Raw genomic sequence first — 111,481 nt, 5'->3', positions numbered from 1 at the left:
GCCGAAGGCTTCACGTTGGAGCCACTGTGATGCGCGGCAAACCGCCTTGCACCGCGTGACAACGCCCCAGCCCGCGCCTATAAGACGGCAAACGCACAACCCACAGGTTTTATCATGACGACTCTCGTTTTTGGCCACAAATCCCCCGATACAGACAGCACCGGCTCCCCCATCATCTGGGCATGGTATCTGACAGAGGTTTTGGGCCGCCCCGCCAAGCCTGTGCTCTTGGGCGAACCCAATACCGAAGCGGCCTTCATGCTGACCCATTGGGACCTGCCCAAGCCCGAGATCATCGCCGATGTCAGCGCGACCGATACCTGCGTGATCGTCGATACCAACAACCCTGCCGAGCTGCCCCCCTCGATCAATGACGCCAATGTGGTGGGCATCATCGACCACCATATGCTTGTCGGCGGTATCAAGACCAAGTCCCCGATCGACATCACCATCCGCCCGCTGGCCTGCACCGCAACCATCATGCATGACCTGATGGGGGACAATCTTGCCCGCGCACCAAAAGCCATCAAAGGCGCGATGCTGTCGTGCATCCTGTCCGACACGCTGGAATTTCGCAGCCCGACCACCACGCCGCATGACCGTTTTGTCGCGGAAAAGCTGGCCGCCGATCTGGGCGTCACCATTGCCGATCACGCCGAACAGCTTTTCGCCGCGAAATCCGATGTCTCGGCGTTCTCGGACGCGGAACTTCTGCGGATGGACAGCAAGGAATACAACGTCGCGGGCAAAGATTTGCGCGTCTCGGTGCTGGAAACCACTGCCCCCGCCGTGGTGCTGGACCGCAAGGCCAGCCTGATGGCCGCCATGCCCGGCGTCGCCACCGAGGACGGTGCCGATCAGGTGCTGCTTTTCGTCATCGACATTCTGAATGAAGAGGCCACCTTGCTGGTCCCCAATGATCTGGTCAAACAGATGGCCGAAGCCTCATTCGGAGTGACGGTTACGGGCGACACGGTTGTCCTGCCCGGCGTGATGAGCCGCAAGAAGCAGATCATCCCTGCCCTCAAACTTTAAGCGAAAGCACAGCCCCATGACCCAGATCATCTCCGCATTTGCTGAAATCGCGCCCCGCTACCGCGCGCTGTTTTGTGATCTTTGGGGCTGTGTCCATGACGGCAAAAAGCCGTTTCCCGGTGCAATCGCGGCCTTGCAGGCGTTTCGCGCGCAAGGCGGGGTTGTGGTGCTGGTGTCCAACGCGCCGCGCCCCAAGCCCGGGGTGCTTACGCAGCTTGACCGAATCGGTGTGCCGCGTGACGCCTATGATGAGGTGGTAACCTCGGGCGATGCGACGCAATACGCCTTTTTGTCGGGGGCCGTGGGCCACAAGGTCCATCACATCGGCCCGATGCCCAAGGATCAGCCCTTCTTTGATGAGTTCGCTGACCCGACATTGGCCGCGCTGGCCGCAAAAAGCCCGGTGGAGCTTGTGCCCCTTGATCAGGCCGAGGGCATCCTTTGCACCGGTCCCAATGATGATCTGAACGACACCCCTGCCGACTACCGCGCAGCCTTTTTGCTAGCCAAGACCAAGGGACTAAAGATGCTTTGCGCCAATCCAGATCTGGTGGTGGATTTCGGTGACAAGCGGATTTACTGCGCCGGCGCGCTTGCCGCCCTCTATGAAGAAATGGGCGGGGAAGCGCTTTATTTCGGTAAACCACACCCGCCGATCTATGATCTTGCGCGCCGCCGTCTGGCCGATCTGGCGGGCGATCTGCCCAATGATGCGATCCTGTGCATCGGCGACGGCATCAGCACCGATGTGCTTGGCGCGATGCAAGAAGGGCTCGATAGCCTGTTTCTGACCGAAGGGTTGAATGCAGGCCAGTTCGGCCCCGCTGATGCTTTGAATGCCGAAGAATTGCACAGCTGGCTGGCCGATGGCGCTCGAAATCCGACCTATGTGATGGGGATGCTGCGTTAATCGTAAGGGTAACAATATTGCCGATATTCCCACAAATTCGCAAATAAGTTACCAAAACGATTGCGCTGCGTCGCAGCATTAGCTATATCCCTCCTGAATCAAGGTGGGGGATAGGATGATGCTGGATAACCAACCACGCGGCACGATCTGTATCGAAGATATCGAAATTGGTATGTCCCGTGATTTGTGGAAAACCGTCACCGACCGCGACATCGAACTGTTTGCAGAGGTCTCAACCGACCGGAACCCCGTGCATCTTGATGATAATTACGCCCAAGACACGATTTTTGAGGGCCGCATCGCACATGGCATGCTGACGGCGGGGCTTATCTCGGCGGTGATCGGTGAGCAGCTTCCCGGCCACGGCTCTGTCTATATGGGGCAAAGCCTGAAATTCATGGCACCAGTGCGCCCCGGCGATCGGGTCCACACCATTGTCACAGTGACAGCAATCGATAATGCGCGCCGCCGTGTGACCCTTGAAACCCGTTGCTCGGTAGGCGATACCGTGGTTTTAAAGGGTGAAGCGCTGGTTCTGGCGCCAAGCCGAAAATTCGACTGACAACGGGCCACGGCCCATAGGGGCGTGCATGAAGGTTTATCAGCATTGGCAAGGGGTTGAACCGTCACATCGCGGGGCCTCTGTTGCGATGGGCAATTTTGACGGCGTCCACCTTGGCCACCAGCATGTCATAAACCTTGCCGCCGCCCATGGCCCCCTTGGCGTTATCACGTTTGAACCCCACCCCCGCAGCTTTTTCGCCCCTGCCTCTGCCCCGTTCCGGTTGATGAATGCCGAGGCCCGCGCCAATCGTCTGGCCAAGTTGGACGTCCAAACTCTGTTCGAGCTGCCCTTCAACGCCACCCTTGCAGGGCTTTCCCCCGAGGAATTTGTCGCCGATGTTCTGGCCGATGGCTTGGGCGTCTCGCATGTCACCGTGGGTGCCGATTTTTGCTTTGGCAAAGGGCGGCGAGGTGCCGCGACCGACTTGAAACGCCTTTGTGCAGATCACGGGATTACTGTGCATCTAGCCGATCTTGTGCAAGCCGATAACACTGATATTTCCTCCACCCGTATCCGTGAGGCCTTAACGCAGGGCGACACGCAGGCCGCAAAGAAAATGCTCGGCCATTGGCACCGTATCGATGCAGAGGTGATCCACGGCGCCAAACGCGGGCGTGAGCTGGGCTATCCGACCGCCAATATGGAGGTGACCGGCTTGCACCTTCCGCGCAACGGGGTTTATGCGGTTCTGGCGGATGTTCTGACCGGGCCGCATAAGGGCCAATATCACGGAGCCGCCAACCTTGGCACCCGCCCGATGTTTGGCGACAACCGCCCCAATCTAGAAACCCATCTCTTTGATTTTCAAGGGGACCTATACGGGCAGCACCTCTCAATCGCCTTCGTTGAATGGCTGCGGGGTGAAGAGAAGTTCGACGGGCTTGACGCACTTATCGCCCAGATGGATGCTGATTGCGCCAAAGCCCGACATATCCTGAAGGCCGCACAATGACCGAAAAACTCCCCCCCATCGCCCCTGATTCCGGCCTGCGGCCCCGCTTTTGGGAAACCGTCCCGCTGAAAAAGATGTCCTCGGCCGAATGGGAGGCGCTTTGTGACGGCTGCGGGAAATGCTGCCTGAACAAGATCGAATATGAAGACACCGAAGAGCTACTGTTCACTCGCGTTGCCTGCCGCTTGCTGGATGGCGATAGCTGTCGCTGCGCCAAATATGAAATCCGCCATCAGTTTGTGCCGGAATGCGTCTCGCTGACCCCGCAAAAGCTGGAAAAGATCGCCTATTGGCTACCGCGCACCTGCGCCTATCGCCGCCTCCATGAGGGTAAACCGCTGGAGGATTGGCACCCCCTGATCACTGGTGATCCCGAAAGCGTGCATCACGCCGAAATCTCGGTACGAGGCTGGACTGTACCGGAAAACGAGGTCGACGAGGATGATTGGGAAGATTACTTGATTGAGGAACAAAGCTGATGTTTTTCGCCTCTGACAATGCAGCCCCCTGCCCGCCCGCAATCATGGATGCGCTGGTCCGCGCCAATGAGGGATTCGCGAAATCTTACGGGGCCGATGCGCATATGGCGCGGCTGCGTGACACGATCCGCACCCTGTTCGATGCCCCCGAGGCGGAGGTACATCTGGTCACCACAGGCACCGCCGCCAATGCGCTATCGCTTGCGCTCTATACCCCGCCTTATGGCGCGGTGTTATGTCACCGCCATGCCCATATCGCCGAGGATGAATGCGGGGCGCCGGAGTTTTTCACCGCCGGTGCCAAACTGCAGCTCGTTGACGGGGTAGATGGTAAAATCTCGGCCGACGGGCTGATCGCCGCGCTGGAGGGCGCGGACCGTTCTGTCCATGCCGTGCAACCCAGTTGCCTAAGTCTGACAAATGTGTCCGAGGCCGGAACCGTCTACACACCCGCAGAGATTGCGGCACTGGCAAAGCTGGCCAAATCACACGGACTTGGTGTTCACCTAGATGGCGCGCGCTTTGCCAACGCCTTGGCCACGACGGGGGCCACGCCTGCCGATATGACATGGCGCGCAGGTGTCGATGTGCTGTCTTTGGGTGGCACCAAGAACGGTTTGATGGCGGCTGAGGCCGTCGTGCTCTTCAACCCCGCAAAATCATGGGAGCTGGAGCTGCGGCGCAAGCGCGCGGGGCATCTGACCTCCAAGATGCGCTATGTCGCGGCACAGATGGAGGCATGGTTCGAAGGCGGGCGCTGGCTTGATATGGCGGCCCATGCCAATGCAATGGCCGCACGTCTGGCCGCAGGTTTGCACGCCATCGAGGGTGCGGAACTGCTGTATCCTGTCGATGCAAACATGCTGTTTGCCCGCCTGCCCGATGCCGCCCATGCCCGCGCCAAAGCTGCCGGGGCGCAATACCACGAAATGGGGGATGGCACCTGCCGTCTTGTCTGTGCGTGGTGTACCACGGATGCCCATGTAGATGCGCTTTTGGCAACCTTTCGGGGATGAAGCCTGCGGTAAAGACGCGCCATTTCTTCCGGCCAGTCATGGCCACCGAGCTGCTCCTCGCCGACCAAACCAAGGGCACGCCGATCACTTGGAAGTCCCCCTTTCATTGAAGGGCATCCTTAGAATTTACGCCGCCGCCTGCAATTTTTAAGCTAGCATGAGCCGCTTGTGCCCCCTTGCCCGGCAATGGCTTGCCTGTAAACCGTCAGAAGGAATTCGGACGCTCGTTGCCATAGAACCATTGCGTGGCGAAGTTTTGGCCTCCTTGATACCATTCACGCACTAACATCTGGAGCTGAGCCACTCCCCATTTGTTGGACAGGATTTGGCATAAAGTAAGCTACTCTTTGCACCTGCTGATCGGGCTTGGTTGTTTCAATTTTCTGCCAATAGACCACAGAAGGTGGTTTCCCGCCAAGAGAAGAATGCGGGCGCTTGTGATTGTAGAACTCGATCCATTTTCTGACGCCAGCCTTGGCCTCTGATCCGGTTTCCATGCATGCAGGTAGACGCATTCATACTTCAACGACCACCATAGGCGTTCTACAAAGATATTATCGAGGAAGCGGCCTTTGCCGTCCATTAAGATGCGTACGTTTGAGCCCCGTAGCCGGTCGGTCCATGCGAATGACGTGAACTGGCTGCCTTGATCCGTGTTCATTATGTCCGGCGGGCCGAACTTGTGAATCGCCTCGTTCAGCGCATCAACGCAGAACTCGGCCTCCAGCGTGGTTGATATGCGCCACGCCAGAACCTTGCGCGCGTGCCAATCCATGATCGCGACCAGATACAAAAAGCCGCGCCACATCGGTAGATATGTGATGTCGGCGCACCAAACTTGATTTGACTGATCAACGCGTAGGCCACGCAGCAGATAGGGATAGATTTTGTGCCCTTTCGCGGCATTGCTCCCTCTCACACATGCAAGCATGTGTTGCCGGGCAACGGGTGTTAGGCTTCTGATAGATCGGCATAAGACCCATCAATCGCATACGCTTTTCGCTCACCAGACGCTGTTCATTGCGCAGGTGCCACGTCATTTGACGCACGTCGAAAAACGTAGTTTCCAAGAACTGCTTATCAATCAAGCGCATCAGAGCGAGGTTCATCTGGTCTCGCCTTTTGGCTCATAACCGGGAAATCGACAACAGGGCGCATTACTTGCCAACAGACAGGCCCGAGATGTTTGGCTCAATCATCTTGCGCCTCACTTGCCGGTCCAAGGTTTGAGCTTTTTGGCCAAAAACCGTTGGCGACGACCAACTCCCCGATCTTGGCATGCAAATCTTTGACCTGCTCTTCGTCAATCACCGGCGCTTTCCGACTCCCGCGCTCAAAGACACCCGACGCGCCCTCAAGCAAAGCCCGTTTCCATTGATGGATCATCGTCGGGTGAACCCCGAACCGGCTGGCCAGCTCGCTGCCCGTCTCTGCGCCTTTCAGCGCTTCCAACGCTACCTTGGCGTTGAATTCTAGATGACCTCGCTTCCGTTTCGACATTTCTGAGCTCCTTCGTGTTGAAGATCAGCAAACTATAAATCGTTGCCTAGGTCAGTGTCGAATTTCAGGAGGTTGCTCAACTAACGTCTTCTGGCTTTTCGACGCGTTTTGTGGCTCTGCCAAGCTATACTCGGGCCGGGCTTCATGCCTCTAGGTTCATCCGCATAGGGTCGTAGTGTGCGCCGTCAGGCGTTCGTTTATCTTGTGCGGGATATGGTCGCCCGGCGTTGTAGAATCCGTTCCAACCGCCCATGACGCGTTAAACTTGGAAGCCGCCTTTCAATTCGTGCAGCTAAAAATGCTACAGGGATCGCCAGAGCCGTTCGATGGAAATCTCATCGAGATATTGCCCCGGCCGTCTGTTACCTCTCGGCGTTTGCGCGCAATCACCGAGAGGTAACGAGATTTTGATATTGGCGTCGGTCAGGGTGGTAATCCAGGCGTTGCCGGTGAACTGCGATCCTTGATCCTTATTCACGATTTCAGGCTTGCCGTATTTTGCGATGGCCTCTTTCAATGCATCGGCGCAGAAGCTCGCTTCCAGCGTGTCCGAGATCCGCCACGCCAGCACTTCGCGCATCGCCCAGCCCATGATTGCCGCCAAGCAAAGGAACCCGCGCCGCAACGAAATGTAGGAAACGTCGCTACACCCGGCATGCTGTGGGTGTTTCTTGATGGTATTGCGGCCTTTGTCGATAGCCAGCAACCTCATGCCCCCACCAGCCGCCGTACCCGATGTCGGCCTGCGTGGGACCTATTTCTTGGCAACTAGGCTACAATCTAGCGACGGCCTCTTTTCGGGCAACGAAGGTGCGGGAGGGGCGCGTGAGCCCCCATCAACCTCATTCATCAATTTCGGCACCGTGGCATTCACGCCGACCGGCAAGCAATACAGCGGCGACCGACTGATCTTCTGCAGTATGCATGGGCTGGTCTGGTTCAGATCGCGATTGGTTACCGCCTTGCAGTCATTCGGGCTCATCCCTTCCCACACAGGTAAACATGCGTTGTCTGGCGAGGCATACAAAATGCGCGGGAAGGGGGCAGCGACTTCAGCCCGCATGACAAATAACTCAACCGCCAGCCTGCCAATCTTGGCATAAATCTCTCTGACTTCGGCTTCATTGTCCCTAGCTGTTTCGGGCCTCGCCGGGAAACGCGCCCGTCAGGCTGTCTATCTCCCGCCGCGTCTACGTCGCCACCTGCGTCGCCTGCAGTCTATTGGCCATTTTTACGCCATGTTTGGCAGCGCGCCCGCTAGCCATGTACCCGAAAGGTCGGCATGGGCGGAAACCGTCACAAAATGATAATCTATTTTAACCAATTCGCCGGTTCTCCGATCCGCAAGGTTTGCAAGACCCTAGCCCAATGATAAGCCAAGTCACGCGTCCCGAATCCTCATAACATCGCCCAAAGGACCCACTCATGGCCACCATGCATGAACCAAAGCTGATCTCTGGCAACGCCAATATGCCCCTTGCCACCTCAATCGCACGACGTATGTCTTTGCACCGTGGCATGTCTGTCGGGCTGGTGGATGCGCGGGTGGAACGGTTCAATGACGGCGAGATTTTTGTCGAGGTGTTCGAAAACGTCCGCGGCGAGGATATGTTCATTATCCAGCCGACCTCGAACCCTGCCAATGATAACCTTATGGAATTGCTGATTATGACGGACACGTTGCGCCGGTCTTCGGCATCGCGCATCACCGCCGTGATCCCTTATTTCGGCTATGCGCGTCAAGATCGCCGCACCAAAGCGCGCACACCGATTTCCGCCAAGCTTGTCGCCAATATGATGGTAGAGGCCGGGATCGAACGCGTGCTGACACTGGATCTTCACGCCGCCCAGATCCAGGGCTTCTTCGACATTCCGGTGGACAACCTTTATGCCTCGCCGATCTTTGCGCTGGATATCATGGCGGAATTCAAAGGCTCCATGGGCGATATGATGGTCGTCTCTCCCGATGTTGGCGGTGTTGCCCGCGCGCGTGAGCTGGCCAAACGTATCGAGGCCCCGCTGGCCATCGTCGACAAACGCCGCGAAAAACCCGGTGAGATCGCCGAAATGACCGTGATCGGGGACGTGTCCGGCAAGAAATGCATTATTGTGGACGACATGTGCGATACCGCTGGCACGCTTTGCAAAGCTGCTGAGGTATTGCTGGAGAATGGCGCATCCGAGGTACACGCCTATATCACCCACGGTGTGATGTCCGGGCCTGCTGTGGAGCGTGTGACCAAGTCGGTGATGAAATCGCTGGTTATTACGGATTCCATCGCGCCGTCCGAGGCCGTCCGCAATTGCCCCAACATCCGCATCCTGCCAACGGCACCGATGTTCGCTCAGGCCATTCTGAACATCTGGAATGGCACCTCGGTATCGTCTTTGTTCGAAACCGAAACCCTTAGCCCGATCTATGAAGGCATGTACAATCGCGGCTAAGTGAACTTTGTGGCGGTGGGTTAATGCCCATCGCCACCGACTAGACTATCTCCCAATCATCATCGTCCTTGGCGCGGCCAATTGCTGTCCAATCCGCGCGAACGCGGGCCACACGCGTATCGCCCCAGGTTTTGAACACCAGCACAAACCCCTTGGCTGTAATCTCTTGGGCCGAGATGTCAGCGCGCGAGTTGTGCTTTTGGTCCATATCCCACATCGACAGGCAAACAGAGACCACCGGCGCCTCAACAAAGGCTTCGGGAAACTGAACGCGGTGGCGGCTTTCGCGCGGGCCGTGCCCTGTCCACATCACACCGCCATCCGAAAAGTCGGAAAACAGTAACCGAGAGCCTTGCAGAATGCCCATTGTCTGCGCCGAAAATCGTTTCATCTTCCGTGCCCCGTTATCCGCTACCTGAAACGGCATGTCAGTTGTGGTAATGCACCCGTGCAAGCCAATCACTTTGCCTTGGGCTAACTGAGGAAAGGTTATGATTTCGACGAACCACCCCCAAATAAAAAAGGCCCCGAATATTCGGGGCCTTTGATTATGATTTAACCGAGTTAGTGTGACGCGTGTTGGCGCAGGGCCATCATGTCTTGCACCAGTTTCTCGGCATCATCTTTGTCTTCCGGCAGCGCCATTGCGGCAAGCTCCCGTGCTTGGTCAATCATGCCATCCAGAACAGTTCCGGACAGATCTTCAACCGGCACGGCTTGTTCGGCAAGAACCGAAATGCCTGCAGCGTTGATCTCGGCAAAGCCGCCAGTCACGGCAAATGCCAAGGTCTTGTCGGTTCCAACAGCCTTCAGGATACCGGGGCGCAGGGTGGTGATGGTGGCTGCATGCCCCTCCATCGCCGTCATGTCGCCATTAGCGCCCGGAATTTGAACCTCAGTGGCCTGAAACGAGGCAAGCCGCTTTTCCGGTGACACCAGGTCGAATTGCAAAGTCACGGCCATGTTGCCCCCTTATGCCGCTGCGGCAGCAAGACGCTGCGCTTTGGCGATTACTTCGTCAATGCCACCAACCATATAGAAGGCAGCTTCTGGCAGGTGATCGTATTCACCAGCCACAACAGCCTTGAACGAGGCGATGGTATCTTCCAGCGGAACCTGCTTGCCGTCTGCGCCAGTAAAGATTTTGGCAACATCGAAAGGCTGGCTCAGGAAGCGTTCGATCTTACGCGCACGGGCAACGGCAACTTTGTCGTCTTCGGACAATTCGTCCATCCCGAGGATCGCAATGATGTCCTGCAACGACTTGTAGCGCTGCAAAATCTGCTGCACGGAAGTCGCCACGCCGTAATGCTCTTCGCCGATGATCAACGGGTCAAGCAGACGCGAGGTGGAACCAAGCGGATCCACAGCCGGGTAAATCCCTTTTTCCGAGATCGAACGGTCCAGAACGGTCGTCGCGTCCAAGTGGGCAAAGGAGGTTGCCGGTGCAGGGTCGGTAAGGTCATCGGCAGGAACGTAAACGGCCTGCACGGACGTAATCGAACCGTTTTTGGTCGATGTAATGCGTTCCTGCATCGCACCCATGTCGGTCGCCAGTGTTGGCTGGTAGCCCACAGCGGAAGGGATACGACCCAAAAGCGCGGACACTTCCGAACCAGCTTGGGTAAAGCGGAAGATGTTGTCCACAAAGAACAAAACGTCCGAACCGGTTTCGTCGCGGAACTGCTCGGCCAATGTCAGACCGGACAAGGCAACCCGCATACGCGCACCTGGAGGCTCGTTCATCTGGCCGTATACCAGCGCAATTTTCGATTTTTCCAGATCATCAGGAACGATAACGCCGGATTCGATCATCTCATGGTAAAGGTCGTTACCTTCCCGCGTACGCTCACCCACGCCCGCAAACACGGACACACCGGAGTGTACTTTGGCGATGTTGTTGATCAATTCCATGATAAGCACGGTTTTACCCACGCCCGCACCACCAAACAGACCAATTTTACCACCTTTGGTATAGGGGGCCAGCAGGTCGATAACCTTGATGCCTGTAACCAGGATCTCGGTTGCGGTCGATTGCTCGGCAAAGCTTGGCGCCTCACCGTGGATCGAACGGGTTTGCGTAACCTTGACCGGGCCTTTTTCATCAACCGGATCGCCGGTGACGTTCATGATGCGGCCAAGTGTGCCCATGCCCACCGGAACCGAGATCGGCGCGCCAGTGTCGGTTACGCCCTCGCCACGAACCAAACCTTCGGTCGCGTCCATCGCGATGGTCCGCACGGTGCTTTCGCCAAGGTGCTGGGCCACTTCGAGGATCAGCTTCTTGCCGTTATTGCTTGTTTCCAATGCGTTCAGGATGGCCGGCAGGTCACCCTCGAACTGCACGTCCACGACAGCGCCGATCACCTGTGTGATCTTGCCGGCTGCTTTTGGTGCTTTCGCCATGTCAATTCTCCGTTAGCGGGTCAAAGCGCCTCAGCGCCCGAGATGATTTCAATGAGTTCTTTGGTGATCGCAGCCTGACGCGAACGGTTGTAGATCGTCGTATATTTGTCGATCATATCGCCCGCGTTGCGCGTTGCGTTGTCCATCGCACTCATCCGGGCACCCTGTTCAGAGGCCCCGTTTTCAAGCAAAGCGGTGAAGACTTGCGTCGCCACACCGCGCGGCAAAAGATCGGCAAGAATGCCTTCCTCTGACGGCTCGTAATCGTACAAGGCCACAGCATCGCTGGCATCTTCCACCGCGTCATATTTCGCGGGGATGACTTGCTGCGCTGTTGGCACCTGGCTGATGACCGATTGGAAGCGGTTGAAGAAGAGCGTCGCCACATCAAATTCCCCCGCGTCGAAACGCGCCAGAATATCGCGGGAAATCCCTTGTGCTTGGGCATAGCCCACGCGCTTCACTTCCGACAGGTCCACATGGCCGATGAAATGCGATGCAAAATCACGCTTCAACTGCTCCCGGCCCTTTTTGCCGACAGTCAGGATCTTGACGGTTTTACCTTCGCCCAACAACTGGTTCGCCCGCAAGCGCGCCATCCGCACGATGGAAGAGTTGAAGCCACCGCAAAGCCCACGTTCCGCCGTCATGACGACCAGAAGGTGCACCTTGTCCTCACCCGTCCCGGCAAGAAGCCGGGGCGCGCTGGAGGAAGTCCCGACAGAGGCCGAAAGCCCCGCCATCACTGCATTCATCCGTTCGGCGTAAGGCCGTCCGGCTTCGGCAGCTTCCTGCGCGCGGCGAAGCTTCGCCGCGGCAACCATCTGCATGGCCTTTGTGATCTTACGAGTATTTTTGATACTCGTAATCTTGTTTTTTAAGTCCTTTAGGCTCGGCATTTACCTACCCCTTTAGGCGAAATCTTTAGCATATGCGTTCAACGCGGCTTTGATCTTGTCTTCAAGCTCGCCCTTCACCTTACGGTCGTTGTTGGTGATATCTGCCAACAGATCCGCATGGTTGGAACGAAGGTGCTTGAGCAAGCCTGCCTCGTAGCGGCCCACTTCTTTTACCGGTACTTTATCAAGGTAGCCCTTGGTGCCCGCAAAGATCACGCAAACAATTTCCGCGCCGGTCAGCGGCGAATACTGCGGTTGCTTCATCAGCTCGGTCAGGCGCGCACCACGGTTCAGCAACTGCTGGGTGGAGGCGTCAAGGTCAGAGCCGAACTGCGCAAAGGCAGCCATCTCGCGGTACTGCGCCAGTTCCAGTTTGACCGGACCCGCAACCGATTTCATCGCATCAGTTTGCGCCGAAGAGCCAACACGCGACACGGAAAGACCGGTGTTCACAGCAGGACGGATGCCCTGATAGAAGAGTTCGGTTTCCAAGAAGATCTGACCGTCGGTGATCGAAATCACGTTGGTTGGAATAAACGCAGAAACGTCACCACCTTGGGTTTCAATGATCGGCAGCGCCGTCAAAGAGCCCGAACCGTGATCGGCGTTCAATTTAGCCGAACGTTCCAGCAAACGGGAGTGAAGATAGAAAACGTCGCCCGGATAGGCTTCGCGGCCCGGAGGACGGCGCAGCAACAGCGACATCTGACGATAAGACACGGCCTGCTTGGAAAGGTCATCATAGATGATCAGCGCATGGCGGCCGTTGTCACGGAAATGCTCGGCAATCGCAGTTGCGGCATAGGGTGCCAAGAACTGCATCGGTGCCGGATCAGACGCGGTCGCAGCCACAACAATGGTATAAGCACTCGCACCAGTTTCTTCGAGCTTCTTCACCAACTGCGCAACAGTAGAACGCTTTTGGCCGATCGCTACGTAAACGCAGTACAGCTTCTTGGACTCATCGTCGCCAGCAGCCTTGTTGTAGGATGCCTGGTTCAGAATGGTATCGAGCGCAATCGCGGTTTTACCTGTCTGACGGTCACCAATGATCAATTCGCGCTGGCCACGGCCAACGGGGATCATCGCGTCAACCGATTTCAGGCCGGTTGCCATTGGCTCATGCACCGACTGGCGCGGAATGATGCCGGGGGCTTTGACGTCTGCAATCGCACGCTTGGTGGTGCCCAGCGCGCCTTTGCCGTCAATCGGGTTACCCAGACCATCAACAACACGGCCCAACAGCTCGTCACCCACAGGCACGTCCACGATGGACTTGGTGCGCTTGACGGTGTCGCCTTCCTTGATGGAACGGTCGTCCCCGAAGATAACGATACCGACGTTATCAATCTCAAGGTTCAGCGCCATGCCGCGAATTCCACCGGGGAACTCGACCATTTCACCGGCTTGAACATTGTCCAAACCATGTACGCGGGCGATACCATCCCCGACACTCAGAACCCGGCCGACTTCGGCAACTTCAGCGTCCTTGCCGAAGTTTTTGATCTGGTCCTTGAGGATCGCAGAGATTTCAGCTGCTTGGATACCCATTTATCCGACCTCTTTCATTGCATTCTGGAGAGCCGCGAGCTTTGCCTTGACCGAAGTATCGATCATGGTGGAGCCGAGCTTGACGATAAGACCACCGATGAGGGATTCATCGATAGCGGTTTTCAGTTTCACATCTTTGCCAACACGCGCTTTCAGCGTCTCGGCGAGATCTTTGGCCTGTGCAGCCGAAAGCTTGGTGGCCGAGGTTACCTCAGCCGTTACCTCACCTTTTTCCTCGCTAATCATACCGCGCACAGCCGTAGTCAGCTGTGGCAGCACGAACAAGCGGCGCTTGGAGGCCATCAAGGCCAACGTATTGGCTGTCAGGGCCGACAGCCCCATTTTCTTGGCGATCGCGGCAATTGCGCTTGCCTGATCGTCGCGGCTGTAAACCGGCGAGGCAATCAACGCTTTAAGGTCGGCACTGGCGGTCAAGGCCGCATCAAGGGCATCGATGTCACCCTCCAGCGCCTGAATACCTTTGCTTTCCTTCGCCAGCTCAAACAAAGCAGTGGCGTAGCGAGCAGCAATGCCGGAGGAGATCGAAGCTGGTTCTGACACGTCATCCCTTCCGAAATAAAGCCCTTAGACGCATCACACGACATAAGGGCATCCTATGGCGCATACGGTACGCATGCGTCTGAATTTTTCAATTGTTTAGCAGAGCAGGTTTTCTGCTGCAACCTCCCGTATAGCGCAATTTAACCTTTGTCATGCGCCAGATGGAAAGGTTTTGCGCTACCATCAGCCTTTGCCGCGCCAATCGGCAATTTTACCGCACCGCGCAGTAGAATCGTCAACGCGCATCCACACGCCTCGGACATCAAACACCACGCGGCTGCACTTATCTGGTGCTAACCCAAAAAAGCCCGCGGATTTGGGCAAAAAGTACGCTTTACCCTCACGCTTAAGACCAACGACTATGTCGCTACACGGGCCCAGATCAAAACTCAGCACATCGGGCGCACCCGAAATCAGGTCAATCGCGGGGATCGGTGACAAAATCTATCCCCTCATTGCTGCCCCTTAGGCCAAGAGCAAAAGAGAACTACATCTTGGATGATCGTTGCAGCGCGCGCACCTGTTGCAAAGGTTGGCAAAAGCCACCTCGGGCCATCGTTAAGCTTGATCAATCATTCCCATTCGCTTTGTCAGCAGAAGACGGTCCACGCAGCGCAGGTTCCGGCGCGCCTTGCCCCATCCCTTCCAACACCCGCAACGGTCTGCGGACAACCGCGCCAAGCCCCCCTCGCGGCGCGGCACGTGGTTGTTTGGAAACCTCAACCATCAGTACCCCACCCGAGAGAAGCGGCGCAAAAAATCGGCCGTTACGCTCAAAAAACTCCGAGGTTCTGCGCCAGAACGGATGCCCCGAGGGAGGTGCATAAAGCGCCGAAACGCTCCGCTCTACCGTGAAGTCATGGCGTTTCAACTGTGCCTCCAGCTGCCCCAGCGAATAGGGGCGGCCAAAGCCAAAAGGTGTCACATCACGCCGCGCCCAAAGGCCCGCCCGTGACGGCACCACAAAAAGTGCGCGCCCGCCGGGGCCAAGCACGCGCGACGCCTCCTCCAGCACGGCCGAGGGTTGCTCCGATGTCTCCAACCCATGCATCAAAATCAGCTTGTCCACGATCCCCGTCGCCAAGGGCCAAGCCGTCTCCTCACATAGAACCGAGACATTCTCCATGCCCGCGGGCCATGGCATCACCCCTTGGGGTGCGGGCATCATTGCGATGACACGCCGCGCATCCGCCAGATAGGGGCGCATCAAAGGGGCCGCAAAGCCAAAACCCGCCATCGTCTGCCCCTTGGCATGGGGCCACATTCGCACCACGGTATCGCGAATCGCGCGCTGTGCCACGCGGCCCAATTTGGTCCGGTAATAAAAATTGCGAAGGTCGAGTACATCAAGATGCATTGCACAAAGGGCCTTTTTCGGGCGAAGTTGTGTTACAATACCCTAAGAGAGGCAAAAGACCATGGCACTTGAACTTATCACCATCCCCTGTCTGTCCAACAATTACGCCTTTCTGATCCACAATCCCGACAGCAAAGAGACCGCCCTGATCGACGTGCCCGAAGCAGCGCCCATTCTTGAAGCCCTGTCGGTGCGGGGTTGGACCCTGACGGATGTGCTGCTGACACACCACCATTGGGATCATATCGACGGGCTGCCCGATCTGTTGGCAGGGCTGGCGACGAAACCGCGCATCTGGGGGGCTGCTGCCGATGCCCACCGCCTGCCGCCCCTTGACCACGCCTTGACCGAGGCCGACACCGTGCAGATTTGCGGCGAAGAGGTCGAAATCCTCGATATGCCCGGCCATACGGTTGGCCATATCGCCTTTTACTTGCCCGCCTCCAAAATGTTGTTTTCCGGCGACAGCCTGATGGTCATGGGCTGTGGCCGCCTGTTTGAAGGTACGCCCGCGCAAATGTGGAACAGCCTGTGTAAAACCGCCAGCCTGCCCGGTGACACGCTGCTTTTGTCGGGCCATGAATACACCGCAGATAACATCGCTTTCGCGCGCTCCCTTGAACCGGAGAATTCGCAGCTTATCTCTTTAGCAAGCCGGGTGGCGGATCTACGCGCAGCAAACACACCGACGGTCCCGACAACCTTGGCGCAAGAACGCAACACCAATCCGTTCCTCCGCGCCCCTGACCCATCACTGAAGGCAGCCCTTGGCATGGCCACGGCACCTGACGTCGATGCCTTTACCGAAATCCGGGCAAGGAAGGATGCGTTCTGACCCAGCCCCCTCACGCCATCACTTTTTTCGGTTTCTGCGACACAAATTGCAATTAATCATAAATAGCACTTGAAGCCGCCGAAATAAAACCGAACCTTAAGACTATGAGGCCATGGTCAAAGGGCAACCGCCCCTTCGACCCGCAGAACACGAGGAGCACTATACCGTGCCATCATTTTCCACAACGCTTGAACAGGCAATCCACGGCGCTTTGGCCCTTGCCAATGCACGACGCCACGAACTCGCCACCCTGGAACATTTGCTTCTGGCCCTGATCGATGAGCCAGACGCTGCTCGGGTCATGAAGGCCTGCTCTGTCGATACAGATGAGCTGCGCAAAACCCTTAACGATTTCATCGAGGATGATCTTTCAACCTTGGTCACCGATGTCGATGGTTCCGAAGCAGTGCCCACAGCGGCCTTCCAACGCGTGATCCAGCGTGCTGCAATCCATGTGCAATCCTCGGGCCGCAATGAGGTGACGGGGGCCAATGTGCTGGTCGCCATCTTTGCCGAACGCGAATCCAACGCCGCTTATTTCCTGCAAGAGCAGGATATGACCCGCTACGACGCGGTAAACTATATCGCCCATGGTGTCGCCAAAGACCCCGCCTTTGGTGAGGCGCGCCCTGTCACAGGTGCCGAAGACCACGAAACCCCCAAAGGTGAGGCCGGTGAGGCCAAGGATTCCGCACTCTCCAAATATTGCGTGGATTTGAACGTCAAAGCGATCAACGGTGATGTCGACCCCCTGATCGGGCGGGAGTCAGAGGTGGAGCGTTGCATTCAGGTTCTTTGCCGTCGCCGCAAAAACAACCCGCTGTTGGTGGGCGATCCCGGGGTTGGTAAAACCGCAATTGCGGAAGGTCTGGCGTGGAAAATCATCAACGGCCAAACGCCGGATATTTTGTCCAAAACCACCATCTATAGCCTTGATATGGGCGCGCTTCTGGCCGGAACCCGCTATCGCGGTGATTTTGAGGAACGACTAAAAGCCGTGGTGAAAGAGATGGAAGCGCATCCCGATGCCGTGCTGTTCATCGACGAGATTCACACCATCATCGGTGCCGGTGCCACTTCGGGCGGAGCGATGGATGCGTCCAACCTTCTCAAACCAGCGCTTCAGGGCGGCAAGCTGCGCACCATGGGCTCCACCACCTATAAGGAGTTCCGCCAGCATTTTGAAAAGGACCGTGCGCTTGCACGTCGTTTCCAGAAAATCGACGTGAATGAGCCCTCTGTCCCGGATGCGATCAAGATCCTGACCGGTCTGAAGCCGCATTTCGAAGAACACCACGATCTGCGCTATACCGCCGATGCGATCAAATCAGCGGTGGAGCTGGCCGCGCGCTATATCAACGACCGCAAACTGCCCGACAGTGCGATCGATGTCATCGATGAAGCCGGTGCCGCACAGCATCTCGTCGCGGAATCCAAGCGTCGCAAAACCATCGGCGTCAAAGAGATTGAGGCCGTCGTTGCCAAAATCGCCCGTATTCCGGCCAAAAGCGTATCCAAGGATGATGCCGAAGTGCTTCGTGACCTGGAAAAATCGCTCAAGCGGGTGGTCTTTGGGCAGGACAAGGCGATTGAAGCATTGTCCTCGGCGATCAAACTGGCGCGGGCCGGGTTGCGCGAGCCTGAAAAACCGATCGGCAACTACCTCTTTGCCGGGCCAACGGGTGTGGGCAAAACCGAAGTGGCCAACCAGCTCGCCAATACCTTGGGGGTGGAGTTGTTGCGGTTTGACATGTCGGAATACATGGAAAAACACGCCGTATCGCGCTTGATCGGTGCCCCTCCCGGCTATGTCGGGTTTGATCAGGGCGGCATGTTGACCGATGGCGTGGATCAGCATCCGCATTGCGTGTTGCTGCTGGACGAAATGGAAAAGGCGCATCCTGACGTCTACAATATCCTGCTGCAGGTCATGGATCACGGCAAGCTGACCGACCATAATGGCCGGACAGTGGATTTCCGCAATGTTATCCTGATCATGACATCCAATGCCGGTGCGCAGGAAATGTCCAAATCCGCAATCGGCTTTGGCCGCGACCGCCGGACTGGTGAAGATACCGCCGCGATTGAGCGCACCTTCACGCCCGAATTCCGCAACCGTCTTGACGCCGTGATCAGCTTCGCCCCCTTGGGCCGCAGTGTCATCCGTCAGGTTGTGGAGAAGTTCGTATTGCAGCTTGAGGCACAGCTTTTGGACCGCAACGTCCATATCGAGCTGACCGAGGAGGCTGCCGATTGGCTGGGCGAAAAAGGCTACGATGACAAAATGGGGGCGCGTCCGCTTGGCCGTGTCATTCAGGAAAGCATCAAGAAACCGCTGGCCGAGGAGCTTTTGTTTGGCAAACTTATGAAGGGTGGTGTCGTCAAGGTTGGCGTGAAAGATGGCGCGCTTGATCTGACCTTTGAGGAACCGGGCAAGGCCCGCATCACGGGCCGCAAAACGCCGCTGTTGACCGCGGAATAATCAGCCAATTTTACCAGTGAGGCTCCTGCATATGCGGGGGCCTTATCCTTTTATGAGTACCTGATACAGGTCAACGTTCCGTCAATTTCAACTCGATCCGCCGGTTCTGCGCGCGCGCAGCCTCCGAATCGCCTTGGGCAACGGGTTGCCATTCCCCGAAACCAGTCGCCGCCATCCGCCCCGGCGGAAAGCCAAGGTCGTTTTGCATAAAGCGCACCACCGAAAGCGCCCGTGCCTGGCTCAACTCCCAGTTATCCGCAAATTCGCCCAGTCCCGAAAGCGGCACATTATCGGTATGCCCGTCGACCCGGATAACCCAATCAATGCCCGCAGGAATTAGATCCGAAATCTCACGCAAGCTGGCCACCACCCCCGCAATCTGCCGCCGCCCCTCACCAGCCAGATCGGCTGACCCCTGTTCAAACAACACCTCGGAGGAGAAAACGAACCGGTCGCCAACAATGCGCACGCCATCACGGCCGGCCAGAACCTCACGCATTTGACCGAAAAACTCTGATCGGAAATTCTCCAGCTTCTTCGTTTCGGCCTCCAGCCGGATGCGCTCTGCCTCCTCCAGCTCTGCGCGTTTTTTCTGCTCTTCGGCTACGCGGGCCAGCGCCGTGTTCAACTGCGTCCCCATTTCATCCAGCCGAACTGTCGCCGCCTCATCGCGCGCTGACGACGCATCAAGCAACCCCTGAAGGTTTCCCAATTGTCCGCGCAACGCTGCGACCTGTTCGTTCAAAAGCGCCATGCGCCGCGCATTTTCGGCTGATTGCGCCTGTTCTTGCGTCAAAGCCGCCTGTGCGGTGGCAAGCAAAGCCTCCTTTTCAGTCAATGCGCCCGCCGCCGTCGTTTGCGCGGCCGCCAGCAAGGTCAGCGTTTCCTCTGCCCGCTTGCGTTGTTCCTCCAGCGCCAGCGTCATTGCTGTTAGCTCATTTTCGGACGCCGCAAGGCGCGCGCGCAAAGCCTCGGCGGCGGCAATATCAGCAAGACGGGCTTTTTCTTCATCGCTCAGCTCTGTTTGCAAACCGGCAAGACGAACGCGCAAAACCTCTGCCGCGGCCCGTTCCGCAAGCAGCGCGCGCTCTGTCTCTGTCAGCTCCGCCTCCAACCCCGAAATCTGCGTCGTGGCCGCCGAAAGCGCCCCCGCCTGCCCCTCGGCCTGCGTCAATCGGGCCAGCGCATCGGAAAGCGTTGCCTCGCCCTCTGCCAGTTTTGATCGCAGATCTGCAACCAAAGCATCCAGCGCATCGCTGCGCGCAGCCGCAAGACGTGCTGTTTCAGATTGCGCATCCACCTCTTCGCGCGCCCGTGCAATTGAAAGGTTCAACGCTTCTTGTTCTGTCAACAGGCGGGTTTGCGCGGCCTCCAGATCGCTGACGGTCGCGGCCAAGGTTGCGGCCTCGCCCAAGGCGGCATCACGATCCACCAAAAGGCTCGCGACTTGGGATTCGAAACTGGCGATACGCGCGGTTGCAAATTCCAGATCCTTTTGACGCGCCGAAAGCTGCCCCGACAACGACGCAATCAAGGCCGCCTGTGCCGCGCCTTCGGCCTGCGCCTCTGACAGGGTTTCGTTCAACCGGCCAACGTCCTGTTCCAGATCATCCGCCCGCCCCCGCGCAAGCCCCAGCGCATCGGCCAAACCGGCAACCTGCGCGGTCAAATTGTCCAGCTCATGATCCTGACTGTCGATTGTTTCGCGCAGCACCGATTGCACGATCATGAAGATCGACAGCACGAACATCAAAACCAAAAGCAGCGCCGTCATCGCATCGACAAAGCCCGGCCAGATCGCGCCGTTCATCCGCTGCGATGACCGCCGACTCAACGCCATAGCCTAGCCCCGCCCCGCAGGATTGCGCGACAACTGCCGGACAGCGTTGGTCAGCCCCGCAATATCAGCCCGCAGGTCAGACATGCTTTCCTGACGTCCGGCTGCAATCTCTTCCAGTATCCGCAAAAGCTGCACATCAATTGACCGAAGCCGCATCCGGTTTTCCGCATCCGGCCCTTCCTCATTCGAGTTGGCAAGCACGGTCGCATAGCTGTCCTGCCCATCGGCGATCCGCGTCAATAGCACGCTTTGCGTGGCGGCAATCTGGGCCAGCTTGTCTTGCGTCTCGGCGCCTGTTTGCACCTTGGCAGACAAATCCTTGACCGCATTTGACAGGTGGCCCAGCTGTTCATCCGCCAGGCCACGCGATACATCCGCCTGCACAAACAGGTCTTGAAGCCGCTCCAACTGTCGCGCCATCTGGTCCATGACGCCACCAAGACCGGCCGCGCCCCCATCCGCATCGGCCGCATCCCCCGAGGAAAACCCGAGCCGCGTGATCGTGGACAGCCATTCTTCAAGCTCGCGGTAAAAGCGGTTTTGCCCGTGGCTGGCAAACAGTTCCAACATCCCGACCACAAGCGATCCGGCAAGCCCCAAAAGCGAGGAGGAAAACGCCGTGCCCATACCGCCCAGCTGCGCCTCAAGGCCCCCCATCAGCTTGTCAAACACCTGCATCCCCGTTTCGCCCTCTTGCGGGGCAAGGTTGCGGATGGTCTCAACCACGGCGGGAACCGTGGTGGCAAGCCCGTAGAACGTTCCCAAAAGGCCAAGGAAAATCAAAAGGTTGACAAGATAGCGCGTAATATCACGTGCCTCGTCAATGCGCGTCGCCACACTATCGAGGATAGAACGCGAGGAAGAGGCAGAGATTTGCATCCGCGCGCCCCGACTGCGCAGCAAGGCCGCCAATGGTGCCAACAGCCGCGGCACATGCACCGCATCGCGTTGTGCATCAGACGGGGCAAACCCGACGATCCAGCGCACAGATTGCATCAACTGGAACATTTGCCAAAAACAGGCAAGCACCCCAAAGACAAAGACCAGCCCGATAAAGCCGTTCAGCCAGACATTGGCCAGAAACACGCCCGAAAGCTGCCCCCACGCCACAAAGGCCCCTGCCGATACAAGGGCAATCACGATCAGCATCAGAACAATCTGACGGATCGGATGGGTGAATGACAGTTCTGCCTCGGTTACGGTCTTGTCCATTCGGCGCGCATGACCTTTTTTGGGTTAATAATGACCAGCTTAGGCTGCTGCGCGCGCTATGCCAACCATCATTTATGACCCGCGCCCCGCAAAGCCTGAACGCGGATGGAAAGCCACTGCATATCAGGGTCGGCGATGCCCAAATCCATCAAATGCGAGGCGGTATTGAACAGATAATCACAATTCGGACCTCGCCCGCCCACTGCCGTGGCAATAATGCCCGCTTGCTCTTCCAATGGCAGGCCGCCACAATATTGGTTGGTTTCACGGTTAATCACATAACACAGCGCCGTAACCTCGCGGCCGCAATCCAGTGTCAGGGGCAGCCATTCCTCTAGATATGCGCCCGAAATCAGTTCGCGTTCGCGCAAGACGGCCAAGGTTTCAGGTTCTGCCCCATCCTTCACACGAAAGGCAACACCGGTGCAACCTGCGGCTGCGGCACGGTCCAGCGCCAGCACAAGGCCGGGCGCGGCCTCGGTACCGCGATAATGGATGGAGCGCATGCAAAAGCTGCGGTGCCACCCCGATAGCCGCGCCACGCGCTGTTCTTCCACAGGGAATTCGGGGTTCCAGATCAATGACCCATAGCCAAAGACCCAAAGTGGTTTATGCATAGCCGTGGCCTCTTTTCATTTCGTCCTATAAATCGCAAAACTGTTGAAATTGAAAGAGGGGCGGCGGCAATGCGGTGGTTGACGGGTTTGGTACTGGTGCTGGCGGGCCTCTGGTCGGGCTATTGGTTCATCGGTGCGCGCGGGTTTGAGGGGGCTGCGAACGGCTGGATCACCGCCTTGCAAGATAGCGGCAAAACCGCCACCCATGACGGCTTGGCGGTGCGGGGCTTTCCCAACCGATTTGATCTGACCGTGACCGAACCGCATTTTGCCGATCCCGCAACCGGCATCGGCTGGCAGTCGGATTTTGTTCAGGTGCTGAGCCTAAGCTATAAACCTTGGCACCTGATCGCCGCCTTCGCGCCCACGCAACGGCTGACCCTGCCGCATGAGGGCATCACCCTTCGGAGCGAGAAAATGCAGACGAGCCTTGTGGCGCAGCCCCTGCCCGCCCTGCCGCTGGACCGGATTACCCTGATCGGTGATATGCTGGAGGCACAGGGCAATAGCGGCTGGAGCCTGCGCGCCGATGCGCTCCGCTTTGCCTCCCGTAGGGTAGATGGCGATGCACATGAGGTTGCCCTGACCATAACAGAGCTTTCGCCCGATCCGCAGCTCATGTCGCTTTTTGATGGGGCACTGCCTGACCGCATTGGCCTGATCCGGCTGGATGCCACCTTAGGTTTCACCGCCCCGATCGACCGTTTTATCCTTGAGACCCGCCCGCGTCTGGCCACCCTTGATCTGACCGAAGCGCGCGTGGATTGGGGCGACATACATGCATCAGCCAAGGGGCGGTTGATCGCCGATAGCGCGGGCTTTGCCCAGGGCGATATTGTGCTGCGGCTGACAAGCTGGCGGCTGGCGCTGGATGTGGCGCAAAGCACGGGGCTGATCGCGCCGGATGCCCGCCAGCTTTGGGATCAGGCAGCGGGCTTCTTGGCGGGTGACAGCGGCGACACGCTGGAACTGCCGATAAGCCTGCACAACGGGCGGGCAATGGTCGGCGCTATTCCGGTCGGACCCGCGCCACGCCTGCGTTAGCGTTCATTTGCAATATGGCCCGCCGCGATAAGAGGCCGTATCAAGGTGCAAATGGTCCATGTGATGCCCGTCCGACCCCGGCCCCAGCGTGGTGCCGAAAATCCCGCAAGCCGCTTTATGCGCCGCCCGGATCGGGGTGCCCTTACGCGTTTTATAGTGTTTCAGCACCGAAACCTCGGTCCCGTTCTTTAGCTGAAACCCTGCAATATCGATTGCTTTGCCGCGCCCGTGCTCACTGATACGTGCGCCTTTTTTGCTGTTGCGGGTTCGGCAGGTGTAATGGCCAGCCACACGCAGACCGACCAGCGTCTTGCCAGCAAAGGCAGGCTTGGCCTCTTCGCTGACCCAACTGCGCAAGGCACGCGCCGTGTCACAATCAAGCGTCGCGGGGATGCTAAGTGCAATGCCGTCCACCGCAGTCACGCGTACGGGATTTTGAATTCCGCAACCTTTGATCTTGCCGTTGATCTTCGCGATCATAGCGCCCTGAATGGCCGGATCATTGCAGACGGATCCTGCCGTAACGGGCTTGCTTGTGCCCAGCAGTTTGGACAGGAACCCTTTGCGAGGAGCGTCCACCTCTGGGCGGGGCATGGGGCGCGGGGATGACATTTCGGCAAAGACAGGCGCAGCACAGCAAAACGCGGCCAAAAGCAGGGGAAGCGTCATCTTCATCCGCGCGTCCCATCGGATTTCGAGGTTCCACCACGGCCAAAATCCGGCGCATCGGTATCTTGCCCTGCCTGAACGATGCTGCGCCGGATGGCACGGGTGCGGGTGAAATAGTCATGCAAATGCGCCCCGTCACCGGTACGAATGGCGCGCTGGAGGGCAAAAAGTTCCTCGGTGAAACGGCCCAAAATTTCCAGCGTGGCATCCTTATTGGTCAAAAACACGTCGCGCCACATTGTCGGGTCCGATGCGGCGATACGAGTAAAATCCCGAAAACCGGCGGCAGAGTATTTGATAACCTCACTATCCGTCACGCGCCCCAGATCATCGGCCACGCCGACCATCGTATAGGCGATAAGATGCGGCGTATGGCTGGTCACCGCCAACACAAGGTCATGGTGCGCGGGCTCCATCTCATCGACATTGGCGCCCATCCCTTCGCAAAGCGCGCGCAAGCGTGCCACGGCGTCAGGGTCCGTTCCGTCTGGCGGGGTCAGCAACCACCAGCGGTTTTCAAACAGCGTCGCAAAACCGGAACGCGGGCCGGAATGTTCCGTTCCCGCAATCGGGTGGCCCGGTACAAAATGCACACTATCAGGCAGATGCGGTGCCACAGCATCAATCACCGCTTGCTTGACCGAGCCGACATCCGTGACCGTCGCCCCTGCCTTCAGATGCGGGCCGATCTCGGCGGCGATATGCCCCATCACCCCGACCGGCACAGCAAGAACGACCAGATCCGCGCCCTCTACCGCCTCGGCGGCGGTTTCAAACACCGCATCGCACAGGCCCAATTCCATCGCCGCTGCACGGCTTTCGGCAGACTTGGCATGGCCGGTGATGCTGCCCACCAGCCCTCGTTGCCGCATGGCATGGGCCATCGACGAGGCAATCAGCCCCAAGCCTATCAGCGCGACCTTTTCATATATGACGGCCATCAATCCCTGCCCTTGAACTGCGCAACGGCATGGACAACACGCCGACACGCGCTTTCATCACCCACGGTGATGCGCAGGCAATGCGGCAACTTATAGCTTGCCACCCGCCGCACGATCAGCCCCTCACTACGCAGATGCATATCGCAGGCCTCGGCCTCTTCCGCGCTGGCGAAACGGGCAAGGATGAAATTGGCCAGCGAGGTATCAGAGGGGATGCCAAGGGTGGCCAATGCCTCGGCCAGCCAAATGCGCAGGCGGGCATTCTCAGCACGGCAACGGGCGACATAGTCTTGGTCGCCCACGGCAGCCTCGGCGGTTTCAAGCTGCGTATTGGACAGGTTGAACGGCCCGCGAATACGGTTGAGCACGTCGATAATCGCCTTGGGCCCATAGCCCCAGCCGATGCGCAGCCCGCCAAGGCCGTAGATCTTGGAAAAGGTACGCGTCATCACCACATTTTCACGGGCCTCGACCAAGGAAAGCCCGCCGTCATAGCCATCGACATATTCGGCATAAGCCCCATCAAGCACCAAGATCGCCTGTGGCGGCAAACCATCGGCAAGCTGCGCGATCTCAGCCTCTGAGATCATGGTGCCGGTGGGGTTGTTCGGATTGGCGATGAAGACCAGCTTCGTGCGCTCATTACAGGCGGCCAAAAGTGCGGCGACATCGGTTGTGCGCTCACGCTCACACACCTCAACGGGGGTGGCGCCGGCGGCCATGGCCGAAATCCGGTACATCAAGAAGCCATGTTCGGTGAACAACACCTCATCCCCCGGCCCGGCATAAGCCTGACACAGGAAGTGGATGATCTCATCGCTGCCCACGCCGCAAATCACACGGTCAGGGTCAAGCCCGTGGGTTTGCCCGATCGCCAACCGCAAGGCGGCATGGTCGGTGCTGGGATAGCGGTGCAGCTGATGGACCGAACGGGCAAAGGCCTCTTTGGCCTTATCGGACGGGCCCGCCGGATTTTCGTTCGAGGATAGCTTGATGGTGTTGGACTTGCCCGCAACCGTGGCGGCACCGCCCTCATACAAGGCGATATCCATAATGCCGGGCTGCGGCTGAATTTGCGTCGTCATGACCGTGTTCCCCCAAGATTAGGGCTTAGTTACCCCCTTGCAGGCAGCGTGACCAGTACCCACAAACACGAAAACGCCGCCCAAAACGGGGCGGCGTTTCCAGATAGCCCATAAATAAGGGCTAGGATTAGTTTTTGGCGTAATATTCGACCACGAGGTTTGGTTCCATCTGTACCGGATATGGTACATCGCCCAAAGTCGGGGTGCGAATGAAAGTCGCTGTCATCTTGGAGTGATCGGCCTCAATGTAGTCAGGCACGTCACGCTCAGCCAGAACAACGGCTTCGAGCAACACAGCCAACTGCTTGGAGCGGTCACGTACAGCAATCACATCGCCTTCTTTACAACGGTAAGACGCGATGTTCACGCGCTGGCCGTTCACGGTGACGTGGCCGTGGTTTACGAACTGACGGGCCGCAAACACAGTCGGCACGAATTTCGCGCGGTACACAATCGCATCCAGACGACGTTCCAGCAGGCCTACCAGGTTTTCACCTGTATCGCCTTTAACACGCTCGGCTTCGCCAAAGATCTTGCGGAATTGCTTTTCGGTCAAATCGCCGTAGTAACCCTTCAGCTTTTGCTTTGCGCGCAGCTGGGTACCAAAGTCCGAGAGTTTGTTCTTGCGGCGCTGACCGTGCTGGCCGGGGCCGTATTCGCGGCGATTTACTGGGGATTTTGGACGGCCCCAGATGTTTTCGCCCATACGGCGGTCAATTTTATACTTGGCAGAGGTCCGTTTGGTCATCTCTGATCTCCTTCGTTCAAGACATGAAGGGCGTTGTCCTTCCCCGCCGCGCAGGCCTGCAAAGGCCTAAACTTTGGGTGACAGGTTTCCCGTTGCCGGGTCCACCAACACCAATGAAAAGCCCCCGGAAATATCCGAGGACTTGCGGGCTTATATATGGGCAGGGGGCAGTGTCAACCGCTTAGGCCATCTTGCGCCAAAAGCGGGCAGGAAACACAATTCCGCGATCTTCGGTGCAATCGCGCGCCTTGGGTGTTAGGTCTTTTGAAAATACAGAGGAAAACCGATCATGACGCAAAACGCCCAAACCAACCGCCGCATCGTTCTGGCAGAACGCCCGAAAGCGGCACCTGACGCCAACACTCTTCGCCTAGAGGACGCAGCGATTCCATCCCCCGGCCCCGGCGAGATGCTGTTGCGCTCGGTTTATCTGTCGCTGGACCCCTATATGCGCGGCCGGATGAATGACACAAAATCCTATGCCACGCCGGTGCCGATTGGCGGGGTGATGACAGGGCAAGTGGTGGCCGAGGTGATGGTCTCCAACCTCGATGGCTTTGCCCCCGGCGATTACGTTCTGGCGGGCAGCGGCTGGCAGGATTACGCGGTCTCGGACGGGGTTGAGGTGCTGAACCTTGGCCCGAAACCGGCGAACCCGTCGTGGTCCTTGGGGATCATGGGAATGCCCGGCTATACCGCCTATGCGGGCCTGCTGAAGATCGGAGAGCCGAAAGCCGGTGAAACAGTCGTTGTCGCAGCCGCCTCAGGGCCGGTCGGGGCCACCGTGGGCCAGATCGCCAAGCTGAAAGGCTGCCGCGTTGTCGGGATCGCGGGGGGCGCCGAGAAATGCTCGCATGTGGTGGAAACCTTGGGGTTTGACGCCTGTATCGACCATAAATCCGCCGATTTCGCTGAACAACTGGGTGCGGCCTGCCCCGATGGCATCGACGTCTATTTCGAGAATGTCGGCGGCAAGGTGCTTTACGCGGTCTTGCCCTTGCTGAACGCTTTTGCACGGATGCCGATTTGCGGTGTTGTTTCGTGGTACAACATCCCCGGCCTACCTGATGGGCCGGATATGGGGCCTGTCATCATGGGTACAATCTTGCGGATGAAGGTAAAGGTACAAGGCTTCATCATCTTCGACAGCTTCCCCCGCAGCCTTTACGCCGAGTTTGCACGCGACATGACCGGCTGGCTGGAGGAAGGCAAAATACACTATACCGAAGAAGTCATCGACGGGTTGGAAAACGCGCCAGAGGGGCTTTATGGCCTGTTGGAAGGGCGCAGCTTTGGCAAAAGGGTGGTGCGGCTGTAAAGCCCCACTACGAACGCTATATCGAAGTCAGCTTTGCGGCGCGTGGCAGGAGATCCCGTTCACGCCCCGCCCTCGGGTTTATGCCCGCCCGTAGGCCTCGGCAATCGCGACCTTCATCGCGGCCTCAGGCGTGTGGTCAGCCCATGTAACCATTTGGAATGCTGGGTAAAACCGTTCCGCCGCCATCACCGCGCCTGAAATAAGACGGTCGATCTGTTCGGGGCCCGCAACCTGCCCGCCCGCAAGGCAGAGGCCATAGCGCCAGACCATCAACTTTTGATCGCCCCACCATGTGAATGCGCCGTTCCAGACCATATCATTGCAGCGGTTCAACACGTCATAGAGGGCGGAAATACGGCCCTCTGGCGGCTCCATCTCAAACGTGCAGATCAGGCGCAGGGTCTCATCATGGTCCGACCATGCCAGCGTAAGCGAGTAGGTCCGCCATTGGCCCTCAACCGACATTGCGATCTGGTTATCGGTAACGCGATCAAATTCCCACGCATGGTCATTGGCCAGCGTTTCCACGATGTCGATCGGATGGATTTCCTCCGAGAAGTAGTCTTCAGAAAGTGACATAGCCCCGCCTCGCATTTCCGGTCCTTGCGATGATGCCCGATGGTAAGGGCGAACACACAAGAAGCTGAGTGTTTGGCAAGAACAAGCGTCTTACCCGTTACCAACTTACTAGATATAGTGTGCGAGGAGCGAAACCCTGTAAAGAGAATTTTGGAAAATCTTCTGTGGACAAGTCCAAAACTTATCCACGAAATCGACATTCAGAGGGGTAACACAGCAATACATCCCCAAGTTGCGAGTGCGCCGAGAGAATCGCGCGTGGATGCCCGATCGCTATTGCGCAGCTTTCTGGCTGTCAATCCATATGCCCAAAGAGGCGATGTCGGGCAGAACAACATCGGCATAGGGCGCCAGCTCTGCCGTGTCGGCGATGCCGGTCAACACCCCGACGCAGCGCATCCCCGCCGCGCGCCCTGCCACAAGATCATGCACGCTATCGCCGACCATAATCGCGCGGGCGGGATCAACACCGGTCTGGCGGGCAAAGGCAAGGCACATCCCCGGCCCCGGCTTGGCCCCATGGCCCGAATCGTGGCCCGCGATAAAATCGAACAGATCAAGTACCCCATGCGCCGTAAGATGGGCACGGGCCGGACGCTCTGTATCATTGGTCGCAAGCCCCAGCTTTAGCCCGCGATCCCGCAAGCCCTCCAGAACCGCGCGCAACGGCACGGCGGGCGCCATCACAGCATCCTGCGCTTGGGCGTTCAACAGGTCTTCCAATCCGGTCAGGCTTTGCCCCGGAAGGAGTGGCAAAAGCACGGTGGCGATATCTGTGGCAGTGGCCGCGATGACCGGGCTGTCGGGCTGGAAATCGCGGGCGAATCGGTCATAGCCGATGGCCGTCGCCAACATATCGGCATGGGCATCATCAACCGCGATCTGCAACAAAAGCCGTTCCGTCCATGCACCCCAGCTTTTACGGAAGTCAAACAGCGTCCCGTCCTTGTCAAACACCACCCCGTCAATCATCGCGCGCGCCCTTTCATTTAAACGGCACCATGGACGGCGGTGCCGGAAAAGGCAATCGCAGGGCCAACAGCCTCAAGTCCAATGGATTTCCGCGCCCCCCGGCAAGACGGCCCGCGCACGCATCGGCATCTCATAGGCCAGGCTTTCTGCCTCACAAAATCCCATCACCCACGCATCATCCATTAACAGAAAATCAAGTATCGAGCCGAGAAACTCCGCCTGCTGCGCGCTTTTTGAAAGGTCATCAACCGACGCCCCCGTTGCGCCAAGAAAGGTTCCGAACAGATCTTCATCCGCCGCCAGCCACCCCAAGGCCTTCAAAGCGATCATTTCGGCGGTTTCCTGCTTCATCATCGGCGGTTTCCCTCTCATATGTGACGTAACCCCGAGAACGGTCCGCCGATTGTTTCAATTGCCGCCAAATTGGAAAGAGTTTCTTAACCACTTGGTCACAAAGATAACCATATCCTTACTTGAGCGGATCTAGGAATACAAAGATGGCTGGAAAAATTCTCATTGTGGACGATGTGGCGACAAATCGCATCGTTTACAAAGTAAAGCTCGGCGCTGCGTGCTACGCGCCGATTCTCGCCTCTGACGGGGCGTCATGCCTTGCGCTTGCCCGAAGCGAAAAACCGGATCTGATTTTGCTGGATCTGGTTTTGCCGGACATGTCGGGAACCGAGGTTCTGCGCCATTTACGTGCGGATCCCGAACTTGCCAGCATTCCCGTTGTCGTCTTTTCCGCCGAGGCCGATATGAAAGCGCGTCTGGCTGCCCTTTATGCAGGTGCCGATGACTTCTTGGCCAAATCGGTCGACGATCAAACGTTGATGGCGCGGTTGCGTAACCTGTTGCGCGGACGCGAGGCGATGGCAGAACTGGAAAGCGGTGCCGCGCCGATCCGCGCCTTGGGCTTTGCAGAGCTTGCATCAGGGTTTCACCTGCCCGGCTCTATCGCGCTTGTGTCCCACCGTCCCGAAACCGCGCTGCGCTGGCGGCATGACCTTGGGGCGCATCTGCCCGACCAGATGACCATGATGTCGCGCGAGGGCGCCTTATCCGAGGTACAGCTGACCCCGGTGCCGGATGTGTTCATTATCGAATCCGATCTGGCCGATCCGATGGGCGGCCTGCGCCTGATGTCAGAACTGCGCAGCCGCCCCCAAACCCGCCATGCCGCGATTTGCATTGTTAAAAATGGTCCGGCCAATTCAGATGCCGCAATGGCATTTGATCTTGGGGCCGATGATGTCGTCAGCAATGAGATGGACCCGCGTGAATTCGGGCAGCGCGTTGCACGGCTTTTGCAGCGCAAAACCGCAGCGGACAAGCTGCGCGCCTCGGTTCGGGACGGGCTGCGTATGGCAGTGATCGACCCGCTGACTGGGCTGCACAACCGCCGCTATGCCATCAGCCAACTGGCCGAGATCGCCTCTCGGGCGCGCAGCTCGAAACGGCCCTTTGCCCTGATGGTCATCGATCTGGACCGTTTCAAGCAGGTGAATGATACCTTCGGCCACCCTGCCGGTGATGCGGTGCTGACGGAAGTTGCGCGCAGACTGGCGGCGAACATCCGCGGCGGCGACCTGCTTGCGCGGATCGGCGGGGAGGAGTTCCTGATCGCCCTGCCCAATACCGATCTGGCAAATGCCAACACCATCGCCCAACGTCTGTGCCGCGCCATGCAAGAGGTGCCTTTTGATATTCCGGGCTTTGCGCCGCTTGACTTAACAGCCTCTATCGGGTTGGCAATTTGCGACAATGGCCAGACATGGACCGAAGAACCTGTCGCCGCCGTGATCGAACGCGCGGATCAGGCCCTCTTGATGGCGAAATCGGGCGGGCGCAACCAGGTCACGATCAGCCACGCAGCCGCGTAAGGTTGCGGCAGGATCAATTCGGTTCAGGGCGCGGACGGTCCCGTTTCGGTTTGCGCTTCACCGCCTCTTCCAGACGGTCGGCAAGTGCTGTGCGCTCTGCCTCGCTCATGTTGCTGATCCGTTCAAGCAAAAGGGTTTGCCCCAATGCCTGACGCTCGGCAATCCGGGCGGCGCCGGCATCAAGCGCCTGCTTCAGCACCTCCAGCTCAAAGGGGTCGGCGCGCAGAGCAGCAAGCATCGCGTGCAAATCATCCCGCATTTGCTGGCGATCACGCAAAACATCCTTTTTCACCTTCCCGTAAGAGCGACGAATGGCCGTGCGGTCTTCTTTGGTCAGGGCCTCGCCAAAAATCCCGAAGCCGATGTCACGCGCCACAAATTCGGCGCGCTTATGGCCAAACCCGCCCAAGGCGGCCCCCCCGATCACACCGGCAACCGCCAGATTCAACGCCAGAGAGGTGAACAAAACAAGCCGCCCCCACCGGAACGGTGGCTTGGGCGGGGTGGGGGCATGGTTGTCGGTCATCTTCTATCCTTCAATCAGGAAATCGTCATAGGCAGGCATGACATCAAGGGTTTCTGTCACTTCGCTACTCGCCAAAATCATATCGGTCACAACATTGACCCCCGTCGGATCAGCAAAGCCGATCCAAAGCCCGGCCAGCGTCGCGGTGGACAGGCCCGCCAGTGCAGGCAGCCCGCCAATCGCCGCCAAAAGCGCGGCCCACCGGCGCGGCTTCGGCACGGCCCTAAGCGCCGCGCTCCGGGGTTGGAATGCCTCGGCATCCGCCAGCACCCGCGCCATAAGATCGGGTGATGCACCAACCGAATGACGGCGCGCTGTGGCAAACAGATCGTCCAGATCACTGTCTTGCATCTTAGGTCCCTTCCTCATAGCCCAGCTCGGCGCGGCGTCCGGCCATCGCTGTGGCCAAAGCACGCTTGCCGCGGGCCGTTAAACTTTCAACAGCTTCCACACCGATATCCATTACTTCGGCAATCTCGGGGTTCGACAACCCTTCGATGTGGCGCAAAACAACCGCTTGGCGCTGACGTTCCGGCAGGCTTGCCAGCCCTTCGTTCAGCGCATCCATCCGGTCGCGATCAATCATCGAGGCTTCCACGCTTTGCACATCATCGGCAATATCGGGGGCCTCATCCAGCCCCACGGCGCGGCGACGGGTGCGGCCGCGCAGGCGGTCGGTACACAGATTGCTGACCACCCGGTAAAGCCAGGTCGAAACCTTCGCCTCGCCCTGCCGCCATTCCGGCGCAATACGCCAAAGCCGCAGCATCGCCTCTTGGGCCACATCCTCTGCCTCGGCACGATCACCTGACAACATGCGGGTCGCAAAGCCCAGAACGCGCGGCAAGTGCCGCGCCGTAAGCTCACGTGCAGCCAACGGGTCCCCATTGGCATAGAGCACCATAAGCGCCTCATCCGGGATTTCTGAGGTGGTGTCGAAGGGCATTTCCATCCTATCGGCAGTAGCGATCTACGCACATAACTGCAATCCTTGCAGGTGTGCCCCCCGACCTGATCGGGGGGCCGGTCGGCTTAATTGTCGTCGTGCTTGCCTTTACGGTCGTGCTTGCCCTTGTGGCCGCCATTACCTTTGCGCTTGGACATCTTTTCCTTTGCGGCATCTGCCTCGGCTTTGGAAATCGCGCCATCGCCATCGGTATCAACCCGGTCAAACATCTTATCGCCACGGTCCATCGGCGGGGCCATTTCGGCCAAGCTTACAACGCCGTCATCATTGGCATCCATCCGCTCCATCATGCGTTTGACACCGCGCGCCTGACGCTCTGCCTTGCGCTGTTCATGGGCGGCGATCATCTCGGCCTCTGAGATATTGCCGTCATTATCGGTGTCCATTGCCGCAATCTGTGCGCTGTGGAATGCCGCGATTTCATCCTTGGTCACCTTGCCGTCTGCATTGGCATCCGCTTGGGCAAAATCAAACATCGGAGGGCCTTGGCGATCCCCGCGCTGATCGGCAACCGCCGCGGTAGAAAACCCGCCGACAATCAAGGCGGCCATTGTTACTGCGCTCAGAATGGTTTTGGATTTGTTAAACATCATATTCTCCGGTTTTTGCATCGACGGGCGATCTTGCCCTGCTTCATACCAATACAAACGCAGCAGCCCGGGGTTTCCGTCGCAAAGATGCAAAGTTTTTCGCAAGAAACGCGACAGAGGCGTTCTTTTGCTCCACTTCCCCGATAAAAGCCGTTATGGGTCGGACTATAGAGCCAAATGATACGGAGACCCAGCGCATGACCGACCAAACCGCAATGATGGAAGATGATCGCCCCGTGGGTCAGGCCTTGCGCCGCGGATGGCGCTGCCGTTGCCCCAATTGCGGAAAGGGGGCCATGCTGCAAGGCTATCTGACGGTTCGTGATAGCTGCCCTTCTTGTCATGAGGAACTTTCGCATCACCGCGCCGATGATGGGCCCGCCTATTTGACCATCCTGATCGTCGGGCACCTCCTTGCGCCGCTTATCTTATGGGCCTTCGTCACCTACCGCCCCGAGCCGCTGGTGCTGGCATCCATCTTTTCGCTGGGAACGGTGGCGCTGTCGCTGTTCTTGTTGCCCCGCATGAAGTGTATGGTCGTTGCGATGCAATGGTCGCGGCGGATGCATGGTTTTGCCAACCGTGACTGAGGCTGTGATCGACAAAACCGCCCTGCGCCATGCCGCCACGATTGTGCTTTGGCGTGCAGGGGCTGATGGCGCGCCAGAGGTGCTTATGGGCCAGCGCGGCGCAAAAGCGGCCTTCATGCCGTCAAAATACGTGTTTCCCGGCGGTGCCGTCGATCCGGCCGATGCCCATGTGGATCTGGCCAAGGCGTTGCCACCGACCTGTGCAGCGCGGCTACAGGTTGATGCCGACATCAACCCCGAGGTCCTCGCCGCCGCCGCGATACGCGAGCTGTGGGAAGAAACCGGCCTTGCCCTTGGCACCAAGGGCGATTGGGCCTGCCCGCCCGCCGATGTTGATCATGACTGGGCAGGCTTTGCCGCGCGCGGGTTGATCCCTTCGGCACAAGAGATGCAGTTCATCTTTCGCGCCATCACCCCGCCCGGCCGCCCCCGCCGCTTTGACGCGCGCTTCTTTCTGGTGCCCGCGACACAGGTGGCCGGCGATGTGGATGATTTCTCTGCCGCCTCGGATGAGCTGTCGCACCTGCACTGGATCGCCCTTGCAGATACCCGCACGCTTGACCTGCCCTTCATCACCGAAGTGGTTCTTGCCGAAGTGGCGGGCGTTTTGCAAAATGGTCCCAATACGGCCGGTGTGCCATTTTTCGACAATTCCGGAAACCGCCCGCAATTTCGCAGGCTTGTTTAGGCGACTGCAACGATCAAGATGATCGACACGGCCAGCAGGCCCATCCCCGCGATCTCGCGTTTGCTTGGCTTTTCGCCAAAAACAAAAAGTGAGACGAGGATGGAAAAGATAAGCTCCACCTGCCCGACCGACCGCACATAGGCCGCGTTTTGCAGCGCGAATGCCGTGAACCATCCCAGCGATCCCAGTACCCCCGTCACCCCGACGGGCAAGGTTGCGCGCCATGCGCCGAGAACTTTGGTCACCTCGCCCGCCTCGCGCCAACGCAACCAAAGCGCCATCGCCACGGTCTGGAACGCCGTCACACAGGCCAGTGCCAGCATCGCCCGAAACAGTGGATCTGGGTTTGCAATTTCAATCGTGGCCCCGCGATACCCGATAGCCGAAAGTCCGAAAAACGCCCCCGCCAAAAGCCCCAACACCGTCGCACGGTTCAGAATTTTACCCGCAAGCCAGCCTTCCGGCGGGCGCGACAACATCAACACCCCGGCAAAGCCGATCAGAATCGCCAGAATGCCATAGCCTGAAACCGCCTCGGCCAGAAACACGGCAGAAAACAGCGCGACCTGCACCGTTTCGGTTTTGGTAAAGGCGATGCCCACGGCAAAGCTGCGTTCGGAAAACAGCGCCACGGTGCAAAAGGTCGCAATAATTTGCGCCACGCCGCCCATCACCGCAAAGGCCCAAAATGCCCCGCCAAGCGTTGGGATGTCATAGCCCCGCCATGCCATCAGCACCGCCACGCCAAGCCCCGCAAGTGGCACGGCAAACAAAAAGCGTGAAAATGTTGCGCCCCCCGTGGACAGGCCGATCCCCTTCAGCCGCTTTTGCAGCATGAAACGGAGGGTCTGCACGGCGGCAGCGGCGACGGTTGCGATAATCCAGATTTCCATGCCCCCTCTTGGCATGCAGCATAAGGACTGTCGAGCAGAGTTTGCCCGTTACCCGCGCAATCTCAAGCCCTTAGCGTAGCCGGGCGGTGGTATAGCCGTTCCAAGCCAGCACCTCTTGCGCGGCGCGCATCCGGTCTGGCGCGATGGGGCCACGGTTCAGGATAAACCCGAAACGCCCCGAAGGCGTGCCGATCGCAATGGTGCGGTAACCGACATCGGCCCAAAGCACCCACCATGCCTCCCCCTGCGGGGGGACGAAACGGCCCGGCCCCGTGGCAACCAGCGGGCCGGAGAAAACCGTTTGCACCCCGTTCAGGCACAGCTGCGCCTCGACCCGCAAACCCTGTGTGATCCTTGCATGACCAAGCTGGCACGGCGCAGCATCTGGCGCGGCGAACTCCGCAACCTGCACCCAGTCACCGATCAGGCGCGCATCCTCTAGCACCGCGTTGGAATATATCTGTGCCCCCGGATCCCGGAACCCCGTAGAAGGGACGCAGCCCACCAAGAAACACAATGCGATCAATCTATACAAAGCTCTACCCGCCGTCCGTCATTTTGCAAAATCGCATTGCAGCCCAGCAATGGTTTGACCGGCGCGCAAGTACCTGAGCGTGCAAGGCAAACCCCGTCACAATCCGCCGCGCGGCGACATTGCTTGCCACTGTCGTTTGTGGGTTCTTGGCATGTCATCAAGCCCGACCCCGGCGCCGCAACATACCGCCCCCCGCGTTTGAGGCAGGCAATATGACCGGCCGTTTTCGGGGTGACAGCAAGTGGCGGGGCAACCGGCTCAAGCGGTGTCACTTCAACCGCGGGGCCTTGAATTGCCGCAGGGCTGGCAAGCTCCTCTGTGCCGCGATCAGGCAGGCACCCCGTCAAAGCGAGCACAGCCACCAGTAAAACCGCACCCCGAAACACCCGCGCGCCCATATCAGTAAGGCTGCGGGAAGGCGCGGCGGGTCGCTGCGATTTCCTCCATCACCTCATCGGACAGGGTAAGCTTCGCGGCCCCGATATTGGTCTTCAACTGCTCCAGGCTAGAGGCGCCAATGATCGGAATGACCGGATATGGCCGGTTGCGCACGAAGGACAGCGCCATCTGGTTCGGGTCCAACCCGTGACGGGCCGCGATACCCAGATAGGCGGCGACGGCCTCAAACACTTGCGGGGTGATGCGCCCGCCCAAATCCGGAGTGCAAGCGCGGCGGGTTCCATCGGGGATCACATCGCCCGCATATTTCCCCGACAAAAGCCCCACCGCAAGCGGCGAATAGGCCAGCAGGGGCATGTTCTCCATCGCGGAAAACTCTGCCCAGTCGCTATCAAACTGGCGGCACAGCAAAGAGTATTCGTTTTGCACCGTCGCCATGCGTGGCAAGCCCAAAGACTGCGCCAACCGCAGCCAGTTTGCCGCCCCCCAAACCGATTCATTGGACAGCCCGATCGCGCGAATTTTGCCCTCGGCCACCAGCTTGTCCGCGACCTGCAAAAGCTCGGTCATATCCGCAAACACTTCGGTGGCCGGGGTTGTGCTGGGGGCATAGCCCCAGATTTTACGAAAGTGATAAGATCCACGATTGGGCCAATGCAGCTGGAACAAATCAATGTAATCCGTCTGCAACCGCTTCAACGAGGCCTCGACCCCTGCGCGCAGGCTGGCGCCCGTGATCGGCGCACCGTCGCGCACATGGGGATGCCCCTCGCCCGTGACTTTGGTGGCCAGCACAACCTTGTCACGGCCCCCGTTGCGGGCGAACCAGTTGCCGATGATGGTTTCCGTGCCGCCAATGGTTTCGGCGCGCACAGGGTTGGTCGGATACATCTCGGCGGTGTCCCAAAAGTTCACACCGTGTTCCAACGCCAGTGCGATCTGGTCGTGGCCCTCACGCTCGGTGTTCTGGGTGCCCCATGTCATAGTGCCAAGGCAATATTCCGATACGGAAAACCCGGTTGAACCAAGTGGGATTTGTTTCATGCGCGTGCCTTTCCAAGTGCCATTTCAGCGCGCAAGGTTGCATCATTCCCGCGCAGGCGCAAGCAAGACCAAAGCCTTATCCCCGACGAAGCAAATCTGCGATATCCAGCATCCGGTTGGAAAAACCCCACTCGTTATCATACCAACCAAAAACCCGCAGCATCCCGCCGGTTGTGATCCGCGTTTCCGGGCAAGCCATGATGATGCTTTCGCGCCGTGCCCGCAGATCAGTGGACACCAACGCCCTATCGGTCGCGCCGATCACGCCACCCTTTGCGCGAAAAGCGGCGTTCACCGCCTCCACGCTGGCAGGGCGTTCGGTCATCACGGCAAGATCCACCGCCGAGACGCTGACCACGGGCACCCGCACTGCCGAACCTTCGATTCGGCCGGCAAGTTCGGGCAAAACATGGTCAAGCAGGCGCTGCGCCGATGTGGTTGTCGGCACCATTGAAACCGCCGCCGCACGGCTACGCGCGAAATCACCGGCCGGGGCATCAACCGTGGGCTGGCTGCCGGTATAGCAGTGGATCGTGGTCATAGAGCCGGTAACAACCCCCCATTCCGCCGCGATCAGCGCAACCAAGGGCGCCAGCGCATTGGTCGTGCAAGAGGCGTTGGACAAGATGCGGTGGGCGTGCGGGTCCAGCCCCGCCTCGTTCGCGCCCAGAACCACCGTATAATCCGCCGCCGCCGAAGGGCCGGACACCAGCACCCGCGCGGCACCCGCCCGCAAGCCGCGTGCTGCCATCTCGCGCCCGTCCGCGCGGCCCGTGCATTCCATCACCAAATCCACCCCGCGCAGATCGAGGCAAGAGATATCCGTCTGCCGGTGCAAGGGGATGCTGCGCCCGTCGACTTTCAGCGCGCCATCCTCTAGCACGACAGAGCCGTGCCACGGGCCGAAAACGCTATCAAACTCAAACAGATAGGCGCACATATCAGGGGCGGCGATATCGTTTATCCCGACGATCTCCAGCCCCGGCCAACGTTCTGGCGATTGCAGGAACGCGCGCAAGACCGACCGCCCTATACGTCCGAAACCGTTGATGAATACCCGCATAACCTGCCCCTCAATAGCCCAAGCAAACCATCTGTGATCTTGCCCCGAAAAGGCTCCTCTGGGCAGGCCAAGTCAAGCGGAAACCTCAGATCCCCCCAAAAGGCCCTCTACTCGGCCAAGGCCTTCATCCGCGCATGATGGATCGCCGCCACCGCACAAGAGGCCAGCCGCGCCATCGAGCTGTCAGAGCGGGAATTCAGGATCACCGGCACCCGTGCGCCCATCACCAGCCCCGCCGCCTCGGCATGGCTGATATAGGCAAGCTGTTTAGCCAGCATGTTGCCCGCATCAATCCCGGGAACCACCAGCACCTCGGCCCGGCCCGCCACCTCCGAGGTGATGCCCTTGGTGCGCGCCGCTGCCATGGACACCGCGTTATCCATCGCAAGCGGGCCATCGACAAAACCGCCCGTGATCTGCCCGCGCTCGGCCATCTTGGACAAAAGGGCGGCATCAATCGAAGAGGGGATCGCGGGGTTGACGGTTTCTGTGGCCGAAAGCACCCCCACGCGCGGATGCGCAATGCCGATGGAAATCGCCAGATCAATCGCATTTTGCACGATATCAACCTTGGTCGCCAAATCCGGCGCGATATTGATCGCGGCATCGGTCACCAGCAGCGGGTAATCCACACCCGGCACATCCATTACAAAAATATGCGTCAGGCGGCGTCCGATCCGCAGGCCTTTGTCACGGGCGACCATCGGGCGCAGCATATCGTCGGTGTGGAGATGGCCCTTCATCACCGCATCTGCGCGCAGTTCATGCACCAAGGCGACGGCGCAATTGGCGGCGGCTTGATGGGTCGGCATATCGATAACCTCGATCCCCGTCAGGTCCACGCCAAGGTCCATCGCCGCCTTGGCGATTTTGCCCGCATGGCCCACAAGAATAGGCGTGATGATCGTGTGCTTCATCGCCAGGATGGCCCCGCCAAGCGAGGCCGGATTTTCAGGGCAGATCACCGCCGTGCGCAGGGCGGGCAAAGGCTCTGCCAAGGCTAGAAGCGCCTCGAAATGGCGGTGACGGCGCACCGTCAACCCCGGCAACTTGGAGCCGTCCAAGCGAATATGGCGAACCGGCGCCTGCACCCGCACAACGCCGGTCAGGATCAGCGCCTTGTCAATCTCGCGCAGGACCTGCGCAGTCAGGGTCACCACACCACTGTCCAAGCCTACGACCGTGACGGTTGTCACCAGCTCATCCCCCGCTTGGGCGCGGGTATGGAAGGCGTATTCCTGCGACAAGGTCACGATGCCCGGCCCCGGCAGTTGCGTGCCCAAAAGCGCCGCCACAAGCGAGGCTGCAAAGGCCGTCGGGACCAGCGCCTCGGCCTGCCCGTCGCCATCCCCATCCAGCCCCGGCAGGTTCATCGGGTTATGGTTTCCCGTCGCCGCCGCAAAGATATAAAGGTCATCGGTCGTGCAAAGCCGTGTCGCGCTGGCGGTATCACCGATCTTCAGCGCGTCGAACAGGCGGTTCTCAAGGATCATGTCTGGCTCCGTTGCTTTGCGCCCTTGTCGCCGTCATGGCCGGTCAGGGCAAGCCCGGTCAGGCCGGTTCTGCCGGAAACCCTACGGCGTCCAACGCGTTGATGAGGGCCTGAACCGGCTCGGTGCTGGTAATCTCGGCACGGCGGTTGTCCAGATCGACGACAACGCTGGCGTTCGGGTCCAGCTTTAGGATTGCGGCCTCAACCGCGGATTTGCAGTGGCCGCAGCTCATATCCGGGATGGAAAGGGTTGCCATTGGATGCTCCTGTAGTTTGCGGGGGTATTTGGGGGTTTCTGTCGGGGGAAGGTCAAGCAGAAATTTTTTTTGGGCCAGCCATTGACCTTCCAGTAACAGGAACCCCCATGTAGGGGTTATAGAACTGGAGGCGACATGACAGGATTTACCTTTGAAGTGCAGGGCATGACCTGCGGCGCCTGCGTCGGACGGGTGGAGCGGATCTTGTCCGCTGTTAAGGGCGCAGGCAAGGCCGAGGCCAACCTTGCGCGCAACACCGCAACAGTGGCGGGCGGCGATGCGGCAGCGCTGGCGGCGGCCCTTGGCAATGCGGGCTTTGGCGCGCGTGAGGACCGTTTGGCCTTGGCGGTTGAGGGCATGACCTGTGCCTCTTGTGTCGGGCGGGTGGAACGTGGCTTGGCCGCTTTGCCGGGTGTGCTGGCGGCACGGGTCAATCTTGCCACCGAAAGCGCTGAGGTTCGATTTCTGGCGGGTTCTTTGCCCGCCGATGCTGTTATTTCTGCAATATCCGATCTGGGGTATGTTGCAAAAGTACAAAAGCAGGCCGGCGTGGCAGAGGCAAAAACTGATGAGATTGCAGCCCTGAAGCGGCAACTGCTGCTGGCCTTGGCCTTGGCCTTGCCGGTGTTCGTGCTGGAAATGGGCGGGCATATTTTTCCACCGTTTCATCATTTCATCGCACGCACCATCGGCACACAAGCCAGTTGGTTGATCCAGTTCGTACTGACCTCTTTGGTGCTCGTCGGGCCAGGGCGGGTATTTTACCGGCGGGGCTGGGCGTCCTTGCGTCATGCCGCACCGGATATGAACGCACTGGTGATGATCGGCACAGCGGCGGCTTACGCATTCTCGGTCACCGCCACCTTTGCGCCCTTCCTTTTGCCCAGCACGGCACGGGCCGTGTATTATGAGGCCGCGGCGGTGATTGTCGCGCTTATCCTTTTGGGCCGCTGGATGGAGGCGCGCGCCAAGGGCCGCACGGGGGCCGCGATTGCGCGGCTGATGGGCCTTGCGCCCAAAACCGCGCGGGTCGAACGGGACGGCGTGGTGGTCGATCTGCCATTGGAGGAGGTGGTGGTTGGCGACACGCTGCATCTGCGCCCCGGCGAAAAGCTGGCCGTGGACGGGCAGGTCCTAGAAGGGCAAAGCTACGTCGATGAAAGCATGTTGACGGGCGAACCCGGCGCCGTGGCCAAGGCGGCTGGTGACATGGTGACGGGCGGCACGGTGAATGGCACCGGCGCGCTAAGTTATCGCGCTTTGCGTGTGGGGGCCGATACGATGCTGTCGCAGATCATCCGTATGGTGGGTGAGGCACAGGGCGCAAGGCTGCCGGTGCAGGATCTGGTCAACAAGATCACGGGTTGGTTTGTGCCTGCGGTGCTGATGGCGGCGGCGGTGACGGTGCTGCTGTGGCTGGTCTTTGGGCCTTCGCCCGCGCTGACACATGCTTTGGTGGCGGGTGTTGCGGTGCTGATCATCGCCTGCCCCTGCGCGATGGGGCTGGCGGTGCCGGTGTCAATCATGGTCGGCACCGGCCGCGCGGCAGAGCTGGGGGTTTTGTTCCGGCGCGGCGATGCCTTGCAGGGGCTGCAATCGGTTGGCATCGTGGCCTTTGACAAGACCGGCACCCTAACCGCCGGCAGGCCAGAGTTGACGGACCTGACCCGAGCCAACGGGTTCGACCCCGATCAAGTTCTGGCGCTTGTGGCCGCAGTAGAGGGCAAATCCGAACACCCCATCGCCCAAGCGATTTTGCGCACCGCGAACGAGCGCGGGCTGGAAATTCCACCGGCCTTTGATTTCACCTCCCATACCGGTTTCGGGATTGAGGCGCAGGTTTCGGGGCAGCATATATTGGTTGGCTCTGCCCGGTTTTTGGAACGTGAGGGCGTGGATGCCAGCGATTTGACCGCGGCGGGGGCCAGCCTTGCGCATGCAGGCAAAACCCCGCTTTATGCAGCCATTGATGGCATGGCGGCCGCGGTAATCGGGGTGGCCGATCCGGTAAAGCCCGGCACGGTAAAGGCGATCGAAGCCCTGCGCGCCATGGGCCTGCGGCTGGTGATGATCAGCGGCGATAATGAGGCAACGGCAAAGGTCATCGCAGCAGAGCTTGGCATCACGGAGGTGGTGGCCGAGGTGCTGCCCGATGGCAAAGTCGCAGCATTGGAACGCTTGCGCCACGATGGTGACAAGCTTGCCTTTGTCGGCGACGGGATCAATGATGCGCCTGCCCTTGCGACGGCAGATGTGGGCATCGCGATTGGCACCGGCACCGATGTCGCGATAGAGGCCGCCGATGTCGTGCTGATGTCGGGCGATCTGCGCGGTGTGGTCGCGGCGCTGACAGTCAGCCGCGCCACCATGCGCAATATCAAGCAAAACCTGTTCTGGGCCTTTGGCTATAACGCGGCCCTTATTCCGGTGGCGGCCGGGGTCTTGTACCCGCTTTGGGGTGTGCAACTGTCGCCCATGCTGGCGGCGGGGGCGATGGCGATGTCATCAGTGTTTGTTTTGACCAATGCGCTGCGGTTGCGCTGGGTTGCGGGGGATCGGACATGAACATCAAAGAGGCGGGGGCACGCGCAGGGCTGCCCCCCAAAACCATCCGCTATTATGAGGAGGTCGGCTTGATCCGCCCCTTGCGCGATACCAACGGTTACCGCGTGTTTCGGGAAACCGATGTGCATAAGCTGGGCTTTTTGGGCCGCGCCCGCGCATTGGGCTTCACCCTAGAGGACTGCCGCGTGCTACTGTCGCTCTATGAGGATAAAGCCCGCGCCAGTGCTGATGTGAAGGACATCGCCCAACGCCATCTGGACCAGATCAGCGCCAAGATCGCGGCGCTGCAAGATATGCAAGCCACGCTGTCGCATCTGGTCACCTGTTGCGCAGGCGACGACCGGCCCGACTGCCCTATTCTGACAGGGCTGGCCGCGCCGGAGTGACTTACAGTTTGGCTGCCGTGTAAATCGGGGTCAAATCCCCGCCCCATTCGCCATTATAAAGCGCAAGGTAGCGGTCTGCCTGCGTGGTGCCGGTTTTCAGGCTTTCAACCAACGGCGCAAGGAAGACCTCTTCGCCCTGCCCGCGCGCAGCAAGTCCTGCATGGGAAAGCCCCACAGCGGCCCGCGCCAGATCGGCCATCTTCACGCCAGACACCTCTGCATCCAGCCCCGAAACCGATGCCCCCACACGCAGGCCCTCGCGGGTCTCGGCATCAAAACCTTTGACCAGATCCCAAGCGGCATCAAGGGCCGCACCATCATACATCAGCCCCACCCAAAAGGCGGGTAGCGCCAGTGTGTAATCGCGGCTGCCCATATCGGCACCGCGCATTTCAATGTATTTCTTGACCCGCGCCTCGGGGAAAACGGTCGTCATATGATCCGCCCAATCCGAAAGCGTCGGCAGTTCACCCGGCAATGCGGGCAGTTGACCTTTCAGGAAATCACGGAAGGATTGGCCCAACGCATCGATATATTTGCCATCGCGGTAGACAAAATACATCGGGGCATCCAGCACCCAATCAACATAGGCCTGAAAGCCCATGCCATCCTCAAACACGAAAGGCAGCATACCGGTGCGGCTATCATCCAGCGAGCGCCAGATGCGGCTGCGCCATGAACGGTGGCCATTCGGCTTGCCCTCAAAGAACGGCGATGAGGCAAAAAGTGCCGTCGCCACCGGCTGCAGCGCCAAGGCAACGCGGAGTTTCTTGACCATATCCGCCTCGGAGGCGAAGTCGAGGTTCACCTGCACGGTTGAGGTGCGGTACATCATTTGCGTACCATGGGTGCCGACACGGCCCATGTAGTCGGTCATCAGGCGGTAACGGCCTTTGGGCATCCGGTCCATCTGGTCATGCGTCCATTCGGGTGCAGCCCCCATACCCAAAAAGCCCACGCCCATCGGCCCTGCAACCTGCGCCACCTCGGCCAGATGATTGTCCAGCTCGGCGGCGGTTTGGGCAACGGTTTCCAGCGGCGCACCGGAAAGTTCGAACTGGCCGCCCGGTTCCAGGCTAATATTCGCGCCGTTACGCTCCAACCCGATCAGATGGCCTTGTTCCTCAACCGCTGACCAGCCAAAACCATCGCGCAACCCCTCCAGCATGGCGCGCACAGAACGCGGGCCGTCATAGGGCAAGGGGGCATGGGTATCGGTTAGAAAGCCAAATTTCTCATGCTCAGTACCGATGCGCCACTGGTCGGCAGGTTTCGAACCGCTTTCCATCAGGGCTGCAAGCTGGTCAAAACCTTCAATGGGGCCGCCACCGGATTGAGGAATAGACATTGGGCAGGCTCCGCTTTGGTAATTTAATCTCGGGAATAGCCCTGTCGCCTTGCGCGCCTCAAGTCAAGACCGCACGCACAGGATGTTTCCAGATCACAACACTGTCAGCCGCCAGAACCAGCCCCTGACCTTGGGCAGTGGTTTGCGGCGAAAGCGCTGCCACCAAGGCACCTGTATCCATGCCAGGCAGCCCCGCAAAGGCATCAAACAACCGTTCCGCGCCCGCGGCCTCAACCGGGATTAGCAGGGTTTGGCCGTCTTGCTGGCGCAAGCGCCACATGCGGCGGCCATGATGCGTCAAAAGGCGCAGTTCGGCCAATTCGCGCAGGGCCACAGTGCCGCCGAATGTCGGGCCGAAATAGCTGATCTGACCCTCATCAAGTTCAACCACCCCCGGCGCATCACCGCTTTGGGCAAAGCGCATACGACGGTAAGCCAAAAGGCCCAACCCCAGCGCCAGTACGGCAAAAACCCCGCCAAGCGGCAAAAGTAGAAACCCGCCCAATGCCATAAGCCACAGGCCGAATGCCGTAGCCCCTGCTGCCGCGATCACCTCACGCCATTGCCACAGGGTGCTGCGGACTTCGGGGCGGATAAAGCTCATCCCCAATCTCCCAGATGGGCTTGCCACAGGGTCAAGGCCGACACGACGGCCGTATCGGCGCGCAAAATGCGGGGGCCAAGGCTGGCCTGAACCACCTGCGGCATTGCGGCAAGCTGGGCTTTCTCTGCCTCGGCAAAGCCGCCTTCGGGGCCAATCAGCACCGCCCAAGGGCCGAGGGTGCCGCCTTTGGGCAGGGCCTCGGCCACGCCGGCAAGATGCTCGTTGCACCACAGGATTTTGCGATCCTCGGGCCAGCTCGCCAGCAGTTTGGCAAGGGGTGTGACCTCATCAACCTGTGGCACAAATGTACCGCCGCATTGCTCGGCAGCCTCGATCGCATGGGCGCGCAGCTTGTCGATGCGGATGCGGTCGGCATTGGTGAAACGGGTTTGCACCGGCATGATGCGCGCGGCCCCCAGCTCGGTCGCTTTTTCCACGATGAAATCGGTGCGCGCCTTCTTGATCGGCGCGAACAGCAGCCACAGATCGGGCGGCATCTGCAAGGGCGCTGTCTGATTGGTACAGACCAGCAGCCCCTTGCGCTTGCCCGCCTCCAACACCTCGGCGCGCCATTCGCCCGCCTCACCGTTGAACAGCAAAACCGCCGCCCCCTTTGAGAGCCGCATAACCGCGAACAAATAATTCGCCTGCCCCTCAGAGAGCGCAATGACTTGCCCCTCCCCAAGTGGCTGATCTACATAGAGTCTGATTTTTGCATCTGCCATAGGGGGCAATCTATGACCACGCCGCGCCAAATGCCAGAGGGTGAAACAGTTGCTGATGCACCTGATGGAAATTGGGTTGACCGTTTCGCCCCCCGCGCCACCCGCCCCTTTTTAAGGCTGAGCCGGGCCGACCGGCCCATCGGCACATGGTTGCTGCTGATTCCCTGCTTCTGGGGGCTTGCCTTGGCCGCGGTCAGCCATGCTGGCTTTGGCCTTTGGGATCTGTGGATCGCGGTCGGTTGTACGCTGGGGGCGTTCTTGATGCGCGGGGCGGGATGCACATGGAATGACATCACCGACCGCGAGATTGACGCCGCCGTCGCCCGCACCAAAAGCAGGCCGATCCCCTCGGGGCAGGTCAGCGTAAAACAGGCCATTGTCTGGATGGCGGTGCAGGCGCTTGTGGCGGCGATGATCCTGTTCACCTTCAACGCGGTCGCAATCGGGCTTGGCGTGGCCTCACTGGCCTTGGTGGTGATCTATCCCTTTGCCAAACGTTTCACATGGTGGCCGCAGGTCTTTCTGGGCCTCGCCTTCAACTGGGGGGCCTTGGTTGCTTGGGCGGCGCATACCGGCAGCCTCTCGGCCACACCGGTGGTTTTGTGGCTGTCAGGTATCGCGTGGACCCTGTTTTACGACACTATCTATGCCCATCAGGACAAAGAGGATGACGCGTTGATCGGGGTGAAATCCACCGCCCGGCTTTTTGGCGATGAAAATACAAAAACATGGCTGCGCGGCTTCCTGATTGCCGCAGTTCTGCTGATGGCGGCGGCAGTGCTGATGGCGGGGATTGCAGGCCTGCCCAAGCTGGTTCTGGCATTGGCCGGGGTTGCCGGTTTTGGCTGGCATATGGCACAGCAGCTGGCCCGGCTTGAGACCACCGATCCGGCACAATGCCTGATTCTGTTCCGCTCCAACCGCAACGCGGGGTTGATCCCTGCGCTGTTTCTCGCCGGTGCGACACTGCTTTGATTGATCCTTTCGCGCCAAGGGCCTAAGGAGACATCAGACATTTTTGACAGTGGCCTTATGCAGCTTCGAAGAACAACTCTGACGATTGGCGCGATCTGTGTCGCCGGCACGCTTGCCTCGCTTACTGCGTGGTGGTCTGCCGTGGCTGTCGAAAAACGATCGGCCCAAGCGGTTTCCACACGGTTGCTGCGCGAAGGCGTCACTTGGGCCACCGTCCAAAGCGACGGGTTGCAGGTGCATCTGATCGGCACGGCCCCCAATGAGGCAGCACGTTTTCGCGCGGTCAATATGGCGGGCAGCGTGGTGCAATCCTCGCGCATCCGCGATCAGCTAGAGGTAATGGCCGTCCGCGCCATTGAAGCCCCGCGCTTTTCGCTAGAGATTTTGCGCAATGATGACGGGATTTCCCTAATCGGCCTTGTCCCGGGCAAAGAGGTGGATGAGGCGCTGGTCAAGGACATCACCGATATGGCGAAAGGCGCGCCGGTCTCGGATATGCTCGAAAGCGCTGATTACACCCCGCCCGAGGGTTGGGGCGATGCGCTGGAATTCGGGCTGTCGGCGTTGAAAATCCTGCCACGGTCCAAAATCTCGATTTCTGCCGAGAGGGTGGAAATTACCGCGATTTCCGAAAGCGCCGAGGCCAAACGCAAACTGGAAAGCGATCTGGCGCGGATTGCCCCTGATGGTGTGGCAATGGAGATCAATATCTCCGCACCGCGCCCCGTGCTTACACCCTTCACCCTGCGCTTTGTGATGGATGAGGAGGGCGCGCGCTTTGACGCCTGTTCCGCCGATACGGAACGCGCCCGAAGCCGCATCCTTGCCGCAGGCGTAGCCGCAGGTGTGTCAGGGCAGACCGATTGCACCATCGGGCTTGGTGTGCCGACCCCCCGTTGGGCCGATGCCGCGATTGCAGCCATCAAGGCGATTGAAACGCTTGGCGGCGGGACCATTACGTTTTCGGACGCAGATGTCACCCTGATGGGGGCGGTCGAAACCTCACAATCCGATTTTGACCGTACGGCGGGCGATCTACAGGCGCAACTGCCCCCCGTTTTCTCGCTGCAAGCAAGCCTGCCGCCCAAACCTTCCGACCATGCGGTCGGCCCTGCCGAATTCACCGCCCAGCTTTCCGAAGAGGGTCAGGTGCAGCTGCGCGGCCGTTTGACAGATGAGCTCTTGCGCTCCGCCGCTGACAGCTTTGCCAAATCACAGTTCGGCGCAAAGCGCGTCTATAGCGCGACGCGGCTGGATGAAGAATTGCCCGACGGTTGGCCCGTGCGGGTGCTGGCCGGACTGGAATCGCTTGCCGTGTTGCATCACGGATCGCTGGTGGTGCAGGCCGCCAAGGTGGAAATCACAGGGGTGACCGGCAAACCGGATGGCCGTGCGCGGATCTCTCAGATCTTGTCGGACAAGCTTGGTCAGGGGCAGACCTTCCGCATCAATGTGACCTATGATGAAAAATATGACCCGCTGGCCGCCTTGCCCACCCCCGAAGAATGCGCCGCAAGCCTGAATGCGGTGATGGCCCGCGAAAAGATCAGCTTTGCCCCGGGATCAGCCGAAATTGAAGGCCCCGCCTCTGGCATCATCGGATCATTGACCGAGATCCTCGCGGGCTGTCCGCCGCTGGAAATGGAAATCTCTGGCCATACCGACAGTCAGGGCTCCGAAGGTGGGAACCGCGCGCTGAGCCAAGCCCGCGCCGAGGCGGTTCTGACCGCCTTGCAAGGCAGGCGGCTGAATGTCGCGGGTTTTGTCGCCAAGGGCTACGGCGAGGACAACCCGATTGCCGATAACGCCACCGAGGATGGCCGCGAAGCCAATCGCCGAATCGAGTTCAAACTGCTCAGCAAGCCAGAGCCGGTCGCCCCCCCCTCGCCTGTGGCACTGGCCGAGGCGGCGTTGGCCGAGCAAACGGCAGATGAACCCGCCGAAGAGCCCTATGTCGAGGGGGACGACCTTGGCAGCGGTGACGGCGATATGATCGACCCCGACCAAGAGTTCATCTTTGAACCATCTGATGAGCAATGGCGCCGCCCCAAGCCCAAACCCTGACGTAACGGCCGCGCTTGCCCCAAGCCACGCCCAGAGATAAAAGTAGCAGAATGGACCGTACAGTATTCATTATCGCCACCACCGTCATCCTCTTCGTGGCATTCATGCTGGGGTGGCTAACGCATTGGATACTCCACCGTTTTACCCGTGTTGCGGGCGGCGATGTAACCGAGGTGGACGGCCTTGCCCAATCCCTGCATGAGGCAGAGGAAATGCGCGATCAGGCGATCTTGTATCTTGAACAGCGCGAGGCAGAGCTGACAAACCAGATCAGCCAGACCGAAGCCGAACTGCGCGCCGCGATGGAGGGCCTACGCGAGGCGCGCCATGAGGCCGAAGAAATGCGCGCCTATATCGAGCGGATGCACAGCACGGCGGACTGACCTCAGGGCGCGGCACAGCCCTGAATTTCCACCGCACGGTGTTTGCCCAGAACCGTCAGCACAATCGCATCCCGTTGCAGCGTGAACACGCCACCCGAGGGGCCGACCAGATCGACCTCGGCCTGCAGCTTCTGCCCCTTGCGCGTCACATCGGCCGGAGAGACCCAGACACCCGCCTGCCCCGGCTCCACCACAACCACCTCATCCCCGCCCGCTGAGGGCATGTCCAATGAAACCGCCAGCCGTAGCCCATCCTTTTGCGGGGTGATGGCACAGGTGGCATGGCGCACCCCCGCCTCTTTCGCGGTGGAGGGCCGTTTGTGCAGGGCACGGGTTATTACTTCATCCGGCACACCGGGTTGGGGCAACAGGCCCGCCACGTTAAAGGTCGCAGGCACGCAGATATCCGAACACACGCCCAGATCGACCGAGGCCTTCAGCGCAACCGGCAGGCTCGGGTCTTGCGGTACCACCTCTACCGGCAAGACCAGCTCCCGGTTGTAGCCAAAGGTCTGCATCCCCCCCACGGCAAGCACCGAGGGGCGCGGCCAGTGAAAGCGCACCGATTTCACGTTCTGCGATCCCGACCAGTCAAACTGCGGTGGAATCCCCGCATCGCCCGGCGCGCGCCAATAGGTTTTCCACCCCTCCAGCAGCGTCATTTGAAAGGCGACCATCTGGTTGCCGTTTTCCATCTGCCAACCAGTGCGCAGGCCGGCGGTCAAAATCTGCGGCTGCGCCTGTACGGCTGGGGCCAATAGGGCGGCAAAGCCAAGGGCAAGAAAGCTATGTTTCATATTCATAACCCTTAGTTACCCATTTCGCGCAACAGTTTACAATCACTTAGACGTTAGCTTGCGCCCCATATCGGCGCAATCGCCGTCCTCCCACGCAAAAGGGCTTGAGGATTCGCGCCACCGGCCCCATGTTCAACTCATGGAAAAAACTGAAACAATGGATCTGACCGGAAAACTGCTAATCGCCATGCCCGGCATGGAGGACCCGCGCTTTGAAGGTACGGTAATCTTGATCTGTGCGCATTCGCGTGAGGGGTCAATGGGATTGATCATCAACAAGCCCGTGACCGATCTGACATTCCCCGATCTGCTGGAACAATTGGGCATCCCGCATATGTCCGAGGGGCGCGGCATCTCGGTGCATTTCGGCGGGCCGGTTGAACGTGGGCGCGGTTTTGTGCTGCATTCGCCGGAATATCACACGACCGACGGCACGATGGATATTTCCGGCCGCTTTGGCATGACCGCGACCCAGGATGTTTTGCGCGCACTTGGCCGGGGCGAAGGACCCAATGACGCGCTTTTGGCGCTTGGCTATGCCGGTTGGGGGCCAGACCAGCTAGAGGCAGAGATTCTGCGCAATGACTGGCTGACATCCGACGCCGCCGAGGGCTTGGTCTTTTCGGAAAACGATGCGACCAAATGGGCCGAATCCTTGCGTCATCTGGGGGTAGAGCCGCTGGCGCTTTCCGCCACCTCCGGCCGTGCCTAGCCGAGCTTTACGCTGGCGGGGGACAGCCCGTCGATTTCGACCGTGCAAAGCTGGCCGGGCTTGATCGGGCCAACCCCTGCGGGGGTACCGGTCATGATCAGATCCCCCGGCGCAAGGGCGACCAAAGCCGACAGATACGCGATGACCCCTTCAACGGGCCAGATCATTTCAGCCAGATCGGCATCCTGACGCAAGTCACCATCTACCAAGCACCGGATGCGGCCCTGTGGTACCGCCCCGTCAACCGCACGGTGCAGCGCGCCGATCACCGCCGAATGGTCAAACCCTTTGGACATATCCCAAGGGCGCCGCGCCGCCTTGGCCGCCGCCTGCATATCGCGGCGCGTCAGGTCGTTGCCCGCCGCATAGCCCCAGACATGCGAAAGCGCATCTTCGGTCGTGATATTCGCCCCGCCCGTGCCGATGGCGACGACCAGCTCTGCCTCATGGTGCAGATCTTCGGTCTGGGGTGGAAACACAACCTCTGCGCCATCATCCACAACGGCATCAGCGGGTTTGGTGAAAAAGAAAGGTGGCTCTACATCCGGATCATGGCCCATTTCGCGCGCATGCTCGCCGTAGTTGCGGCCGACACAAAAGATCCGCCGAACCGGAAAACGGGCGGTCCCGCCAGAAACTGCAACGCTGGCTTGCTCAGGGGCCGGAATGACAAAGACGGGACGGGGCATGGCGGTTTCCTTCAGTGGGATGGGGCCTCAAGGCCCAATGGTAAAGCACTGCACGGCGCGGGCCTGCAGGCGACGACACGCAAGATCAGCCTGATCACGGCTGAGCCCCATGAAGTTCGCATCATAGCCGCCGCGCCGTTCAATCACCTTACGCAAGCCGTCACGCAAGGACACCGATTCGGAAAGGGCCGTTTTCATCAGCACACGCTCCGCGCTTGACCGAGAAGGGAACCGGCCAAGGTTCACGCCCCAATGACGCCCGCCCGAGGTCGAGACCCGCGTGACCACCACCGGTGGCGCTTGGGGGGCCGTTTTTGCAGGCTCCGCACTGGCGACCAACAATCTGGCAGGCCGTTTGCGCGGCGTTGACTCGATGACAGCAGCAGGATTGACCAGTGCCATTGACGTCTCGGTAATGGCAGTCGGTGCGGGGGACGCACCAAGCGCGACCTCGACATCCTCGCTTGGTGCGGCAATCGTATCGGGGCGCGGTTCGGGGCGGGCCATTGCGATAGCCGCCTCAATCGCGGCTGCGGGCACGGGCTGCGGCAACGGGGCTGCCACCTCTGCCAACAAGCCTGCAATATCCTCCTGCATCGCCAAAACAGCCTCGGCGGTGGCGGCTACACGCTCTTCGCTTACCGGACGCGACCGCGGCCGAGGAGAGGTTTTCAGCACAGTCACAAGCCGAATGGTCTTACCTGCGCTGCGCCCGTCGCCGTTACCCTGCGTTTCAGCCGCCGCGATAGCAGCATCCAAATTGGCCGGCGCAGGTTTGCGCACGGCGACATTATTTTTGGCGTCGCCAAAGCCCAGATCCAACAGCTTTGCCATTTTGGCGTTACGGTCTGCCGTGGATTTGCCGCCAAAAATGGTTGCGATGATCCGCTTGTTGCCACGTTCGGCCGAGGCTGTCAGGTTGAAACCCGCAGCCGAGGTGTAGCCGGTCTTGATTCCGTCCGCGCCTTTGTAATCGTTCAGGAATCTGCGATTTGTGTTGCGCACCGTTGTCATGCCCGCATCGGTCTGCAACCGCGAGAAGATGTTGTAATACTCTGGGAAGTCATAGAACAGACGGCGGCCCAGCAACGTCATATCACGGGCAGTGGACAGATGCCCCGAGGCCGTAAGCCCGTTGGCGTTCTTGAAGGTTGAATTGCGCATCCCCAACGCCTTGGCCGTCCGGTTCATCCGCGCAGCAAAACCGGCCTCGGACCCGCCCAAATGGTCCCCGATCGCCGAGGCGGCATCATTGGCAGATTTCACCGCAGCCGCCCGTATCAAATAGCGCAATGCGATTCGCTGACCCGCCCGCAGCCCTAGCTTGGAGGGCGGTTTGGACGCCGCGTTCTTGGACACGGTGATCTGGGTATCCAAGGACACCTCACCCCGACGCACGGCATCAAAAGCGATATAAAGTGTAAGCATTTTGGTCAAAGAGGCCGGATGCAATCGCGCATCGGCGTTCTGATCATACAGCATTTCACCACTGCGCGCGTCAATTACCACCGCCGCATAGGGTGCCGCCTGACCTGAACGGACAGACATAACTGAAATGAAGGTCGCAAATGCGATCAATAGAAAGATTCGGGCGAAAAGCCCTTGAAGCGATGCCACGTCGCTGGTCCCTTATTCCTGCCTCATTGTGCCCCGGTTTTTTTGTGGGGCTTTTACTGCTTGGCAGAAGGTAGCATGGAAATGGGCAATCAGAAAACCCCAATTTTAACTATCATTTCAAAGGCTTTTAATGCCTTGTTAACATTTGGCGACAACCCGCCACATCTAGCGGTATATCAAAATGATACCCCTAGCTATAGCGTATTGCCGTTATGCAACGCACCCAATAATGCCGATAATCCGCCCAGATCTGGCAAGGCATGGTAGCGGGGATGACTGGCCTCTGGCGGCTCTGCATATTCCAGTGCCCAAGGCTCTCCATGCGGGATATGGACACCGTGTCCGCCCACAGAAATCACCGGGATAACATCGGATTTCAAGGAGTTGCCAACCATCAGCGCCCGTTCGGCAACGCCTCCGTGACGCGCAAAAATCTTGGTGTAAGCCTCGGGTGTTTTGTCGGAAACGATCTCAACACCATGAAACAAATCCCCAAGGCCGGACTGGGCAAGTTTCCGCTCTTGGTCCAGCAAATCACCCTTTGTTATCAACAAGACCTGATGATCGCGGGCCGCAGCCACCACGGCATCCTGCGCATGGGGAAGCAGCTCTATCGGGTGGTCAAGCATCTCGCGGCCTGCGGCCATGATCTCGGCAATGACGGTGGCAGCAACACGGCCCTGCGTCACCTCGATCGCGGTTTCGATCATCGACAGCACAAACCCCTTGATGCCAAAGCCGTACTGTCCCAGATTGCGCCGCTCTGCCGCCAAAAGACGATCATGGAGGTGACCCGAAGTCGCATAATCGGACAGAAGATCGACAAAATGCGCCTGCGTCAGCCGGAAGAACGCCTCATTTTGCCAAAGCGTATCATCAGCATCAAAGCCAACGGTTAAAATCTTACGCATTTCTTATGGGATTCCCTTGTTTTCGCGCCATAATTACGCCGATTCTGCCCCAGATCAACCAAGACTGGCGACCCCCTTTGCGCATCCTTGCAAAACCCTATATTGAGACCATGATACAGAAGTTTGCCACAACAGCCGGAGCTATCATCGTGCCTCATTTGCCATTCCAGATGTCTGAAAAGCCGGATGGAACCGATGACGGCGCGACCATCATGGCCAAACCAAAGCCGAAGACACAGCGCCCACCCATGTATAAAGTGCTGATCCTCAACGATGATTTCACGCCAATGGAATTTGTTGTGCATATTCTGGAGCGATTCTTCGGCCTTAACCATGCGCAGGCCTTTGAGATCATGCTGACGGTGCACAAAAAGGGACTGGCGGTTGTTGCCGTGCTGTCCTTTGAAGTGGCCGAAACCAAAGTGGCGCAGGTGATGGATTTTGCGCGTCGTCACCAACATCCGCTGCAATGCACCATGGAAAAAGAGTAAAACCTCCCCCATCAAAAGGATTTTGGCCGCTTTGTTCGGCTGCTCATGCGTTCAGAACGACTTTTATTCGCCTTGCGAAACGATTTGATGGCGTTGCCCGATTCGGGTGACATATTGGTGCTGCGCCCGCGCGGCACGGATGATTTGTCGATGCTGCCGATGGAGCGGGTCTGTGTGATGCAAGGCATGCGCACCGACTATGACGCCTTGGTCGCGCGCGGCTACAATGTAGTGGCGGAGCCCCCTGCCGAGGCGCGTTTTGCAGCCGCTCTGGTCTGTGTGCCCCGCGCCAAAGCCGAGGCTTATGCCCTTTTGGCGCAGGCAGCGGCCTTGCTGCAACCCGACGGTATGATCATTGTGGACGGGCAAAAAACCGATGGCATCGACAGCCTGCTGCGCGATCTGCGCAAACGGTTTACCCTGTCGGAAACCGTGGCCAAGGCGCATGGCAAGCTGTTCTCCTTTCGGCCCGGCGCGGATGATATGGCCGATTGGGCCGCAAAACCCCAGACCATCGAGGGCGGGTTTCAAACCCTACCGGGCGTGTTTTCCGCCGATGCGCCGGATGCGGGGTCGGTCCTTCTGGCGGCCCATCTGCCCGAAAAACTGCCCGCGCAGATCATTGAGCTTGGGGCGGGCTGGGGCTTTTTGGCCCATGAGATCTTGCGGCAGCCCAGCGTAAAAACACTGCATCTGGTTGAGGCAGAGGCCAATGCGCTGGCCTGTGCCCGCGTCAACATCCTCGACCCGCGCGCGCAATTTCATTGGGCGGATGCCACCCGTTTCAAGCTGGACCGCGGTGTGGATGCCGTGATCTGCAACCCGCCGTTCCACGCAGGCCGCGACCCCGATCCTGCGTTGGGCCAAGCGTTCTTGCAGGCCGCAGCACGGCTCTTGGCGCCGCATGGCACGCTATGGCTGGTCGCCAACCGCCACTTGCCCTATGACAGAACGCTTGCCACCTTGTTTCAACAGGTGGAGGAGATCGGAAGCGACAAGCGTTTCCGCATCACCCGCGCCGCGCGCCCGAACCGCTAGGAGAGACCCCATGTCGTTTTCGCTTACCGGAAAGACTGCCATCATCACCGGATCTGCGGCAGGGATCGGCCTGTCCGTTGCACGGCATTTTCTGGCCAAAGGCGCCAATGTGATGTTCGCCGACGTTAACGAATCGCTTTTGGAAAGTGAGTGCTGCGAAGAGGCCAAGGCCGAAGGCGCGCTGCGCTATTTTGGCGGGGATCTGCGCGAAAAACTGACCATCGCCAACCTGCTTTCGGCCACGATTGATGCCTTTGACCGCGTGGATATTCTGGTCAATGCCGCGCGCAAAATGGCGCCTTCGGATGCGCTCAACCCCGATGAGGATGCCGTAGAGCTGATGTGGCAGCAAAACCTTTTGACCAGCCTGCGTCTGTCACAGCTGACAGCCAAGCGCATGATTTTGCAGGCCGAAAAGGCGGGGAACACCGAGGGGGCCATCGGCTCCATCATCAACTTCTCCTCTATTGCCGCGCGGCGCACCCAGCCGGAACTTTTGGGCTATTCCATCTCTTGTGCCGCGGTAGAGCAGATGACGCGTTCGCTGGCCGTAGCGCTGGCGCCGGATCGGATTCGGGTCAATGCCGTGTCTTTCGGATCGGTGCTAAGCGATAGCCTGCAAGTTGCCCTGAAGGAAAACAGTGATTACCGCGAACAGATCCTCAAGGCCACGCCCCTCGGCCGGATCGCTGCCGCCGACGAGATTTCGGAGACGGTGCAATACCTTGCCTCTGACGCCTCCGCTTTCATGACCGGTCAAATCGTGACGCTGGATGGCGGGCGCGGGCTGATTGATGCGGCCAGTGCGCCTGCGCATTAAGCGCTATTCCGGGTGGGCAATCTTGCAACCGGCCACTTCGCGGGCGGCACTGCGCAAAAGCTCGGCACGTTTCTTTTCCAACTCGGCCAGTTTTTCACGCTCCTCGGCAAGGTTGATCGCTTTGGGGCGGGTCACGGTATAGCTCGAATCGCGCATACACATTCTGGCGGGCTCTGCTTCCTTGTCCTTGGTGGCAGCTTTGGGCGGGCGGCACATAACCCAACGCGTGCGGGTTCGCACAACATCCTCCAGCGCATATCCCCGTTCAAGGTTGCGATCGGTTTCCCCGATCAAACGGTCCACAATGCGCAAATCACGGGTGGCACCGGCGATGCAGCGTTCTTGCGGGGTACCACAGCCCGCCAAAAGCGCCAGCGTGGAGATCAAAATCAATTTGCGCATCATGGGCCTCCTGCATCCTTCTGCCCTATGCTAGCGTCTTGCGCACGTAAAGTGTACACTTACCTTGCCAAGTGAAAGCCCCCGATATGGCCAAACCGCCCCCTCTTTCTATCCCCGTCGGTACCGAGTTCAGCGTGCGTGTCACACCCAAGGCGGCGCGCAACACCATCACCACGGATAACGATCAAATCCGCGTCTATGTCACCACCGTCCCCGAGGATGGCAAGGCCACGGCCGCTGTTATCAAACTGCTGGCAAAAGCGCTTGGGGTGGCGAAATCGCGGTTGGTTCTGGTGCGCGGGGCCACCAGCCGCGACAAGGTTTTCCGGCTGGAGTAATCGGCACACAGCTTGGTGAAAGGGCTTTTTCCGCGGCGCGCACTTCTGCTAGACAGGCGTTGGAAATGCATGAGGTGCAAGATGCGGTTGATCGTTGCGATTATGGGGTTGGCGCTTTTGGCGGGCTGTGTGGTGCCCAGCCAACCTGTCAGTCTGCCCCCGCAAACCACAGCGCAAACCGAACCCTCGGCGCGGGCCAAGCAGAACTTTCTGATGGCGGTGAACGCGATGGAGCCGGTGGCCGAACAATATTGCCGCGCCCTCACGCAATACCAGAACTGCGATTTTCAGATCGCAATCGACGACCGCCCAAGCCAAAGCCCCAATGCCTTTCAAACACTGGATACGCAAGGCAGGCCGGTGCTGGCCTTCAACCTCGCGCTGATCGCCAATGCCGAAAATGTTGACGAGCTTGCCTTTGTTATGGGCCATGAGGCCGCGCATCACATCATGGGCCATATCCCGCAGCAGCAGCAAAGCGCCAGCCAGGGGGCGATGCTCGCCGGGCTGTTGATCGCCGTCAGTGGCGGGGATGAGGCCGCGATCCTGAAGGCGCAGCAGTTCGGGGCCTCTGTCGGGGCGCGCCGCTTTTCCAAAGGGTTCGAGCTGGAGGCAGATGCCCTTGGCGCTGAGTTGACCGAGCGGGCGGGCTTTGACGCGCTGCGCGGTGCCGCCTATTTTGATCGTTTGCCCGATCCCGGTGACCAGTTCCTTGGCAGCCACCCGCCCAATTCGGCACGCCGCGCCACGGTGCAAAAGGTGGTCAACGGATTGCGCTAAGCGGCCTTGCCACGCGTCCTTTCAGCCGCCAGACTAAGGCCCAGAACCCAACAAAGGCAGACCTGATGATATCCAAGTGGCGACTTTTTATTCGGGAGCTGCTTCAAAAGCTCTGGGTCGTAACGGTGCTTTACGCCATTTTGGCGGTGGTCACCAATCTGGGTGCCATTGTGATCGGGCCGCTGTTGCCCTCGGGTCTTGGCGCGTCGCTTGGGTCGGGTGCGGTCGAGTCGGTTTTGACAATCCTTGCCAGTTCGATGCTGGCGGTGGTGACCTTTTCACTTGGCATCATGGTATCGGCCTTTGCCGGTGCTGCCTCGGCGGTGACCCCCCGCGCGACTACCCTGCTCAAGGCAGACCGCACCACGCATCGGGTGCTGGCGACGTTTCTGGGGTCTTTTCTTTACAGCCTTATCGGGATTATCGCCCTGAATGGTGGCGTGTTGACCGATAACGACCGGCTAGTGCTGTTCGTGGTGTCCATTGTCGTCGTCTTGATTGTGGTGATCGCCATATTGCGGTGGATCGCGCATTTGACGGTATTCGGGCAGATGGACGATTCCATCGACAAGGTAGAGGCCGCCGCCCGACGCGCCCTTTCTGCCCGTTTGCGCGCGCCCTATCTGGGCGGGCATGGCCACCCCGGCCCGCCCCCGCCCGATGCCTATCCGATTTATCCCAATGACATCGGTTATGTTCGATATGTGCATATGGACTGGCTTCAAGACCGTGCCGAGGACCTGAATTGTCAGGTTTATCTAACTGCCCTGCCCGGCGCATTTGTGCATCCCGGCATCGCAGTTGCCTATATCCTTGGCGAGAGACCCAAGGATGACGACAAGATCATTGACGCTTTCACCATCGGAGAGACCCGCAGCTTTGAACAAGATCCCCGCTTCGGGCTGTCGGTTCTGGCCGAGATTGCCGAGCGTGCGCTCTCGCCTGCCGTCAATGATCCCGGCACCGCGATTGATATTCTGGGCCGCACCGTCCGCCTGCTCGCCCCTCTGGCCGAGGATCAGGAGCCGGAGCTGAGCTATCCGCACATCTGGGTGCCTGCCCTCACGCTAGAGGATATGATGGAGGATATTTTCCCCCCGATCGCCCGTGACGGGGCCGCGATCTTTGCGGTGCAGATGCGGCTCCAAAAGGCCCTGCTGGCGCTGGCGCAAATCGCCCCTGCCCGCTTTGGCAAAACCGCCCTCGTGCAGGCGGAACGGGCGCAATCGCGCAGCCATGACAAGATGATGCCGCATGAACAAACCGCCCTTGAGGCTGTCGTCGCGCGCATTGCCAAACTTGCCCCCACCACGAGTTGACACGAGATGCTGCAAATATTGAACGTTATAAAGGATCGCGGGTCGCGCTATGCTGTGTCTGGCGGGCCGGTGCGCAACACAGAGGACATCGCGGCGTTCCTCAAGACACTAAAATCGCATAAGAAATTCGCCAAGGCCACGCATAACAGCTGGGCCGCATCCCTCTGCGACGGCCCGCAGCGGAATGATGACGGCGAGGCGGGAGCCGCCGCCGCGATCTTGCGCATGTTGGAACGAGAGGGGCTGACAGATCACATCGTCGTGGTGACACGCTGGTACGGCGGCACCCATCTGGGAGGGGACCGCTTTCGCCATGTCACCAGTTGCACAAGGGCCTACCTAGAGGCTTTGGCAAAGGGCGTTTAGCCCTTTTTGCCGATTTTTGGCTCGGTGCCTGCCTTGATGCGTTTGATGTTCTCAGCGTGCCGCCAATAGACCAAAAGCGTCAGGATGATCCCTAAAAACATCATCCGCTCATACCCCAGCACCAACATCCAGATTGTCGATGAGGCCGCCGCAACAAGCGCCGCAAGCGAGGAAATCCGCCCCAAAACCGCCGCCGCCAGCCAGCTTGCACAGGCCGCCAACCCGACCGGCCAAGCCAGTGCCAAAAGGGTGCCAAGGAAGGTCGCAACCCCTTTACCGCCCTTGAACCCCAGCCAGACCGGAAAGATATGCCCCAAGAACGCGGCAAGCCCCGCCACCTGTGCGGCATCCGCGCCAAAGGCCGCCCGCGCGATCAGCACCGCAATCCCGCCCTTGCCCGCATCCAGCAAGAGCGTGGCCAGTGCCGCGCCTTTATTGCCGGTGCGCAGCACATTGGTGGCACCGATATTGCCCGATCCGATGCTACGCAAATCCCCAAGGCCCAGCGCTCGGGTGATCACCAGCCCAAAGGGCACCGACCCCAGCAGATAGCCAAGCACAGCCACCAACAGCAGCATAAGCGGCGCGGTTGTAATATCAGGCATTGTTCATCCCTTCTTGGCCAAACACCTGACGGCCTGCAACGAAAGTGGCGATCACCCGCCCCTCCATCCGTTGCCCGTCAAAGGGGGTGTTCTTGGATTTTGACAAAAGCTTGCTGCGGTCCAGCATAAAGGGCGCATCGGGATCAAAGAGCACCAGATCCGCAGGCGCGCCCTCGGCCATCCGGCCTTGTGGCAAGCCAAGCCGTTTGGCCGGGTTCAGGGACATCGCCCGGAACAGCATCGGCAGGTCCATCGCACCGGCATGATAAAGCCGCATCGCCGCAGGCAAAAAGGTCTGCAAGGCCACGGCGCCGGGGGCTGCATCCTCAAACGGCAGGCGTTTGCTTTCTTCATCCTGCGGGGAATGCATGGAACAGATGATGTCGATCAAGCCCGAGGCAACCGCCTCCACCACCGCCATCCGGTCCTCTTCGGGGCGCAGGGGTGGGGTCAGTTTGAAAAAGCTGCGGTAATCGCCCACGTCCAGATCATTCAATGTCAGATGGTGGATAGAAACCCCTGCCGTCACATCCAGCCCGTTGGCCTTGGCGCGTTCCAGCGGTGGCAGCGACCGCGCACAGGTGATCTGATCGGCGTGATAGCGCACGCCCGTCATCTCCACCATGCCAAGATCACGGTCCAGCCCGATGCGTTCCGCCATAGGGTGCACCCCCGGCAGGCCCAAAAGCGAGGCGAACTTGCCACTGGTCACCGCCGCCCCTTTGGACAGGCCCGGATCTTGGGGATGGCCGATCACCAACGCGCCAAGACTGCGCGCATAGCTGAGCGCGCGACCCAGCACCTTGGTATCCGTCACCACATGATCGCAATCGGTAAAAGCCAGCGCACCGGCATCAAGCATAAAGCCGATCTCAACCATCTCATGCCCCTTGCGGGATTTGGTCAGCGCGGCCATGTGATGGATGCGCACGGGTGCCTCAGCCGCGCGGCGGGTCACGAATTCCAGCACCTCAGGCGTGTCAATCGCGGGGCTGGTATCGGGGCGCGCGATGATCGTGGTCACGCCGCCCGCCGCCGCCGCAAGCCCTGCCGAGCGGAAGCTCTCGCGGTGCCGCTCACCCGGCTCACCGATTTTCACGCCAAGATCGACGATACCGGGGGCCACGCATTTTCCTGCACAATCAATTATCTGCGCGCCTTTGGGGGCACTGGCAGCGCCTATAGCCGCGATCAACCCCTCATGAAGGATCAGGTTTCCCGAGCTTTCCTCCAGCGTCTCTGGATTAATAATGCGGGCGTTTTCAAGAAAGACAGTCATGGATTAAACCCCGCTTTGGCAGATTGGATGGCCGCGGCCACGCCCGCCCCATCGGCCAGATATTTCATCAAATGTTTGTCGCCCGCCTGGGAGATCACCTGCACATCACCAAAGAATGGCCGCACGGTGGTGATCTGCCCCAATGAGACCTGCCGCCCGCCGGGCCCTTGCAAACGTTGGGTGGTCAGCCGCCAACGGCCTGCCAATGCCTCGGACGCAAGATACCAAGCGCGCACGCCCATCGCAAGAACCGCCGCCACAGGGCCGACCCAGGGCGTCGGATTGCCAATCGCCAGCAACACCACACCGCCCAAAGCCCCGCCCAGCACCGCCATGATCGCATGGCTGCGCCAATAGCGTTCCTTATCGGCAGGCCATTCCGCAAGGATCGCCTCTCCCTCACGCAGGGGGGACATCGCCTCCCCCATCACCCTATCGCGTGGCAGTTCAGGCACCAGAACCTCCATCCCCGGGATATATCATACCATCACCCCGGCGGCACGCGCGCCGCGTTCGGCACGAAGGTTGCGCGCCAGCAGGTCCATACAGGCCATACGCACGGCGACGCCCATCTCTACCTGTTCCTGAATGACGCTGCGGTTGATGTCATCGGCGATCTCGCCGTCGATTTCCACACCGCGGTTCATCGGGCCGGGGTGCATCACGATGGCATCGGGCTTGGCATGCGAGAGCTTTTCCGCATCCAGCCCGTAGCGATGGTAATACTCACGCTCGGACGGGATAAACCCGCCATCCATCCGTTCTTTTTGCAGGCGCAACATCATCACAACATCGGCGCCTTCAAGGCCCTTGCGCATGTCGTCAAACACCTCGCAACCGAATTCCTGCACACCTGAGGGCATCAAGGTGGGGGGCGCGACCAAACGCACGCGGTTTTCCATTTTACCCAGCAGGATCAGGTTGGAGCGCGCCACGCGGCTATGGGCCACATCGCCGCAAATCGCCACAGTCAGCCGTTGAACCCGACCCTTGGCGCGGCGAATCGTCAGCGCATCCAAAAGTGCCTGTGTCGGATGCTCGTGCCGCCCGTCGCCGGCATTCAACACCGCACAGTTCACCTTTTCCGCCAGCAGGTTCACCGCCCCAGACGCCCCGTGCCGCACCACCAGCAAATCGGGGTGCATCGCGTTCAGCGTCAGCGCGGTATCGATCAGGGTCTCGCCCTTTTTCACGCTGGACTGCGCGACCGACATATTCATCACATCCGCCCCCAGCCGCTTGCCTGCCAATTCAAAAGAGGCCTGCGTACGGGTGGAATTCTCAAAGAACATGTTGATCTGGGTCATCCCCTCCAGCGCGTCGGATTTCTTGATCGAGCGCCGGTTGAAATCAACATATTTATCCGCCAGATCCAGAACGGCGCGGATTTCATCCGGGGCGAGATGTTGGATCCCCAGCAAATGACGTGCGCGAAAACTCATCTTGGCCCCCTGATTGTCTCTGATTGCTTATGTCAAAGCCCGTGCTGCGGGGCAACGCCTAGTTGCAGCCAATCCCGTCTTGCCCCGCCCCAAGCGCCGCCCTAATCTGCCCGCTATGGGAATCGATACCAACACCTCGGATTACGATTGGAACGCCGCTTTTGCCGCGCTTGCGTGGCAGGTGGAACTTGGCGTAACCGAGGTGATGTGTGAGGCCGCCGTAGATCGCTACACCCTGCCCGAAAAGCAGGCCCCCATGATCCCCAAAGCCCAAACCGTTGAGGCACCGACAAAGCCCGCCCCCCCCGATCCGGCCAAAGCCGCCCAAACTGCTGCCGCCAGCTGTGCCGATCTGGCCGCCCTGCGCGCCACATTGGAGGGGTTTGAACATTGCGAGCTGAAAAAAGGCGCGCGCAATCTGGTCTTTGCTGCGGGCAATCCCCACGCCCCCCTGATGGTGGTGGGTGAGGCCCCGGGCCGCGACGAGGACCGCGAGGGCCAGCCTTTTGTCGGCCGCTCCGGTCAGCTGTTGGACCGGATGCTGGTGGCGATCGGCCATGCGCGCGACGCCGATGATCCCCAAGCGTCAGCCTATCTCACCAATGTTCTGCCATGGCGCCCGCCGGGGGACCGCGACCCCACCGAGGATGAGATTGCCATGATGCGGCCGTTCTTGCTGCGCCATATTGCCCTGGCCAATCCGCAGGTGATCATCGCCATGGGCAATTTTGCCTGTCAGGCCCTGCTGGGGCAAAGCGGGATTTTGCGGATGCGCGGGCACTGGGGCGACTGTGGCGCCATTCCCGTTATGCCCATGACCCATCCGGCCTATCTTTTGCGCAACCACGGGGCAAAGCGCGATGCTTGGGCCGATCTGCTTGCGGTGCAGGCAAAGCTGGCCGCCCCATCCTGATTGAAAAGGCATCCGATGTCCCGCATTGACGAAACCCTTCCCTTTATTCCGGTGCGCATTGCCGTGCTGACGGTATCCGATACCCGCCAAAGCGGCGATGACAAATCCGGCGATACCTTGGTTGCGCGACTAACAGAGGCCGGCCATAGCCTTGCCGCCCGCACCATCGTCCGCGATGAACGCGCCGAGATTGCCGTACAGCTGCGCAACTGGTGTGCCGATCCGGATATCGACGTGATCCTTTCAACCGGTGGCACCGGCCTGACGGGGCGCGATGTCACGGTTGAAGCCCACCGCGATGTCTATGAAAAAGAGATAGAAGCCTTTGCCACGGTTTTCACCATGGTCTCGATGCAAAAAATCGGCACCTCGGCGGTACAAAGCCGGGCGACGGGTGGCGTCGCCAATGGCACCTATCTTTTTGCGCTGCCCGGCAGCACCGGTGCCTGCCGCGATGCCTGGGACGAGATCCTGAAATGGCAACTCGATTACCGCCACCGGCCCTGCAACTTTGTGGAAATCATGCCCCGGCTGGATGAACACCAGCGCCGCAAATAGGTAAATTCAGGAATAATCTGCAAAGATGCGACGGAATGTTATATTTCTGACGTATATCACATGGGGCATAGTGTCATCCAACTGCGCCACGCGGGCGTATTAAGAACAATGGCCCCGGCGGAGTATGTAGATGCGGTTTTTCAGACGGTCCCTTGTTGGCCTGCTCATCCTGGCGGTGACAATCGGCCTTTTGGCGATGGCGGGCCAAACCCTGCGCAACGCCTTTGAGGCCAGATCCGCCGGAAACCGCCCGGCGCAACCACCCCGCGAACGCGTGTTTTCCGCCAATATGATCACGGCAGAGGTGGTCCCCTTCACCCCCGTCCTCACCGCTTTTGGTGAAATCCGCAGCCGCCGCACGCTGGAGCTGCGCGCACCACGCGCGGGCACCGTTGTTGCCTTGGGCGAGGGGGTCGAGGACGGTGCCCGCGTCACCAAAGGTCAGCTTTTGCTGCGCCTCGATCCGGCCGATGCCACCGCCACCCGCGACCTTGCGCAATCGGATATGGACCGCGCAAGGGCCGAGCTGATCGAGGCAGAGCGCGCCTTGCTGCTGTCGCGCGATGATGTTGCCGCCGCCCGCGCCCAAGCCGACCTGCGCGAACAGGCCCTGATCCGCCAGCAGGATCTTGAAACCCGCGGTGTAGGGTCCGCATCAGCCGTGGAAACGGCGGCCCTTGCGGCCTCCTCTGCCGATCAGGCGGTCTTGGCACGCCGTTCGGCACTGGCGCAGGCCGAAGCGCGGGTAGATCAGGCCAAGACCGCCCTCTCGCGCCAAGCCATCACCCTTGCCGAGGCCGAGCGCGCCCTGCGCGAGACCGAGCTTTTCGCCGAATTTGACGGCAAGCTGAGCGGGATCACCACCGTTCCGGGACGTATCCTTGGCAGCAACGAACGTTTGGGCGATTTGATTGATCCCGATGCGCTGGAGGTTGCGTTTCGCACCTCCACCGCGCAGTTTTCACGCCTTCTGGATGATAAGGGCACGCTGATCACCGCTAATGTCACCGCCGCACTGGCGGCCTCGGGCGCCGAGCTTTTGGCCAATGGCGTGCTGACCCGCGCAGGGGCCGCGGTGGGCGAGGGGCAGACGGGCCGTCTTGTCTATGCCACGCTGACCCATGCGCCCGGATTTCGCCCCGGTGATTTCGTGACCGTTCGGGTGGCAGAGCCAAAAATACCCGCCGCGATTGCCCTGCCCGCAACTGCCTATGGTGCGGATGGGACCGTGCTGGCACTGGGCCCCGATGACAGGCTGCAATCCCTTCCCGTACAGCTTTTGCGCCGGCAGAATGACCTTGTGATCCTTGCGCCCGACGGCCTTGCGGGGCGCGAAGTGGTGCGCGAACGCTCCCCCCTTTTGGGCGCGGGGATCAAGGTCAACCCGATCCGCCCCGAGGCCGCAAGCAGCGCCCCCACCATCGAGCGGATGGGGGGCTAGACGATGGCAAGCGGGTCGACGCGCCACGGCAAGGGGTTTTTGTCCTATTTCACCCGCCACGGCACGCTTGCCAATCTGATCCTTGCGGTGATGGTCGTGGCCGGACTTGCCGCCGCCAGCCGTATCCGCGCACAGTTTTTCCCCGATGTCGTCATCTCGGAAATCAGCATCACAACCAAATGGGACGGGGCCGGCGCCGAGGATGTGGACCGCGCGATTGTGCAATTGCTGGAGCCGGTGCTGCTAACGGTTGACGGGGTGACGGATGTGACCTCGCTGTCATCGGAAGGCAGCGCGCGCATCACACTGGAATTTGAGCCCGGCGTGGATCTGCAAAAAGCCGCCGAGGATGCACAGACCGCGATTGATACCGTCAGCACCCTGCCCGACGATGCCGATGATCCGGTGGTCCGGCGCGCTGCGTGGCGGGATCGGGTGACGGATGTTATCCTGACCGGCCCTGTCGCGGTGGATCAGCTTGGCCGTTTCGCGGATGAATTGGTGACCCGTCTTTTTGATCGCGGCATCACCCGCACCACCATTCGCGGCCTCGCCGACCCCGAGATCATGGTAGAGGTCACCTCGGCCAGCCTGATTTTGCATGATATCACCATGGCCGAGATCGCGACGGCCATTGCCGCAGAGGTGCAATCCTCTCCGGCGGGGGATGTTGGGGGCGGGGCATCGCGTGTGCGCACCGGGCAAGAGGCCCGCACCGCCGATCAAGTGCGCGCGATTGTGCTGCGTCAGGCGCCGGATGGCACCTCGCTGACGATTGGCGATTTGGCCGATGTACGCGATGCGGCCGCCGACAGGGGCCGCGCCACATTTGTCGGGCCAAACCCCGCCATGACCGTGCGCGTGGACCGTAACGACACCGGCGATGCCATCCGTATGCAGGCCGAGGTGCAGGCCGCCGTCGATCAGATGGCCCCCCTCCTACCGCCCGAAACCAAGGTGGAGCTGGTCCGCGCACGAGCGGAATATATCGCCGGCCGGTTGGAGCTGCTGCTGGACAATGCCGCCCTTGGGTTGGCCTTGGTCGTGGGGTTGCTGTTTTTGTTTCTGAACGCGCGCACCGCGCTTTGGGTGGCGGCGGGGATACCGGTTTCGCTGCTGGCGGCGGTGGCCTTAATGTATGGCTTTGGCCTGACGTTGAACATGATTTCGCTTTTTGCGCTGATCATAACCTTGGGGATTATCGTCGATGATGCGATTGTGGTGGGCGAGCACGCCGATTTTCGCGCGCGTCATTTGGGCGAACCCGCGACCGAGGCCGCCGAGAACGCCGCCGCGCGCATGGCGATGCCGGTTGTTGCCTCTACCTTGACCACGGTGATTGCCTTTGCCGGTTTGATCGTCGTCGGCGGGCGCTTTGGCTCTCTCATCTCGGATATTCCCTTTACGGTGATCGCGGTGCTAATGGCGAGCCTTGTGGAATGTTTCGTGATCCTGCCCAACCATATGGCCCATGCCTTGCGCGCCGCCAAGCAAGAGGCATGGTATGACTGGCCCTCACGCCAAGTGAACAAAGGCCTGCAATGGCTGATCCGCGTGGCCGTGCGCCCGCTGGTGGCTTTGGTGATCCGCGCGCGCATGGCGACGATTGCCTTTGCGCTGCTGCTGCTTGCCACGCAGGCTGCCCTTTTCATCAGCGGTGATCTGAAATTTCGGTTCTTCAATTCACCCGAGCAATCCTCCATCTCGGGCAATTTCGCCATGCTGCCCGGCGCCACGCGGGATGACACATTGGCGATGATGCGCGAATTGCAGCGTGCCACTGATACCGTCACCGCGCGCTATACCGCCGAACATGGCACCAATCCGGCAAGTTTCGTGATGGCCGAAATTGGCGGTGGCTCTGGCCGTGGGCTTGCCAGCGCAGATACCAAGGACGCAGATTTGCTGGGCGGCATTTCTATCGAGATTATCGACCCCGATGACCGCCCCTATGCCACCTCGGCCCTTCTGGCCGATCTGCAAGATGAGGTCCGCCCCCATCCCCTGCTAGAAGAGTTGAGCTTTCGCGGCGCGCGCTTTGGCCCCGGTGGCGATGCGCTTTCGGTGGATATTTCGGGGGCAACATCGGAAGTGTTGAAGGCCGCCGCCGAGGCGCTGAAAACCGCGATGTCCCCCTTCCCCGAGGTTTCCGCGCTGGAAGACAGCCTTGCCTATGACAAAGAAGAGTTGATCCTGTCGCTGACCCCGCAAGGTCAGGCCCTCGGGTTCGAGGTGGGCAGCCTGGGGCGTGCGCTGCGCGACCGGCTGAACGGGATAGAGGCTGCGACCTTCCCCGACGGCCCGCGCTCCGCCGCGATCCGGGTGGAGCTGCCCGAGCAGGAACTGACGGCTGATTTTCTGGAAAGCACGCTGCTGCGCGCCAGCCCCGGCGTCTACGTTCCCTTGGGCGATATTGTCACGGTGGAGCGTCGCTCTGGTTTCTCCACGATCCGGCGTGAAAACGGGCTGCGCATCGTCACCGTTTCGGGCGATATCGCCGAGGATGACCCCGCCCGCGCCGCCGAGGTGCAGCGCGCCATGACCGAGGACATCCTGCCCAAGCTGGAACAGGAATTCGGCGTCACCACCCGCCAATCAGGCCTTGCCGAGCAACAAAGCGCGTTTCTGGGCGATGTAACCCTTGGCCTGATGCTGTGTCTTTTGGGAATTTATATGGTGCTGGCTTGGGTCTTTGCCAGTTGGTCGCGGCCTGTGGTGGTGATGGTTGTCATTCCCTTTGGCCTGATCGGGGCGATTTACGGGCACCACTTTTGGGGGGTGTCGCTGTCGATGTTCTCCATCGTTGGCATGATCGGGATGATCGGAATTATCATCAATGATTCCATCGTCTTGGTGTCCACTATCGATGAATACGCCGAAAAGCGCGGGCTTTATCCGGCGATTATCGATGCGGTATCTGATCGCTTGCGGCCTGTTTTCCTGACAACCGCAACCACCGTGATGGGCCTTACGCCCTTGCTCTATGAACGCTCCTCGCAGGCCGAATTCTTGCGGCCCACGGTGATCACATTGGTCTACGGGCTTGGGTTCGGGATGGTGTTGGTCTTGTTGCTGGTGCCTGCTGTGCTGGCGGTGCAGGCCGATTTCGGTCGCCAGATCCGCGCCTTGCAGAGGGTGTTGCGCGCCCGTGCAGCCCCGCGCGCGCGAATGCTGCTTTGGGGCGCATCGGCGGCGGTGATGGTTTGGTTCGCGCTAACGCTCGGCTGGGTTTTGGTGACGGGCGCGCCCTTTTCACCGCTAGGTGTTAGCGGCGCATCCGGGGCGCTGGGGTTGTTTTTGGGCGGCACAGTTGCGGTATTGCTGGTCACCTATGCGCTTGGGGTTTGGCTGCTTGGCAAGCGGCCTGCGGGCAAACCCTAGCCAAGCCCGCCAACCAAAGCCTCCACCAACGGCGAGGCTGGATCCTCCATCGCATCGATCACATCGAAATGATGCCTGCCCGCAGCGACAGTCCAATCACAGGCCCAATGTTCCGACAAAAGCCGCGCTTGCCACAGAAAGCTGGGCCGTTCCTGCCCGCCGACCCAGACGTGGGCTTGGACATTCTGGCGCAAATCCAGCCGTGCGGGGCTTTGGGTGGCGATCTCGGCATCATCCAGCCGCAATGTCGCCTGCATATCCGTATGGCGCAGCGGCTCCAGCTCTGCCAAGGGGGAAATCGGCACCACTCGCACCACATCCGGCACCGTCAAGTCCGCGCAGCCCATCCGTGCCGCAAGATGCCCCCCCGCCGAATGGCCGGTCACAACCTGCGGGCCCGGCACCTGCCCTGCAATAACGGCCAAGGCCTGCACCATCTCGGCCGTCATCGCTGTCAGCCGCGCCTCGGGCGCCAACGTATAGGAGGGCATCGCACAGGCCCAGCCCCGCGCCAGAACGCCCGCAGCAAGATGGGACCAGATGGAATGGTCAAAGGCCATCCAGTACCCCCCATGGATAAAGGTTACACAGCCTTTGGCAGCCCCCTCGGGGATAAAAAGATCAAACCGCTGCCGCGCGCCCGCCCCATAGGCCAATGCCTGCGCCCGCGTGCCCAAGCCTTCGCGAAATGCCGCCGCCTTGGCCGCCCAGCGTGGCGGATAATCAGCAGCGCCTTTGATAAATGCCCCATTCGCATAGGCCCGATCCATATCCATTTTTGTCCCCTACTTTAATCGCGGAACTAGACATCCCCGCCCGCCCATGGTTTGCATATGCCGAACTTGAAGGGGAGGCTTTTATGTCCAATACATCCACATCTACTGCAAACGATCTTCGTGCAATGCTCAAAGACCCAAGCCTGCTGGCCACACAGGCCTATGTCGCCGGCGAATGGGTCGACGCCGATGACGGCGGCACGTTTGAGGTGACAAACCCCGCACGCGGTGATGTCATTTGCTCGGTCCCGAACCTTGGCCGTGCCGAGACCGCCCGCGCGATTGCCGCCGCCAATGACGCGATGAAGGAATGGGCCGCCCGCCCGGCCAAGGAACGCACCAATATCATGCGCGCCTGGTACAATCTGATGATGGAAAACCAGGATGATCTGGCTGCCATCCTGACCGCCGAGATGGGCAAACCGCTGGCCGAAGCCAAGGGAGAGGTGGCTTATGGTGCATCCTTTATCGAATGGTTCGCCGAAGAGGCCAAACGCGTTTACGGTGAAACCATCCCCGGCCATATGCATGACAAGCGGATCACCGTCCTGAAACAGCCGATCGGGGTTGTCGGTGCGATCACGCCATGGAACTTTCCCAATGCGATGATCACCCGCAAATGCGGGCCGGCCCTTGCGGCGGGTTGCGGCTTTGTTTCGCGGCCTGCGGCGGAAACGCCTTTGTCGGCGCTGGCGCTGGCGGTGCTTGCGGATCGTGCGGGCCTGCCCAAGGGGATCTTTTCGGTCATCACCTCCAAGCGGTCCTCGGATATCGGCAAGGAATTCTGTGAAAATCCGATCGTGCGCAAGCTGACCTTTACCGGCTCTACCGAAGTCGGGCGGATCTTGTTGAAACAGGCCGCCGATCAGGTGATGAAATGCTCGATGGAGCTGGGCGGGAATGCGCCGTTCATCGTCTTTGATGACGCCGATCTGGATGCGGCCGTTCAGGGCGCGATGGCGTCGAAATTCCGCAACAACGGGCAGACCTGTGTTTGCGCCAACCGGATCTATGTGCAGGCCGGTGTCTATGACGCCTTTGCGCAAAAGCTGGCCGAGGCTTTGGCCAAGACCAGCGTCGGTGACGGCTTGACGGGTGCGGTGGAGTTCGGGCCGCTGGTCAATGTCGCCGCGGTTGAAAAGGTCGAAGAGCATATCGCCGATGCCGTTGCCAAAGGCGGCAAGGTTATGACAGGCGGCAAACGTCATGCGCTTGGCGGATCGTTCTTTGAGCCGACCATCGTGACCGGCGTGACCCAGGACATGAAGGTCGCACAGGAAGAGACCTTTGGCCCCATGGCCCCGCTGTTCAAATTCGACAGCGAGGAAGAGGTGATCGCGCGCGCCAATGACACGATCTTCGGCCTTGCCGCCTATTTCTATGCCCAGAACATCGGCCGCGTTACCCGCGTTCAAGAGGCTCTGGAATATGGCATCGTTGGCGTGAACACCGGCATCATCTCGACCGAGGTTGCGCCCTTTGGCGGGGTGAAGCAATCCGGTCTTGGCCGCGAAGGCAGCCACCACGGCATGGAAGACTTCTTGGAAATGAAATACGTCTGCCTGTCCGTTTAAGGCCTAATCTTTGAAAACAGCCGGTTGTTATCACTTAACAACCGGCTGTTTTTGTCTAACACGGTTCCAACGTGCATGGTTTTTCCACGGCCCCCGCTTGGGGACATCCGAAGAAAGGGAAATACCATGCTGCTCAAATCCAAAACCATCGCTACGGCTTGTGTCCTGTCGCTATCGCTGGGCCTTGCTGCCCCGGCACAGGCCTTGGGCAAGAAAGAGCGTAATGTGCTGATGGGCGTTGCTGCGGTTGCCATCGTGGGGGCGATTGTCAACGATGCGCGCAAGTCAAAAGCCGCAGCTGCGCCGCAACATCACGTCAAAAGGGTGCCTGCCCGTCAGACGCAACACTACCCGCGCTACCAACAGCCCCAATATGTGCCACCCAAAGTCCAGCCCCGCAAAACCGGGCGGGTGATCGGCAAGGCCTCCTCTTACGGGTCGGGGTTGTATGACACCGCAGCGGCGCGGGTTTTCAACAGCTATACCTACCGCGAGCGGGTGAGAATCCAGCGCCGACTTGCCAGAGCAGGCTATTACAACAGCACGCTTGACGGCTCATTCGGCCCCGGCACGCATCAGGCAATTTATCAATACGCCCGCAGGTCAGGCAATCAAAACGCCCTCAACTCCACCTCCGGCGCGCAACAGATTTATGGCGCGTTGTTGGGATAAACCCTGAACGGATAGGGGGGGGCCGCAAATGGCCGCCCCGCTCATGGGGTGCGGCCCTATCGGCATCATGTCGCGGATTTCGGCAAAAACTCGCGCACGGCGCTTGCATCCGGCCCGCAACACGCCCCATAGGAGGAGCTCGGCCATAGAGGGGCAGTCACGTGCAGGATTTACTCGAACCGATCATCCACAAGACCAAAGTCTTTGACCTGCAAATGCCCCTCAAGCACAGCGGCCTTTCCATCGGCGATGCCGCAGAGCTGCGGCTGGACAAGGACGGGGTGATTACCGTCTGGTGCCGGGTCAGCAAAAGAAGCTTCTTGATCCGCCGCAAAGTTATGGCGCATCTGGGCAACCTTCGGGCCACAGCGGACCAGATCCTGTCCCCCGCCCTGCAGCGCGGCGATCACCTGCGCGTGCGCGTGGTCGGCCTGACGCCCGAACATCTTGCCACTGACGGCAAGGCTGAAATGTATATCTCGGTTTGGGGAACAGCACGGAATTTCCAGCAGATCAAACCGGCCCCCGCCAAACCTGCCCCCGTCACGCCTGCCCCCGTCACGCCTGCCCCCGTCACGCCTGACTGACACTGGCCCTTCCCCATCCGTTCCGGTATGATCTGCGTATCGCGCGGAGGGCGGGACTTATGACACATGAGGCAATCCTGGTGGCCCACGGCTCCCCCGCGGATCCAGTGCCGCAAGAGGCTACGATGCAGGCGCTGGCGGTTCGGGTTGCGATGTGGCTGCCAAACTGGCGGATCAAAGGCACAACACTGGCCATGCCCGGCGCGCTGGAGGCGGCGTTGGCGGCAACGCGCGCCCCGCTGATCTATCCGTTCTTCATGGCCGAAGGCTGGTTCACCCGCACCAATCTGCCCCGCAGGCTGGCCGCAGCACATGCGCAGGGTTTGCGGCAATTGGCCCCCTTCGGCACAGACCCTGCCCTGCCCGATCTGATTGCAGCCGCCCTTCCACAGCGCGGCGGTGTTTTGCTGGCGGCACATGGCAGCAAGGTTTCAAAAACCTCATCCGATACGACCTACCGCATGGCAGCCGAATTGGAGGCGCGCGGGCTTGGCCCCGTTAGCGCGGGATTTGTCGAGGAAGCCCCGTTTCTGGCCGATGTTGCGCGCGAGATGGGGTCAGGCACCTGCATGCCCTTCTTTGCGCTACGGGCCGGACATGTGGTCGATGATTTGCCCGATGCTTTGGCGGATGCGAAATTCGACGGCCCCCTGCTGCCCCCGATCGGTGAGGATATCGGCGTGGCGCGGCTGATTGCCAATGCGCTGGCGCGCGCCGCCCTTTAGGTCGGTTTGCGGCCCTCGGCCTCTCGGATCAGGCTGCGGACCCAGCGCGCGACCGCCCATGTCGCGGGCAGCCCCAAGGGCAAGGATGCCCAGATCGCATTATAGGGCGAGAGCGCGGGCAGGCCCAGCCACGTCCCGATCAGCCCCAGCATAAACAAGTTGATCGCAACCGCCGAGGTCGCAAAGGGCCACAAGATCAGCCCCAGCTTCCACAGGTTCTCAGTGGCTGGTTCCGTCTTCGAATGAGATTTTGTTCCAGACATTGTATTTCCCCGAAGGTTTGCGCATCGGCAGGCGCTTGATTTCCGTCTGCGTTGCTGCGTCGAACACGATTACCGCACCGTCATCTTCCCAGATCGACACCAGCGCATGGCTGCCATCCTTGGTAAACTCGGTATGGGCCACGGTCAGCCCCGGCTCGGGCGTCAGCACTTTGACGACCTCAAGGCTCTGCTTGTCGATCAGATGTATCTGGCCTTTGTTGGGGCCGGTAAACACCCCCGCCCAAATATAGGGCGTGCCGGCGTGGCTACGCAAGAAAAAGCCGGGACCTGAGGTCTCAACCACCTTGATCAGCGACCAATCCGTCATATCGATGATGGAAATCCGCCCCTCTTGCAGATGCGGCGCGGCCATAACGCGGTGGCCATCCCGCATCCATGTGATGCCCGATCCCAGATGCGGCATGCCGGGCAACGGCAGGGTTGCGACCTCTCGGCCGACATCCAGATTGACCACCACACCGGAATCCGCGCCCCGATTGGCACCGATCAAATGACGGTAATCGGGATCGAAAAAGAAGTCATCCAAAGGCGCAGAGACATCAATCCGGCGGCGGGCAAACAGGCCTTTTTCTGCGCCCAGCGATTCCGTCATGCCCGCCTCGTGGCTATGCACAAAGCCGTCATAAAAGGGGCCGCCATCCGGGTCGGTCGTCACCTCCCAGATCTCGGGGACATCTTTCAGTGCCAGCACAAAGGATTTCCGCTGCGGCGCCTGATAGACGGCGGCAACGCGGCTTGGCGTGCCGTCCCGGCCTTTAACCTCCATGACCTTTGCCACGGAAAGATCGTCAGTAGAGAGGATCGTCAGCGTCTTGGGAAGGTAGCTGGCCACCGCCAGCCATTTGCCATCATGGCTCATCGCGATATTGCGGCTGTTGATACCGGCGCGGATGCGGCCCACCTCTTGCAAAGACCAGATGTCATATTTCTGCACCCAGCCATCGCGCGACATCACGAAAACAAAACGCCCGTCGGGGCTGAACTTTGGCCCGCCGTGCACGGCAAAGGGGGTTTCAAACCGGTCGAGCACCTCAAATGTGTCGCCATCCAGCACCGAAATATGGCTATCGCCGGTTTCCACCACCAGCGTGATATTCATCGGATCAGCGGTGAAAGCCGGTGCCGTGGCGGGGATATAGCCGGATGCCAGATCGCGGCTTTCCATGATGTCTGCCGCGCCCCAAACCGGCGGCGTGGCCAAGGGTGCCGCGATATAGGCCGCAACGGCGGTGATGTCGTCGGCGGAAAGCGTGGTATGAAAGCTGGGCATCTGCGTCATGGCGCGGCCCTGATCGATCACCGCCTCAAGTGCTGCCCCCTTTAGGCGGCCAAGGCTCTCGGGGATCAACGCAGGGCCGGTGCCGCCCAAGCGCGTCTCGGCATGGCAAGAGGCGCATTGATCGGCATAGATCATCGCCCCATCGGGCGCGGCCGACAGCGGACCTGCAAGCAGCGCCAGAAGGCTAGTTAAAACGGTGGGCCGGATCATGGCTTTTCCCTCGAAATGGGGTGACGGTCAGGCGGCTGGCATCCTCAATGCCGATCTCGGCGTTGGTCAGGTAGCAGGCCGGATCTTCGGCCCAAGGATCGCCCGTCACCTGCAGCGCGCGAATACGGGTGTTGCCGCCGCAAACCGCCTTGAACGCACAGTCACCACAGCGGCCCTTCAGCGGGCGCGGACGTTGGCGCAGGGTGGCTAGCATATGGTCATCCCCCGTCCAAAGTTCGCTGAACGGTGTCTCTTTGACGCTGCCCACGGTGTAATCGGACCAATAGGTATCGGGGTGCACCTTGCCTTGCGGGTCGATATTGCCCACGCCAAGACCGGATGAATTGCCACCCCATGCCTCAAGATGTGTGCGCAGATGGGCGATCTGTTCGGGCGCAAAGCGTGCCTCGGCCCATTGCAGGAAATAGACCGCATCGGCGTCATTATTGCCCGTCACCACCTCGAACGCATCGCCCGCCTGCACCGCCTCCCATGCGCGGTCCATCAAAAGGTCCATCGCGGCGCGGGTGTGGTCGTGGACGGTATCCTCACCTCGGTGTTTGTCGCCACGCCCGGCATAAACCAGATGCGAAAGGTAGAATTTATCCACCCCTTCAGCACGGCAAAGGTCAATCATCGCGGGCAAGGTTTCGGCGTTGTCCTTGGTCAGCGTGAAGCGCAAGCCAACCTTGACGCCGCGCGCCTTGCAGGCCCGCACACCAGCCAATGCCTCATCAAACGCGCCCTCCACCCCGCGAAACCAGTCGTTGACCTGACCGATCCCATCCAGCGAGATCCCGACATAGTCAAAGCCAAGCGCATCGATACGGTCGATATTTTCCGCAATTCGGGTGCCATTAGTCGACAGCGACAGATGCCGAAACCCCAGCGATTTCGCATGTTCCGCCAGCGCAAAGAAATCAAAGCGCGACAAAGGTTCGCCCCCCGACAAGATCAACGCAGGAATGCCAAAGCTGTGCAGATCATCCAATACGCCGATCGCCTGCTCATGGCTCAACTCGCCGGGAAAGGGTACATCGGCGGATGTGGTATAGCAGTGGCGGCATTTGAGGTTGCAGGTGCGGGTCAGGTTCCAGATCACCACCGGCTTGACGTTGCCCGCACGCGCACGGCGGCGCGGGGCGGTCGGGGTGATAAGTTCATGCATATACTGGCTTAGGCGGAACATGCGTTAAGCCCTTTCTGTCAGGCGCATCCCGGTCTTTTTGAGGATGCGGGTTGAATAAAGAATATCGCTGGCGCGGCAGTCGGGGCCAAGAATACCCGCGATCTTGTTGCGCAAAACCTCGACCTCTTGTCGGGTTTCACCGTGGATCATCGCAAAGAGGTTATAGGGCCACTGAGGCAAGCTGCGCGGGCGCAAATAGCAATGGGACACGAAATGCAAAGCCCCGATTTGCGGCCCAAGCAGCGAGGCGCGATCATCGGGCACGTCCCAAACGCTCATCCCATTCGCGACCATGCCCAAGGCATAATGGTTTGGCGCAAGGGCGATCCGGCGGATGATGCCTTCGTCTTGCAGCCTGACAAAACGCGCCATCACATCATCTTCGGTCAGGTTCAGCCATATGCCCACCTCGCGGTAGGGATGCGCGGTCAACGGCAGCCCGCTTGCGGTAGCGGAAATGATTTTGCGGTCGATGCTGTCGATACTCATGCCTGAACCTTGAAGCCGATGAAAAACTCTTCCAATTTGGGGAAAAGATGAACCTTGAGGCCGGTCTCCCCTTCGATCTGCGCGCCGATGTCCGCGATCTGTTCGGGCCGCTCGCAGGCCATCACGAACCACATATTTAATGCGTGCTTGCGTTCATAATTATGCGCCACCTCGATATGGGCATTGACCAAAGTCACGACCTCTTCAAATCGGTCCTCGGGGACGGCCATTGCGCACAGGCAAAACGCGCCGCCCATCGCAGCGGCATCCAGAAACGGGCCAAAGCGGGTGATGGCCCCGATTTCACGCAAGCGCGCAAGGCGGGCGATCACGTCATCTTCACTCAGCCCCAATGTACTGCCCACTTCGGCAAAGGGGGCGGCACTAATCGGAAAGCCGTCTTGCAGGGTGTTGATCAACGCACGATCGCCATCATCCAAGGCATCTTTCGGCAAGGGTTCCCTGCGCATCACACCACCTCCGCTATTTGGGCGCCTGATTGTTTGAAGCAACGGGTCGAAAACAAAACGCGGTGCGGCACGTGGGAAAGGGCGGGCAAGGCACGCGCAGTTGCCAGCACAGCCAGCGCCTGATCGCGGCTTTTGCCATGGATCATACAGTAAAGCTGATAGGGCCAGACGTCCGGCACTGACCTGCGCTGATAGCACAGCGTCACCCCTGGCAAGGCTGCCAGTTTCGGCCCCACCGCAGCGATTTCGCTTTCCGGCACATCCCAAACCACCATCGCGTTTGACGTCCAGCCCAAGGTGCGGTGCCGCACAATCACCCCCAGCCGCGACACCAGCCCCGCCTTGAGCAAGGCATCAATACGGGCCAGAACCTGCGCCTCGGTCCAGCCCAGACGATCGGCCAATGTGGCAAAGGGGCGGGCCACGATATCAAGCCCTTGCGACAGCGCGTGAAGCAGCGGGCGATCTTCAGGCCGCAATGCGGACGGATCAGCCGCACGCGGGGCGGCCATCGGGCGGGCTTGGGCAGTTAGCCGGAAGCCAAGATCAATGTTGAAAGGCTTGACCAACCGCAAATCCAGCACCGTTAGCCCTGTGCGCGCCTCGATCCGCGCCAGTGATGCGCGCAGCATGTCAGCATCGGGGGCGGTGGCGACGAACCAGAGGTTCCACTCCGCCTCGCGCAGATAGGAGTGGTTGACGCCGGGTTCTGCGCCGACAATCGCGGCCACCTCCTCCAGCCGCTCCTCGGGTACGGCAAGGGCGGCCAGCGTCGATTGGCCAACCGTATTGGGCCGGATCGTCGCCCCCACCCGCGTCAGCGCGCCCTGCCCTTTGAGGCGGGTCAGACGGTCCAACACACAGGCCTCCTCCAGCCCCAAGGCCTGCGCCATTACGGCAAAGGGCCGCGATACCAACGGCAAGTCACGCTGGAACTCATCCAGAAGGCGCGTGTCGATCTGGTCAAAATGCTCCATCTTCACAGGCCAGGCTGATGTGCGCGGGCGGTGAAGAAGATGCCCGAGGGGGATGCAGCCTCAATCTCGGCCAGTTTCTCGCGGGATTTCGTGTCATAGATCAGCACACGGTTGTCATCGCGGCTGGAGATCCAGACCTCGGCCCCGCGCGGCGCGAATTCCATATGCAACACGGCTTTGCCGGGGGTCAGGGTGGCGACCACCTGATGCGAACGGCTGTCGACCACCTGCACCGTGTCATTCAAAGGGGTGGCGAAATTGACCCAGACATAGGGGCTGGCGGGTTGCGCGATGATAAACACCGGCTGTCCATGCACCGCTGTGCGGGCGTTTTCCGTTAGCGTGTCGCGGTTGACCCAAAGCACCTCATGCTGACCCACGGCGGGCAGCGCGAACTGGCCGGAACTAAAGGCCCAGCCTTGCAGATGGGGCATCTTGTAAACCGGCAGATCCTCGGATGTTTTGCCGTAATCTTGCAGGAACCGCGTGGGTTTTGGCGCATCCTCCCACAGGTCAAAGGCAGCCACGCCCTTTTCCCCAAACAACCCCACAAGATAGGTATGCGCATCATCGGTCAGCACCGCGTCATAGGGGTTCTTGCCCGCGTTGCCGATCATTTTGATGTCCGGTTCCGGGCCCGAAAAATCACCCAAGAATACCTCCCCGGTGTCCCAGACCGCCCAGGCAAAACGGCGGCCGGGCACATCGACCAGGCCGATGGTCTTGCCCGCGGCCGGAATATCGGCAACCAGATCAAGCGTATCGGCGTCAAACACCTTGACCCCGCCGGGTTCATAATTGGACACGGCAATCAGGCGGCCATCATCGGAAATCGCCCCGCCAATGGAATTGCCCGCCTGCACTGTGCGCGCCACAAGCGTTTGCGTCAGGATATCGACCTTGGACAGGCCGCCATCGCGGGCAAAGATATAGGCGAAACGTTCATCCGGCGAATAGGTCATGCTGGCGTGGGACAGATCGCCCAAGCCTTCAACCCGGCCAATCGCGGTGCGCTCGGAACGGTCGATGACCACAAGGCTGCCGCTTGCACGTTCGATCACCAGCCCCAGATCGCCGGTGGACCGGATATCATCGGCCATAAGCGGCGAGGCCAGCAAAAACATAATAAAGGCGACGGTTTTCATTGGGCTAGTCCTTTTTAAGGTAATTTGCGATCCACATCGCCTCTGCTTCGGTCAAAAGCGGGCGCCATGGCGGCATTGCCGTTCCCGGAACGCCATCGAGAATAATCAGGGCAAGCCCTTCGGCTTCGGCATGGTCCAGCGCGTCGGGGGTCAAGGGACTGCCGAGGCCGCCCTTCATTGTTAGCCCGTGACACGACCCGCAATCTTGAATGACCATGTGTTCCAGCACCTGCGCGCGCTCGGCGGGCACCTCGGCGTGCAACGGCAGGGCAAGGCAAAACAGGGCCGCAAGGCTACGCATAGGCCGCCATCCCTGGCCCTTCGCAGGCCATGGCGCGGGCAATCGCAATGCCATCGTACAGCGATACGACCTGCCCGATAATGAACAGCACAGGGGCCTCCAGCATCATCGCCTCAACCTGACCGGCGATATCCGCAAGCGTTCCGATCACACGTTCTTCGCGCGGGGTGGTGGCGGAAGCGATGGCCATGACGGGTATATCGGGTGCCATGCCCTCGGCCTGCAAACGCATTGATATTTCGGCAATATTCGACGCGCCCATATAGACCACCAGCGTGGTTTCCGCTGAGGCGAGCGAGGCCCAATCCAGATCAAGCAGCGCATCCTTGGCACGGTGGCCGGTGACATAGCGCACGCCAGTCGCCAGCCCGCGATGGGTCAACGGCACACCGGTAGAGCTGGCAGCCCCCTGCGCCGCCGTGATACCGGGCACATATTCAACGGCCACGCCTGCTGCATAAAGCTCCTCGGCCTCTTCCGATCCGCGCCCGAAAATCAGGGGATCACCGCCCTTAAGCCGCGCTACGGTTTGGCCCTGCCGCGCAAGGCTGACCAAAAGCGCATTGATATCGCCCTGCGCCATCTTGTGACATTTGGGCATTTTCCCGACGTCGATCAATTTCGTCCCCTGCGGGATCAGCGCCATTATCTCGGGGCTGACCAGACGATCAAACACCACCACATCAGCCGACCGGATCAGGCGCAGCGCCTTGACGGTCAAAAGCTCTGGATCACCCGGACCTGCCCCGATCAAAAAGACCTGACCGTGGCTTTGCGTGGGAGAGGCGTCTTTCATAACTGGCTTCCTAAGTGGCTGGCGATGTTGGGAGGAATGGCCGGGAATACCCCGGCCAAGCAGTTGTTTTGGATCAGTAAACGTCTTTACCGGTGTTATAGACGTTGAACTTGCCGGTTGGCGTGATCAGGCGTGGGTCTTTGATGACCTTCTTCAATTCCAGCGTCTTGTCATCGACGACGACAATCGCGCTTTCCTTGTCCTTAGCGTTCCAGATAGAGAACCAGACCTCGGTGCCCTCTTTGTTGAACTCCGGCTGCACAACGCGGGGCTGACCATCTGTGATCCCGGCCCATTCGACCAGCGGCAGGGTGGTAAAGTCAGGCTCCCCCTCACCGGCCATATCGCCGATCTTGAACACCGCGACCGAGCCGGAGGTTTCCGCATCGGGGTTCAAGGTTGCATCCACATACAGATGTTCGGAATTCGGGTGGGTTTTCACAAACAGGGACCCACCACCAAGCGCGCTGAAGGTATCGACGATCTGCCAAGCCTGATCGGGGTGACCTTCTGGATCGGTCCCGATAAGCGCCACGGATTCGTCCCCAAGGTGCGAGCTGGCCCAGACCGGCCCATAGGTCGGATGGGTAAAGTTGGCCCCACGACCCGGATGCGGCGTCATGCCACCGGTATCGGTGATGGCAACCAGCTTGGATTCCTTGGTGTCGATCACAACCAGTTTGTTGCGCGCGTTCGCCGCCGTGATGAAATAGCGGTGCGTGCTGTCCAGCCCGCCATCGTGCAAGAAACGTTCTGCCTCGATCTCGGTGGTTTTAAGGTTCTTGAGGTCGGTATAGTCGACCATCAGGATCTTGCCGGTTTCCTTAACGTTAATGATAAATTCCGGCTTGTAATGGCTGGCAAGAATCGCCGCCACACGGGGTTCAGGGTGGTAGGTTTGCTCGTCATAGACCATGCCACGGGTTGATACGATCTTCTTTGGCTCCAGCGTGTCGCCATCCATAATGACATATTGGGGCGGCCAATAGGCACCGGCGATTGCCAGCTTGTCTTCCCAGCCCTCAAACTTCGAGGTCTCGATCGAGCGCGCCTCAATCCCGATCTTGATGCTTGCAACCGTTTCGGGGTTTTCCATCCACAGGTCGATCATATTGACCAAGCCGTCACGCCCGATCACCATCAAATAGCGGCCCGATGCCGAAATACGGCTGATATGCACCGCATAACCGGTTTTGATGATGGAGCGGATCTCATAGGTGCCACCGTCGATCAGGGCAATCTCGCCCGCATCGCGCAGTGTCACCGACATCAGGTTCTCGATGTCGATATCGTTCATCTTTTTGGTTGGACGATCCTCGGGCTTGATCAAAACCTTCCAGGTCTCCATCATCTCTGGCATGCCCCATTCGGGCGGTGCAGGCGGTTCCAACAGCAAGTAGCGGGCCATCAGATCCACGTCTTCCTCGGACATATCGCCCGAGGTGCCCCAGTTCGGCATCCCTGCGGGGGACCCATAGGTGATGAAGCTTTGCAGATATTCATAACCATGCTCACGGGTCAGATCGGTGGTCAGCGCCTTGCCCGTGGCCCCTTTGCGCAGCACGCCGTGGCAGCCTGCGCAGCGTTCAAAGTAAATCTTGGTCCCGCGTTGGAATTCTTCTTGTGTCATCACCGGATCACCTTCGCGGCGGCCCGGAATTTCAACTTGCAGCTCGCCCAGGGTGGTCATGCTCGGCTCATACATCGCGGCAGGGCCGGTGGTATGATCCTCAACATCGGCGGGTTTGTCTTGTGCAAGGACGGGTCCGGCAAGAAGGCCAAGCGCAAGCGCGGCACTGCCCCATAGAATCGTCCTGGCTTTGGTGGCTCGGGGTATCATATGAATATCTCCGTTATGCGGGTAAGGCTGCGCCGAGTATGATGAAGCCTTGCGTGCCGCTCCTTGAGTTTAGTCAAGGCCGGACGGATCAAGGCGGAACATAAAGAGGGAGATCTGCAGATTGGCCTTCAAAACATGCAAATTTTGCCCCGACTTTTCGTTTACCTGCTGTGCCTGACGCTTGGGTTTGCCCATGGGCCCCCCGCTTTGGCGCAACAGCCGGAAGACACTGCCCCCACCGCTGCGATGGCCGAGGTGCTTTTGGCCATAGAAGGCCCCGCCACCTTACAACGCATAGAAAACGGCGTGCCGGGCTGGACGGTTTATCAAGGTGGTACGATTGCCGGGCATATCGCCTCTAGCTGGGAGGTGGCCGGATCTGTCGGCTATTCAGGGCAACCCTTGGAGGTGCTGGTGGCGCTTTCGCCCGCAGCGGTCATCACCGGCGCGCAGTTGATACGCCATAATGAGCCGGTGCTGACGCTGGGGATCTCGGACGAGGATATCGCGCGCTATGTCTCGGGCTTTGCGGGGCTGGATCTGACCGCGCCCGAGAGCATTGCCCCCAACGCCCCCGATGTGATCAGCCGCGCCACCGTATCAACAGGCGTGATCCGCGACGGCATTTTGCGCACGGCGCGCACCTTGGCGATAGCGCGTGGCTTGATCCGCAGCGCGGGCGTTGACCGGATCAGCTTTGCCCCGCTGGGTTGGGCGGGCCTGCAACAGATGGGTGCCGTGACCCAGACGCAAGTGAGCATGACCGCCGCCGCCGCCGCCCTTACGGGGGCCAAAGTACCGGTAGAGCCCGGTGATGGTGATTTCTTGCGGCTTTATGCGGCGATCATCGACACCCCGACAGCGGGCCAGAACCTTTTGGGCCAGCAACAGTTTACCAGCGTGGTCGGCGGGCTTGGCGCAGGGCAAGCGGCGCTTATGGTTGCCTCTTCGGGGCTGCAATCGCACCGCGGCACCGCATGGAAGCGCAGCGGGGTGTTTGACCGGCTGACCATCGAACAAGGGGGCACCCGTTGGCAGCCCGGGGCAGACAGCTACACCATGATCACGCGGCTGATGCCCAAAGATGCCCCCGCGATGAAAGAGATCAGCCTCTTTGCCCTGCCCCCCACGATCGACCCCACCGCCCCCTTTACGGTTGAGGTAACAGCGACCCGCCCCACCACCGGTGCCGACATCCAGATGACGATCACCCTGCCCTACACCCTGCCCGGTGCGTTTCGCTTAGCCGAGCCGGAAACCGCGCCATTGTGGCATGACATCTGGATGAAAAAGCGGGTCGAAGCGGCAATTGTGGTGGCCATGCTAACCTGCCTGACGCTGATTTTGTTTGCGCAAGATGCCATCACCCGTCGCCCAAAACTGTGGCGGCGGTTGCGGCTGGGGTTTTTGCTGACGACATTTCTGGTGCTGGGGATGGGCTTGAACGGACAGCTTTCGGTGGTGCAGGTCGTGGCGTTTTTGCATTCCCTGCTCACCGGATTTCGCTGGGAGACCTTTTTGACCGATCCGGTGATCTTCCTCCTGTGGGGGTTTACCGCGCTTGGGTTGCTGTTTTGGGGGCGCGGGGTTTATTGCGGCTGGCTGTGCCCGTTCGGCGCGCTTCAAGAGCTGACGAATGCTGCAGCCCAGCGCTTTGGTATTCGGCAAATCGCGGTGCCGCAGGGGCTGCATGAGCGGCTTTGGGTGATCAAATACACGCTTTTCGTCGTGATCCTTGCCATGTCTTTTTATTCCATGCATGACGCAATACTGCTGGCCGAGGTGGAGCCGTTTAAAACCGCCATCTCCATGCGGTTCATCCGCGCATGGCCCTTCGTTCTGTTCGTGCTGCTGTTGCTCGGCGCAGGGCTGTTCATCGAGCGTTTCTTTTGCCGCTACCTTTGCCCGCTTGGCGCAGGGTTGGCGATCCCCGCCAAGTTGAAGATCTTTGACTGGCTGCGCCGCCGCCCCCAATGCGGGCGCGAATGCAGGCTGTGCGAAACCAAATGTACCGTAGGTGCGATAGACCCTTTGGGCCGTATCAACCCCAATGAATGTGTCTTGTGCCTGCGCTGTCAGGTGATCATGACGGACCCAAAGCAATGTCCCGTCCTGAAACGCCGCGCCCGCACGACTGAAGGAGTATGACGATGCCCACCCTCAAACGTTTCTTTAGCGATGGTTACAGGGTCTTTTTTCTGGCGGCGGCCCTGTTTGCCGTACTGTCCATTGCAGTCTGGGAAGGCTGGCTGGTCATTCAGGCGATGGGCGGGATGGTTGATTTGCCCCCGCGCCCCGCCCCGCACCTGTGGCACGCGCATGAGATGATCTTTGGCTTTGGTGCGGCCGCTGTTGGCGGGTTTTTCCTGACGGCGGTGCCGAACTGGACCGGGGCCAAGGCCGCGCCACATGTGTTTATCGCCGTGGTTGCGGGGCTTTGGCTGCTGGGGCGGTTGGCGCTTTGGTATTCCAGCGTTTTGCCGCCCGTAGTGGTGGCCGTGGCCGATCTGGCTTTTGTGCCTGTCTTGATGTTGAAGGTTTTGGTGCAACTGCTGCACAAGCCCAAGCCACAACAGATGGTCTTTATGGTGATCCTCTCGCTTTACTGGGCGGCCAATTTGATGGTCCATCTGGAATGGGGCGAGCTGCTGCAAGATGGTGTTTGGGCAGGCTTGAGGATGGGGCTGGTGACGCTTTGCGCCATGATCATGGTGCTTGGCGGGCGGGTCACACCGGGCTTTACCCGCAACGCGATGGTCCGCGCGGGCCGCGAGCACGGGCTGCCACATAACCCCGCGCCCTTGGCAGCTTTTGCGATCGCGGCGGCCTTGACCCAGCCTGCGGGTTATCTTTTGGGCCTGCCTGATGGGATCATGGGGGCCACCGCGATTGCCGCCGGTATTGCCGGATTGGCGCGCGTGGCACTGTGGCGTGGTCTTTGGACGTGGAAGCAGCCGATATTATGGGTGCTGCACCTTGGATACGCGCTAAATGCGGCAGGGTTTTTGGCGCTCGGGCTTGCCGATATCGGGATCGGGACCGAGGTGGCCGCCCTTCATATCTTGGGCATCGGCGGCGTTGGCACCATGACTTATGCCGTGATGTCCCGCGCGATATTGGGTCATAGCGGGCGGGCGTTGGTTGCGCCGCGCGGGGTGGCCGTTGGCTATGCGCTGATCCCACTGGCGGTATTGGCGCGCATCATAGGCTCGGTGCTGCCCGCGCTTTACTATCCGGCGGTGCTGACGGCGGGGGCGCTGTGGATCATCGCCTTTGCATTGTTTGCTGCCTGCCTTTGGGGGCCGATCTGGGGCCCACGCGCCAACCGCACAGAAAAGGCCACGCAATGATGAAACGTCGCCGCTTCCTTGCAATCTCCGCCGCTTTTGCCGCCAGTCCGACGCTTGCCAGCGCACAGGTGCAGGACTGGCATGGCAAGGGCTTGGGGGCCGCGCTGCATCTGCGGTTGGTCGGCGTGCCTGCTGCGCGGGCAGCACTGGTCTGGCATGGGGTAGAGCGCGTGATTGCGCAGATTGAACAAGCCGCCTCATTGCACCAAGACAGCGCGCTGCGCAGGTTGAACCGGGATGGAAAGATCTTTTATCCCGGGCCTGATCTGGCGGGGCTGATGACGCTTTCGACCCAAGTCCACAGGGCGACCAATGGCGCCTTTGACCCCTCGGTTCAGCCGCTTTGGCTGGCGCAGGCGCAGGGCACCGACACGCAGGCCGCGGCGAAACATGTCGGCTGGGGCCGTGTCACCCATAGCAAGACCGAAATCACCCTGCCGCATGGCATGGCGCTTAGTTTCAACGGCATTGCCCAAGGTTGGGCCGCTGACCGTATCGCAAAGCTGCTGCGCGCCGAAGGATTCCGTGATGTCTTGATTGATATGGGAGAAGTTATCGCCCTTGGCCACAGCCAAAACGGCACCCCGTGGCGCGCGGCCATCACCGCCCCCGATGGCGCAGAGCTGGCACGTGTTGACCTGTCAAACCGCGCGCTTGCCACCTCCAGCCCGCGTGGCACGTTGATCGGGCAGGCAAGCCCGCATATCTTGCACCCAAAGCTGGCCCCGCTTTGGTCCACGGTGTCGGTCTCCGCACCCACGGCCGCGCTTGCCGATGCGCTTTCCACCGCCTTTTGTCTGATGCCCCGACCGGCGATCAACACAGCCCTTAGCCGCTTCCCGCAGGCTGCATTGGAAAGAATTGTCTAAAACCTGAATTCACACGCGGCGATTGACTTTGGTTAAGGCCCGCCGCCCGCGGCCATTCCATACAAAAACAATCTGTAATCATTGGGAAGGACCATCGCATGCGCGAAGTCATGACCAAGAGCATGGCCCGCAACATCTTTTACGGCGGGTCGCTGTTCTTTATCGCAATATTCGTGGGTCTTTCGGTCCACTCTCACTACTACATCGTCAATGTATCGACAGACAGGGCAACGCTGACCAAAGAAGTCGCCGCAGGCAAACATCTGTGGGAAAAACATGGCTGCGTGAACTGTCACACGATTTTGGGCGAAGGCGCCTATTTCGCCCCCGAGCTGGGCAACGTCATGACCCGCTGGGGCGTCGAGGACGACCAAGAGGCCGCGTTTGAAAGCCTTAAGGGTTGGATGGACGCCATGCCCACCGGCATCGAGGGCCGCCGCCAGATGCCAAACTTCAACCTGACCGACGCCGAATACCGCGAATTGGCCGATTTCCTGCTGTGGACCAATACGATCCGCAATCAGGACTGGCCGCCGAATGATGCGGGTTAAGGGGACAGAATAATGAAATACAAAACCCAAAAGATCGCTCTGGCCTATTTCGTAACTGCAATGGCGCTTTTTGCCGTTCAGGTTACGCTTGGGCTTGTCATGGGCTGGATCTATGTCGACGGTAACTTCCTGACAGAGATTTTGCCCTTTAACGTGGCGCGTATGCTGCACACCAACAGTCTTATCGTCTGGCTTTTGCTGGGCTTTTTCGGCGCGGCCTATTACCTTGTGCCCGAGGAATCCGAGCAGGAAATCCATTCGACCAAGCTGGCCTATTTGCAGCTTGCGATCCTGATCATCGGCACCGCCGGTGTGGTCCTGACCTATACCTTCAACCTGTTTGAGGGCAATTTTATGCTGGGCAAAGAGGGGCGTGAGTTCCTTGAGCAACCCCGCTGGGTCAAGGTCGGCATCGTCGTGGCGGCATTGATCTTCCTTTACAACATCTCGATGACAGTGCTGAAGGGCAAGAAAACCGCGATCACCAATATCCTGATTTTGGGCCTGTGGTTGATCGCGCTGCTGTTCCTCTTTGCATTCTATAACCCCGATAACTTGGCACTCGACAAGCAATACTGGTGGTTCGTGATCCATCTCTGGGTTGAAGGCACTTGGGAGCTGGTGATGGCCTCTATCCTTGCCTTTTTGATGATGAAGCTGACAGGTGTTGACCGCGAGATCGTTGAGAAATGGCTCTATGTTATCGTGGCCACTGCGTTGTTTTCGGGCATCCTTGGCACGGGTCACCACTATTTCTTCATCGGGATGCCGGGCTATTGGCTCTGGATCGGGTCTATCTTCTCGACCTTTGAGGTGGTTCCTTTCTTTGGCATGATGGCGTTTGCCTTTGTCATGGTCTGGAAAGGCCGCCGCGATCACCCCAACAAGGCCGCTTTGCTCTGGTCTTTGGGCTGCGCCACACTTGCCTTCTTTGGTGCCGGCGTCTGGGGCTTTTTGCACACGCTGCACGGGGTAAACTATTACACCCACGGCACGCAGATCACCGCGGCCCACGGCCACCTTGCCTTCTTCGGGGCCTATGTCTCGCTGAACCTTGCGATCATCACCTATGCGATGCCGCAGCTTCTGGGCCGTGATCCCTATAATCAGGTGCTGAACATGGCGTCCTTCTGGCTGATGTCATCGGGGATGGTGTTTATGACCGTGACGCTGACGCTGGCCGGTACGGTGCAAACCCACCTGCAACGCGTGAACGGCGAGGCGTTCATGGATGTCCAAGACCAGCTCTGGATCTTCTTCGTCATGCGCTTTGGCTCTGGTGTGGCGGTTGTTCTGGGCGCGCTCTTGTTCCTCTATGCGGTGCTGCGGCCCCGCAAAGAGATCGTAAGCCCCGGCCCAATCGAACGTGACCGCCTGAAAAGCGATCCCGACCATATTGCAGCGGAGTGATGACAATGGACGGAACCCTGAACCTGAAGGGGGCGGCAGATGCCCCCTTCTACCTGCCGCAAAGCGATGAGTGCGATATCTTCGCTGCCGCTGCGGCCCATGATCTTCCGGTTTTGCTCAAGGGGCCAACCGGCTGTGGCAAGACGCGCTTTGTGGCCCATATGGCCGCACGGCTTGGCCGCCCGCTTTATACGGTGGCCTGCCATGATGATCTTTCCGCCGCCGATCTGATCGGTCGCTATCTGCTCAAGGGTGGTGAGACGGTTTGGGTCGATGGCCCCCTGACGCGTGCCGTACGCGAGGGTGCGATTTGCTATCTTGATGAGGTGGTCGAGGCGCGGCGCGATGTCACCGTCGTCTTGCACCCTTTGACCGATGACCGGCGCATCCTGCCCATCGACCGCACCGGCGAGGAATTGGTCGCAGCCCCCGGCTTTTTGCTGGTTGCCAGCTATAACCCCGGCTACCAGAACATCATGAAAACGCTCAAACCCTCCACCCGTCAGCGGTTTGTCAGCCTCGAATTCAATTTCCCCAAGATGGAACATGAAATCCCCGTTGTGGCCCGCGAATCCGGGCTGGACGCGGAACGGGTAAAGCCCCTTGTCCGCTTGGCCAACAAATTGCGCGCCATGAAAGGTCAGGACCTAGAGGAAGGGGTCTCCACCCGTCTTGTGGTCTATGCCGCCACGCTGATTGCGGGCGGAATGGCGATTGAGCGCGCGATCCAAACCGCAATGATCGAGCCTTTGACCGATGATGCGGATGTTAAGGCGGGGCTCCGCGATCTCGTGACTGCCGTTTTCGGGTGAGGCCGGTGATGTCACGGATCGAATTTGAACCATGGGAACCCGAAGAAACGATCGGGAAACTGTGGCACGCCTTTGCCAGTCGTCTGGACGCTGATCCCGTGCACGACGGAGCCCGTGTCCCACTGTCACAAGTGGGCGGACGGCTGGCAGTTCTTTTTCGCGGCCTGGGCGGTGATCCGGCGGTAGAGCTTAAACCCGTCACGGATGAGGTCAGCCACCACCGTCTCTCGCTCAAGCGCAAGCTGGGCACTTGGGCCGATGAGGCCCCGCGCGCCAGCTTTGACGGCGCCGCCCTGCGCCTGCCCGAATCTCTGGCGGTCTTTCCCGCGGCTGAGGCCAATGCCGCCCTTTACATCTGGCTTGCGGCCTGCGCGGCCCATGCGGGTGGCTTTGCGGCCAATGATGACAAGCTGCGCGCCGATCTCGCCGCTTTGTCGGCGGCACAGAAAATGGTTGCCGATACGCTGGAAAATGCCCCCGGCTTTCGCCCGCTTTACGCCGATCTGTGCGGGGCCATTCTGGCCACCCGCAAGACCCCGCGCCTGCCCGATGCAGAGCGCACCGTAGAGGCGGTTATCCTGCACATTCTGGGCGACCCTGCCCCGCTGTCGCCCAAGGCCGCGCGGATGCTGGCGGCGGTCACCTCCGGCGATCTGTCGGCCTACCGCGCCCCGCGCGGCTACCGCCCGTTCCGCCCCGTGGCGCTTTGGCCCGACCTGCGCAAGCTGGACCGATCCGAGGCCACGGTCGTCGAATCCCGCGAAACCGAAGGCACCCCCGAACAAGGCGATGCCGAGGGCCGCACCCGCCGCGCCAAGCGCCGCAAATCCGATCAGGCAGAACGTAACGACAGCTTTATCTTGCATAAGTTCGAGGCGATCCTGTCTTGGGCGGAATTCGTCAACCTCAATCGCCGCGTGGATGAGGATGATGACGACGACGCCAAAAAGGCCGCCGATGATCATGATGAAATCGGCCTTGGGCAGCTTTCCAAAGCACCCGCCACACGCCTGAAATTGCACCTCGACCTCGCCCCCGAGGATGTCGACCGCGAGTCCCTTTCGGGCATCAGCACCTATCCCGAATGGGATGTGCGGACGGGAACCTATCTGCCCGCACATGCGCGGGTTTTGTCCTCTGACATCGTGGCCCGCGCAGATGTATCACCGTTTCAGGATGACCCAGCCGCACAGGCCCGCATTCGCGCCGTTCGCCGCCAGTTTGAGGCTTTGCGCCCCAGCCGCATATCGACCCCCGGCCACCCCGAGGGCGAGGAACTGGATATGGACCGCACCGTGCGCGCTCAGGTCGATTTCATGGCAACGGGAGACGGCTCTGACCGGATATGGCGGCAAAGCCGGACCGAAAAACGCGATCTGGCGGTGTCAATCCTTTTGGATGTGTCGCGGTCAACCGAAAGCGCTATCCCCGGCCACGGCCACGGCGGCCGCGCGGTAATTGATGTTGAACGAGAGGCCCTGACCGCGCTGGCGTGGGGGCTGGATACCTGCGGCGATGATGTGGCGATCAACGCGTTTTCCTCGCTCAAGCGGGACCGGGTTTATGTGCAACGCGCGAAACGCTTTGATGAGAAGATGGGCCCCGGTGTGGAGGCGAAAATCGCCAGCCTGCGGCCGGGCCATTATACCCGTCTGGGGGCCGCAATCCGTCATGTCTCGGCGGAACTGGCCCAGCAAGGGCGCAAGCGGCGATTGCTTTTGGTGATCACCGATGGCAAGCCCAATGACCTTGACCATTACGAGGGCCGCCACGGGATTGAGGACAGCCGAATGGCCGTCCGCGAGGCGCGCCGCATGGGGCATTCGGTCTTTGGCATCACCGTGGACCGCGACGGCAAAAGCTGGTTCCCGCGCATCTTTGATCAGGGCGGTTTCACCCTGATCCCCGCGCCCGAAAAGCTGACCCAAGCCCTGCCGATGATTTACCGCCATTTGGTGATGGGATGACAGAATACGACCAAACCACAACCGAGCCGCCCATTTGGGAAAACCTGCCAGGTGATCTGATGATGTGGGTGCTGATTGTATCGGAACTCTTGGTCTTTGGCGCGGGGCTTGCGGTATTTATGTTCCTGCGGCTGATGGACCCTGCGGGCTTTGCCGAGGCACAAACCCATCTGCACCGCACAGGTGCGGGTATTGGCACCGTGGTTCTTGTCACCTCGGGCTGGCTGGCGGCATTGGCCGCCCATAGCACCGATAGGGTGTGGCGGTGCCGCGCGTTGCTGGCAGGTGCCACGCTGCTGGGGGCCGTGTTCATGGGCATTAAGGGCCAAGAATGGGCTGATCTTTTTGCCCAAGGCATCAGCTTTGAGACCCATGTGTTTTTCACCTTTTCCTTCATGCTAACCGGATTTCATGCCGCCCATGTCATCGCGGGCATGTTGTTGCTGGCGTTCGTCGCAATCCGCCCGACCCCGTCCAATGTCGAGGTTGGTGCCGCCTTTTGGCATATGGTCGATCTGGTCTGGATCTTGGTTTTTCCGGTGGTGTATCTGCTATGACCCTGACACGCGCATGGGCGATGTTGATCGCCCTTTCCATCCTGTCCACCGCCGTCGCCGCCCTCGGGCTAGAGGGGCGCTGGTTGGCATTAATCGTGCTGCCGCTGGCTTGGGCCAAGGCGCAGATCATCCTCAACCGTTATCTCGGGTTAAGCCAAGCCCCGGATATCGCGCGTGGTTTTGCGATATCACTGGGGCTTTTTATGCTGGTGTTGATCGGGCTGGCGGTGGTTGGCGCCGGTTAGGTCGGATCGCGAAAAGACGCCGCAAAGGGTTCGGGCAGGGCAAATTCCTTTAGTGCGCGCGCACGGCCCTTGGCCGACATTTTGCGCGCGGTTTTGGCGACAATACCCGGCAGCTCTTCGGCGGTGCGTTCGGCAGCAAAGGGTTCGAAATACCAGCGCAGGAAGGTGAAGCAAATCACGTCTTCTAGCGCCTGAACCTCAGCATCGCGCTTGATGCCTTCCTTGCGCAGCAAAACGCCGACACGCGCACATTCATCCGTGTCATAACCCGACTCGGCCATAATTTCTGCCACGCGCAGCCCGTGCAGCCGACCTTGTTCCTTGCGCCATGCGTGATAGCCCTCTTTGCCCGCCGGAAAATCACTGCGCAATAACAGCCAGCGTTCGATATGCTGGCCACGGGCGGCGATCGCCAGAACCTCGCTTGGCGCGGGCACCAGTTGCGCCAGTTCCACGCTCATCCGCTCGCCATAAAGCAGCGCTGCGGGGCGGCCACCCTCAAGCTTTGGATCGCGGGCGTTTGCGGCGTCGATCATCGCCAGCGCATGGGTCAGTCTGGTCATCAGCGCGCCCACGCTTGCGCAGGGTCCTGCTCGATATAGTCGCGCAACAGCGCTATATTTCCGATGATCGCCACATTTTGCTTGATCGTCACATCCTGCTCCTTCAACCGTGCAAACGCCCTGCTAAGGCTTTCGGGTTTCATCCCCAAACGTCCTGCAATCAGCACCTTGTCATAGGGCAGTGTCACCTCACAACGGCCTTCGCTGCAAGGGGCAAGTTCCAGCAAAAACTCTGCCACCCGCTGCGCACCGGTCTGCGCCTTCAAGGCCTCGATCTGCGCCACAAGCCCGTGCAGATGGGTGTAGGTCGCAGATAGCATCGAAATCGCGATTTCGGGGTTTTCACGCAGCAAGCGCAAAAAGACGCTGGCCTCAATCCGAATCAGCGTGCAATCGGTCACCGCCTCGGAGGCGACGGGATAGGTGGAATGGCGAAAGGCGACGGCCTCACCGAAACTATGGCCCTTGGTGAACACGCCGACCACCGCCTCGGCCCCGTTGGGCGCGATGCGGTACAGCTTTACCCAGCCTTCGGCCACGATATAGATCGCGCTTGCCCGCTCTCCTTGCAAGAAAATGCAGGTACCGCGGTCATATTGGCGCACATGTGATGCAGCCAGCAGCACCTCGACCACATTGGCCGGGGCAGAGGAAAACAGAACAGACTGGCGGGCAAGCTGAATATGTTCGGGCTTCATCGGGCCAAACTCCTTTTGTTAAGAAATCCTAACAGAGCCGATGCCACAGTGCGACAGCGAAACCGGAAAACAAAAGAATTGGTCGCATCACAGCCGCAGATCGTATCGCCCCATCTGGACAGGCGGCCCATCACACCCTATCTGACAAGAATGGTAAAACACAGCGACCCAAATTCCAAACTTATCGCCGAAAACCGCCGTGCGCGGTTCGATTTCGCGATTTCGGATGACATTGAGGTCGGCATCATGCTGCTGGGATCAGAAGTGAAATCCATGCGGCAGGGCGGGGCGAATATCGCCGAAAGCTATGCCAGCGTCGAGGATGGGGGGCTGTGGCTGATCAACAGCTATATCGCGCCCTATATGCAGGCCAAAACCTGGGGCCATGAAGAACGCCGCAAGCGCAAGCTGTTGGTATCGCGCCGGGAACTTGCGCGGCTGTGGAACGCTACCGCGCGTGAGGGCATGACGATTGTGCCGCTAAAGATGTATTTCAACGAGCGTGGCATGGTGAAGCTGAAAATCGGCATCGCCAAGGGCAAGAAAAACGCCGACAAGCGCGAAACCTCGGCCAAGCGCGACTGGAACCGGCAAAAAGCGCGGTTGATGAAGCAAAACAACCAATAGGCCGGTTTTGAAAAGCTCCGGCCTTGCCACAGGGCTTCTATCCGCTATACCCAAGACTTGCAGATCAGGAGCCGAAAATATGACCCCCGCACCGCAAGATGACCCCAAAACGCTGGTTTCCACCGAGTGGCTGGCCCAGCATATAAATGATCCGGATTTGCGGATCATCGATGCCTCTTGGCATATGGAGGCCACTGGCCGCGATGCGAAGGCGGAATACGCTGCCGCCCATATCCCCGGCGCGCGGTTCTTTGATATTGATGATATTTCCGATCACCGCTCCGAATTGCCCCATATGGCGCCACCGGTTGAAAAATTCATCAGCCGGATGCGCGCGATGGGTGTGGGCGACGGGCATCAGGTGGTAATCTATGATACCTCGGGCCTGTTTTCCGCCGCGCGGGTGTGGTGGACGTTTCGCTTGATGGGCAAGATGGATGTTGCCGTTCTGGACGGCGGTTTGCCCAAATGGCAGGCCGAGGGCCGTGAGATCGAGGACATGCCAACGATGGTCCGCGACCGCCACATCACCGTGCAGCGTCAGTCAGGTCTGGTGAAGGATGTCACGCAAGTCGCCCAAGCCTCCAAGCTGGCCGAGACCGAGATTATCGATGCCCGCGCCGCCAACCGTTTCAAAGGGGAGGCCGCCGAGCCGCGCCCCGGTCTGCGCGCAGGCCACATCCCCAATTCCAAGAACCTGCCCTTTGCGAATTTGCTGAATGCCAATGGCACGATGAAGGCCCCTGATGCGCTGAAATCAGCCTTTACGGCGGCCGGAATTGATCTGTCCAAACCCGCGATCACCACCTGCGGATCGGGCATAACTGCGGCGATTTTGTCGCTGGCGCTGGAGCGTATCGGCCACCGCAACCATTCTCTTTATGACGGGTCCTGGACCGAATGGGGTATGTTCGAAGACCTACCCCTCGCCAAGGGCTAACCCCACAACCGTTTGTATAAAAAGGCAAATCCGATGCTGAACGCCCTTCGCCCACAGCCGCAAGACAAGATTCTGCAACTTATCCAGATGTATAAGGAAGATCCGCGCGACGCCAAGATCGACCTTGGCGTTGGCGTCTATAAGGATGCAAACGGGCTGACGCCGGTGATGCGCGCGATCAAGACCGCCGAGAAACAGCTGTGGGAATCGGAAACGACCAAATCCTATACCAACCTCTCGGGTGATCCGGCCTATACTGCTGCGATGCAGGACCTGATTTTGGGCGATAGCGTAACGTCAGACCGGCTTTCGGCCATCGCGACCCCCGGCGGTACCGGTGCGATCCGTCAGGCGCTGGAGCTTGTGAAGATCGCCAACCCCGATGCGACGATCTGGCTGTCCAACCCCACTTGGCCCAACCACCCGTCGATCATCAAATTCCTTGGCCTGCCAATCGCCGAGTACCGCTATTTCGACGCGGAAAGCCGTGGCGTGGATTTCGACGGTATGCTGGCCGATCTGGCACGGGCGAAAAAGGGCGATATGGTGTTGCTGCACGCCTGCTGCCACAATCCGACAGGGGCCAACCTGACCTTGCCGCAATGGTCTGTTGTGGCTGATTTGCTGGAGAAAACCGGCGCGATTCCTTTTATCGACAACGCCTATCAGGGCTTTGGCGACGGGCTGGATGAGGATGCTGCGGGCCTTCGCCTGCTGGCCTCGCGGCTGCCGGAGCTGCTGATCGCGGCGTCTTGCTCCAAGAACTTCGGCATCTACCGTGAGCGGACCGGCATCCTGATCGCCGTCGCCCCCAATGCGGAAATGCACGGCGTGGTGCAGCAAAACCTCGCCTTCCTCAACCGCCAAAATTTCAGCTTCCCGCCCGATCATGGTGCGCGGCTGGTCTCGATGATCCTGACCGATCCCGCCCTGCGCGCCGATTGGCAACAAGAGCTGGAAGCCGTGCGCCTCAACATGCTGAGCTTGCGCGAATCCCTTGCGTCAGAGCTGCAACGTCTGTCGGGGTCGGATCGTTTCGGCTTCTTGGCCCAGCATCGAGGGATGTTCTCGCGGGTCGGTGCCACACCCGAACAGGTCGAGGCCCTGCGCCGCGATCACGGCGTCTATATGGTTGGGGACAGCCGGATGAACATCGCGGGCCTGAACGCGCAAAGCGTGCCGGTGCTTGCCAAGGCCATTATCGACGTCGGTGTCTGAATGTTTGATGCCGTTATCTTTGATCTTGACGGCACCCTTCTGGACACCGAGGCGCTAAGTCAGGCGGCGGGCATTGCCGCCTTTGCCGATCACGGGCTGGCGGTGGACCCCGCCTTTTTGCACAGCCTGATCGGCCATGACGATGTGACGGGGGCGGGCCTTATCCGCGCCCGTTTCCCCGGCCTGAATTTCGCGGGGCTTGCAACAGCTTGGTCCAAACGAATCACCGTGCTTTACGCGGATGGCATCCCGCTCAAGCCCGGTACCCATCAGCTTTTGGCGGCACTGCGGCAGCCTTTAGCACTGGCGACCTCGTCAACCCGCACGCAATTGGACCTCAAGCTTTCGGTCACGGATATCGCGCCCTATTTCCGGCATATCGTCTGTGTTGATGATGTCCAAAAACCCAAACCCGCACCAGAACCCTATCTGCTGGCCGCCAAACGTTTGGGCGTGGATCCGGCCCGCTGTGTGGCCTTTGAAGACAGCGAAACCGGCGCGCAATCGGCGCATCTTGCGGGGATGACCGTGGTGCAAGTGCCCGATATCAACCCCGCCTCGGGGCGCTTTGCGCATCTGGTCGCCCCCGACCTTTTGACCGGCGCACGCGAAATCGGTTTGCTGCCCAAGTGATCTTGCCAATCCTGTTTACCGCTCCTATATAGAGGGTGAGGGGTTGGCGCGGGCAAGTGCCTCGCCAACTTGGTCAGGTCCGGAAGGAAGCAGCCACAACGAGCCCCACTTGGGTCGATGTCCAGCCTCTCACCCTACTACCTCCCATCCCATTGAAAATGCAGAGAAGCCCTACTTTATAAGGGCGCTCGCTACAAAACCTGCTACAAGATCTGCTACAAAGCATGTGATTGAGTCGGTTATGAAATACGTTCAACAGGTCAGAGGAAAGTGGATCGTTCGTGTCACGGTGCCGCCGGAACTACGGGCGATCATTGGGCAACGAGAATTAGTGGAAAGAGACTTGCCGTCAGACACCCGAACGCGAGAAAAGATGGCGCACGGAATACTCAATCGATTCTTTGCCACAATCGACAAAGCGCGGGAAATTTTCGAAACGCGCAAGAATTCGCCTCCCATCGCGCTATCGGATGCTGCCAAGAGACACTACTCGGTCACGATTGCACAAGATGAACTAAAGCGCGCATCGATGCCAACACCAACCGATATTCAGTCCGAAAAGGACCGGGCGCTCGATATGCTTGCTCAAGAGCAACGCGAGCACCGCCAGACCGCAACCTCAGTTATTAATGCGACAACCGGCTTCGAACTGATGGCAGGAGCACGTTCCTTTGACCACAACAACAGGGTACGACGGCTTACGGCTCTTCGTGCAAGCTTCAGAACGGGTGAAACGCGTTGGATCGAACCTGCCGTGCAACAATACATCAAAGACAATCATTACGATGTGCAGCCTGACACGCGGGCATGGCGGGATCTGGCCGATGCATTTGCCCGCGCTGAGATCGAAGCATTGGAACGAACTCTAGAACGCGATCGCGGTAACTTTTCTGGTTGCGCTTCGGACCCATTGCTAACAGCGCCTGCGACAGAGCCTGACATCAATAGTCCGGTGGATACACTCGACGGCAAGAGCATGCTTCTCAGCGAAGCTCTGAGCGCCTTCCATAATGAACGAACAGCCGGAGGCCATTCGTTGGCGGCGAAAACAATGGGTGAGCACCGGAATGCAGTGCGTATGTTCAAGGAATTTATCGGAGCGGATATCGCGGTCGATGCCATTACGAAGAAACACCTAATTGAATACAAGAATGCTCTTATTAAGACACCCAACCGCTACACGATGCGATTTCCCGGCCTGACCCTACCGGAAGCGATCAAGGCTAATGCAAAGCGTCCAGAACCATTTTCTACATTGGCATCGAAGACAGTGAACATGAAGTGGCTCTCGCATCTTTCGGGCATCCTGAACTGGGCACAGGAGAACGGTCATATAGAATTCAACCCGGCAAAAGGTGTTCGCGTGGACACTGGGAGAAAGACGCACCACGAACCCTCTCGCCTCGCTTTCACCAAATCTGAACTCTACGAAATTTTCGGGCATTCTATGTTCGCAGACAGGTCGGCTTACGGCCTGAAGCAATGGGCATTGCTGATTATGCTTTACACCGGCGTGCGCAACTCCTCAGAAATGGCACGTATGAAGCTTGAGTACATATACATCGAACAGGGTATACCGGTGTTCGATCTAGCCGACGCATCGAAGAACCAAGGCAGCAAGCGCCTCGTACCCATTCACAACGATCTCGTGCGCCTCGGCTTTCTCGATCATGTTGAGGCTTTAAAGAAACGCGGCGAGACCCTCTTGTTCCCAGAATGGGCGCAACGACCAGACAAAGTTAATGATTGGTTTAATGACGTCTACCTCGTCTCACTCGGGTTAAAGACTAAGAAAAAGGTTTTCTACTGCTTCCGACACACCCTCGCGACCGAACTCGCGCGTGCTGGCGTTCCTCGAGAACTGTCGAAGATGATTTCAGGTCATGCTCCACAAGAGGTCGCCTCAGTCTATATTCAGGCGTCGCCCATCAAGCTAATGGCGACGGAATTAAACAAGGTGAAATTCGACCTGCCAATCCCCGGATTATAACTTAGCTACACACTTCGATCCAACACTCGAATGCCCGCAGATACGTTGAGCAACCGCTTCAATCTTCGCTTATGTCACCGATCCCTTCGTCAAACACCGACAGCAGGTTCTGCATGCCGGTGATGATGCGCTCCACGGTCGCTTTGCGTTTCAGAATACTGGGTTTTTCAGTCATGCACGCCACAATCTCATCACCAAGTGGCGCTTTGCCGGTATAGATCATCTGTCCGAACAGGTTACCGAACGCGGTTTGCTCAAGATGTTCGGTCGTGCAAAACCTAGCGAACGCGAGGTCACGTTCTTTGATCCAGTAGGCTGAGAACGCGGCGCTCACGTCGTCATCAGGCCCGAGCATCGGAAGGGTCTGGTCAATGAAGCGGCTTATAAGATCGCGCTTGTCGCGCAATTGCGTCTCGGACAGCAGAAGATCAAAGATGCGTTTGCGTTGAACCTTCGCTTTTGCGTTTGAAACTGTGCCTTCGTGTATCGATGCGTTCAAAGATGCCAGCAGAGCTACGATATAGGCGACATTGATGTCGTCGCGCCGGATCAATTCCAACTCGAAATCGAGATCATCCAGCGGCGACGGTTTGTCTTCTTTTTGCTCTTTGTTCTTTTGCGCAATGTCGAGGTATTTTGATTTGAACTCTTCAAAAGCCTGAGACTCGATCGCTAGGTCGTCAGGTTTGAACTCTGAGTAGCTGGCAAGCACGTTACGTATGCGCATCAACTCGCGGAAGCGTTTGACGAATTCGGCTTCAGCTTCTTCATGTGGCAGGTCATCCACGTCGTCCGGTGTGGGCGTCAGTTCAAGTAGCGCATGTACTGCGACTGTGAATTTTTCTAACTGTTCTTCATAGGTGCCAACCAAGATCGTCTCGCGGGCATTCTTGTCCGCAAACAGCGCGATAGCTTCGTCGGTGCGTTCTTTGAGATCACGAAAGCAGACGATGTTCCCTTGGCTCTTTTCCTGACCCAGCGTGCGGTTGGTACGCGAGAAGGCTTGTATTAGCCCGTGAAATTTCAGGTTCTTGTCGACGTAAAGCGTGTTGAGTGTCTTTGCGTCAAAACCGGTCAGGAACATATTAACGACAAGCAGGATGTCTATACCCGCGTCCGGTGTGAAGTCCTTCTTGTCGCGGAACTTCATACGCTTCGACAGGGCACGATAGTAAGTGTAGAAGCCGCCACCATCCATCACGGACTCATTGGTGCCGTAGCGGGCGTTGTAGTCGGTGACATACTCAACCAGCTTGTCGCGTCGGGGTATTTGCGCAGGTGACGCGTTGCCGGTTGGGAAGTCGGTCTCGGGGATCAAGTCATCCGCTTCGGGATCGGCTTCGTTGGCAGCATAGGTGAAGATCGTCGCGACTTTCAGGTCATGCGCTCCAGCTCTTCGCTTTGCTTCAAAGCAGTCGTAATAGCGCATCAGCCCGTCGACCGAGCCGACACACATCATCGCACCGAATTGGCGCTGTCTTGTCTTACGGTCATGGTTTTCGATCACCCAATCGACGACCTTATCGATGCGCCTCGGGTCTTCCATCACCTCGCGCGACGCCAGTTGCTTTTCACGCTCAGCGCGTGCAGTTGCGTCTTCGCTAGGGATCGCGGGTGACGTGGACATATATTCGACCGAGAAGCGCAAGACGTTCTCATCGCGGATCGCATCGGTGATGACATAGGTGTGCAACCGCTTGCCGAACAAGTCCGCGGTGGTGCGTCGCCCGACCGAGTTGTCAGCGAAAATCGGTGTGCCGGTAAAGCCGAACATCTGCACGCGTGAGAAGTACTCTCGGATCTTGCGATGTGCTTCACCGAACTGACTACGGTGGCATTCATCGAAGATCATCACGACACGACCGTCTTTGATCGACTGCAAAGCCGCGTTGAACCGTTCGCTTGAAATCGCTGTGTTCAGCTTTTGGATCGTGGTGATGATCAGCTTGCGACCTGGCTCGTTGAATTGCCGTACCAGCGCGCGGGTGTCGTCGGTGCCATCGACCGAGCCGGGGGAGAAGAAGTTGAACTCTTGTGTGGTCTGGTAATCCAAGTCGGCACGGTCCACGACGAACAGTACCTTCTCGACCTTGGGGTTCTCACACAAGTTTTGCGCCGCCTTGAAGCTCGTCAGCGTCTTACCTGACCCTGTGGTATGCCAGACATAGCCATTGTCGCGACCCTGCTCCACACGCGCTGTGATAGCCTCTACGGCGTAGTACTGGTACGGACGCAGCACCATCAGGATCTGGTCGCTTTCGTGCAGCACAACGTATTTCGCGATCATCTTTGACAGATGGCATTTTTCAAGAAAGAAATCTGCGAAAGGCTCCAGCCGGTTGATCGCTTTGTTATCGACATCCGACCATGTGAAGGTTTGCTTGAAGCTCTGGCTGCGGTTGTTCGCGTAATAGCGCGTGTTTACCCCGTTCGAGATGACGAACACCTGCACGAACTGAAACAACCCACCCGCTGCGGTAAAGCTGTCACGTTGATACCGGTTGATCTGATCAAATGCCGCCTTCAGCTCGACACCACGGCGCTTCAGCTCGATCTGACACAACGGTAGCCCGTTCACCAACAAGGTTACGTCATAGCGGTTCTTACGGCGCCCTGTCAGCCCGATCTGTGTCGCGACCTGATAGCGGTTACGACACCAGTGCTCTGCATTCATGAACTGCACGTAGTGGCTCGACCCATCGTCGCGCGTCATCTGAAAGCGGTCGCGTAGGGTGTGCGCCTTGGCAAACACATTGCCCTTTTCCAGATGGTTGCGGATTTTGACAAACTCCGCTGTCGAATAGGTGGTGCCGTTATGCGCACCCAACTCCGAACGTAGGTTCTCCCACAATGCTGCCTCATCCGCCAACCGCACTGGAATCCAGCCTTTCGCCTTCAAGCGTTCGATCAGACTGGTCTCTAACTGCGCTTCGGACTGGATGGTCATCTACACGTGCCCCTCAGGTGCTTTTCTTCGCCAACGCTTCAATAATGCGAAAATCGTCTTCATCAGCTTCAACCGCATCTGCCGACCGTCTAGCGATATCGAACATCGCATAAGCGTCGTCAGCCAGCCTCTGTGCCACCTCCATGCGCAGCTTGCCTGCATGGGTCAACACATCGCGGTCGTTGAAGTTCAGGAACGCATCCAGCTTTTCCACCCATACCGCCATTGTCACCGCGCTGCGTCGTTTCGCTTGGTCCTCGGCGTAATCAAGATACATCGTCACAATCCGGTTCAACTCTTCGACCTCAGCAGCCGCAAGATAGTTCTTGGCAGTACCAACATCCCCCTTACGGACCACGTTACCCTTCCAGCTGGTCAAGCCCATGTTTTGCGCATCCGGTTTGACACGGGCGGCTATGATCTCCGCCGCCGTCATTCCCGTCACCGCCCAAAGCATCTTGTTCTGCACCTTCTGAAAGAACAGTTGCGCGGTGTCCGACCCTTTGTCGTAATCAACGGCGGTGGTGAACAGGTCTTTGATCTTTTGATAGAACCGCTTTTCCGAGGCGCGGATATCGCGGATGCGCGCAAGCCACTCGTCGAAATAATCCCATTGGTCAGCCGCTTTCAGCTTCGCGTCGTCCATCGCAAAACCTTTGACCAAGTAGTCTTGCAAGATCGTATTCGCCCAACGCCGGAACTGTGTTCCACGCGCGGAACGCACACGAAAGCCAACCGCAAGGATCATATCGAGACTATAGTGCAAGGTGCGATAGGTTTTGCCATCGGCGGCAGTTGTCAAGTATTCCTTGACAACTGACCCTTCCACCAACTCGCCGTCAGCAAAGATATTCCGCAGGTGCAGGCTGATGTTCTGCTTGGTGGTGTCAAACAATTGCGCCATCTCGGCTTGGGTCAGCCAGACAGTGCCGTCTACCGCGTGCAGGCTGATCTGCGCGCGACCGTCTTCGGTTTGATAGAGGATCACTTCACCGCTCATAACGCGCCCTTACACAAACATCTGTTGCAACAAGCCTTGCTTGAACAGCTCGATCTTAGTGATCTGCGCGGCTGTGGCTGTGATTTTCGTATCGAGTGCTGTGAGCGCGTCGGCGATTTTGCGTTGTTCGTCGGGGTGAGGAACAGGTAGCTGCGATTGGCGCAAAATAGAGAAATGCCGTTTGTAACCTTCTTGCTTCGGCAGATTAGACAAAATTGCATAATACATGAAACGGATATTTTCGTTTGTGCGTAGCACCTTGACCCCGTCCGCCCCTACGATGAAATCAAAATCAGAGCATTTCAACTCTGTCGTGTGATCGCCAAAAATGATCGCACCCTTGTTTTTGAGTAGACGCTCAGTTTCATCGGAATATCCCGCTATGAACTGCTTACCTTGATCTAAAACAGGGTGCCTGCCATTTTCTTGAATCGCAGTGGCAAGAATTTGGTGCCCTCGTGTAGAGATGGCAAACACCACATCTTCAAAAGCCGTCTCTTCCCAATCCGGAAAGGCCGAGCCGTCGTCTTGCGTAAAGCGCAGTTTTTGCGAGAAGAGGCGTTGCATCAGCCCCGCTTTGAACCGCTCCAACCCCGCCTGCTTGCGCCGCAACGCGGAGAGTTTGCTATCCACCGCACCAAGGAAGGCGGCGATTTTCTGTTGTTCCGCGGCACAAGGAAGTGAGACTTTCATCGTGAGAATGTCGTCGCGCGATAGACCTGGAATCATATTACCAGCCGCAAGCGCCTGAAACTTATTACGTCTTCCTTGCAGGACATGCGAAAGTAGGTCGGCTGCAAACGCTCCTGATCTGATAGCCATGAGTTGCCGCCCCATAGCGACTTCTGGCAATTCAAGAAGCATTAACTCGCCCACACCACTACCCTTTACAGTAATCAACACATCGCCACGAAGCGCGATTTTCGCTTTGGCTTGCGTCCATTTCGTCAAGGCACGCTCATCGTTTGTGAAATCAGACGGGCCGGTAAAATACGGCGTTCCAGACTGATATGTGGTATAGTCATCTGGTCCCAAATGTTGACCAGATATTAAGGTGACCCCATTTGAAATCCTTTCATTTGTCCAAGCACCATCAAACCCGTCGAACCGTAGCTTCGGCACCGCCGCATTCATACCGGTGACTCCAGTCCCAACTCGGCACAAAACGCGCGTATCTGGGCGTCTACCGTTGCCATGTCTGCCTCGACCTGCTTTAGTTCACGCGTGACCTCTGACAGGTCGATCACAGCCTCTGCCTCAAACGTATCGACATAGCGCGGGATGTTCAGGTTATAGTCGTTACCGGCGATCTCATCCAAACCCGCGCGGTGGCTGAACTTTGCCTCTGCGGTCCGGTTGCGGTAAGCGGCGGTGATGCGGTCAACATCCTCATCCCGCAGGCGGTTCTCATTCTTGCCTTTTTCAAAACAGGTCGAGGCATCGATGAACAGCACGTCATCCACCTCACGGCATTTTTTGAACACCATGATACAGGTCGGAATAGACGTGCCGTAAAAGATATTCGCAGGCAGGCCGATGACCGCATCCAGCCAGTTCTTTTCGCGAATGATGAACTCGCGAATAGCCCCTTCGGCACCACCGCGAAACAGTGCGCCATGCGGAAGCACAACCGCCATCGCACCGTTATCATCCAGATGCGACAGCATATGCGTGACAAAGGCATAGTCGGCTTTGGATGCAGGTGCGAGCTTGCCATATTGTGCAAAACGATCATCTTGCAAAAACAACGACCGCGCCGACCATTTCGCTGAAAACGGCGGGTTCGCGACGATTGCCTCAAACAGCTGACCTTCGTGCTGCGGATGTTCCAGCGTGTCTTCCTGGCGCAGATCGAAGTTGCGGTAGTGCACGCCGTGCAAGATCATGTTCATGCGCGCAAGGTTGTAGGTGGTGCGGTTCATCTCCTGACCGAAGAAGTCGGACACGTCCGACACTTCACGCGCGACCCGCAGAAGCAACGACCCCGACCCGCATGTCGGATCATAGACCGATTTCAGCCGCGTCTTGCCGGTGGTGACGATACGCGCGAGGATGGTCGACACCTGTTGTGGTGTATAAAACTCACCCGCTTTCTTGCCCGCACCAGATGCGAACTGACCGATGAGGTATTCATATGCGTCACCCAACACGTCTGCTTCGGCATCATCGAGCCGGAAGTTGATGGCATCGAGGTGGACGAGCACCTTGGAAATCAGTGCGTTCTTGGCTTCTTCGGAACGACCGAGCTTGGTTGATGTCAGGTCGAGGTCTTCGAAAAGGTGGTCAAAGTCATCCTCAGACTCGGTGCCCATCGTCGAGCGTTCGATGTTCGACAGGATGGTCGCAAGATCGCCGAGGATAAACGTACCATCTTCGCCACGTCTGGAAACGGCGCTGAACAGTTCGGACGGTTTAAGGAAGTACCCCAGAGCCTCAACCGATGCGTCTTTGACCGCATCGAGAAACGCCTGACCGTCAGCTGTGGTTTCATCTATGGCAGTGAAGTCCAGCTTTTCAGCCTCCAACAGCGTGTTGGCATAGCTGTGCATGCGTTCGGACAGATATTTGTAGAAGATGAAGCCGAGGATATAGTCTCGAAACTCATCAGCACCCATCTTACCGCGCAGAGTGTTAGCGATGTCCCACAGCTTTTGCTCAAGCTTTTTCTTTTGTTCGTCGGTCATGCCAGCGTCTCCGCTCAAAAAGTGAATATGCCGGATAACAGCCTGCGTCCCGGATGGTACTTGTTTTGTCGGCGTTTTCAACGCTGGTCGCAAGTGGTTGTTCGTGAAGGTGGCATACGAGGTCGGTTGTGTGCGTAACACCCGTCACCGCCCGCAAATCAAATAGCGCAGGAGCAGGTCGCTGAGCGCTACACATGCCGGATCTAACCTACCTGACGGACAGCACACATACCCCCTTCAAATCGCTCCTCCGCGAGCCTGTGAAGCTCTCAGCAGGAAGGGCGGCGCAGGTACTGATTCAGAGCTCCTTGCGCCGCTCAGAGCCCCCCTACGCTGTGTCATTTCTAACCGGCTTGGTGTGCAATCAGGCACGTCATCCGAGGTGCCTAAGCCATATCAAGCGAATCAAGTGATAAGTCGACACCTCTCCCTGCCGCTCAGTGTCTAGCAGGTTTTTGCTAATAGCAGTCCGCCCGGAAAAATCAAAACGACGATTCCGATCAGGATACCACCAGTGATGCATAATCTAGCAATCAAGAAGCCCGGGTAGCGCTCATCAGCCCAAGCATGAGTAAGCAAAATTAACAGTGTGACCCCTATCAGCGTCAACCAACCGCCCCAAAGGTACCATGAGAGTTTCGTCGCCCCACAAGCAATATCGCGCAATAGAAAAAACGCGCCTAGAATAGAGATGAAGTTACCGATTGGCCCTCCAAGTTTCCACAATACGGGATTAATGTTTTTCATCGTCGCTTGTTCATCCGCATTTGGCATTGCAGCACCCCTGTTGAACCGTTCCAGAACCATATAGCTTTGAGTATGACGTAAGGAAAGCAGACACTTACACGGGTGCAGCAAACCGTTGCCATTCAAAAAGTCGTTCTACATGACAGATCCACAAGCGCTTTTAGGAAGATATTGTGTGGGTGTGCTGCGCAGGCGTCAAAGCCCGCCTACTTGCGTCACCCGGTGAGCCCCCAAGTTATGCAGTTCTAAGTGGCTTGCCTTGCACACAGGCACGTCGCCAAAAAAACACCCAGCGCGACTGTAAAAGCCATCTAGGTGATGGTCTGGACGTCGAAGTTCACCACTCGCTGCGGTCTGCGCAGAGGTCAGCTATGCGGCTTTTACCGACCTTCACTGCAATTGCGCCAATGTACGGTTCACAGCATGTTCTAAAACAGCCGCTTTTAGCACGCTATGAATGTTAACTTGTGCGTTTCCAACTCTACGATTGGCAATAGCTAGATGCGCTAACTTGAGCCTGCATTGCGCCTCTTTGTTGCGACCGGCGGAAAGGAGACCAATATCTTGCCATACCACGCCATTCTCCAGTGGTCGTTCTGGATTCAATCACGTTATCTCTTCCAATCCATCTGTCCATAATGCGTATGGAGCAAGAAAGGTTATCTTTTGGGTCATGCAGCTCGTTAGCGTCAACTATGCCACATCCGTATCCGTTTGAACTTTCAATAGAAAGCTGAAGGAGGCCCCGACTTATGACACTATTTCCTGACGCATCCTCAAAGGGTTCAGTGTAAGTTACCGAGGGATCATAATTACTCTCGTATTTCATCAAGGATGACATTAGAAACGCCCAAAATGCCCTCCTCTGTTCTGAGGACTGGTGTTCATAGGCTGGACACCAATCACCAATATCTTCTGGATTTGAGTTCACCAAAGAGGCTCCATAATCATTGATCGCTCCTGTAACAAAGCCCTCCCAAGGCTGACTTTCCGAATTAGCAGATAACCAAAGCATCGGTGTTGAAGCGCTAATTGGATCCGCCCGACTATCTGAAACATCGGCATTCTGACATGCGGTCAGCATTCCAGCAGCGATACAAAATAAAACCCTGAAACGGTATTTTGACAATCGAAGTCCCTCCAAAAAAATTGCCGGATATCACTTATAACAATGAACCAACTATACCACAAAACAGTAGGTTAAAAAACTATTTCGGTACGCCGCAATCTGCTATGATAGTCTTCTGAGGATAGTTTCAGTCTGCCGCAGCACATGCTGCAAAAACCATATTTTTACTAAAAATCCAGACCAAGACGGGAAAGCCATGAAAAATCTGATGTGGGCCGGATCATTTTTATTAGGCGCGATAGTCGCCTCTCTAATTGGTGAGTACGCGGTTCGAGCATTGAGGATTGGTGAGGAAGCTGCTTTTGCTTCTATGGCTAAGAATGGTGGCGTTGATGATTTTACTATCATAACTGATTTAGAAGAGCAAAATCCCTCGGCGGATCAAGACAGCGAATTTACTGATCTCACCATTTTGACCTGCGAAAACAGCTCAACTTCTACCTCAACGATCTCTGGTTTAATCAGAGAAGCTTTGAACGGCCGGTTTGGATCAGTCAAGCTTGCCACAATTCAACCCACAAGGCGATTAGCGCGTATTTTGGATGGTTATCTGACTGTCGTTTATGATTTTCAGCACGACGAACGGAACGAAATTCCAAATATACTAAGTTTGGTCGAACAGCAGCAGATTGGGCCACCTTTTCAAATTTTGGAGAACACCGGTAATCCATCAGAATGGCGGCTTTCGATATTTGCCTGCTAGCAATGCAGATACGTCAAAAAACCACTTCAAAACCTTGGCTGTTCTTGAGGGGTTTTGGTTCAACAATGAAAACCGACAATGGGTTGACTCGCAGCATTCTGCTATCTGGGCTCACACCGCCATTCGCTGCATTAATTCCTTCTCTTAAAGCTCTTTCAACCCCTGAACATGATTGCAACACTTCCGATCCACGACCTTTGGGGCTGCTTGTGCTCGACGGTGATGAGGTCACACGGTAGCTCGGCGCATGAACCGGATTAGCGCGTGCAAAAGCGCCAACGGATCAATATCGCGCCCGCCGTTAAGCGATAGCTCGTATGCCCTTGCGTGCAATCAGATCAAGCAACCGAGCGGCTGACCCGCCTGGCTTCTTTTTACCTTGCTCCCATTGAGCGACTGTTGTCCGACCAACGTTCATATAACTTGCGAAGATCGGCTGGCTCACGTGGTTCCGCTCTCGGATCAAGCGAATTTGTTTGGCGCTATACTCAGGGACCTTTGGGATTGCCAGCTCCTCGATGTCACGAAGGGTGGCTTTATCCATTGCTCCAACGTCATGGAGGTCAAGCGCAAGGTCGAGCGCCATGTCGAGGATATCACTGCGGTTTTCCATCTTCGTTCCCTAACTCACGGATCGCCATCTTTGCTTTCAGTCCCTCAACCTGTTCATTCGACAGATCAACCAAGGACTTTGCAATCTTCTTCAACGCCTTCTCCTCTTTCGAGGTGATATTGCCTTTGTTACTCTTCGGAAAACCGTGCAGGAAAAAGATCCTGCTGTCATTGGACTTCCGAAAGCAGAGTATCGTGCGATACCCGCCTGACTTTCCTCCATCTTCACGTGCAACCCGCTGTTTGAACAGGTATCCGCCAAGATCTGCGCTTACTTCGCCACCGAAGGCTTTTTCAGCGGTATCGAAGAGCGTATTATCGTCGATTGCCTCGTCAACAGCCCACTTCGAGAACTGCTTAGTCAAAAATACTCGCACATCACCCCTATCACTTAGTGCTATACTTTTCAAGTTTCAATTGCTGCGGACGGCACCCGCATTTAATCTTGAGGTCAACATTATAGACTCTGCCTAACTGACCTTGCTACCGCAAGCGCGAATGTCGGTGCGGAACGCTCTGAAGGCTTCCTCACAGCGCCACCATCCAACCGACCGCCCATTGCACTCAAATCAAATACCCACCCCGACAGAACCATGTCACCATTGCAAACAGCTCAGAAGCGAGTCACTGGGCGCCATGCGCGCCGGACCCAACCCAACCTAGCAGGCAGGGCGCATACCCCCTTTAAATCGCCTCTCCGTGAGCCTGTAGGGCTATTGTGTGGGCGTGCTGCGATTTGCAACAATAACCCCCAACTCCCGGATGAGGACGTGCTCGGTTTACATGCCGATTACACCGTTACGCCTTACAGCGGCACATCGTCGTACCCACGTTTTGTCGATGAGACGACGGCACCTGCCTGCGCCTTCCCAGCACCCGACATAACCTCTGCGACGCGCTGTATTTGCGCATTATAACCCTTCACCGCCTCGCTAAAGAATTCAGCTTGAACCTTCTGAAGCTCTTCAAGGCTCTTGCATGCCAGCATGGACTTTTGCGCCTCAAGATCTTGCTGTATCCGAGACGCCGCGAACTTCATCATGTCAGCCCCCAGATCGGACCAGGCTTTCAGCTGCGGGTCATTCATCGGGTTGAACGGCATGTTACCGAGCATGCCGATAAAATCGGTAGACGACTGAGCTTTCGTTTCCTTGGTCATAGCGTGTTCCTTCCGTTCCTGTTGGGTCAAAATAATGGGCTTGAAGCATTCACGAGGCGCAAGCAGCTGTTAATCGTCCAGTTTAGCGCTGGATGCTCTCAAGATAGGCGAGCAACCCTGCAAGCGCCCTTGGTGTGGGCGTGTAAACACCATCGAGTTTGACCGGCACCAAGTCATCAGCCATCGCGCCTGCGAATTGCGGCATAACGCGTGCGAGGTGGCTCTGCTTTGGATCACCCCAGATGTAGGCAAGCGCGCGCGTTGCAGGAAACGTACCACCATTGGCACGGCTTAACGTGGTCAAGTCAGTCGGCGGACCCTCGGCGAAAGAGGCAGCCTTGCGTAGAGCTGTGCTAAGACACCGGATGTCTTCGCTTGTAAGTCCGGACGTGTCGATTGCACCATGCAAGTGTAACCTATTTCCGCTACTTTCAGGCGAAATCTCAAAAGCCAATGCATAGGGTATTTGACCAAAGCCTGCCTCCGAAAGATGACGGTGCAGGTTCTGCATCAATCTGCGCTTTGGATCGGCGCTTGCCGCAAGCATATTCTCACGCCGAACACCAAAATTCAAAGAGATAGCCATGCCTCCTTTGGAAGCCGTCTGCCAGAACGCTGCCGAGAGCTTTTCATGATCGGTCAGCTTATCTTTTCTCCCCTTGCTTTTGAGACCGTACCACGTCTTCGCCAAAGCAACCTGATCGAGCTTGGCTGCTGCGCGACGTGGTTGACGTGTTTGTTGAGAAGAACTGGTCTTTGTTTCCGTGAGCTTTCTGCCTGCGATGCTGTGTACAGGGTATGAGCGTTCGGTGCTTAGGAGAGTGGTGTTTAAGGTGGTAGGTATTGCATACTTAGGCGCATC

Annotated in this window: 115 protein-coding genes, 1 other RNA gene and 1 pseudogene (2 of these 117 cut by a window edge); 52 read left to right on the top strand and 65 right to left on the bottom strand. The window is 58.9% G+C overall.

Translation table 11 applies throughout. The annotated features are described in order from the left end of the window. The 7 genes from EOK75_RS12010 to EOK75_RS11980 form a co-directional block, all read left to right on the top strand. Positions 1-30, top strand: the 3' end of a protein-coding gene (locus tag EOK75_RS12010; RefSeq protein WP_137194176.1) for a TraB/GumN family protein. 957 nt of this gene lie to the left of the window's left edge; 30 of the gene's 987 nt are visible here — the last part of the coding sequence; its start codon lies beyond the left edge, outside the window; its stop codon occupies positions 28-30. Positions 31-114: 84 nt separating this feature from the next. Then, positions 115-1,035, top strand: coding sequence for a manganese-dependent inorganic pyrophosphatase (locus tag EOK75_RS12005; RefSeq protein WP_137194175.1), 921 nt, complete (start codon positions 115-117; stop codon positions 1,033-1,035). Positions 1,036-1,051: 16 nt separating this feature from the next. Then, on the top strand, positions 1,052-1,945 hold the full coding sequence (locus EOK75_RS12000) for a TIGR01459 family HAD-type hydrolase (protein ID WP_137194174.1): 894 nt from the start codon (positions 1,052-1,054) through the stop codon (positions 1,943-1,945). Positions 1,946-2,063: 118 nt separating this feature from the next. Further along, complete coding sequence (locus EOK75_RS11995; RefSeq protein ID WP_137194173.1) at positions 2,064-2,507, top strand: MaoC family dehydratase; 444 nt, start codon at positions 2,064-2,066, stop codon at positions 2,505-2,507. 28 nt (positions 2,508-2,535) lie between these two features. Beyond that, a complete protein-coding gene (locus EOK75_RS11990; protein WP_137194172.1) occupies positions 2,536-3,462 on the top strand; it encodes a bifunctional riboflavin kinase/FAD synthetase in 927 nt (308 codons plus the stop codon). Next, positions 3,459-3,941: a YcgN family cysteine cluster protein gene (locus EOK75_RS11985; protein ID WP_137194171.1), complete on the top strand. Its 483-nt coding sequence runs from the start codon at positions 3,459-3,461 to the stop codon at positions 3,939-3,941. The genes EOK75_RS11990 and EOK75_RS11985 overlap by 4 nt, the downstream gene beginning before the upstream one ends. Beyond that, entirely contained in the window at positions 3,941-4,957 is a 1,017-nt protein-coding gene (locus EOK75_RS11980) for a threonine aldolase family protein (RefSeq protein ID WP_137194170.1), read from the top strand. The genes EOK75_RS11985 and EOK75_RS11980 overlap by 1 nt, the downstream gene beginning before the upstream one ends. Positions 4,958-5,346: 389 nt before the next feature. On the opposite strand, the pseudogene EOK75_RS11975 reads toward EOK75_RS11980, so the two are convergent. Together EOK75_RS11975 and EOK75_RS11970 are read right to left on the bottom strand one after the other, a co-directional pair. After that, a pseudogene (locus EOK75_RS11975) lies at positions 5,347-6,457 on the bottom strand (IS3 family transposase); the annotation flags it as partial. Positions 6,458-6,758: 301 nt separating this feature from the next. Continuing rightward, a complete protein-coding gene (locus EOK75_RS11970) occupies positions 6,759-7,169 on the bottom strand; it encodes a DDE-type integrase/transposase/recombinase (RefSeq protein WP_137194169.1) in 411 nt (136 codons plus the stop codon). 713 nt (positions 7,170-7,882) lie between these two features. Between EOK75_RS11970 and EOK75_RS11965 the strand changes: the two genes are divergently transcribed. Beyond that, entirely contained in the window at positions 7,883-8,902 is a 1,020-nt protein-coding gene (locus EOK75_RS11965) for a ribose-phosphate pyrophosphokinase (protein WP_137194168.1), read from the top strand. Positions 8,903-8,942: 40 nt separating this feature from the next. On the opposite strand, the gene EOK75_RS11960 is transcribed toward EOK75_RS11965, so the two are convergent. The 7 genes from EOK75_RS11960 to EOK75_RS11930 all read right to left on the bottom strand — a co-directional run bounded on the left by EOK75_RS11960 (position 8,943) and on the right by EOK75_RS11930 (position 15,676). Beyond that, on the bottom strand, positions 8,943-9,293 hold the full coding sequence (locus EOK75_RS11960) for an H-type lectin domain-containing protein (protein WP_137194167.1): 351 nt from the start codon (positions 9,291-9,293) through the stop codon (positions 8,943-8,945). 173 nt (positions 9,294-9,466) lie between these two features. Next, positions 9,467-9,865, bottom strand: coding sequence for a F0F1 ATP synthase subunit epsilon (locus EOK75_RS11955; RefSeq protein ID WP_137194166.1), 399 nt, complete (start codon positions 9,863-9,865; stop codon positions 9,467-9,469). A 9-nt stretch (positions 9,866-9,874) separates the two neighbouring features. Then, positions 9,875-11,308 carry a F0F1 ATP synthase subunit beta gene (gene atpD / locus EOK75_RS11950; protein ID WP_137194165.1) on the bottom strand — a complete coding sequence of 478 codons (1,434 nt, stop codon included), beginning with the start codon at positions 11,306-11,308 and terminating at the stop codon, positions 9,875-9,877. Between the two features lie 20 nt (positions 11,309-11,328). Then, positions 11,329-12,207: a F0F1 ATP synthase subunit gamma gene (locus EOK75_RS11945; protein WP_137194164.1), complete on the bottom strand. Its 879-nt coding sequence runs from the start codon at positions 12,205-12,207 to the stop codon at positions 11,329-11,331. Positions 12,208-12,219: 12 nt separating this feature from the next. After that, entirely contained in the window at positions 12,220-13,758 is a 1,539-nt protein-coding gene (gene atpA / locus EOK75_RS11940) for a F0F1 ATP synthase subunit alpha (RefSeq protein WP_137194163.1), read from the bottom strand. Then, entirely contained in the window at positions 13,759-14,319 is a 561-nt protein-coding gene (locus tag EOK75_RS11935) for a F0F1 ATP synthase subunit delta (protein ID WP_137194162.1), read from the bottom strand. It abuts the gene before it with no gap. A 568-nt stretch (positions 14,320-14,887) separates the two neighbouring features. Beyond that, positions 14,888-15,676 carry a class I SAM-dependent methyltransferase gene (locus tag EOK75_RS11930; RefSeq protein WP_137194161.1) on the bottom strand — a complete coding sequence of 263 codons (789 nt, stop codon included), beginning with the start codon at positions 15,674-15,676 and terminating at the stop codon, positions 14,888-14,890. A gap of 61 nt (positions 15,677-15,737) precedes the next feature. On the opposite strand from EOK75_RS11930, the gene gloB reads away from it, so the two are divergent. Together gloB and clpA are read left to right on the top strand one after the other, a co-directional pair. Further along, positions 15,738-16,511, top strand: a complete 774-nt coding sequence (gene gloB, locus EOK75_RS11925; RefSeq protein WP_137194160.1) for a hydroxyacylglutathione hydrolase — start codon at positions 15,738-15,740, stop codon at positions 16,509-16,511. Positions 16,512-16,677: 166 nt separating this feature from the next. Continuing rightward, a complete protein-coding gene (clpA, locus tag EOK75_RS11920; protein ID WP_137194159.1) occupies positions 16,678-18,993 on the top strand; it encodes an ATP-dependent Clp protease ATP-binding subunit ClpA in 2,316 nt (771 codons plus the stop codon). A 70-nt stretch (positions 18,994-19,063) separates the two neighbouring features. On the opposite strand, the gene EOK75_RS11915 is transcribed toward clpA, so the two are convergent. The 3 genes from EOK75_RS11915 to EOK75_RS11905 form a co-directional block, all read right to left on the bottom strand. Next, complete coding sequence (locus EOK75_RS11915; RefSeq protein ID WP_137194158.1) at positions 19,064-20,833, bottom strand: peptidoglycan -binding protein; 1,770 nt, start codon at positions 20,831-20,833, stop codon at positions 19,064-19,066. A gap of 3 nt (positions 20,834-20,836) precedes the next feature. Further along, positions 20,837-22,045, bottom strand: a complete 1,209-nt coding sequence (locus EOK75_RS11910; RefSeq protein ID WP_137194157.1) for a biopolymer transporter ExbB — start codon at positions 22,043-22,045, stop codon at positions 20,837-20,839. Between the two features lie 68 nt (positions 22,046-22,113). Continuing rightward, complete coding sequence (locus tag EOK75_RS11905) at positions 22,114-22,662, bottom strand: gamma-glutamylcyclotransferase (RefSeq protein ID WP_137194156.1); 549 nt, start codon at positions 22,660-22,662, stop codon at positions 22,114-22,116. Between the two features lie 69 nt (positions 22,663-22,731). On the opposite strand from EOK75_RS11905, the gene EOK75_RS11900 reads away from it, so the two are divergent. Further along, on the top strand, positions 22,732-23,706 hold the full coding sequence (locus tag EOK75_RS11900; protein ID WP_168199219.1) for a DUF2125 domain-containing protein: 975 nt from the start codon (positions 22,732-22,734) through the stop codon (positions 23,704-23,706). 3 nt (positions 23,707-23,709) lie between these two features. Here the strand turns inward: EOK75_RS11900 and EOK75_RS11895 are convergent, their stop codons facing one another. The 4 genes from EOK75_RS11895 to rpsD all read right to left on the bottom strand — a co-directional run bounded on the left by EOK75_RS11895 (position 23,710) and on the right by rpsD (position 27,149). Next, positions 23,710-24,381, bottom strand: coding sequence for an extensin-like domain-containing protein (locus EOK75_RS11895; RefSeq protein WP_137194154.1), 672 nt, complete (start codon positions 24,379-24,381; stop codon positions 23,710-23,712). Then, positions 24,378-25,316 (bottom strand): prephenate/arogenate dehydrogenase family protein, encoded by a 939-nt coding sequence (locus EOK75_RS11890; RefSeq protein WP_137194153.1) that lies wholly within the window; start codon positions 25,314-25,316, stop codon positions 24,378-24,380. Before EOK75_RS11890 ends, EOK75_RS11895 begins: the two co-directional genes overlap by 4 nt. Then, entirely contained in the window at positions 25,316-26,401 is a 1,086-nt protein-coding gene (gene hisC, locus EOK75_RS11885; protein ID WP_137194152.1) for a histidinol-phosphate transaminase, read from the bottom strand. The genes EOK75_RS11890 and hisC overlap by 1 nt, the downstream gene beginning before the upstream one ends. A gap of 127 nt (positions 26,402-26,528) precedes the next feature. Continuing rightward, positions 26,529-27,149 carry a 30S ribosomal protein S4 gene (gene rpsD, locus EOK75_RS11880; protein WP_137194151.1) on the bottom strand — a complete coding sequence of 207 codons (621 nt, stop codon included), beginning with the start codon at positions 27,147-27,149 and terminating at the stop codon, positions 26,529-26,531. A 289-nt stretch (positions 27,150-27,438) separates the two neighbouring features. On the opposite strand from rpsD, the gene EOK75_RS11875 reads away from it, so the two are divergent. Further along, entirely contained in the window at positions 27,439-28,467 is a 1,029-nt protein-coding gene (locus EOK75_RS11875; RefSeq protein WP_137194150.1) for an NADP-dependent oxidoreductase, read from the top strand. A gap of 78 nt (positions 28,468-28,545) precedes the next feature. Here the strand turns inward: EOK75_RS11875 and EOK75_RS11870 are convergent, their stop codons facing one another. The 3 genes from EOK75_RS11870 to EOK75_RS11860 form a co-directional block, all read right to left on the bottom strand. Further along, entirely contained in the window at positions 28,546-29,046 is a 501-nt protein-coding gene (locus EOK75_RS11870; protein ID WP_137194149.1) for a type III secretion system chaperone family protein, read from the bottom strand. A 273-nt stretch (positions 29,047-29,319) separates the two neighbouring features. Further along, positions 29,320-30,018: an HAD family hydrolase gene (locus tag EOK75_RS11865; protein ID WP_137194148.1), complete on the bottom strand. Its 699-nt coding sequence runs from the start codon at positions 30,016-30,018 to the stop codon at positions 29,320-29,322. A gap of 72 nt (positions 30,019-30,090) precedes the next feature. After that, positions 30,091-30,369 (bottom strand): DUF3572 domain-containing protein, encoded by a 279-nt coding sequence (locus tag EOK75_RS11860; protein WP_137194390.1) that lies wholly within the window; start codon positions 30,367-30,369, stop codon positions 30,091-30,093. A gap of 146 nt (positions 30,370-30,515) precedes the next feature. Between EOK75_RS11860 and EOK75_RS11855 the strand changes: the two genes are divergently transcribed. Beyond that, on the top strand, positions 30,516-31,901 hold the full coding sequence (locus tag EOK75_RS11855) for a diguanylate cyclase (RefSeq protein ID WP_137194147.1): 1,386 nt from the start codon (positions 30,516-30,518) through the stop codon (positions 31,899-31,901). Positions 31,902-31,914: 13 nt separating this feature from the next. On the opposite strand, the gene EOK75_RS11850 is transcribed toward EOK75_RS11855, so the two are convergent. The 4 genes from EOK75_RS11850 to EOK75_RS11835 form a co-directional block, all read right to left on the bottom strand. Then, positions 31,915-32,427 carry a periplasmic heavy metal sensor gene (locus tag EOK75_RS11850; protein ID WP_137194146.1) on the bottom strand — a complete coding sequence of 171 codons (513 nt, stop codon included), beginning with the start codon at positions 32,425-32,427 and terminating at the stop codon, positions 31,915-31,917. 3 nt (positions 32,428-32,430) lie between these two features. Continuing rightward, positions 32,431-32,778: a dihydroorotate dehydrogenase gene (locus EOK75_RS11845; protein ID WP_137194145.1), complete on the bottom strand. Its 348-nt coding sequence runs from the start codon at positions 32,776-32,778 to the stop codon at positions 32,431-32,433. Position 32,779: 1 nt separating this feature from the next. Further along, positions 32,780-33,379 (bottom strand): RNA polymerase sigma factor, encoded by a 600-nt coding sequence (locus EOK75_RS11840; protein ID WP_137194144.1) that lies wholly within the window; start codon positions 33,377-33,379, stop codon positions 32,780-32,782. A gap of 80 nt (positions 33,380-33,459) precedes the next feature. Then, positions 33,460-33,984 (bottom strand): EF-hand domain-containing protein, encoded by a 525-nt coding sequence (locus EOK75_RS11835; protein WP_168199218.1) that lies wholly within the window; start codon positions 33,982-33,984, stop codon positions 33,460-33,462. 197 nt (positions 33,985-34,181) lie between these two features. Between EOK75_RS11835 and EOK75_RS11830 the strand changes: the two genes are divergently transcribed. Both EOK75_RS11830 and EOK75_RS11825 read left to right on the top strand, forming a co-directional pair. Continuing rightward, complete coding sequence (locus EOK75_RS11830; RefSeq protein WP_137194142.1) at positions 34,182-34,574, top strand: DUF983 domain-containing protein; 393 nt, start codon at positions 34,182-34,184, stop codon at positions 34,572-34,574. After that, the gene (locus EOK75_RS11825) at positions 34,552-35,262 is read left to right on the top strand and encodes an NUDIX hydrolase (protein WP_137194141.1); all 711 of its coding nucleotides are present in this window, start codon (positions 34,552-34,554) and stop codon (positions 35,260-35,262) included. The genes EOK75_RS11830 and EOK75_RS11825 overlap by 23 nt, the downstream gene beginning before the upstream one ends. Here EOK75_RS11825 and EOK75_RS11820 read toward each other — a convergent pair. The 7 genes from EOK75_RS11820 to EOK75_RS11790 form a co-directional block, all read right to left on the bottom strand. Next, positions 35,259-36,155: a DMT family transporter gene (locus EOK75_RS11820; protein WP_137194140.1), complete on the bottom strand. Its 897-nt coding sequence runs from the start codon at positions 36,153-36,155 to the stop codon at positions 35,259-35,261. The genes EOK75_RS11825 and EOK75_RS11820 overlap by 4 nt on opposite strands. A 70-nt stretch (positions 36,156-36,225) precedes the next feature. Continuing rightward, complete coding sequence (locus tag EOK75_RS11815) at positions 36,226-36,690, bottom strand: lipocalin family protein (RefSeq protein ID WP_137194139.1); 465 nt, start codon at positions 36,688-36,690, stop codon at positions 36,226-36,228. Next, positions 36,678-37,076 (bottom strand): hypothetical protein, encoded by a 399-nt coding sequence (locus EOK75_RS11810; protein ID WP_168199217.1) that lies wholly within the window; start codon positions 37,074-37,076, stop codon positions 36,678-36,680. The genes EOK75_RS11815 and EOK75_RS11810 overlap by 13 nt, the downstream gene beginning before the upstream one ends. 13 nt (positions 37,077-37,089) lie before the next feature. Continuing rightward, positions 37,090-38,133 (bottom strand): aldo/keto reductase, encoded by a 1,044-nt coding sequence (locus EOK75_RS11805; RefSeq protein WP_137194137.1) that lies wholly within the window; start codon positions 38,131-38,133, stop codon positions 37,090-37,092. Between the two features lie 76 nt (positions 38,134-38,209). Further along, on the bottom strand, positions 38,210-39,196 hold the full coding sequence (locus EOK75_RS11800; protein WP_137194136.1) for a type I glyceraldehyde-3-phosphate dehydrogenase: 987 nt from the start codon (positions 39,194-39,196) through the stop codon (positions 38,210-38,212). Between the two features lie 107 nt (positions 39,197-39,303). Further along, positions 39,304-40,689, bottom strand: coding sequence for a bifunctional enoyl-CoA hydratase/phosphate acetyltransferase (locus tag EOK75_RS11795; RefSeq protein WP_137194135.1), 1,386 nt, complete (start codon positions 40,687-40,689; stop codon positions 39,304-39,306). Positions 40,690-40,747: 58 nt separating this feature from the next. Further along, positions 40,748-40,945: a heavy-metal-associated domain-containing protein gene (locus EOK75_RS11790; protein WP_137194134.1), complete on the bottom strand. Its 198-nt coding sequence runs from the start codon at positions 40,943-40,945 to the stop codon at positions 40,748-40,750. 135 nt (positions 40,946-41,080) lie between these two features. On the opposite strand from EOK75_RS11790, the gene EOK75_RS11785 reads away from it, so the two are divergent. After that, the gene (locus tag EOK75_RS11785; protein ID WP_137194133.1) at positions 41,081-43,510 is read left to right on the top strand and encodes a heavy metal translocating P-type ATPase; all 2,430 of its coding nucleotides are present in this window, start codon (positions 41,081-41,083) and stop codon (positions 43,508-43,510) included. Then, positions 43,507-43,896, top strand: coding sequence for a Cu(I)-responsive transcriptional regulator (locus EOK75_RS11780; RefSeq protein WP_137194132.1), 390 nt, complete (start codon positions 43,507-43,509; stop codon positions 43,894-43,896). Before EOK75_RS11785 ends, EOK75_RS11780 begins: the two co-directional genes overlap by 4 nt. A gap of 1 nt (position 43,897) precedes the next feature. Here the strand turns inward: EOK75_RS11780 and EOK75_RS11775 are convergent, their stop codons facing one another. From EOK75_RS11775 to EOK75_RS11765, 3 genes are read right to left on the bottom strand one after another with little or no spacing between them, the layout of a single operon-like run. After that, positions 43,898-45,244, bottom strand: coding sequence for a glutamate--cysteine ligase (locus EOK75_RS11775; RefSeq protein WP_137194131.1), 1,347 nt, complete (start codon positions 45,242-45,244; stop codon positions 43,898-43,900). A 58-nt stretch (positions 45,245-45,302) separates the two neighbouring features. Further along, complete coding sequence (locus EOK75_RS11770; RefSeq protein ID WP_205965452.1) at positions 45,303-45,848, bottom strand: hypothetical protein; 546 nt, start codon at positions 45,846-45,848, stop codon at positions 45,303-45,305. After that, positions 45,845-46,573 (bottom strand): 16S rRNA (uracil(1498)-N(3))-methyltransferase, encoded by a 729-nt coding sequence (locus EOK75_RS11765; protein WP_137194130.1) that lies wholly within the window; start codon positions 46,571-46,573, stop codon positions 45,845-45,847. Before EOK75_RS11765 ends, EOK75_RS11770 begins: the two co-directional genes overlap by 4 nt. A 12-nt stretch (positions 46,574-46,585) precedes the next feature. Between EOK75_RS11765 and ubiA the strand changes: the two genes are divergently transcribed. From ubiA to EOK75_RS11750, 3 genes are read left to right on the top strand one after another with little or no spacing between them, the layout of a single operon-like run. Continuing rightward, entirely contained in the window at positions 46,586-47,548 is a 963-nt protein-coding gene (gene ubiA, locus EOK75_RS11760; RefSeq protein ID WP_137194129.1) for a 4-hydroxybenzoate octaprenyltransferase, read from the top strand. A 57-nt stretch (positions 47,549-47,605) separates the two neighbouring features. Then, positions 47,606-49,612, top strand: a complete 2,007-nt coding sequence (locus EOK75_RS11755; protein ID WP_137194128.1) for an OmpA family protein — start codon at positions 47,606-47,608, stop codon at positions 49,610-49,612. Positions 49,613-49,662: 50 nt separating this feature from the next. Then, positions 49,663-49,995 carry a hypothetical protein gene (locus EOK75_RS11750; protein ID WP_137194127.1) on the top strand — a complete coding sequence of 111 codons (333 nt, stop codon included), beginning with the start codon at positions 49,663-49,665 and terminating at the stop codon, positions 49,993-49,995. A 2-nt stretch (positions 49,996-49,997) separates the two neighbouring features. Here EOK75_RS11750 and EOK75_RS11745 read toward each other — a convergent pair whose 3' ends face one another. Continuing rightward, entirely contained in the window at positions 49,998-50,792 is a 795-nt protein-coding gene (locus EOK75_RS11745; RefSeq protein ID WP_240793973.1) for a protein-disulfide reductase DsbD domain-containing protein, read from the bottom strand. 157 nt (positions 50,793-50,949) lie between these two features. Here EOK75_RS11745 and EOK75_RS11740 point away from each other — a divergent pair, with 157 nt between their 5' ends. Further along, positions 50,950-51,504, top strand: coding sequence for a YqgE/AlgH family protein (locus tag EOK75_RS11740; protein ID WP_137194389.1), 555 nt, complete (start codon positions 50,950-50,952; stop codon positions 51,502-51,504). Here EOK75_RS11740 and EOK75_RS11735 read toward each other — a convergent pair. From EOK75_RS11735 to EOK75_RS11725, 3 genes are all read right to left on the bottom strand, one after another. Beyond that, a complete protein-coding gene (locus EOK75_RS11735) occupies positions 51,501-52,193 on the bottom strand; it encodes a fumarylacetoacetate hydrolase family protein (RefSeq protein WP_137194125.1) in 693 nt (230 codons plus the stop codon). The two genes, EOK75_RS11740 and EOK75_RS11735, sit on opposite strands and share 4 nt — an antisense overlap. Positions 52,194-52,220: 27 nt before the next feature. Continuing rightward, positions 52,221-53,810 (bottom strand): serine hydrolase, encoded by a 1,590-nt coding sequence (locus EOK75_RS11730; protein WP_420821911.1) that lies wholly within the window; start codon positions 53,808-53,810, stop codon positions 52,221-52,223. A gap of 194 nt (positions 53,811-54,004) precedes the next feature. After that, positions 54,005-54,721, bottom strand: a complete 717-nt coding sequence (locus EOK75_RS11725; RefSeq protein WP_137194123.1) for an HAD family hydrolase — start codon at positions 54,719-54,721, stop codon at positions 54,005-54,007. Positions 54,722-54,891: 170 nt separating this feature from the next. Between EOK75_RS11725 and clpS the strand changes: the two genes are divergently transcribed. Genes clpS through EOK75_RS11710 form a run of 3 tightly spaced genes read left to right on the top strand, consistent with a single transcriptional unit; the run spans position 54,892 to position 57,070 of the window. Beyond that, a complete protein-coding gene (gene clpS / locus EOK75_RS11720; RefSeq protein ID WP_137194388.1) occupies positions 54,892-55,212 on the top strand; it encodes an ATP-dependent Clp protease adapter ClpS in 321 nt (106 codons plus the stop codon). Between the two features lie 45 nt (positions 55,213-55,257). Then, on the top strand, positions 55,258-56,250 hold the full coding sequence (locus EOK75_RS11715) for a class I SAM-dependent methyltransferase (RefSeq protein WP_137194122.1): 993 nt from the start codon (positions 55,258-55,260) through the stop codon (positions 56,248-56,250). 10 nt (positions 56,251-56,260) lie between these two features. Next, entirely contained in the window at positions 56,261-57,070 is an 810-nt protein-coding gene (locus tag EOK75_RS11710; protein WP_137194121.1) for an SDR family NAD(P)-dependent oxidoreductase, read from the top strand. Between the two features lie 3 nt (positions 57,071-57,073). Here EOK75_RS11710 and EOK75_RS11705 read toward each other — a convergent pair whose 3' ends face one another. After that, the gene (locus EOK75_RS11705) at positions 57,074-57,472 is read right to left on the bottom strand and encodes a hypothetical protein (protein WP_137194120.1); all 399 of its coding nucleotides are present in this window, start codon (positions 57,470-57,472) and stop codon (positions 57,074-57,076) included. An 86-nt stretch (positions 57,473-57,558) separates the two neighbouring features. Here EOK75_RS11705 and EOK75_RS11700 point away from each other — a divergent pair, with 86 nt between their 5' ends. The 4 genes from EOK75_RS11700 (at position 57,559) to EOK75_RS11685 (ending at position 60,275) form a co-directional block, all read left to right on the top strand. Then, positions 57,559-57,810, top strand: a complete 252-nt coding sequence (locus tag EOK75_RS11700) for a DUF167 domain-containing protein (protein ID WP_205965451.1) — start codon at positions 57,559-57,561, stop codon at positions 57,808-57,810. Between the two features lie 81 nt (positions 57,811-57,891). Continuing rightward, the gene (locus EOK75_RS11695; protein WP_137194118.1) at positions 57,892-58,590 is read left to right on the top strand and encodes a M48 family metallopeptidase; all 699 of its coding nucleotides are present in this window, start codon (positions 57,892-57,894) and stop codon (positions 58,588-58,590) included. A 65-nt stretch (positions 58,591-58,655) separates the two neighbouring features. Further along, positions 58,656-59,909 carry a DUF2254 domain-containing protein gene (locus tag EOK75_RS11690; protein WP_137194117.1) on the top strand — a complete coding sequence of 418 codons (1,254 nt, stop codon included), beginning with the start codon at positions 58,656-58,658 and terminating at the stop codon, positions 59,907-59,909. A gap of 6 nt (positions 59,910-59,915) precedes the next feature. Then, complete coding sequence (locus EOK75_RS11685) at positions 59,916-60,275, top strand: YigZ family protein (protein WP_137194116.1); 360 nt, start codon at positions 59,916-59,918, stop codon at positions 60,273-60,275. Here EOK75_RS11685 and plsY read toward each other — a convergent pair. Genes plsY through EOK75_RS11665 form a run of 4 tightly spaced genes read right to left on the bottom strand, consistent with a single transcriptional unit; the run spans position 60,272 to position 63,601 of the window. Beyond that, on the bottom strand, positions 60,272-60,880 hold the full coding sequence (gene plsY, locus EOK75_RS11680) for a glycerol-3-phosphate 1-O-acyltransferase PlsY (protein ID WP_137194115.1): 609 nt from the start codon (positions 60,878-60,880) through the stop codon (positions 60,272-60,274). The two genes, EOK75_RS11685 and plsY, sit on opposite strands and share 4 nt — an antisense overlap. After that, entirely contained in the window at positions 60,873-62,159 is a 1,287-nt protein-coding gene (gene pyrC / locus EOK75_RS11675; RefSeq protein WP_137194114.1) for a dihydroorotase, read from the bottom strand. Before pyrC ends, plsY begins: the two co-directional genes overlap by 8 nt. Further along, the gene (locus EOK75_RS11670) at positions 62,156-62,614 is read right to left on the bottom strand and encodes a hypothetical protein (protein WP_240793972.1); all 459 of its coding nucleotides are present in this window, start codon (positions 62,612-62,614) and stop codon (positions 62,156-62,158) included. Before EOK75_RS11670 ends, pyrC begins: the two co-directional genes overlap by 4 nt. Before the next feature lie 24 nt (positions 62,615-62,638). After that, positions 62,639-63,601, bottom strand: a complete 963-nt coding sequence (locus tag EOK75_RS11665; protein WP_137194113.1) for an aspartate carbamoyltransferase catalytic subunit — start codon at positions 63,599-63,601, stop codon at positions 62,639-62,641. Positions 63,602-63,716: 115 nt separating this feature from the next. On the opposite strand from EOK75_RS11665, the gene EOK75_RS11660 reads away from it, so the two are divergent. The 4 genes from EOK75_RS11660 (at position 63,717) to EOK75_RS11645 (ending at position 69,894) form a co-directional block, all read left to right on the top strand. Further along, complete coding sequence (locus tag EOK75_RS11660) at positions 63,717-64,514, top strand: uracil-DNA glycosylase (protein ID WP_137194112.1); 798 nt, start codon at positions 63,717-63,719, stop codon at positions 64,512-64,514. 15 nt (positions 64,515-64,529) lie between these two features. Continuing rightward, positions 64,530-65,072 carry a molybdenum cofactor biosynthesis protein B gene (gene moaB, locus EOK75_RS11655; RefSeq protein ID WP_137194111.1) on the top strand — a complete coding sequence of 181 codons (543 nt, stop codon included), beginning with the start codon at positions 64,530-64,532 and terminating at the stop codon, positions 65,070-65,072. A gap of 130 nt (positions 65,073-65,202) precedes the next feature. Further along, entirely contained in the window at positions 65,203-66,513 is a 1,311-nt protein-coding gene (locus EOK75_RS11650) for an efflux RND transporter periplasmic adaptor subunit (protein WP_137194110.1), read from the top strand. A gap of 3 nt (positions 66,514-66,516) precedes the next feature. Beyond that, positions 66,517-69,894 carry an efflux RND transporter permease subunit gene (locus EOK75_RS11645; protein ID WP_137194109.1) on the top strand — a complete coding sequence of 1,126 codons (3,378 nt, stop codon included), beginning with the start codon at positions 66,517-66,519 and terminating at the stop codon, positions 69,892-69,894. Here the strand turns inward: EOK75_RS11645 and EOK75_RS11640 are convergent. Next, positions 69,891-70,670 (bottom strand): alpha/beta hydrolase, encoded by a 780-nt coding sequence (locus EOK75_RS11640; RefSeq protein ID WP_137194108.1) that lies wholly within the window; start codon positions 70,668-70,670, stop codon positions 69,891-69,893. The two genes, EOK75_RS11645 and EOK75_RS11640, sit on opposite strands and share 4 nt — an antisense overlap. Before the next feature lie 83 nt (positions 70,671-70,753). Here EOK75_RS11640 and EOK75_RS11635 point away from each other — a divergent pair, with 83 nt between their 5' ends. From EOK75_RS11635 to EOK75_RS11620, 4 genes are all read left to right on the top strand, one after another. Next, positions 70,754-72,244, top strand: coding sequence for an NAD-dependent succinate-semialdehyde dehydrogenase (locus tag EOK75_RS11635; RefSeq protein ID WP_137194107.1), 1,491 nt, complete (start codon positions 70,754-70,756; stop codon positions 72,242-72,244). Positions 72,245-72,370: 126 nt separating this feature from the next. Continuing rightward, a complete protein-coding gene (locus EOK75_RS11630; RefSeq protein WP_168199216.1) occupies positions 72,371-72,916 on the top strand; it encodes a peptidoglycan-binding domain-containing protein in 546 nt (181 codons plus the stop codon). Between the two features lie 161 nt (positions 72,917-73,077). Beyond that, complete coding sequence (locus EOK75_RS11625; RefSeq protein WP_137194105.1) at positions 73,078-73,503, top strand: hypothetical protein; 426 nt, start codon at positions 73,078-73,080, stop codon at positions 73,501-73,503. 59 nt (positions 73,504-73,562) lie between these two features. Beyond that, complete coding sequence (locus EOK75_RS11620) at positions 73,563-74,228, top strand: CbiX/SirB N-terminal domain-containing protein (protein WP_137194104.1); 666 nt, start codon at positions 73,563-73,565, stop codon at positions 74,226-74,228. Here EOK75_RS11620 and EOK75_RS11615 read toward each other — a convergent pair. From EOK75_RS11615 to EOK75_RS11570, 10 genes are all read right to left on the bottom strand, one after another. Continuing rightward, positions 74,225-74,491: a hypothetical protein gene (locus EOK75_RS11615; RefSeq protein ID WP_137194103.1), complete on the bottom strand. Its 267-nt coding sequence runs from the start codon at positions 74,489-74,491 to the stop codon at positions 74,225-74,227. The genes EOK75_RS11620 and EOK75_RS11615 overlap by 4 nt on opposite strands. Next, the gene (locus EOK75_RS11610) at positions 74,448-76,001 is read right to left on the bottom strand and encodes a nitrite reductase (RefSeq protein ID WP_137194102.1); all 1,554 of its coding nucleotides are present in this window, start codon (positions 75,999-76,001) and stop codon (positions 74,448-74,450) included. The genes EOK75_RS11615 and EOK75_RS11610 overlap by 44 nt, the downstream gene beginning before the upstream one ends. After that, positions 75,976-77,190, bottom strand: a complete 1,215-nt coding sequence (gene nirJ, locus EOK75_RS11605; protein ID WP_137194101.1) for a heme d1 biosynthesis radical SAM protein NirJ — start codon at positions 77,188-77,190, stop codon at positions 75,976-75,978. Before nirJ ends, EOK75_RS11610 begins: the two co-directional genes overlap by 26 nt. Before the next feature lie 3 nt (positions 77,191-77,193). Further along, positions 77,194-77,679, bottom strand: coding sequence for a siroheme decarboxylase subunit beta (gene ahbB / locus EOK75_RS11600; RefSeq protein ID WP_137194100.1), 486 nt, complete (start codon positions 77,677-77,679; stop codon positions 77,194-77,196). Further along, positions 77,676-78,149 carry an Lrp/AsnC family transcriptional regulator gene (locus EOK75_RS11595; RefSeq protein ID WP_137194099.1) on the bottom strand — a complete coding sequence of 158 codons (474 nt, stop codon included), beginning with the start codon at positions 78,147-78,149 and terminating at the stop codon, positions 77,676-77,678. Before EOK75_RS11595 ends, ahbB (EOK75_RS11600) begins: the two co-directional genes overlap by 4 nt. Beyond that, entirely contained in the window at positions 78,149-79,126 is a 978-nt protein-coding gene (gene ahbB, locus EOK75_RS11590; protein WP_137194098.1) for a siroheme decarboxylase subunit beta, read from the bottom strand. Before ahbB (EOK75_RS11590) ends, EOK75_RS11595 begins: the two co-directional genes overlap by 1 nt. Before the next feature lie 2 nt (positions 79,127-79,128). After that, the gene (locus EOK75_RS11585; RefSeq protein ID WP_137194097.1) at positions 79,129-80,271 is read right to left on the bottom strand and encodes a cytochrome D1 domain-containing protein; all 1,143 of its coding nucleotides are present in this window, start codon (positions 80,269-80,271) and stop codon (positions 79,129-79,131) included. Positions 80,272-80,275: 4 nt separating this feature from the next. Further along, complete coding sequence (locus EOK75_RS11580; protein ID WP_137194096.1) at positions 80,276-80,572, bottom strand: c-type cytochrome; 297 nt, start codon at positions 80,570-80,572, stop codon at positions 80,276-80,278. Continuing rightward, the gene (gene cobA, locus EOK75_RS11575; protein ID WP_137194095.1) at positions 80,565-81,368 is read right to left on the bottom strand and encodes a uroporphyrinogen-III C-methyltransferase; all 804 of its coding nucleotides are present in this window, start codon (positions 81,366-81,368) and stop codon (positions 80,565-80,567) included. The genes EOK75_RS11580 and cobA overlap by 8 nt, the downstream gene beginning before the upstream one ends. Before the next feature lie 73 nt (positions 81,369-81,441). Further along, complete coding sequence (locus EOK75_RS11570; RefSeq protein ID WP_137194094.1) at positions 81,442-83,208, bottom strand: nitrite reductase; 1,767 nt, start codon at positions 83,206-83,208, stop codon at positions 81,442-81,444. A gap of 144 nt (positions 83,209-83,352) precedes the next feature. On the opposite strand from EOK75_RS11570, the gene EOK75_RS11565 reads away from it, so the two are divergent. The 9 genes from EOK75_RS11565 to EOK75_RS11525 all read left to right on the top strand — a co-directional run bounded on the left by EOK75_RS11565 (position 83,353) and on the right by EOK75_RS11525 (position 92,969). Then, positions 83,353-85,356 carry a 4Fe-4S binding protein gene (locus EOK75_RS11565; protein WP_240793971.1) on the top strand — a complete coding sequence of 668 codons (2,004 nt, stop codon included), beginning with the start codon at positions 83,353-83,355 and terminating at the stop codon, positions 85,354-85,356. A 2-nt stretch (positions 85,357-85,358) separates the two neighbouring features. Further along, on the top strand, positions 85,359-86,558 hold the full coding sequence (locus tag EOK75_RS11560; protein WP_137194093.1) for an NnrS family protein: 1,200 nt from the start codon (positions 85,359-85,361) through the stop codon (positions 86,556-86,558). Then, positions 86,555-87,427 carry an FAD:protein FMN transferase gene (locus EOK75_RS11555; RefSeq protein WP_137194092.1) on the top strand — a complete coding sequence of 291 codons (873 nt, stop codon included), beginning with the start codon at positions 86,555-86,557 and terminating at the stop codon, positions 87,425-87,427. Before EOK75_RS11560 ends, EOK75_RS11555 begins: the two co-directional genes overlap by 4 nt. 98 nt (positions 87,428-87,525) lie before the next feature. Continuing rightward, the gene (locus EOK75_RS11550) at positions 87,526-87,978 is read left to right on the top strand and encodes a c-type cytochrome (protein ID WP_137194091.1); all 453 of its coding nucleotides are present in this window, start codon (positions 87,526-87,528) and stop codon (positions 87,976-87,978) included. A gap of 12 nt (positions 87,979-87,990) precedes the next feature. Beyond that, positions 87,991-89,388, top strand: a complete 1,398-nt coding sequence (locus tag EOK75_RS11545) for a cbb3-type cytochrome c oxidase subunit I (protein ID WP_137194090.1) — start codon at positions 87,991-87,993, stop codon at positions 89,386-89,388. Positions 89,389-89,393: 5 nt separating this feature from the next. Beyond that, positions 89,394-90,200 (top strand): CbbQ/NirQ/NorQ/GpvN family protein, encoded by an 807-nt coding sequence (locus tag EOK75_RS11540; RefSeq protein ID WP_420821910.1) that lies wholly within the window; start codon positions 89,394-89,396, stop codon positions 90,198-90,200. An 8-nt stretch (positions 90,201-90,208) separates the two neighbouring features. Continuing rightward, entirely contained in the window at positions 90,209-92,167 is a 1,959-nt protein-coding gene (locus tag EOK75_RS11535) for a nitric oxide reductase activation protein NorD (RefSeq protein WP_137194088.1), read from the top strand. Continuing rightward, positions 92,164-92,724: a cytochrome c oxidase subunit 3 gene (locus EOK75_RS11530; RefSeq protein WP_240793970.1), complete on the top strand. Its 561-nt coding sequence runs from the start codon at positions 92,164-92,166 to the stop codon at positions 92,722-92,724. The genes EOK75_RS11535 and EOK75_RS11530 overlap by 4 nt, the downstream gene beginning before the upstream one ends. After that, entirely contained in the window at positions 92,721-92,969 is a 249-nt protein-coding gene (locus EOK75_RS11525; RefSeq protein ID WP_137194087.1) for a cytochrome C oxidase subunit IV family protein, read from the top strand. Before EOK75_RS11530 ends, EOK75_RS11525 begins: the two co-directional genes overlap by 4 nt. On the opposite strand, the gene EOK75_RS11520 is transcribed toward EOK75_RS11525, so the two are convergent. Continuing rightward, positions 92,966-93,532 (bottom strand): DUF4202 domain-containing protein, encoded by a 567-nt coding sequence (locus EOK75_RS11520; protein ID WP_137194086.1) that lies wholly within the window; start codon positions 93,530-93,532, stop codon positions 92,966-92,968. The genes EOK75_RS11525 and EOK75_RS11520 overlap by 4 nt on opposite strands. Further along, entirely contained in the window at positions 93,532-94,230 is a 699-nt protein-coding gene (locus tag EOK75_RS11515; RefSeq protein ID WP_137194085.1) for a Crp/Fnr family transcriptional regulator, read from the bottom strand. The genes EOK75_RS11520 and EOK75_RS11515 overlap by 1 nt, the downstream gene beginning before the upstream one ends. 150 nt (positions 94,231-94,380) lie before the next feature. On the opposite strand from EOK75_RS11515, the gene smpB reads away from it, so the two are divergent. From smpB to EOK75_RS11485, 6 genes are all read left to right on the top strand, one after another. After that, a complete protein-coding gene (gene smpB, locus EOK75_RS11510; RefSeq protein ID WP_137194084.1) occupies positions 94,381-94,857 on the top strand; it encodes an SsrA-binding protein SmpB in 477 nt (158 codons plus the stop codon). Between the two features lie 79 nt (positions 94,858-94,936). Beyond that, positions 94,937-95,797 (top strand): 3-mercaptopyruvate sulfurtransferase, encoded by an 861-nt coding sequence (gene sseA / locus EOK75_RS11505; RefSeq protein WP_137194083.1) that lies wholly within the window; start codon positions 94,937-94,939, stop codon positions 95,795-95,797. A gap of 33 nt (positions 95,798-95,830) precedes the next feature. Further along, on the top strand, positions 95,831-97,015 hold the full coding sequence (locus tag EOK75_RS11500; RefSeq protein WP_137194082.1) for an amino acid aminotransferase: 1,185 nt from the start codon (positions 95,831-95,833) through the stop codon (positions 97,013-97,015). Further along, the gene (locus tag EOK75_RS11495) at positions 97,016-97,648 is read left to right on the top strand and encodes an HAD family hydrolase (RefSeq protein WP_137194081.1); all 633 of its coding nucleotides are present in this window, start codon (positions 97,016-97,018) and stop codon (positions 97,646-97,648) included. It begins immediately after the preceding gene. Positions 97,649-97,684: 36 nt separating this feature from the next. After that, an RNA gene (gene ffs, locus EOK75_RS11490) (signal recognition particle sRNA small type) lies at positions 97,685-97,783 on the top strand. A 106-nt stretch (positions 97,784-97,889) separates the two neighbouring features. Beyond that, entirely contained in the window at positions 97,890-99,638 is a 1,749-nt protein-coding gene (locus EOK75_RS11485) for a site-specific integrase (RefSeq protein WP_137194080.1), read from the top strand. Between the two features lie 58 nt (positions 99,639-99,696). Here EOK75_RS11485 and EOK75_RS11480 read toward each other — a convergent pair whose 3' ends face one another. The 6 genes from EOK75_RS11480 to EOK75_RS11455 form a co-directional block, all read right to left on the bottom strand. Beyond that, entirely contained in the window at positions 99,697-102,585 is a 2,889-nt protein-coding gene (locus EOK75_RS11480; RefSeq protein WP_137194079.1) for a type I restriction endonuclease subunit R, read from the bottom strand. A 13-nt stretch (positions 102,586-102,598) separates the two neighbouring features. Next, complete coding sequence (locus EOK75_RS11475) at positions 102,599-103,585, bottom strand: virulence RhuM family protein (RefSeq protein WP_137194078.1); 987 nt, start codon at positions 103,583-103,585, stop codon at positions 102,599-102,601. A 9-nt stretch (positions 103,586-103,594) separates the two neighbouring features. Continuing rightward, positions 103,595-104,719: a restriction endonuclease subunit S gene (locus tag EOK75_RS11470; RefSeq protein ID WP_137194077.1), complete on the bottom strand. Its 1,125-nt coding sequence runs from the start codon at positions 104,717-104,719 to the stop codon at positions 103,595-103,597. After that, positions 104,716-106,269, bottom strand: coding sequence for a type I restriction-modification system subunit M (locus EOK75_RS11465; RefSeq protein WP_137194076.1), 1,554 nt, complete (start codon positions 106,267-106,269; stop codon positions 104,716-104,718). The genes EOK75_RS11470 and EOK75_RS11465 overlap by 4 nt, the downstream gene beginning before the upstream one ends. A gap of 444 nt (positions 106,270-106,713) precedes the next feature. Next, entirely contained in the window at positions 106,714-107,043 is a 330-nt protein-coding gene (locus tag EOK75_RS11460; protein WP_137194075.1) for a hypothetical protein, read from the bottom strand. Positions 107,044-107,497: 454 nt separating this feature from the next. Then, positions 107,498-108,145: a hypothetical protein gene (locus tag EOK75_RS11455; RefSeq protein WP_137194074.1), complete on the bottom strand. Its 648-nt coding sequence runs from the start codon at positions 108,143-108,145 to the stop codon at positions 107,498-107,500. Positions 108,146-108,341: 196 nt separating this feature from the next. On the opposite strand from EOK75_RS11455, the gene EOK75_RS11450 reads away from it, so the two are divergent. Continuing rightward, positions 108,342-108,848, top strand: a complete 507-nt coding sequence (locus EOK75_RS11450; protein ID WP_137194073.1) for a hypothetical protein — start codon at positions 108,342-108,344, stop codon at positions 108,846-108,848. A gap of 301 nt (positions 108,849-109,149) precedes the next feature. Here the strand turns inward: EOK75_RS11450 and EOK75_RS11440 are convergent, their stop codons facing one another. The 4 genes from EOK75_RS11440 to EOK75_RS21405 all read right to left on the bottom strand — a co-directional run. Further along, positions 109,150-109,461 (bottom strand): helix-turn-helix domain-containing protein, encoded by a 312-nt coding sequence (locus EOK75_RS11440; protein WP_137194071.1) that lies wholly within the window; start codon positions 109,459-109,461, stop codon positions 109,150-109,152. Next, positions 109,445-109,870 (bottom strand): type II toxin-antitoxin system RelE/ParE family toxin, encoded by a 426-nt coding sequence (locus EOK75_RS11435; protein WP_240793969.1) that lies wholly within the window; start codon positions 109,868-109,870, stop codon positions 109,445-109,447. Before EOK75_RS11435 ends, EOK75_RS11440 begins: the two co-directional genes overlap by 17 nt. Before the next feature lie 395 nt (positions 109,871-110,265). Next, entirely contained in the window at positions 110,266-110,619 is a 354-nt protein-coding gene (locus tag EOK75_RS11430) for a phasin family protein (RefSeq protein ID WP_137194070.1), read from the bottom strand. A gap of 82 nt (positions 110,620-110,701) precedes the next feature. Beyond that, a protein-coding gene (locus tag EOK75_RS21405) for a hypothetical protein (RefSeq protein WP_240793968.1) crosses the window boundary here: on the bottom strand, positions 110,702-111,481 show its 3' portion. The gene runs 219 nt beyond the window's last position; only the last 780 of its 999 coding nucleotides appear in the window; its start codon lies off the right edge, out of view; its stop codon occupies positions 110,702-110,704.

Source organism: Pseudorhodobacter turbinis, from assembly GCF_005234135.1.
Classification (GTDB): domain Bacteria; phylum Pseudomonadota; class Alphaproteobacteria; order Rhodobacterales; family Rhodobacteraceae; genus Pseudorhodobacter; species Pseudorhodobacter turbinis.
The sequence above is the reverse complement of the archived record's forward strand: the minus strand, read 5'-3'. Positions and strand labels throughout refer to the sequence as shown.

Excerpts from the sequence above, each read along its gene's own strand:
- EOK75_RS12005 (WP_137194175.1), top strand. The coding sequence starts at position 115 with ATGACGACTCTCGTTTTTGGCCACAAATCCCCCGATACAGACAGCACC.
- EOK75_RS12000 (WP_137194174.1), top strand. The coding sequence starts at position 1,052 with ATGACCCAGATCATCTCCGCATTTGCTGAAATCGCGCCCCGCTACCGC.
- EOK75_RS11995 (WP_137194173.1), top strand. The coding sequence starts at position 2,064 with ATGCTGGATAACCAACCACGCGGCACGATCTGTATCGAAGATATCGAA.
- EOK75_RS11990 (WP_137194172.1), top strand. The coding sequence starts at position 2,536 with ATGAAGGTTTATCAGCATTGGCAAGGGGTTGAACCGTCACATCGCGGG.
- EOK75_RS11985 (WP_137194171.1), top strand. The coding sequence starts at position 3,459 with ATGACCGAAAAACTCCCCCCCATCGCCCCTGATTCCGGCCTGCGGCCC.
- EOK75_RS11980 (WP_137194170.1), top strand. The coding sequence starts at position 3,941 with ATGTTTTTCGCCTCTGACAATGCAGCCCCCTGCCCGCCCGCAATCATG.
- EOK75_RS11970 (WP_137194169.1), bottom strand. The coding sequence starts at position 7,169 with ATGAGGTTGCTGGCTATCGACAAAGGCCGCAATACCATCAAGAAACAC.
- EOK75_RS11965 (WP_137194168.1), top strand. The coding sequence starts at position 7,883 with ATGGCCACCATGCATGAACCAAAGCTGATCTCTGGCAACGCCAATATG.
- EOK75_RS11960 (WP_137194167.1), bottom strand. The coding sequence starts at position 9,293 with ATGAAACGATTTTCGGCGCAGACAATGGGCATTCTGCAAGGCTCTCGG.
- EOK75_RS11955 (WP_137194166.1), bottom strand. The coding sequence starts at position 9,865 with ATGGCCGTGACTTTGCAATTCGACCTGGTGTCACCGGAAAAGCGGCTT.
- atpD (WP_137194165.1), bottom strand. The coding sequence starts at position 11,308 with ATGGCGAAAGCACCAAAAGCAGCCGGCAAGATCACACAGGTGATCGGC.
- EOK75_RS11945 (WP_137194164.1), bottom strand. The coding sequence starts at position 12,207 with ATGCCGAGCCTAAAGGACTTAAAAAACAAGATTACGAGTATCAAAAAT.
- atpA (WP_137194163.1), bottom strand. The coding sequence starts at position 13,758 with ATGGGTATCCAAGCAGCTGAAATCTCTGCGATCCTCAAGGACCAGATC.
- EOK75_RS11930 (WP_137194161.1), bottom strand. The coding sequence starts at position 15,676 with ATGCATCTTGATGTACTCGACCTTCGCAATTTTTATTACCGGACCAAA.
- gloB (WP_137194160.1), top strand. The coding sequence starts at position 15,738 with ATGGCACTTGAACTTATCACCATCCCCTGTCTGTCCAACAATTACGCC.
- EOK75_RS11915 (WP_137194158.1), bottom strand. The coding sequence starts at position 20,833 with ATGGCGTTGAGTCGGCGGTCATCGCAGCGGATGAACGGCGCGATCTGG.
- EOK75_RS11910 (WP_137194157.1), bottom strand. The coding sequence starts at position 22,045 with ATGGACAAGACCGTAACCGAGGCAGAACTGTCATTCACCCATCCGATC.
- EOK75_RS11905 (WP_137194156.1), bottom strand. The coding sequence starts at position 22,662 with ATGCATAAACCACTTTGGGTCTTTGGCTATGGGTCATTGATCTGGAAC.
- EOK75_RS11900 (WP_168199219.1), top strand. The coding sequence starts at position 22,732 with ATGCGGTGGTTGACGGGTTTGGTACTGGTGCTGGCGGGCCTCTGGTCG.
- EOK75_RS11895 (WP_137194154.1), bottom strand. The coding sequence starts at position 24,381 with ATGAAGATGACGCTTCCCCTGCTTTTGGCCGCGTTTTGCTGTGCTGCG.
- EOK75_RS11890 (WP_137194153.1), bottom strand. The coding sequence starts at position 25,316 with ATGGCCGTCATATATGAAAAGGTCGCGCTGATAGGCTTGGGGCTGATT.
- hisC (WP_137194152.1), bottom strand. The coding sequence starts at position 26,401 with ATGACGACGCAAATTCAGCCGCAGCCCGGCATTATGGATATCGCCTTG.
- rpsD (WP_137194151.1), bottom strand. The coding sequence starts at position 27,149 with ATGACCAAACGGACCTCTGCCAAGTATAAAATTGACCGCCGTATGGGC.
- EOK75_RS11875 (WP_137194150.1), top strand. The coding sequence starts at position 27,439 with ATGACGCAAAACGCCCAAACCAACCGCCGCATCGTTCTGGCAGAACGC.
- EOK75_RS11870 (WP_137194149.1), bottom strand. The coding sequence starts at position 29,046 with ATGTCACTTTCTGAAGACTACTTCTCGGAGGAAATCCATCCGATCGAC.
- EOK75_RS11865 (WP_137194148.1), bottom strand. The coding sequence starts at position 30,018 with ATGATTGACGGGGTGGTGTTTGACAAGGACGGGACGCTGTTTGACTTC.
- EOK75_RS11860 (WP_137194390.1), bottom strand. The coding sequence starts at position 30,369 with ATGAAGCAGGAAACCGCCGAAATGATCGCTTTGAAGGCCTTGGGGTGG.
- EOK75_RS11855 (WP_137194147.1), top strand. The coding sequence starts at position 30,516 with ATGGCTGGAAAAATTCTCATTGTGGACGATGTGGCGACAAATCGCATC.
- EOK75_RS11850 (WP_137194146.1), bottom strand. The coding sequence starts at position 32,427 with ATGACCGACAACCATGCCCCCACCCCGCCCAAGCCACCGTTCCGGTGG.
- EOK75_RS11845 (WP_137194145.1), bottom strand. The coding sequence starts at position 32,778 with ATGCAAGACAGTGATCTGGACGATCTGTTTGCCACAGCGCGCCGTCAT.
- EOK75_RS11840 (WP_137194144.1), bottom strand. The coding sequence starts at position 33,379 with ATGGAAATGCCCTTCGACACCACCTCAGAAATCCCGGATGAGGCGCTT.
- EOK75_RS11835 (WP_168199218.1), bottom strand. The coding sequence starts at position 33,984 with ATGTTTAACAAATCCAAAACCATTCTGAGCGCAGTAACAATGGCCGCC.
- EOK75_RS11830 (WP_137194142.1), top strand. The coding sequence starts at position 34,182 with ATGACCGACCAAACCGCAATGATGGAAGATGATCGCCCCGTGGGTCAG.
- EOK75_RS11825 (WP_137194141.1), top strand. The coding sequence starts at position 34,552 with ATGGTTTTGCCAACCGTGACTGAGGCTGTGATCGACAAAACCGCCCTG.
- EOK75_RS11820 (WP_137194140.1), bottom strand. The coding sequence starts at position 36,155 with ATGGAAATCTGGATTATCGCAACCGTCGCCGCTGCCGCCGTGCAGACC.
- EOK75_RS11805 (WP_137194137.1), bottom strand. The coding sequence starts at position 38,133 with ATGAAACAAATCCCACTTGGTTCAACCGGGTTTTCCGTATCGGAATAT.
- EOK75_RS11800 (WP_137194136.1), bottom strand. The coding sequence starts at position 39,196 with ATGCGGGTATTCATCAACGGTTTCGGACGTATAGGGCGGTCGGTCTTG.
- EOK75_RS11795 (WP_137194135.1), bottom strand. The coding sequence starts at position 40,689 with ATGATCCTTGAGAACCGCCTGTTCGACGCGCTGAAGATCGGTGATACC.
- EOK75_RS11790 (WP_137194134.1), bottom strand. The coding sequence starts at position 40,945 with ATGGCAACCCTTTCCATCCCGGATATGAGCTGCGGCCACTGCAAATCC.
- EOK75_RS11785 (WP_137194133.1), top strand. The coding sequence starts at position 41,081 with ATGACAGGATTTACCTTTGAAGTGCAGGGCATGACCTGCGGCGCCTGC.
- EOK75_RS11780 (WP_137194132.1), top strand. The coding sequence starts at position 43,507 with ATGAACATCAAAGAGGCGGGGGCACGCGCAGGGCTGCCCCCCAAAACC.
- EOK75_RS11775 (WP_137194131.1), bottom strand. The coding sequence starts at position 45,244 with ATGTCTATTCCTCAATCCGGTGGCGGCCCCATTGAAGGTTTTGACCAG.
- EOK75_RS11770 (WP_205965452.1), bottom strand. The coding sequence starts at position 45,848 with ATGAGCTTTATCCGCCCCGAAGTCCGCAGCACCCTGTGGCAATGGCGT.
- EOK75_RS11765 (WP_137194130.1), bottom strand. The coding sequence starts at position 46,573 with ATGGCAGATGCAAAAATCAGACTCTATGTAGATCAGCCACTTGGGGAG.
- ubiA (WP_137194129.1), top strand. The coding sequence starts at position 46,586 with ATGACCACGCCGCGCCAAATGCCAGAGGGTGAAACAGTTGCTGATGCA.
- EOK75_RS11755 (WP_137194128.1), top strand. The coding sequence starts at position 47,606 with ATGCAGCTTCGAAGAACAACTCTGACGATTGGCGCGATCTGTGTCGCC.
- EOK75_RS11750 (WP_137194127.1), top strand. The coding sequence starts at position 49,663 with ATGGACCGTACAGTATTCATTATCGCCACCACCGTCATCCTCTTCGTG.
- EOK75_RS11745 (WP_240793973.1), bottom strand. The coding sequence starts at position 50,792 with ATGAAACATAGCTTTCTTGCCCTTGGCTTTGCCGCCCTATTGGCCCCA.
- EOK75_RS11740 (WP_137194389.1), top strand. The coding sequence starts at position 50,950 with ATGGATCTGACCGGAAAACTGCTAATCGCCATGCCCGGCATGGAGGAC.
- EOK75_RS11735 (WP_137194125.1), bottom strand. The coding sequence starts at position 52,193 with ATGCCCCGTCCCGTCTTTGTCATTCCGGCCCCTGAGCAAGCCAGCGTT.
- EOK75_RS11725 (WP_137194123.1), bottom strand. The coding sequence starts at position 54,721 with ATGCGTAAGATTTTAACCGTTGGCTTTGATGCTGATGATACGCTTTGG.
- clpS (WP_137194388.1), top strand. The coding sequence starts at position 54,892 with ATGTCTGAAAAGCCGGATGGAACCGATGACGGCGCGACCATCATGGCC.
- EOK75_RS11715 (WP_137194122.1), top strand. The coding sequence starts at position 55,258 with ATGCGTTCAGAACGACTTTTATTCGCCTTGCGAAACGATTTGATGGCG.
- EOK75_RS11710 (WP_137194121.1), top strand. The coding sequence starts at position 56,261 with ATGTCGTTTTCGCTTACCGGAAAGACTGCCATCATCACCGGATCTGCG.
- EOK75_RS11705 (WP_137194120.1), bottom strand. The coding sequence starts at position 57,472 with ATGCGCAAATTGATTTTGATCTCCACGCTGGCGCTTTTGGCGGGCTGT.
- EOK75_RS11700 (WP_205965451.1), top strand. The coding sequence starts at position 57,559 with ATGGCCAAACCGCCCCCTCTTTCTATCCCCGTCGGTACCGAGTTCAGC.
- EOK75_RS11695 (WP_137194118.1), top strand. The coding sequence starts at position 57,892 with ATGCGGTTGATCGTTGCGATTATGGGGTTGGCGCTTTTGGCGGGCTGT.
- EOK75_RS11690 (WP_137194117.1), top strand. The coding sequence starts at position 58,656 with ATGATATCCAAGTGGCGACTTTTTATTCGGGAGCTGCTTCAAAAGCTC.
- EOK75_RS11685 (WP_137194116.1), top strand. The coding sequence starts at position 59,916 with ATGCTGCAAATATTGAACGTTATAAAGGATCGCGGGTCGCGCTATGCT.
- plsY (WP_137194115.1), bottom strand. The coding sequence starts at position 60,880 with ATGCCTGATATTACAACCGCGCCGCTTATGCTGCTGTTGGTGGCTGTG.
- pyrC (WP_137194114.1), bottom strand. The coding sequence starts at position 62,159 with ATGACTGTCTTTCTTGAAAACGCCCGCATTATTAATCCAGAGACGCTG.
- EOK75_RS11665 (WP_137194113.1), bottom strand. The coding sequence starts at position 63,601 with ATGAGTTTTCGCGCACGTCATTTGCTGGGGATCCAACATCTCGCCCCG.
- EOK75_RS11660 (WP_137194112.1), top strand. The coding sequence starts at position 63,717 with ATGGGAATCGATACCAACACCTCGGATTACGATTGGAACGCCGCTTTT.
- moaB (WP_137194111.1), top strand. The coding sequence starts at position 64,530 with ATGTCCCGCATTGACGAAACCCTTCCCTTTATTCCGGTGCGCATTGCC.
- EOK75_RS11650 (WP_137194110.1), top strand. The coding sequence starts at position 65,203 with ATGCGGTTTTTCAGACGGTCCCTTGTTGGCCTGCTCATCCTGGCGGTG.
- EOK75_RS11645 (WP_137194109.1), top strand. The coding sequence starts at position 66,517 with ATGGCAAGCGGGTCGACGCGCCACGGCAAGGGGTTTTTGTCCTATTTC.
- EOK75_RS11640 (WP_137194108.1), bottom strand. The coding sequence starts at position 70,670 with ATGGATATGGATCGGGCCTATGCGAATGGGGCATTTATCAAAGGCGCT.
- EOK75_RS11635 (WP_137194107.1), top strand. The coding sequence starts at position 70,754 with ATGTCCAATACATCCACATCTACTGCAAACGATCTTCGTGCAATGCTC.
- EOK75_RS11630 (WP_168199216.1), top strand. The coding sequence starts at position 72,371 with ATGCTGCTCAAATCCAAAACCATCGCTACGGCTTGTGTCCTGTCGCTA.
- EOK75_RS11620 (WP_137194104.1), top strand. The coding sequence starts at position 73,563 with ATGACACATGAGGCAATCCTGGTGGCCCACGGCTCCCCCGCGGATCCA.
- EOK75_RS11615 (WP_137194103.1), bottom strand. The coding sequence starts at position 74,491 with ATGTCTGGAACAAAATCTCATTCGAAGACGGAACCAGCCACTGAGAAC.
- EOK75_RS11610 (WP_137194102.1), bottom strand. The coding sequence starts at position 76,001 with ATGATCCGGCCCACCGTTTTAACTAGCCTTCTGGCGCTGCTTGCAGGT.
- nirJ (WP_137194101.1), bottom strand. The coding sequence starts at position 77,190 with ATGTTCCGCCTAAGCCAGTATATGCATGAACTTATCACCCCGACCGCC.
- ahbB (WP_137194100.1), bottom strand. The coding sequence starts at position 77,679 with ATGAGTATCGACAGCATCGACCGCAAAATCATTTCCGCTACCGCAAGC.
- EOK75_RS11595 (WP_137194099.1), bottom strand. The coding sequence starts at position 78,149 with ATGCGCAGGGAACCCTTGCCGAAAGATGCCTTGGATGATGGCGATCGT.
- ahbB (WP_137194098.1), bottom strand. The coding sequence starts at position 79,126 with ATGGAGCATTTTGACCAGATCGACACGCGCCTTCTGGATGAGTTCCAG.
- EOK75_RS11585 (WP_137194097.1), bottom strand. The coding sequence starts at position 80,271 with ATGAAAACCGTCGCCTTTATTATGTTTTTGCTGGCCTCGCCGCTTATG.
- EOK75_RS11580 (WP_137194096.1), bottom strand. The coding sequence starts at position 80,572 with ATGCGTAGCCTTGCGGCCCTGTTTTGCCTTGCCCTGCCGTTGCACGCC.
- cobA (WP_137194095.1), bottom strand. The coding sequence starts at position 81,368 with ATGAAAGACGCCTCTCCCACGCAAAGCCACGGTCAGGTCTTTTTGATC.
- EOK75_RS11570 (WP_137194094.1), bottom strand. The coding sequence starts at position 83,208 with ATGATACCCCGAGCCACCAAAGCCAGGACGATTCTATGGGGCAGTGCC.
- EOK75_RS11560 (WP_137194093.1), top strand. The coding sequence starts at position 85,359 with ATGCCCACCCTCAAACGTTTCTTTAGCGATGGTTACAGGGTCTTTTTT.
- EOK75_RS11555 (WP_137194092.1), top strand. The coding sequence starts at position 86,555 with ATGATGAAACGTCGCCGCTTCCTTGCAATCTCCGCCGCTTTTGCCGCC.
- EOK75_RS11550 (WP_137194091.1), top strand. The coding sequence starts at position 87,526 with ATGCGCGAAGTCATGACCAAGAGCATGGCCCGCAACATCTTTTACGGC.
- EOK75_RS11545 (WP_137194090.1), top strand. The coding sequence starts at position 87,991 with ATGAAATACAAAACCCAAAAGATCGCTCTGGCCTATTTCGTAACTGCA.
- EOK75_RS11540 (WP_420821910.1), top strand. The coding sequence starts at position 89,394 with ATGGACGGAACCCTGAACCTGAAGGGGGCGGCAGATGCCCCCTTCTAC.
- EOK75_RS11535 (WP_137194088.1), top strand. The coding sequence starts at position 90,209 with ATGTCACGGATCGAATTTGAACCATGGGAACCCGAAGAAACGATCGGG.
- EOK75_RS11530 (WP_240793970.1), top strand. The coding sequence starts at position 92,164 with ATGACAGAATACGACCAAACCACAACCGAGCCGCCCATTTGGGAAAAC.
- EOK75_RS11525 (WP_137194087.1), top strand. The coding sequence starts at position 92,721 with ATGACCCTGACACGCGCATGGGCGATGTTGATCGCCCTTTCCATCCTG.
- EOK75_RS11520 (WP_137194086.1), bottom strand. The coding sequence starts at position 93,532 with ATGACCAGACTGACCCATGCGCTGGCGATGATCGACGCCGCAAACGCC.
- EOK75_RS11515 (WP_137194085.1), bottom strand. The coding sequence starts at position 94,230 with ATGAAGCCCGAACATATTCAGCTTGCCCGCCAGTCTGTTCTGTTTTCC.
- smpB (WP_137194084.1), top strand. The coding sequence starts at position 94,381 with ATGGTAAAACACAGCGACCCAAATTCCAAACTTATCGCCGAAAACCGC.
- sseA (WP_137194083.1), top strand. The coding sequence starts at position 94,937 with ATGACCCCCGCACCGCAAGATGACCCCAAAACGCTGGTTTCCACCGAG.
- EOK75_RS11500 (WP_137194082.1), top strand. The coding sequence starts at position 95,831 with ATGCTGAACGCCCTTCGCCCACAGCCGCAAGACAAGATTCTGCAACTT.
- EOK75_RS11495 (WP_137194081.1), top strand. The coding sequence starts at position 97,016 with ATGTTTGATGCCGTTATCTTTGATCTTGACGGCACCCTTCTGGACACC.
- EOK75_RS11485 (WP_137194080.1), top strand. The coding sequence starts at position 97,890 with ATGAAATACGTTCAACAGGTCAGAGGAAAGTGGATCGTTCGTGTCACG.
- EOK75_RS11480 (WP_137194079.1), bottom strand. The coding sequence starts at position 102,585 with ATGACCATCCAGTCCGAAGCGCAGTTAGAGACCAGTCTGATCGAACGC.
- EOK75_RS11475 (WP_137194078.1), bottom strand. The coding sequence starts at position 103,585 with ATGAGCGGTGAAGTGATCCTCTATCAAACCGAAGACGGTCGCGCGCAG.
- EOK75_RS11470 (WP_137194077.1), bottom strand. The coding sequence starts at position 104,719 with ATGAATGCGGCGGTGCCGAAGCTACGGTTCGACGGGTTTGATGGTGCT.
- EOK75_RS11465 (WP_137194076.1), bottom strand. The coding sequence starts at position 106,269 with ATGACCGACGAACAAAAGAAAAAGCTTGAGCAAAAGCTGTGGGACATC.
- EOK75_RS11460 (WP_137194075.1), bottom strand. The coding sequence starts at position 107,043 with ATGCCAAATGCGGATGAACAAGCGACGATGAAAAACATTAATCCCGTA.
- EOK75_RS11450 (WP_137194073.1), top strand. The coding sequence starts at position 108,342 with ATGAAAAATCTGATGTGGGCCGGATCATTTTTATTAGGCGCGATAGTC.
- EOK75_RS11440 (WP_137194071.1), bottom strand. The coding sequence starts at position 109,461 with ATGGAAAACCGCAGTGATATCCTCGACATGGCGCTCGACCTTGCGCTT.
- EOK75_RS11430 (WP_137194070.1), bottom strand. The coding sequence starts at position 110,619 with ATGACCAAGGAAACGAAAGCTCAGTCGTCTACCGATTTTATCGGCATG.